Here is a 110,428-nt window from a genome sequence, read left to right as displayed (position 1 = left end):
GCCGCCGGAGCTCGACGGACTGGTCATGCGCTCCCTGGCCAAGGAGCCGGACGACCGCTTCCAGACCGCGGAGGAGATGCGCGGGCTGGTGCAGTACGGCCTGCGGATGCTCCAGGAGCAGGGCGGCCACACCGGAGGCCTGTGGAACACCGGCGCGGTGGGCGCGGCCGCCATGGGGGCCACCCCGGCGGCCGGTGCCCCCGGAGCGGCCGGCGGCGGCGACACCCCGACACGCATGGGACCGCCGCTGCTCATGGGGCCCCCGGACCGCGACGACGGCGGTTTCGAGGGCGGCCCGCGGAACGGTGGCGGCGGTGGCAACGGTGCGAAGTACGCGCTCGTCGCCTTCCTCGCGGTGCTCGCGATCGCCGCGGGCGTCTTCTTCGCGCTCCGGGCGGGCGACGAGGGCGACGGCACTCCCGGCCCCGTGCCCTCCTCCTCCACCTCTTCCGACAGCACCTCCCGCGAGCCCACGGGCGAGGACAGCGGGACCGGGGGTCAGGGTTCGACCGGCGGCGACACCTTCACGCCCAGCGAGGAGCCCTCGCCCACCGAGGAGTCGCCGTCGCCGTCGCCGAGCGACACCACCGAGCCGACCACCGAAGCACCCTCCCCCACCCCGACGGACGGCACCGTCGGCGGCGGGGGCGGCGACCCCACGGACGGCGGGACGAGTACGGGCGGCGAGACCGGCGACACCAGCAGCACCCCCACGGGCGGCGCCACCGAGGGCAGCGGCGAGGCCGCCTCGGGGGCGTCGACGGGCACCGGCTCCGGAGGCACCGACGGCGGGGACACCGCCTGACCGCCGCCTCCGCGGCTGCCCCGCCCGCTCCGGCTCCCGCCGGTCCGTCAGTGCTGCTCGCTGCGGGCGCGCAGCCGGGCGACGTAGGCGGCGGCCTGCGAGCGCCGTTCCATGCCCAGCTTCGCCAGCAGGCCGGACACGTAGTTCTTGATGGTCTTCTCCGCGAGGTGGAGCTGCTCCCCGATGGCCCGGTTGGTCATGCCCTCGCCGATGAGGTCCAGGATGCGCCGTTCCTGGTCGGAGAGCCGTGACAGGAGTGCGTCGCCGCTGGTCCGGCCCGGCTCCGAGCCGTTGCGCAACCGGTCGAGGACCCGCTGGGTGGCGGTCGGGTCCAGCAGCGAGCGGCCCGCGGCCACGTCCCGCACCGCGGTGATCAGCTCCGAGCCGCGGATGCCCTTCAGCACGTAGCCCGAGGCTCCGGCCAGGATCGCGTTGAAGTGTGCCTCCTCGTCGGAGTAGGAGGTGAGCATCAGGCACCGCACGTGCGCGTCGCGGGACCGGATCTCGCGGCACACCTCGACGCCGTCGCCGTCGGGGAGCCGGACGTCGAGGACCGCCACGTCGGGCCGGACGGCGGGCAGCCGGATCAGCGCCTCGGCGGCCGTACCGGCCTCGCCGATCACCTCGATGTCGTCCTCGACCGCGAGCATGTCGTGCACGCCGCGCCGGACGACCTCGTGGTCGTCGAGCAGGAATACGGTGATTTTTCCTTTTTCGTGCACGCAGTCAGTCTCACACACCGATACGGCCTTGTGCTCTGCCGACCCTTCCCGTCCACCGGGGGTGCGGGTTAACGTGCGTTTGTCCCGTGAGCTTGCGAAGCTGTGACCAGCGCTGCCCCGACGCCAGGTGATTTTACTTGGAAATCCAAGGAAAATCGCAGGTCAGGGGCCTTCGCTCACGCTGGAGGTGCTGGGTAACTTGTCTTCAGCGGGCTGTCGGACGGGACAGACGTCACCGCTCGGTTCCGTCCGCGCCGCACCCAACCCCGTGCGCCGCATCGGTATCGGGCGAGCCGCACTGGCTGCCCGGCGGACCCCGGGGGCCGGACAGACGGAGGAGCACACGTGACCGTGGAAGGCACTGCCGCGCGCTCGAAGACGACGCGCCGCAGCGGCGGCACCGGTAAGCGCGCGAGCGCGGCCAGGAAGAAGACGGCCGCCGCCGCGAAGACCGAGCCGCAGCTCGTACAGCTGCTGACCCCCGAGGGCGAGCGGGTGGAGCACCCGGACTACGCCATCGACCTGACATCCGAGGAGCTGCGCGGGCTGTACCGCGACATGGTGCTGACCCGGAGATTCGACGGCGAGGCCACCGCCCTGCAGCGCCAGGGCGAGCTCGGCCTGTGGCCCTCGCTGCTCGGCCAGGAAGCCGCGCAGATCGGATCCGGCCGCGCCCTGCGCGGGGACGACTACGTCTTCCCCACCTACCGCGAGCACGGCGTCGCCTGGTGCCGGGGTGTCGAACCCTCGAAGCTGCTCGGCATGTTCCGCGGCGTGAACAACGGCGGCTGGGACCCGAACAGCAACAACTTCCACCTCTACACCATCGTGATCGGCTCGCAGGCGCTGCACGCCACGGGCTACGCGATGGGTGTCGCCAAGGACGGCGCGGACTCGGCGGTGATCGCCTACTTCGGCGACGGCGCGTCCAGCCAGGGCGACGTGGCGGAGGCCTTCACCTTCTCGGCGGTCTACAACGCCCCGGTGGTGTTCTTCTGCCAGAACAACCAGTGGGCGATCTCGGAGCCCACCGAGCGGCAGTCCCGCGTCCCGATCTACCAGCGTGCCCAGGGCTTCGGCTTCCCGGGCGTCCGCGTGGACGGCAACGACGTCCTCGCCTGCCTGGCGGTCACGCGGGCCGCGCTGGAGAAGGTCCGCACCGGTGACGGTCCGATGCTGGTCGAGGCGTTCACCTACCGCATGGGTGCGCACACCACCTCCGACGACCCCACCCGCTACCGGCAGGACGACGAGCTGGCGGCCTGGGAGGCCAAGGACCCGATCCTCCGGCTGCGCACGTACCTGGAGAACGAGAAGATCGTCGACGCGGACTTCCTCGCCGCGGTCGACGAGGAGGCCGACCGTCTCGCCAAGCAGCTCCGCGAGGACGTGCGGGCCATGCCGGATCCGGATCCGATGGCGATGTTCGAGCACACCTACGCCGACGGCCACGCGTTGGTGGACGAGGAGCGCGAGCAGTTCGCGCAGTACCTGGCGTCCTTCGCCGACGAGACCGACACCGCTGCGGCCGGGAAGGGCGACTGAGACATGGCCACCACCAAGATGCCCATCGCCAAGGCGCTCAACGAGTCCCTGCGCAGGTCGATGGAGGACAATTCCAAGGTCCTCGTCATGGGCGAGGACGTCGGCAAGCTCGGCGGCGTCTTCCGCATCACCGACGGGCTCCAGAAGGACTTCGGCGAGGAGCGGGTCATCGACACCCCGCTCGCCGAGTCCGGGATCATCGGCACCGCCATCGGTCTCGCGCTGCGCGGCTACCGTCCGGTCGCGGAGATCCAGTTCGACGGCTTCGTCTTCCCCGCGTACGACCAGATCGTCACTCAGCTCGCGAAGATGCACGCCCGCGCCCTGGGCAAGGTCCGGCTTCCGGTCGTCATCCGCATCCCCTACGCCGGCGGCATCGGCGCGGTCGAGCACCACAGCGAGTCGCCGGAGGCGCTGTTCGCGCACGTCGCCGGCCTCAAGTGCGTCTCCCCGTCGAACGCCTCGGACGCCTACTGGATGATGCAGCAGGCCATCGAGTCCGACGACCCGGTGATCTTCTTCGAGCCCAAGCGGCGCTACTGGGAGAAGGGCGAGGTCGACACCGAGGCCATCCCGGATCCGCTGCACTCCGCGCGCGTCGCGCGGCAGGGCACCGACCTCACCCTCGCCGCCTACGGGCCGATGGTGAAGACCTGCCTGGAGGCCGCCTCGGCCGCCGAGGAGGAGGGCAAGTCCCTCGAGGTCGTCGACATGCGTTCGATGTCCCCGATCGACTTCGACACCCTGCAGCAGTCCGTGGAGCGGACCCGCCGCCTGGTCGTGGTGCACGAGGCACCGGTCTTCCTCGGCACCGGGTCCGAGGTGGCCGCACGGATCACCGAGCGCTGCTTCTACCACTTGGAGGCGCCGGTGCTGCGCGTCGGCGGCTTCCACGCGCCGTACCCGCCCGCCCGGCTGGAAGAGGAGTACCTGCCGGGGCTGGACCGGGTGCTCGACGCCGTCGACCGCGCACTGGCGTACTGAGGGACCGAGGAGAGTCGTGACGATGACGAGTACGCAGTCCAGGTTCCGTGAGTTCAAGATGCCCGACGTGGGCGAAGGGCTCACCGAGGCCGAGATCCTCAAGTGGTACGTCCAGCCCGGCGACAACGTCGCCGACGGCCAGGTCGTCTGCGAGGTGGAGACCGCGAAGGCCGCCGTCGAGCTGCCGATCCCCTTCGACGGCGCGGTGGCCGACCTGCGCTTCGACGAGGGCACGACGGTCGACGTCGGCACGGTGATCATCACCGTCGACACCGACCCGTCGGCCGGACCGGCCGAGGGCGGGGCCGCCCCCGCCGCCGAACCGGCTCCGGAGAGCAGCGGCGGTCAGGAAGGCGGCGAGGGGGAGAAGCGGCAGGCCGTGCTGGTCGGCTACGGCGTGTCCACCTCCTCGACCAAGCGCCGCCCCCGGAAGCAGCAGAACGGCGGAACCGCCGCACAGCAGGCCCTGCAGGCCGAGATGAACGGGGCGGCTCCGCCCCCCGCCGAGCCCGCCGAGCCCGCCGCGGCGAGCGGCGGCCCGGTCGTCCGGAACGGCGCGGCGGCCCCCGCCCAGGACAGGCCGCTGGCGAAGCCTCCGGTCCGCAAGCTGGCCAAGGACCTGGGCATCGACCTGGCCACCGTGGTTCCGACCGGTCGCGACGGCATCATCACCCGCGACGACGTGCACGCGGCGGCCTCCGCCACCGCCGGGTCCCCGGCCCCGCAGGCCGCCGAGGCCCCGGCTGCCGCCGCGCCGGCCGTGGAACCCGGCGCCCGGGAGACCCGCATCCCGGTCAAGGGCGTGCGGAAGGCCACCGCGGCCGCGATGGTGGGCAGCGCGTTCACCGCCCCGCACGTCACCGAGTTCGTGCAGGTCGACGTCACCCGCACCATGAAGCTCGTGCAGGAGCTCAAGCAGGACCCGGACATGGCCGGCCTGCGGGTCAACCCGATGCTCATGGTCGCGCGGGCGTTCCTGCTGGCCATCCGCCGCAACCCGGAGGTCAACGCCTCCTGGGACGAGGCGAACCAGGAGATCGTCCGGAAGCACTACGTGAACCTGGGCATCGCCGCGGCCACCCCGCGGGGGCTGATCGTGCCGAACATCAAGGACGCGCACGCCAAGACCCTCCCGGAGCTGGCCACCTCGCTCTCCGACCTGGTGGGCACCGCCCGCGAGGGCAGGACCGCCCCGGCCGACATGCAGGGCGGCACGGTGACCATCACCAACGTCGGCGTCTTCGGCGTCGACACGGGCACGCCCATTCTCAACCCGGGCGAGTCCGCGATTCTCGCGTTCGGTGCGGTCCGCGACATGCCGTGGGTGCACAAGGGCAAGGTCAAGCCGCGCAAGGTGACCACCCTGGCGCTCTCCTTCGACCACCGTCTGGTGGACGGCGAGCTGGGGTCCAAGGTGCTTGCCGACATCGCGGCGGTCCTGGAACGTCCCAAGAGGCTCATCACCTGGGCCTGACCGCCTCGTTCAGCGGCCTCTCCCGCCCGCGCCGGCCTCCGTCCCGCACGGAGTCCGGCGCGGGCGGCGCCGTTCCACGGGCCGTCGGCCGCCCGTTCCGTGCCCGGATGCAGCCGCTGCTCCGCCGCGCGACGATGGAAGGGAACGCGACGCGTTCATGAGGAGGTGCGCCATGTCGGATACTCACTGGAACGTGGACGTCGCCGTCACCGAGGACGGCCGGGAGACGCGCTGCCGGGCGCGGCTCAGCGGCCGTGAGGGAACGGCCATGATCGGTGAAGGGGTCGCCCGGGCCAATCCGGCCGACGAGAACGTCGCGGCGATCGGCGACGAACTCGCTGCCGCCCGCGCCTTGTCGGACCTCTCCCACCAGTTGCTCAACACGGCGGCCCGGGACATCGAGTCCCGGACGCACACCCCGGTGCAGGGTCTGCGGGCCTGAGTCCCGGAGGGCGACCGGCGCCGGTCTCCGGCCTCCCCGGGAGCGGCAGGCGGTGCGTGGAGGACCGCCGTCCGCCATGCGGACCGGGGACACCCACGCATCCCTGTTGTATCTAAGATGTGTGCATGCCCTCCTCCGTCCGCACCGGCGCCGCCTCCCCGACTCCGCAGCCACCCGCCGCCGAGCGGGTGTACACGCACGTCAAACAGGCAGTCCTGGAGCGCCGTTACGAAGGCGGCATGCTCCTGACCGAGGGAGAACTGGCCGACGCGGTCGGGGTCTCCCGCACTCCCGTCCGAGAAGCGCTGCTGCGCCTCGAGGTCGAGGGCCTGCTGAAGCTCTACCCCAAGAAGGGTGCGCTGGTCCTGCCGGTCTCCGCGCAGGAGATCGCCGACGTCGTCGAAACCCGGCTGCTGGTCGAGGAGCACGCCGTGCGCCGGGCGGCCGGGGCGACGCCGGCGGGCCTGATCGAGGGCCTGGAGGCGCTGCTGTCCCGGCAGCAGGAGGAGGCCGACGCGAGTCGGCTCGCCGACGCCGCCGTGAGCGACCGCTGCTTCCACGCCGAGATCGTCCGTGCCACCGGCAACGCCATCCTGGTCCGCCTCTACGACCAGCTCCGCGACCGCCAACTGCGGATGGGCGTCGCCGTCATGCACGCCCACCCCGACCGCATCGCCAAGAACATCACCGAACACGGCGAGATCCTCGCCGCGCTGCGCTCCGGCGACGCGGAGGCGGCGGCAGCCGCGGTGCACCGCCACGTCGGCCGCGTCCGCACCCTGGTGCACGGTGATGTCCGGTGACGCACTCACCCGCGCCGGAGCCGGAGTCCGCTCCCGCTCCCGAACCCCCCGGTGGCCGGCGGGCCGTGGCGATGTGGATGGTCGGCGTCGCGGTCTACTTCGTCGCCGTCACCTTCCGCACCAGTCTGGGCGTGGCCGGACTGGACGCCGCGGAACGCTTCGAGGTCACCGCCTCCGCACTCTCGACGTTCTCCCTGCTGCAACTGCTGGTCTACGCCGGCATGCAGATCCCCGTCGGCCTCCTCGTCGACCGCTGGGGCACCCGCCGCGTGCTCATCGCCGGTGCGCTGCTGTTCACCACCGGACAGCTCGGCTTCGCACTGGCGGGGAGCTACCCGGTCGCCCTGGCCTGCCGTGCCCTCCTCGGCTGCGGCGACGCGCTCACCTTCATCAGCGTGCTGCGGCTGGGCAACCGCTGGTTCCCCGCCCGACGGAGCCCGCTCGTGGCGCAGCTCGCCGGACTCGTCGGGATGTCCGGCAGCCTCGTCACCACTCTCGTGCTCGCCCGCGTCCTCAGCGCCTTCGGCTGGACGGCGACCTTCGCGGGCAGCGCCGCCGCCGGCGCGCTCGTCCTGCTGCTCGTCGTGCTGTTCCTGCGGGACCACCCGGAAGGCTTCGCGCCCGCGACCGTCCGGCACGCCGGCGCCGCCTCCGTCCGCCGCCAGACCGCCGCCGCGTGGCGCGAACCCGGCACCCGGCTCGGCATGTGGGTGCACTTCACCACGCAGTTCCCCGCGATGGTCTTCCTGCTGCTGTGGGGCATGCCGTTCCTCGTCCAGGACCAGGGCCTGGACCGGACGGAGGCAGGCGGCCTGCTCACCCTGGTCGTCGCCAGCAACCTGGGCATCGGCCTCGGCTACGGCCAGCTCCTCGCCCGCCACCACGCCGCCCGCATGCCGCTCGCGCTCGGCACCGTGGCCGCCACCACCGTCCTGTGGGCCGCGGCCCTCCACTGGCCGGGGGCAACGCCCGCTCCGGTGCTGATCGCCCTCTGCGTGGTGCTCGGGGCCTGCGGCCCGGCCTCCATGATCGGCTTCGACTTCGCGCGGCCCGCCAACCCGCCGGAACGCCAGGGCACCGCCTCCGGCATCGTGAACATCGGCGGCTTCACCGCCTCCATGACCACGCTGCTCGCCGTCGGGGTGCTGCTCGACCTGACCGGCGACGACTTCCCGTCCGCGCTGTCGGTGGTGTTCGTGCTGCAGGCGTTCGGTGTCTGCCAGATCCTGCGCCTGCGGGGCCGCGCCCACCGCAGGGAGCGCGAACGCGTGGTCGCCAGCCGGGTCGAGACCGTGCACGTGCCGGCCTGACCCGGAGGCGCCCGATCCCGGCTCAGGGGGTGACGGAGAAGTTCCGCAGGATCGACGCGGCCAGTTTCCCGTCGCCCTCGACCTTGACCTGATCCTCGACCTTCTCCGGTCGGGTCCGCCCGCACGCCAGGCGCACGTACGTCTCCCAGTCCAGCGTCAGCGTGACCGACGGTCCCAGCGAGACACTGCCGTCCACAGTGGCGTGTCCCTGGTCGTCCGTCCGGACCGTGCGCAGGAACTCGACCGGCCCGGAGACGTCGAGGACCACCGCGGTGCGGGGCGGAACGCCGGCCCGCCCGGCGACCGACGGCAGTCCCGCCGTCAGTACGTCCCGCGCGACGAACGCCCCCGGGGAGTCCAGATTGCCGGGCGAGCCGAGCGCGCGGCGCACGTCCTGCTCGTGCACCCACACGTCGAAGGCCCGGATCTGCAGGAGACGTTCGAGGGTGATCGGGTCCTTCCCGGGAAGCACGTGGCGGACCTCGGCGTCCGGCTCGCGCTTCTCGTTGCGCAGCTGCCGGGCACGGCGGAGGAGGGTGTACTCCAGTTCGCTCGTCATCTCCGGCGCGGTGTGGTGGCGCCGGACGTCGACCTGCACCTCCATGTACCGGCTGGTGTCGTCGGTGACGTGGTACAGGTCGCGGGGCAGGGTGTGTATGGGGCGCGGATCGCCGAGCAACTCGCACTCGATGCCGATGATGTGGGACACGACGTCTCGGACCGACCACCCGGGGCAGTCGGTCCGGCGGTTCCACTGCCCCTCGGCAAGCGGCTGCACCAGCTCGGACAGCGCTTCGATGGACTGGGTCCAGGCGTCAACGTAGGGCTGCAGGCTTGGGTGGTCGGTCACGAGGCCTCTCGGGCGGTACGGATGCGTTCGCGGTACGGGTGCTCCCAAGCTACGCTCGCTCGGGCACCCCGGCAGTGCTTTTGGATGACGATGCTATGCCTTTCAGCGCCTCGGGAAGAGACGGTGGTACCGTGCACGACTCATCGCTGCGCACCGCACTGGTCCAACTCCGCGTCGACTCCGACGAACCGCCCGCCGCCCGCCGCGAACGGGCCGCGGCGCGCGTCCGCGAGCAGGCGGACGCCGATCTGGTGGTTCTGCCGGAGCTCTGGCCGGTCGGTGCCTTCGACTACGAGCGCTTCGGGGCCGAGGAGGAGTCCGCGGCCGACGGCCCCACCGCGCGTGCGATGGGCGCGGCGGCGCGGGACGCAGGGGTCTGGCTGCACGCCGGCTCCGTCGTGGAACGCGCGCCCGGCGGGGAGTTGTTCAACACCTCGCTGGTCTTCTCCCCCGACGGCGCGCTCGCGGCGACCTACCGGAAGATCCACCGCTTCGGCTTCGACCGCGGTGAAGCCACCTTGATGTCCGCGGGCACCGAGCCGGTCACCGTCGAGCATCCGGCGGCCACGCTGGGCCTCGCCACCTGCTACGACCTGCGCTTCCCCGAACTCTTCCGCCGCCTGACCGACGCCGGGGCCCGCGCGTTCGTCGTCCCCGCCGGCTGGCCGGAGGCCCGCGCCGAGCACTGGACCCTGTTCGCCCGCGCCCGCGCGGTGGAGAACCAGGCCTACGTACTCGCCTGCGGCACCGCCGGCACGCACGCCGGCGTGCCCCAGGCCGGACGCAGCCTCGTCGTCGACCCCTGGGGAGAGGTCGTCGCGGAAGCCGCCGACGCCGAGGAGCAGGTGGTGACGGCCCGGATCGACACGACCCTCGTCGAGAGGGTGCGCGAGACCTTCCCCGCCCTCAAGGACCGGGTGCTCTGACGCCGCTCGGCCCGGAGCGGACGCCCACCCACGGCAGCGGGCCGGCTCCGGGACGGCTGCTGCCGCCGGAACCGGCCCGCCGGGCCGGGTGCGCGTCGCTCAACGGGCCCCGGTGTGGATGTCCAGGAACTCCTCGAAGGAGAGCTTCCCGTCGGCGTTGCTGTCCTTGGCGTTGATGACGGCCTGCGCCATGGACTCGGTGTAGTGGATGTCCCCCAGGTCGGCCATCGCCCGGTGGAACTCCTTCGCCGTGATGAACCCGTCGCCGTCCGAGTCGAACTTGTCGAACGCCTTGCGTACTTCCGCCGCGTCGGCCATGTGGGCACTCCCCGATGTGAGTCGCTGTCGCGCTCAGCCTACAGACACCCGTCCCCCGCCCGGCCCCCTGCGGGCGGGCCGGGCGCTCGGAGCGGCAGCGCGTGCTCGGGCCGCGTGCTGGGGCGAGGAAAGGCCGCCGGGGCCGATAGGATTTCGGGCATGGCGGCCACTGGAACTGAGCAAGCGGGGAAGGCGTACTACGTCTCCACTCCCATCTACTACGTGAACGACGCTCCGCACCTGGGCCACGCCTACACGACCGTCGCGGGCGACGTGCTCACGCGCTGGCACCGCCAGCGCGGCGAGAAGGTGTGGTACCTCACCGGCACGGACGAGCACGGCCAGAAGATCATGCGCACCGCGGAGGCGAACGGGGTCAGTCCCCAGGAGTGGTGCGACAAGCTCGTCGAGGAGTCCTGGAAGCCCCTCTGGGAGCACCTGGAGATCGCCCACGACGACTTCATCCGCACCACCGAGAAGCGGCACACCGACCGCGTGCGGGAGTTCGTGCAGGACCTCTACGACCGCGGCGAGATCTACCAGGGCGGCTACGAGGGCCCGTACTGCGTCGGCTGCGAGGAGTACAAGAGCTACGGCGAGCTGCTGGACGGCGAGGGCGAGTTCGAAGGGCAGCAGCTCTGCCCCGTCCACAAGAAGCCGGTGGAGATGCTCAAGGAGGAGAACTACTTCTTCAAGCTCTCCGAGTACGGCCCGAAGCTGCTGGAGCACTACGAGCAGAACCCGGGCTTCATCCAGCCCGAGTCGGCCCGCAACGAGGTGGTGAACTTCGTGCGGCAGGGGCTGGAGGACCTGTCGATCTCCCGGTCGACCTTCGACTGGGGCGTCAAGGTGCCCTGGGACGACAAGCACGTCATCTACGTGTGGATCGACGCGCTGCTCAACTACGCGACGGCCGTGGGCTACGGCTCCGACCAGGAGAAGTTCGAGGGCACCTTCCCCGCGGACGTGCACCTGGTCGGCAAGGACATCCTCCGCTTCCACGCGGTGATCTGGCCGGCGATGCTCATGGCGAACGGGCTGCCGCTGCCGCACCGGATCGCCGCCAACGGCTGGCTGATGGTCGGCGGCGAGAAGATGTCGAAGTCCAACCTGACCGGCATCTCCCCGCAGCAGCTCACCGAGCACTTCGGCGTCGACGCCTACCGCTGGTACTTCCTCCGGGCGATCGCCTTCGGCCACGACGGCTCGTTCTCGTGGGAGGACTTCTCCGCCCGCTACACCAGCGAACTGGCCAACGACTTCGGCAACCTCGCCTCCCGCGTCGCCGCGATGGTGGGCAAGTACTTCGGTGGTTCCCTGCCCGAGGCGACCTCGGCGGGCCAGGCCGAGCAGGAGATCGTGGCGGGGCTGGAGCGGGCGGCCGCGGAGGCGGACCGCCGCATCGGCGACGAGCTCGACTTCGCGGGCGGCATCGCGGCCGTCTTCGACTTCATCAAGCAGGTCAACGGCTACCTCACCGAGCAGGCGCCCTGGAAGGTCGCCAAGGACCCCTCCGCCCAGGCCCAGGCCCGGCTCGCGACCATCCTCAACACGGCGGCCGAGTCGCTGCGGGCCTGTGCGGTGCTGCTGAACCCGGTGATGCCCGCGACCTCGCAGAAGCTGTGGGACTCCCTCGGCGCCGAGGAGTCGCTCGGTGCGCTCGACGACCAGCGCATGCAGGACGCCGGCCGCTGGGGCCTGCTCCCGGCCGGCTCCACGGTCACCAAGGGTGCGGTGCTCTTCCCCCGACTGGAGGACTGACCGCCCCCCTCGGGCGGCCACCCGGCCCGTCCGGAGCCAATGCCCTCCGCCCGACGCCGGCGGGTTCTCTCCCGGCGGCGTCGGAAGGGGCCCGTGCCGGTACTCAGGGCCCGGCGTGCACCGCGCCGGGCACTCTCAGCCCCGCTGCCAGCCGGTCCACCTCGGCGCACGCGTCCGGGTACGGGGTGCCTTCCGGATGCAGGGTGAGCAGCGCGACGACGGCCCGGTCGTCCGCGCCGACGGTGCCGGTGGAGTGCAGCACCCCGCCGACCAGGTCGATGCCGCAGGCTCCGGACGCTTCGCGGTCCGCCGGGCCGCAGGGCGCGTCGAAGCCGGACCAGCCCTGTTTGAGCGACCACGGCCGCGCGAAGGCGGACGGGATGCCGAAGTACTGGTCGTAGCCGTCCGCCGCGGTCCGGGGGGCAGTGCGCAGCGCGCCCATGACGAGGTCGCGGACCGGTGCGGGCGTGTCCTCCAGCAGGTGACGGTAGAGGCGCACGGTGTCCGCCGCAGTCAGCGCCGTGTACCCCCAGAAACCCGGATGGGAGGCGGGTGGCGGGGCGGTGCCGGTCAGTCCGAGCCGGGCCGCCATGCGCGCGACGATCGCGCTGCCGCCGTTGCGCGCCCAGTAGTGGCTCGCCGCACCGTCGTGGCTGCGCCGCAGCATGTCCGTCAGGCGGGAGTGCTCCGCAGCGGGCAGTTCGTCGAGCGGGCCGCGCTCCCACAGGTGGTCCAGGGCGAGGAGGATCTTCACCACGGAGGCGGAGCGGAACGGCAGGTCCGCCGCGACCCGCTCGGTGACGGCGCCCGTCGCCCGGTCGAGGACGACGGCGCCGACGGCCGTGGCGGTGCTGCCGAACGGGACACGGCTGTCGTGCTCGGGCACGGTCCTCCTCGGCGGGCTCGCTCCGCTCCTCGCGCTGCCGCGGGGAGCGGCGCACCCGGACGGCCGGTCCGGGTGCGCCGTGCGGTCGTGACGGCGGTTACTCCGCCGGCTTCTCCGGGGCGGGCTTGACCTGCGGCGGCTTTCGCACCGAGAGGTGGAGCTCCTTCAGCCGGGACTCGTCGACCTCGCTGGGGGCGCCCATGAGGAGGTCCAGGGCGTTGCCGTTGAGCGGGAAGGCGATCGTCTCGCGGATGTTCGGCTCGTCGGCCAGGAGCATCACGATGCGGTCGATGCCGGGGGCGATGCCGCCGTGCGGCGGGGCGCCGAAGCGGAATGCCCGCAGCATGCCGCCGAACTCCCGCTCGACGTCGTCCCGCGAGTACCCGGCGATGCCGAACGCTTCGTACATGACGTCCGGTTCGTGGTTCCGGATGGCGCCGGAGGACAGCTCCACGCCGTTGCAGACGATGTCGTACTGCCAGGCGAGGATGTCGAGCGGGTCCTGGGTGCGCAGCGCCTCCAGGCCGCCCTGCGGCATCGAGAACGGGTTGTGGGAGAACTCGATCTTCCCGGTGTCCTCGTCCCGCTCGAACATCGGGAAGTCCACGATCCAGCAGAACCGGAAGACACCCTCGGTGAAGTGGCCGGTGCGGCGCGCGACCTCGACGCGTACCGCGCCCATGATCCGGGAGACCTCGTCGAACTCGCCGGCGCCGAAGAAGATCGCCGTGCCCGGCTTGGCGTCGAGCGCGGACAGCAGGGCCGCCGTGTCCTCCTCGGTGAGGAACTTGGCGATGGGCCCGGTGAGCGCGGAGTCGTCGCCGACCCGCACCCAGGCCAGGCCCTTGGCACCCTGCTCCTGCGCGAACTCGCCCATCTGGTCGAAGAACTTCCGCGGCTGGTCCGCGGTGTCGGGCACCGCCAGCGCGCGGACGTGCTTGTCCGCGAAGGCCTTGAAGCCGCTGCCGGCGAAGAGGTGGCTGACGTCGACCAGTTCCAGCGAGGCCCTGAGGTCCGGCTTGTCCGAGCCGTACTTGAGCATCGCCTCGCGGTAGGGGATGCGGGGGAACGGCGAGGTGACGTGCCGGCCGTTCCCGAACTCCTCGAAGACGCCCGTCATCATCTGCTCGACGGCCTCGAAGACGTCCTCCTGCTCCACGAAGGACATCTCGACGTCGAGCTGGTAGAACTCGCCGGGCGACCGGTCCGCGCGGGCGTCCTCGTCGCGGAAGCAGGGGGCGATCTGGAAGTAGCGGTCGAAGCCCGCCATCATCAGCAGCTGCTTGAACTGCTGCGGCGCCTGCGGGAGGGCGTAGAACCTGCCCGGGTGGAGGCGAGAGGGCACCAGGAAGTCGCGGGCGCCCTCGGGGGAGGTGGCGGAGAGGATCGGCGTCGCCATCTCGTTGAAGCCGAGCTCGGTCATCCTGCGGCGGATGGAGGAGATCACGGCGGAGCGCAGCATGATGTTGCGGTGCATGCGCTCGCGTCGCAGGTCGAGGAAGCGGTACTCGAGCCGCCGCTCCTCGTTGACGCCGTCGTCGGCGTTGATGGTGAAGGGGATCTGGTCCGCCGCGCCGAGGGTCTCCACCGAGGAGACCTCGACCTCGATCTCGCCGGTCGTCAGCTCGGGGTTGACGTTCTCCTCGCCGCGGGCGGTGACCCGGCCGTCCACCCGGACCACGCTCTCCTTGGAGAGCGAGCCGAGCCGCTCGGCGACCTCGGTCTGCTCGGGGCGCACGACGAGCTGCACGATGCCGTAGTGGTCGCGCAGATCGATGAAGAGGATGCCGCCCAGGTTCCGCCGATTGTGCAGCCAGCCGCTCAGGCGGACGTCGGAGCCGACGTCCGAGGCACGGAGCTCACCGCAGGTGTGGGAACGGTACCGATGCATCATTCATCCAAGTCGTCGGGGCGTGACGGCGCGCGTCCGGTCGCACGCTCGCAGGGATCCCACCGTGGTACAGGGGCGGGAGAACGCCTCTCAGGGTACCGTCCCGGCTCGTCCTCACTCGCACTCATTTCCCCGATCTGCATAAAGTAGGGCAATGCGCACGGATAACGTCCTCGGCGCCGTGGGTACCGGGGTCTGGCAGTGGGACGGGGCGTCCCAGACGGTGACCATGGACGCGCGGGCCGCGGAACTGCTCGGCATCGACGCCGGCACCGACGGTGCCGGGACCGTCGCCGTCCACGCCTCGGCGGTGCGCGGGCGGGTCCATCCCGTCGACTTCGTGCAGATCAAGGGCATGGCGACGCTCGCCCTCACCGAGGGCACGGCCACCGAGGCCGTGGTACGGGTGATGGCCTCCGACGGGACGCCGGAGCGCACGGTGCGGATGCGGCTGCGCTCGCTCGCCGCGGATCCGGTGCTGCCGGCACCGGGGCGGCCCGGGACGACGGACGCGGCGGAAGCGCTGCCCTCGGGGGCCCTGCACGCCGTCGGCACGATCAGCGAGGTGCCCGAAGCGTGCGGGGAGTCCGACGGCCGGGCGGAGTCCGGCGGCGGGCGGGTGCCGCAGTCCGCGCAGCAGGACGTGGGCGACACCGCGGAGGCCGTCGGCAGCCTGGACCGGCGCCGTGCCCGCGAGGCGTTCCTGCTGGACGCGGGGCGCGCCCTGGCGGAGGCCCGCACGACGGCGGAGGTGCTGCGTGTCACCGCGGCGCTGTCGATGCCCGGCTTCACTCCCGCGGGCCTCGCGGTCTTCGGGGTGGAGAACGACCGGCTCTCGATCGTCGGCCAGCACGGGCACGCGCCCGGGTCGGAGAAGAGCTTCCTCGACATGCCGCTCGACACCGCGTACCCGGCCGCCGAGGCGGTCCGCACGGGCCGGGCCATCTACCTTCCCGACCCGGACGCCTACCGCAGCCGGTTCCCCGCCACCTGGCCGCTCGCGGCGCGGTTCGGCCGGAAGTCGTGGGCGTTCCTGCCGCTGGTCGCCGGCGGCCGGACGATCGGTGCCTGGATGGCCTCGTTCGCCTATCCGGTGCGGTTCACCCCGGACGAGCGGTCGGTGCTCAGCACCGTGGCGCGGATGCTGGGCCAGGCGCTCTCCCGTGCCAGTCTGCGGGAGACGGAGCAGAAGCTGGCGGACGATCTCCAGCGGATCATGCGGCCCGCCGACCGCCCGGCGATCGAGGGACTGCAGGTGGCGGCGCGCTACGTGCCGACCGGCGGCGGGCTCCAGGTCGGGGGCGACTGGTACGACGTGATCACACTGCCCTCCGGCAGGACGGCCGTCGTCATCGGGGACGTGCAGGGCCACGACGTGCGGTCCGCGGGGATCATGGCGCAGCTGCGGATCGCGCTGCGCGCGTACGCGGCGGAGGGGCATCATCCCGACGGTGTGCTCTCCCGTGCTTCCCGATTCCTCGACGGCCTGAACCGTGCCGGCTCCGGGGAGCCAGGGGGCGAGGAGGAACGATTCGCCACCTGCCTCTACGCCGAGGTCGACGCTGCCACCGGCACGCTGGACGTCGCGCGGGCCGGGCATCCCAACCCCGCCGTCCGGCTGCCCGATGCCACCCTGCTGGCCCGGCACACCGCCGGCGGTCTGCCGCTCGGCGTCGCCCCGGACACGGACTATCCGATCACCCGGCTCGTCCTGCAGCCCGGGGAGACGCTGCTGCTGTGCACGGACGGCCTGATCGAGACGGGCGGGCACGACCTCCGGTCCGGCTGGGAGCGGCTGGCCCGCGTGGTCGCGGAGCATCCGGAGCCGGACGGAGGGCTGGAGGGGCTCGCGGATTCCGTGCTGCAGTCGGTCCACGGACCGCGCTCGCACCACACCGTCGGTCCGCTCGCCGACCGGCGGGACGACGACATCGCCCTGGTGATGCTCGCCCGCGAGGGCGACCCGCTGGGGCCCGACGCCTCCGTCGCCCCGCCCGTGCGCCGCACGGTCCTGACCGTCGCGCAGGCCGAGCCCGACCGCATCGCGGACGCCCGTCACCAGCTGGGCGGTCTGCTCCACGACTGGAAGGACCCGGCGCAGGCCGACGGGGCCGTGCTGATGCTCTCGGAGATGCTCACCAACGTCCTGCTCCACACCGACGGCGACGCCATGATGATGGCGGAGATCAGCGGCGAGCGCGGGTCGCGGCTGCTCCAGGTGGAGATCACCGACGGCAGCGACGAGTTGCCGCACCGGAGGAGCCCGGGGGAGATGGCTTCCTCCGGGCGCGGCCTGCTGCTGCTCGACACCCTGGCCGACGCCTGGGGCGTCGAGCCGCGCGGCGACGGCAAGTGCACGTGGTTCCAACTGCGCGAGTCCGGCACGTCGCTGGGGTTCACCGGCGGCCTCCCCCTGGTCGGCGGCCTGCCCTGAGCGGCCTGCTCCGGGAGGAACGGGCCGGGTCGCTCAGGTCCGCGTGGCCGGTATGCGGCCGAGGCGGCCCGACTGGAAGTCGTCGAAGGCCTGCGCCAGTTCCGCGTGGCTGTTCATGACGAACGGTCCGTAGTGGGCCATCGGCTCCCGCAGCGGGCTGCCGCCGAGCAGCACCACGTCGAGGGAGGGGGTGTGCGAATCCTGGGAGGTGTCGGCGCGCACGGTCAGCGCGTCGCCGTCGCCGAAGACCGCCGTCTGCCCTACGTGCACCGGGTGCCGGTCGGTGCCGACGGAGCCCCGGCCGGCCAGGACGTAGGCCAGCGCATTGAAGTCCGACCGCCACGGCAGCGTGACCTCGGCCCCCGGCGACACGGTGGCGTGGATCATGGTGATCGGGGTGTGCGTGATGCCCGGTCCCGCGTGGCCGTCGAGGTCACCGGCGATCAGCCGCAGCAGCGCGCCGCCGTCCGGGCTGGCCAGCAGCTTGACCTCGCCGCCCGCGATGTCCTGGTAGCGGGGGTCGGTCATCTTCTGCCGTGCCGGCAGGTTCACCCACAGCTGGAGGCCGTGGAAGAGGCCGCCGCTCGTGACCAGTTCCTCCGGCGGCGCCTCGATGTGGAGCAGGCCGCTGCCCGCGGTCATCCACTGGGTGTCGCCGTCCTTGATGACGCCGCCGCCGCCCTCGGAGTCCTGGTGCACGAACGTGCCGTCGATCAGGTAGGTGACCGTCTCGAAGCCGCGGTGCGGATGCCAGGGGGTGCCCTTGGGCTCGCCGGGCGCGTAGTCCACCTCGCCCATCTGATCCATCATGATGAACGGGTCGAGGTGCCGGTAGTCGATGCCCGCGAAGGCCCTCCGGACGGGGAAGCCCTCGCCCTCGAAGCCGGAGGGCGCCGTGCTCACGCCCAGCACGGGCCGCCGGACGGCGGTGTCGGCGCCCGGCGCGGCCACTCGGGGCAGCGCGAGCGGGTTCTCGACGGTGATCGCAGGCATGGCGGACCTCCTCCTGAGTCGTGCACATCGTAGTTGAAGCTTCAAACGCCAGGGTGGAGAACCGTATTCCCGCAGCCTCCGCAGCCCTCCCGGCCGGCGGAGCCGCTCCCCGGGAGGTGCCGTGCGGGGGTCAGCCGTAGAGGTGCCGCATGGCGTAGTCGACCATCTCCTCCACGGACTTCGCGTCGAAGACCACCCGGTGCTCGCCCTCCATGTCGAGGACGAAGCCGTATCCGGAGGGCAGCAGGTCCAGCACCTCGGCCCCGGTGATCACGAAGTACTTCGACTCCTTGCCCGCGTAGCGGCGCAGCTCCTTCAGGGTGGTGAACATCGGGATGACCGGTTCCTGGGTGTTGTGCAGGGCCAGGAAACCCGGGGAGTCGCCGCGGGGGCAGTAGACCTTGGAGGCGGAGAAGGTGGCGTGGAAGTCCTCGGGGCCCATCGAGCCGGTGGTGAACCCGCGCACCGCCTCGGCGAGCGAGATGGTGGACGGCTCGGGGTACAGCGGCTGCTGGCCGTAGGGCGGCGGGGGTTCCGGTTCACCGTACGGCTGGTGCGCCTGGTGGGTCTGGTGTGCCTGATAGGTCTGCTGGTGCCCGTGCTGGTACCCGTACTGCTGCCCACCGTGCGGATGGCCCTGGCCCGCGGACGCGCTCTGGTCGTAGCCGTACATGCCGCAAAGAGTAACGAGTCACAGTCGGCGGTGCGGGGTTGCCATAAATTACCGGTGGGTAGCATCATCGGGACTACTGATCGGTACGAACGAGACTGCTACGGAGCCGTCGCCATGGGGCACTACAAGTCGAATCTCCGCGACATCGAGTTCAACCTCTTCGAGGTCCTCGGCCGCGACTCGGTGTACGGCACCGGTCCGTTCGCCGAGATGGACGTCGACACCGCGAAGAGCGTGCTCTCCGAGATCGCGCGCCTGGCCGAGGGCGAGCTGGCCGCCTCCTACGAGGACGCCGACCGCAACCCGCCGGTGTTCGACCCGGAGACCAACACGGCACCCGTCCCCGAGTCCTTCAAGAAGAGCTACCAGGCCTACATGGACGCCGAGTGGTGGCGCCTGGGCATCCCGGAGGAGATTGGCGGCACCACCGCGCCGCGCAGCCTGCTCTGGGGCTTCGCCGAGGCCATCCTCGGCTCGAACCCCGCCATCTGGATGTACGCCTCCGGGCCCGCGTTCGCCGGGGTGCTCTGCGAGGAGGGCACCGAGGAACAGCTCAAAATCGCCCGGCTCATGGCCGACAAGCAGTGGGGCTCCACCATGGTGCTGACCGAGCCGGACGCCGGCTCCGACGTCGGCGCCGGCCGCACGAAGGCCGTCCAGCAGGACGACGGCAGCTGGCACATCGAGGGCGTGAAGCGCTTCATCACCTCCGGTGAGCACGACATGTCCGAGAACATCGTGCACTTCGTGCTCGCCCGCCCGGAGGGCCACGGCCCGGGCACCAAGGGCCTGAGCCTCTTCGTCGTACCGAAGTACGACTTCGACTGGAACACCGGCGAACTCGGCGAGCGCAACGGCGTCTACGCCACCAACGTCGAGCACAAGATGGGCCTGCGCGTCTCCAACACCTGCGAGCTGACCTTCGGCGCCAACCAGCCCGCCAAGGGCTGGCTGCTGGGCGAGAAGCACGACGGCATCCGCCAGATGTTCAAGATCATCGAGTTCGCACGGATGATGGTCGGCACCAAGGCCATCGCCACCCTCTCCACCGGCTACCTCAACGCCCTCGAGTACGCCAAGGAGCGCGTGCAGGGCGCCGACCTGTCGCAGTTCACCGACAAGACCGCCCCCCGCGTCAGCATCACCCGCCACCCGGACGTGCGCCGCTCCCTGATGACGCAGAAGGCGTACGCCGAGGGCATGCGCGCCCTCGTCCTCTACACCGCCTCGGTGCAGGACGAGATCATGGTCAAGGAGAGCGCCGGCGAGGACGCGAGCGCCGCCCACCGGCTCAACGACCTGCTGCTGCCCATCGTCAAGGGCTACGGCTCCGAGAAGTCCTACGAGCAGCTCGCGCAGTCGCTCCAGACGCTCGGCGGCTCCGGGTACCTCCAGGAGTACCCGATCGAGCAGTACATCCGCGACGCCAAGATCGACACCCTCTACGAGGGCACCACCGCGATCCAGGGCCAGGACTTCTTCTTCCGGAAGGTCGTCCGCGACCAGGGTCAGGCCCTGACCTCCCTCTCCGAGGAGATCAAGAAGTTCCTCGCGGAGGCCGACGGCGGCGAGGAACTCGCGGAGTCCCGCGACCTGCTCGGCAAGGCCGCCGCCGACCTGGAGGCCATCGTCGGCACCATGCTGACCGACCTCGCCGCCACCGAGAAGGACGTCAAGGAGATCTACAAGGTCGGCCTCAACACCACCCGGTTCCTCATGGCGTCCGGCGACGTGGTCATCGGCTACCTGCTGCTGCGCGGCGCGGCCGTCGCCCAGGACAGGCTCGCCACCGCCTCCGGAAAGGACAAGGCGTTCTACGAGGGCAAGATCGCCGCGGCGAAGTTCTTCGCGGCGAACGTTCTGCCCGGCCTGGCCGTGCAGCGCTCGCTCGCCGAGTCCGTCGACCTCTCGGTCATGGAGCTGGACGAGGCCGCGTTCTGAGGGCTCGACCGTCCCGCCACGGCCTCCGGGCCGTCCGGACACCGCGGCGGCCCGCTCCCGGTCGGGGGGAGCGGGCCGCCGCGGCGTTCGTATGCTGAGCACCATGAGCAATGCCAGTCACGACGCGCCCCGCTTCGACCGCGGTCACACCGACGACCTGATGACGTTCCTCGCGGAGTCGCCGACCCCCTACCACGCCGTCGCCTCCGCGGCGCGGATGCTGGAGAAGGCCGGCTTCCGGCAGCTCGCCGAATCCGACATCTGGGACGCCGCACCCGGCGGAAAGTACGTGCTGCGCGGCGGCGCGATCATCGCCTGGTACGTCCCGGAAGGCGCCGCCGCAGCCACCCCGTACCGCATCGTCGGAGCCCACACCGACTCCCCCAACCTGCGCGTCAAGCCCCTCCCGGACACCGGCGCGAACGGCTGGCGGCAGATCGCCGTGGAGATCTACGGCGGCACCCTGCTCAACACCTGGCTCGACCGCGACCTCGGCCTCGCCGGCCGCCTCACCCTGCGGGACGGCACGACCCGGCTGGTGAACGCCGACCGGCCGCTGCTGCGCGTACCGCAGCTCGCCATCCACCTCGACCGTCAGGTCAACGAAGGCCTCAAGCTCGACAAGCAGCGCCACATGACGCCCGTCTGGGGCCTGGGCACACCGACCGACGGCGAACTCGTGGCGTTCATGGCCGAGGAGGCCGGCCTGGCGGCGGCGGACGTCACCGGCTGGGACCTCATGGTCCACAGCGTCGAACCGCCCGCCTACCTCGGACGCGACCGCGAACTCCTCGCCGGGCCGCGGATGGACAACCTGCTCTCCGTCCACGCCGGCGCCGCCGCCCTCGCCGCCGCGGCCGAGCGCGGCGACCTGCACCACATCCCCGTGCTGGCGGCCTTCGACCACGAGGAGAACGGCAGCCAGTCCGACACCGGCGCCGACGGCCCGCTGCTCGGCAGCGTGCTGGAACGCTCCGTCCACGCCCGCGGCGGCAGCTACGAGGACCGCGCCCGCGCCTACGCCGGAACGGTGTGCCTCTCCTCCGACACCGGCCACGCCGTGCACCCCAACTACGCGGAACGCCACGAGCCCGGCCACCACCCGATGCCCAACGGCGGGCCGATCCTCAAGGTCAACGTCAACCAGCGCTACGCCACGGACGGCACCGGCCGCGCGGTGTTCGCGGCCGCCTGCGAACGGGCCGGCGTGCCCTGGCAGACCTTCGTGTCGAACAACGCGATGCCCTGCGGCACCACCATCGGCCCCATCACCGCCGCCCGGCACGGCATCTCCACCGTGGACATCGGCGTCGCGATCCTCTCCATGCACTCCGCGCGCGAACTCTGCGGCTCGGACGACCCGCACCTCCTCGCCGGGGCACTCGGCGCCTTCCTCACCGCATAGGCCCGACCGCACCGGCGCGTTGCACACCGCGGCGTGCAACGCGCCGGTGGCGCACGCCTGTCGAGCGCCCCGGTCGACCCCGGTGAGCCCGTCGCCCCCGCTACGCGCCCGCGTCGTCCATGCCGGCCAGCACCAGCGGGAGCCGGTCCGCGCCCTGCTCGGTGACGCGCACCGGAACTCCCCAGTCCTGCTGGTGCATGTGGCAGGCGGGGTAGGGGTTGTCCGGGTCGTCGTCGCAGGACGCCGCCATCGCCGACACGTGCAGCACGCCCTCCGTCACGCCCTCGGCCAGGGACAGCTCGCGGGACAGCGCCGTGTCCGTGCCCTCGCCCGAGGACAGCAGTTCCGGCGGCGTGGCGCCGACCACCAGTCGCGTGGACGGTCCGTAGCGTTCGTCGAGCTTCTGCCCCGCCGGCGCCCGGAACACCACGTCCAGCAGCAGCGTGCCCGGCGCCACTTCCGTCGCCGCCCGCTGCGTGCGGTGCGCCACCGCGGCGACGCGGACCGCCTCCTCCGGCAGCCGCAGTCGCGTCAGCCGGTGCCGCGCGGACTCCACCACCACGATGTCCTCGTCCACCACCACAGCACCGGACGGCTCCCGCAGATCCGTCGCCACCGTCGTCACCTCGCCCGTCGCCGGGTCGAACCGGCGCAGCGCATGGTTGTAGGTGTCCGCGACCGCCACCGAACCGTCGCCGAGGGCGGTGACACCCAACGGGTGCTGGAGCAGCGCCTGCTCTGCGGCGCCGTCCCGGTGACCGAAGTCGAAGAGACCGGTGCCCACGGCGGTCCGCACCACGAGTGCGCCGTCCTCCCGCGCGACCCACCGCAGCGCGGAGGTCTCGGAGTCGGCGACCCACAGCCGGTCGTCGTCCGCCGAGAGCCCCGAGGGCTGCGCGAACCACGCCTGCGCCACCGGGCCGTCCACCAGGCCCTCGTTCGTCGTACCGGCCGCGGCCGCGACCGTGCCGCGGGCCGGGTCGTACGTCCACAGCTGGTGCACCCCGGCCATGGCGATCCACACCCGGTCCTCGAAACGGGCCAGGTCCCAGGGCGAGGAGAGCGCCACCTCCCGCGCCGGACCCGAGGTCGCCGAGCCCTGCCACCACTGACGGCCCGTCCCGGCCACCGTCGTCACCCGGCCCGTCGCCGGATCCCACGAGCGCAGCGCATGGTTGACGGTGTCCGCGACGAGGACGCCCTCCCCCTCCGACACGACCAACAGCCCCTGCGGCTCGCTGAAGCACGCCTCGTCGGCCGCTCCGTCGGCGAATCCCCGCTCACCGGTGCCGATGCGGCGCAGCACGGTCTCCCCGTCCGCCGCCAGTTCCACCAGCTGGTGCCGGGTGGTGTCCGAGGCGAGCAGGTGGCCGCTGCCCGGCAGCCGCACCACCTTCCCCGGGAACCGCAGGGCGGTCGGTTCCGGCTCCGGCGGCACGTACGGCCCCTCGCCCCGCCGCAGTGTGCCCTTGGCGGCGTGCTCCGCCTCCAGGTCGCTCACCAGCGTCTCCAGCGCGTGCGCGTGCCCCTCGCCCGCGTGCTGCGCCACGACGTAGCCCTCGGGGTCGATCACCACGAGCGTGGGCCAGGCCCGGACGGCGTACTGCTTCCAGGTGGTCAGCTCCGGGTCGTCCAGCACCGGGTGGTGGACCCCGTACCGCTCGACCGCGTCGACCACGGCCCGATGCTCCGCCTCGTGGACGAACTTCGGCGAGTGCACCCCCACGACCACCAGCGTGTCCGCGTGCTTGCGCTCCAGTTCCCGCAGCTCGTCCAGGACGTGCAGGCAGTTCACGCAGCAGAACGTCCAGAAGTCGAGCACCACTACGCGTCCCCGCAGGTCGGCGAGGGTCAGCTGCTCGCCGCCGGTGTTCAGCCAGCCGCCGCGTCCGGCCAGCTCGGGGGCGCGTACGCGGGCGCGACGGGGTGCGGGTGCGGGTGGGTCGTCGTTCATGGCTCCAAGGGTGCCATTCTCGGGCGGAGGACGGTGAGCAGCCCGTCGACGGGGTACGGGCGGAGCATGAGATACCTGGTCAGGGAACGCGTGTTCGGGATCGGTGAGGACTTCTGGGTCGAGGACGAACACGGCGAGCGTGTCTTCCTCGTCGACGGGAAGGCCCTGCGGTTGCGGGAGACCTTCGAACTGAAGGACCGCGAGGGCGGCGTCCTCGCCGTCATCCGGAAGAAGGCCGTGAGTCTCCGCGACACCATGCGTGTGGAGCGGGACGGCGAGGTGATCGCCACGGTGCGGGAGAAGCTGCTCACGCCGATGCGCAGCGTCTACCGCGCCGAACTGGCGAACGGCGAGGAGCTGGAGATTCGCGGTGATCTGCTCGGCAAGGAGTACGACATCGAGTACGAGGGCCGGCGGCTCGCCCGGGTCTCCCGCAAGTGGTTCCGGGTGCGCGACACCTACGCCGTGCAGGTCGAGCAGGAGGACGCGGACCCGGTGGTGCTCATCGCGGTCGCGGTGTGCGTGGACCGCCTGATGGAGGAGGACGACGAGTAGATCCCGCCCGCCGCCACGGGCGTGCGGCAGGTGCCGTACGCCCCGGACGCCGGGCCGTCGGCTCAGCCCAGGGGGGCGTCGAGCACCGCGCGCACGGTCTTGCCGCCGGTGGGGTGGTCGGTCACGTCGAGATGCCGGGCCAGACAGCTGACCAGGGCGATGCCGCGTCCGCTCTCGCCGTCCGTGGTCGCGGTGCGGAGCACGGGCCGTCCCGAACTGTCGTCGTGCACCTCGATGGTGAGCGAGCGGGGCGCCGTGCTCAGCCGCAGCCGGCAGCGACTGTCGCCGTGGCGGGTCGCGTTGGTGACCAGTTCGGAGACGACCAGGGTCGCTTCGTCCATGTGCAGCGCCGCCTCCGGCGGGGTGCGGGAGCCGTTGAGGAAGCCCGCGGTGAGGCGCCGGGCCCAGCGCGCGGAGGCGTCCGCGCGCGGAAGCGTGTACTCGACGCGTGCAGTGCGCCATGCGGGGCGCTTGCTCGCGTGCATTCGTCAGTCCTCCTCGGGGCGGTCACGGACGGTGTTCGGCCGGTGCGGTCGCCGGCGGTCGGCCTGTCGCATGCAACGGGGGTCATTCCCCCTGCGGCGTCGGTCAACCGTCCCCGCAGCCGCGAAACGTGAGCGGGAGGCGAAAGTTCACAAAATGTCCACTTCTGCGTGCCCCGTCCGCCTTTGCGCTCTGCGCCGGTGTGACGGACCGTCACCACCGTGGGTCGTGCCGGATGCGCCACCATGGACCCATGACCGCTCTCCGCTCCGTCGCCCTGTTCGCACTCGCCGCGCTGCTCGAGATCGGCGGGGCCTGGTTGGTGTGGCAGGGAGTGCGCGAGAACAGGGGGTTGGCCTGGGCCGGTGCGGGCGTCCTGGCGCTGGGCGCGTACGGCTTCGTCGCCACGCTCCAGCCGGACGCGCACTTCGGCCGGGTCCTGGCCGCCTACGGCGGCGTGTTCGTCGCCGGCTCGCTGGCCTGGGGCATGTTCGTGGACGGCTTCCGCCCCGACCGGTACGACGTCCTCGGCGCACTGGTCTGCCTGCTGGGAGTCGCCCTGATCATGTACGCCCCGCGCGGCGGCTGAACGCCCCATGCGGGGGCCCTCTTTCCCGGCACCACGCACGCGCCCGACGCGGCGCTTCACGCGGCGGGAACGAAGCGCACCGGCGTGCCCGGCACGGCCTGCGCCGCGGCCCACAGCGCCCTGCCGGGAACGACGCCGACCACCGGGTAGCCGCCCGTCACCGGATGGTCGGCCAGGAAGACGACGGGGCGTCCCTCCGGCGGAACCTGCACGGCCCCCAGCGGCATGCCCTCGCTGGGAAGTTCCCCCTCCCGCGCCCGCTCCAGCGCAGGGCCGTCCAACCGCAGCCCGATGCGGTTGCTGTCGGACGACACCCGGTAGACCGCCGAGGTCAGCGTGCGCAGCGCCCGGGCCGTGAACCAGGCATGGCGGGGCCCGCGCACCACCGGCAGCAGCAACTCCCGCAGGAACCGCCCCCGGTGCACCCCGCCGACGACCCCGCAGCCGAGAGCTCCCCCGGCGGCTCCCCCGGCCGCAGAGGGCGGACGCCCCAGACGCAGCCGGTCCCCGTCGGCCGCTCGCGCGGGCCCGAGGCCGGACAGCAGGTCGGTGGACCGGGACCCGAGAACCGGCTCGGCGTCCACACCGCCCCGCAGGCCGACGTACGCGCGCAGGCCGTGCGTCGCCGCGCCCACGTCGAGCACCGCGCCCGCGGCCAGCCGGACCGGCGCGCCCCACGGTGCGGGCCGGCCGTCGACCGTCACGGGACCGGGGGCGCCCGTGACCACCGCGGTTGTCGGAACGAGCGCCCGCACAGTGCAGCCGGTGAGGGTCGTCTCCAGGGTCGCGGCGCGCTCCGACTGGCGCAGCAGCCGGTTCGCGAGCCGGTGCGCCGGTTCGTCCAGTGCGCCCGAACGCGGCACGCCGAGATGCGCGTTCCCGGCGCGGCCCAGGTCCTGGACGGTGGTGAGCGCACCGGCCCGCACCACCTCGATCGCCGCGGGCGTCCCGCTCGCGGTCACGACGCGCCCGCCACGGGCTCGAACCGCACGCGGGTGCCGGGCGCGAGCAGCGCGGCCGGGCTGCGGTCGGGATCCCACAGCACCACGTCGAGAGCGGTGCCGACGAGCTGCCAACCGCCGGGCGAGGCACGCGGGTAGATCCCGGTGTAGGGGCCGGCCAGGCCGACCGCGTTGGCGGGGACACGGGTCCTCGGGCGGGCGCGGCGCGGCACCTCGTACTTCTCGTCGAGACCCGCCAGGTAGCCGAACCCGGGCGCGAATCCGCAGAACGCGACGCGGAACTCGGTCTCCGCGTGCACCCGCACCACCTCCCGGCGGCTCACTCCCCACGCGGCCGCGACGTCCGGCAGGTCGGGCCCGTCGTAGCGGACGGGGACGCGCACCAGCGCCCCGGTGGCGCTGCCCGCCGGCGGCACCTCCCAGCGGGGCAGTTCGGCCGCCAGCCGCCCGGGTTCCGCCAGGCCCTCCAGCAGCACGGTGCGGGCGCCGGGAACGATCTCGCGCACCGGTGGCAGCGCGCCGCGCGCGCGGCGGCGCAGCAGTTCGGCGTGGAACGCCCGGGCGTCGTCGGGGGCGGGGAGTTCGACGAGCAGTCCGTCGTCCCCCACGGGCAGCACGACGGGCGCCGCGGTCGGGCCGGGTTCCGCACGGCTCATGCGAAGGCCCGCAGGGTGACTCCGGCGGCGGTCAACTCGTCCCGCACGCGGCGGGCGAGACCGGCGGCGCCCGGGGTGTCGCCGTGCACGCACAGCGACTGCGCGCGGATGCGCACGGTGCGGCCGTCCGCGGTGTCGACGGTCCCGTCCCGGGCGAGTCCCACGGCGCGTTTGACGACGCGGTCCGGGTCGTCGAGCACAGCTCCCGGCTCGCCGCGCGGCACCAGCGTGCCGTCGGACCGGTAGCCGCGGTCGGCGAACGCCTCCGTCACCGCGGGCAGTCCGGCGTCCTCGGCGGCAGCGTGCAGTGCGGAGCCGGGCAGGCCGAGCACCGGAAGCCGGGTGCCGCCGAGCAGGATCGCGGCCACCACGGCGGCGGCCTGCTCCTCGTCGCGTACGCAGCGGTGGTAGAGGGCGCCGTGCGGTTTGACGTAGCCGAGGCGGGTGCCCGCGGCACGGGCGAACAGGTCCAGTGCACCGAGCTGGTAGGCGATCTCGGCGGTGAGTTCGGCGCGGGGGACATCCATGGCGCGGCGCCCGAAACCCGCCAGGTCGCGGTAGGACACCTGCGCTCCCACCACCACGCCGCGGGCGGCGGCCTGCTCGCACACCCGGCGCATCGTCGGCGGGTCGCCCGCGTGGAATCCGCAGGCGACGTTGGCGCTGGTCACGGTGTCCAGCAGTGCGTCGTCATCGGTGAGTTGCCAGCGGCCGAAGCCTTCGCCGAGATCGGCGTTGAGATCGATCGTCGTCCCGGTGGCGTTCATCCTCGGCAAGCTACGCGAAATGGGAACGTCCGGGAACCGAGCGTCCGGCAGCCGGACCCGACGCGTCGGGTCCGGCTGCCGCGGCGGCTGCGCGGGTCAGCGCCGCGTGACGCCGCCGGTGAGGGCTTCGCGCACGTGCGCCCGGGCTTCCGCGACCGCCGTGTCGCGGCGCAGGAGGCCGGGCCGGTTCAGGGGACGCAGCTCGGACTCGCAGAACAGGGTGACGTCCCTCGGCGACGCGGCCCGGCAGTCGTCGGTGTCCGCACCGCCGTTCAGCAGGTCACGTCCCGGCCCCGGGTCGACGGTGTCGCGGCCGGCGCCGCCGAAGAGGCGGTCGCGCCCGCCGGCGGTGCCGATGGTGCGGACGGCGTCGTTGTCGAGGTTGTCGCCGAACAGGACGTCGTCCCCGGCGCGGCCGCGCACGAGGTCGTTGCCGGCCGCCGTGCCGGTTCGTCCGACGCCCGAGCTGTCACCGACCAGGAGCATCTCGTCGGCGCTGCCGCCCAGCACCCGGTCGTGCCCGGCTCCCGTCGCCGTGCCGTCGGGCGCGAGGTGGTCGCCGATGCCGAAGGTGCCGCCGTCCGCGCCGAGATCGACGATGTCGTGTCCGCCCCTGCCGAACACGTTCCCCAGGAAGGCGACGCTGTCGCCGAAGGCCGCCCCGCCCACGCCGCGGCCCTCCCGCAGCACGTCGTTGCCGGCGCCGCGCGCGTTGCCGTCCTCCGCGACGGAGTCACCGACGAGCAGGTCGTCCCCGCCCGCACCCGCCAACCGGTCGGGGCCGCCGCCGGACGCGTTCTGCCCCTTGCTGTCGCCGATCAGCACGTCGTACGCGGCTCCGCCGTAGAGCCGGTCGCGTCCGCCGCCGGAGGCGTTGCGGTGCACCGAGTAGCTGTCGCCGATGAGCTCGTCCGGACCCCGGCCGCCGTAGAGGCGGTCCGCCTCGCCGCCGTGGACGTCCTTGTAGAGCCGCAGCACGTCCCCCACCAGGATGTCCGGTCCGGCACCGCCGTGCAGCGCGTCCCTCCCGGGGCCACCGGCGAGCGTGTCCACGCCGCCGAGGCCGCAGATCAGATCGTCGCCGCCACGGCCGTGGATGGTGTCGTCACCGGGGGTGCCGATGATGACGTCGTCGCCCGGCGTCCCCTGCAGGCCGCTGACGGTCGCGGTCCGTCCGAAGCAGGTGCGTGCCTTCCCGGTGTCCGCGCCCGCCGCGTGGCCGCCCGCGGCGGGCAGTGCGACCACGGCCAGACATGCCAGCACCGCTGTCGCCGTACGCCGCGCGGCCCTGCCCAACCGCCGGTCCGCTCCGCGAGGCCCTCTGTCACCCGGCATCCTGCTCACACTCCCGTTCGGGCTGTCCGTCCGATGTCAGGCGGAGAGATGACCGCTGCGCGGGCGGGACTCCCGCGCCGGGCGGCACCTCCAGCCGATCGGCCCACCGGTGCCACACGTCCCGCCGACGGCCGACGGGGTGAGGACGGGCCGGACGAACCGCCCGGGTCGGCCGGCCGGAACGGCGGAGTGCGCGCCGTGCCCGGGTCCGGTCGCTCTGCGAAGGGTGTCCGGGCGACGTCGCCGATGCCGTGCTCTGTGCTCGGCCCCGGGAGCACCTTGCCCGGCTCGCCGTGGGGAGAGGTCGGCAGTGGCGTTCTGACCGATCCGGTGCACCGCCGGTGCCGTACCCGAGGGTGCGTCTGCGCCGTTCGGCGCTAGGCCGAGCGGCGGCTGAAGCTCACTCCGGCGAGGGCGAGGACGCCGCCGACGACGGCCAGCCACGGCGGGACCTCGTCGAGGACCAGCCACGCGAGGCACACCGCGATCGGTGGGGACAGGTAGACCAGGGCGCCCGTGCGTCCGGCCGTCGACCGGGCCAGGGCGTATCCCCAGGTGGTGAAGGCCACGGCTGTCGGGAAGATGCCCAGGTACAGCGTCCAGCCGATGGTCGTGGTGTCGGCCGCGGCCAGGCCGTCCAGGAGCTGAGGCAGGAACGGCAGGCACAGCACCGAGCCGATCAGGCACGCCAGCCAGGTGATGACGAGCGCGGAGTTGTCGCGGAGCAGGGGCTTCTGGGCGATGACGCCGCCCGCGTAGGCGGCGGCAGCCGCCAGTGCCAGCAGCGTGCCCAGACTGGCGCGGAGGCCTTCCTGGGAGGTCGCGAGACCGATGAGGAGCACGCCGGAGAAGGCGAGGGCGCCGCCGATGAGGAGGGGCCGCGGGAAGCCCTCCTTGAGCAGGAACCCGGCCAGCACCGCGAGGATCACCGGGCCGAGCGCGATCACCATGGAGGCCGTGCCCGCGTCGATCCGCTGCTCTGCGCTGTTCAGCGCGACGTTGTAGACCCCGAACAGCAGCACGCCGCACACCAGCAGCCGCGGCATGTCCGCGCGCCGCGGCAGCCGGCTGCGGCGGAACGCCACCACGGTTCCGAGTCCGATGCTGCCGATCAGCAGGCGGGCCAGAGCGAGGGCGCCGGGGGTCAGGTCGTCGACGGCGACACGGATGCCGATGAACGCGGAGGCCCACATGACCACTGTCGCCACACCCGCGACGAGCGCGAGGACGGAGGTGCCTGGGGTGTCACCGCTGCCCGGCGCGGACTCCGCGGGCGCCTCCGTGGCCTCCGCGTTCCGCCCGGCCCGCGACTCCGCGTCCGGAGTCGTCACACGCGTCACCCTCTTCCCCCTCGGCCGACGCGACAGCGTGCGGCGTCCGTCATCGAGTGCCGGTGACCGGCCGCTCCGGCCGTGCGGGGTCGCCCCGGCGCCGTCCGTCGGAGAGCGACGGAAGCCGAGTCCGTCCGGACGATGGTCAGCACGGTATTCCTCTGCTTAGGATCCGGGAAGATCTTCGGCCAATACCTCACACGATGTTGATGATGGTCCGACATTCCGCTCGTGCATGCGGCCGGTCCCGACGCCTTCGCATCATCATCGACCAGCCGATCGGAGTACTGGGATGACGAAGCGGTGGCAGGACCAGCCCTACCCGGCGCACCTCGAGGAACGTCTCGACGACGGCGTCGTCCGTTGTCACCTGAGTCCGCGGAACTGCCGGATACGACCCGGCCAGCACGGTTTCTGCATGGTCCGCGCGAACCGTGACGGCAGGCTCGTGAGCCTGAACTTCGGCCGCTCGGTGCACGCCACCGAGGAGACGATCGAGACCGAGGGCATCTTCCACGTCGAACCCGGCGCCCGCATCCTGTCCATGGGGCCCATCGGCTGCATGCTGAACTGCGACTACTGCCACAACTGGAAGACGTCGCAGGCCAGGCACGCCGACGACAAGGACGTGCACCACTACACGCCGCAAGAACTGGTGGACATCGCGGTCCGCCACGGCATCCGCGTGCTCTCCTGGACGTACAACGACCCTGCGGTGTGGCACGAGTTCGTCATCGAGACGGCGAAACTGGCCAAGCAGAAGGGCATCGTCAGCGTCTTCAAGTCGGCCCTCTTCATGACCGGCGAGGCCATCGAGCAACTGCTGCCGGTCGTCGACTACTTCGCGATCTCGCTGAAGTCGATGGACCCCGCCTACTACCGCAGGCTCACCAAGGGATGGCTCGAGCCGGTGCTGGAGGGCGTCGAGCAGATATACCGGGCCGGCAAGCACCTCGAGGTGTCCACACTGATGGTCACCGACGTGAGCGACAACGAGACGACGGCCCGCGCCCTGGCCGACTTCGTCGGCGAACGGCTCGGCCCCGAGGTCCCGACGCACTTCGAACGCTTCCACCCCGACTACAAGATGACCGCCACCACGCGCACGCCGGTGGAGCGCCTGGAGAGAGCCAGACGGGTCGCGCTCGACACCGGGCTGCACCACGTCTACGTGGGCAACGTCTACGACACGGACTCGACCAGCACCTGGTGCCGGCACTGCGGCGTCCTCCAGGTCACCCGGTACGGCATGAACGGCGACATGATCGGACTGACCGACAGCGGCGCCTGCGTCGGCTGCGGAGCGGACGCCAACATCAAGCGCCTGGCGCAGACGGGCCACCGGGAGCAGGTTCCCGACCTTCCGTCGGACACGACCTTCGACGTCGCGAACTTCGACTGGCACGGCGATGTGCAGGCCTCGCACGTCCAGGTGTCCAACGGCTCCGACGCGGCCACCACCCTCTACCAACGGCGCTACGGCGACCCCGCGGTCGGACGGCAGTGGTCGGCGATCAGGCTGCAGGCCGGCGAGAGCTACCGGTTCATCGCGGCGAAGTCGACCCCGGAGGAGCTCGGCTTCCAGGTCGCCGTGCCGCCCCAGTGCACGTCGAGCCTGCACGAAGTCTTCGACCGGGCGCACTTCCCGACCCAGGACGTCACCGCCGGCGTCGCCCGCGGCGACGTGACGCCGCTGCCGCTGTTCGAAACAGCCCGCACACGCCGCTGAGGGACGCGAGCCGGCCGGTCGCACCTGGTCCGTGGGCTGTCCGGGCCAGGAGCAAGCCGGCTCCGGCCAGTGCCCCCACGGCTCCGGCGGACAGGAAGCCGCGCGAGGATCGCCAGGACAGCACCGACCACTGCGACTGGGCGGACAGCAGGGATCCCGTGCTCAGCCATGATCCGGCCGAGATCAGCGACAGGGCGGAACCGATCGAGCCGGCCGACAGGGTGCTCCCGACCGAGCCGACGGAGAGGGCGGAGCCGACGGATCCGATCGACAGGACCGACCCCACCGAGCCGATGGACAGCACCGAGTCCTTCGACCACAGGGACAGCACCGAGCCGTGAGGGGCGGGACGCGCGGGCGGTGGTGCGGTCATGCCGCCATTCTGTCCACAGACCGCTCCGATCGGCACCCGGGCCACCGGCCGGGCGACGCTGTGGCGGGAACCGCATGCAGCGCCCGGCGGCGGCTCACCCCTCGGTCCCGTCCGGTGCGCTGTCGGGCTCTGACCGAGCGGCGTCCCGGTGGAGCGCGCGGAGCTGGGCCACTTTGAGGTCGAAGTGCGGGTCGTAGCTTCGAGGAGACCGGTCGTGCGGTACCGGCAGCTTGCTGGTACCCCCACCATGCAGCAGGAGTGCGACGCGGCGGATGTCGTAGCCGTGGGCGGTCTCCACGGTGACGCGGACGTCGACCACGTCGTGCCAGGGAATGCGGCGTTCGGCTGCGCACGCCGTGTGCGTCGGCCCGCACCTCAACGCGGGACCAGTAGGGCGGCAGAATCGTGGCAGGGATGCCGAAACAGACCGCGACGAGGAGCCACTCGTCGGCCAGTGATTCCCCCACGTGCCACTGTACGGCGGTCGCCGCGAGTGTCGCCGCCCCGATGACGACGGCGATCCACCACCGGGACTCCGGCGGCACGAATGTCAGCACCGGACTGTCACCCATGTCATGGACTCTGCCACCGGTCATGGTTCCCGGAGAGCACGGCCGTGGCCGGGGGCTGCGGTCGAAACGGTGACCTGCCGCTCTCGGCCCGACCGGGAGGCGTGGTTGCCGGTGAGGAGCGGGGTGATGACTCCGAAGCTCCGGCGGTCGAGGGTCAGGATGATGTCGGTCACCAGGGGTGGCCATGGCATCTGACCCTCACCTACCACCGAGTTTCTGATATTCTGAATTCATGAGGACGATGAGTGCAAGCGAGGCATCCCGGAGCTTCGCCTCAGTGCTGGACCAGGCGGAGCACGGGGAAACCATCGTGATCACTCGCAACGGCAGACGATTGGCGATCCTCGGCCCCGCGCCCAGCGGGAATGGTGCTGCGCTCGCCGATGTGCTGGAAGCGCACGCTGCGACTCTCGACGAAGACTTCGCGTCCGACGTGCTGGAGACGCGTGAGCTGCTGACTCTGGAGGACCCGTGGGAAGGGTGATCCTCGATACCGGTGCCCTTGTCGCGGTCGATCGCGGCGGCTTCGAGCTGGCCAAGCTGTTGCGCGCTCGCGATGACGACATCACCATCGCCGCCGTCACGGCGGCTGAACTGCTGCAGGGCGTGGAACTCGCGGCGGACGAGTCGGCCACGCGCCGTCGTCAGGGATTTGTCGACGCGGTGTTGGCCGTAGTCCCGGTGGACGACTACACGCTGGACGTGGCACGTGTGCATGCCCGGTTGCTGGCGTGCACCCGCAGATTGGGCAAGCCGCGTGGTGCGCACGATCTGATCATCGCGGCGACCGCAGTCGCAACGAACCGGACTGTGGTGACCACCGACGCCAGGGCGAGTTTCGACGAACTACCCGGCGTGGCCATGGAGATGATCCCCACCCCGTAGCTCCGAGCTCTACGGAGGGGTTCGGACACATGAAGGCCCAGGTCGCTCACCCGGGCCTTCGCCGGTGGAGCGGGCGACGGGAATCGACCCCACCATAAGAACTCCTAACGAAATGATCTTCGAGGTGATGGATCACTCTGGGACGAGTGATCTGGGGGTGCGGAGTGGCGCGGCCGAAGCCGTGGGAGGTCGACGATGAGTTGTGGGCGGTGATCGAGCCGCTGTTGCCCAAGGTCGAGCGGCGGACCCGGTACCCAGGGCGCAAGCGGCATCCGGATCGGCTGGTGTTCCAGGGCATCTTGTTCGTGCTCCACACCGGGATGGCCTGGGAACATCTGCCGCAGGAACTCGGCCTCGGCGCCGACCGGACGTGGTATTGGGTGACCGCGGCTACGACCACGACAAGTACCGCCGCCTGGTCTGGGACCTCGGCGTGAAGCCGGTGATCGCCCGCCGCGGCTCCGAGCACGGCTCCGGACTGGGCACACAACGCTGGATCGTGGAGCGCGCATTGGCCACCTTCATTGGTTCCGCTGCCTACGGATCCGCTGGGAGATCCGAGACGACATCCACGAAGCCTTCCTCACCTGCGCGCTCATCTGCTGGAGACGGCTCACCAAAGCCCGCCGCGTTCCAGTAGCAGGTGCTGCTGCAAGATCGTGACGTCGAGACCGGCTCGAGGAGGCCCCCATCGCCATCATCACGCACAAGAACCCCATCGGCCGCGGCCCCACCAACTACATGGTCCATGCGGATCTATCGGGCCGGCAGGATGGCTGGCGCGAGCAGTTGTGGACCTGCCAGCTTCCCGGGGACAGGTTCGAGGTGGCCTGTTTGCCCTTTTTCGCCTACGGACTCTGCTACCTCGATGTGGTGACCGTCGACAGCAACCAAGTGGTCGCCTCGGTGGTGCAGAAGTCCGGCCACCGGATCCTGCGCGTCGCGCTCGTGGTGGACCATCCGGACCGCGACCAGCTGCACGAACTCCTGCACGACAGGGTCGTCGAAGCCGATCTGCCGCATGAGTGGCTGCAGGGCACATACCTCTCAGTGGACCTGCCACCCGGCACCGATCCCACAGACCTCGTGGAGGTGCTCGAAGCACCCGCGCAGATGGGCGCCCTGCACTGGGAGATCGATACCTGACGTGACCCGAACGTTCATTCTGTGAGGAGTACTAAGCGTGGGAAGCACGGGTGGCTGATGGGGCGGGATGCTCGCGGAGCTGCAGCAACAACCCTTGCAGCCGGGCCGCCCATCTCCGTGTTTCTTTCGTCGACCGCGACCGACCGTCCCGTCCGGCACGGATCCGGCACACAGGGCCGGGAGAACTACAGATCGTCGGGGAGAAGTCGGAAGGCGTGGGTTCCGGTGAGTGGGGTGATGGCTCTGAAATCCCTGCGGTCGAGGGTCAGGATGATGTCGGTGTCGTAGGCCTCGGCGAGGACCACATTCACCGCGTCGGTCAGGTCCAGCCGTAGGGCCGCATAGCGGTTCTGAACCAGGCGAGCCTTGCGCAGCGTGTCGGCGGACGCCTCGGGGACGGCCAAGCGTCCGGTTCGTTCCTGGCCCAGCAGCCAGTCGTTCACCCGGTAGGCGGCCTTTCGGCCGACGTTCCGGGTGGTGATGTGTTCGATCTCCAGGATCACCAGCGGTGAGACGACGGTGAGTGCTGCCCGCCGCATGGCGGCCCGAGCGGCTTCGTGCTCAGGATCCGAGGTGTTGAGGGCGGCCACCAGCCCGGAGGTATCGCCGACGACGATCACTCGGAATCCGCCACTCCGTCCGAGACCGCGCGGTCGATCTCGTCGGCGGTGACCGGGCCGCCGAAGTCCAGGCTCGGGATGTCCCAGTCCTCGTCCCACCGACGGGTGCGAAGGGCCGCGAGATGGAACGCCTCCCGGAAGTACTCCGACTCCGATCGTCCCTCTCGTGCGGCTGCCTCCTTGATCAGTGCGAGATCCTGCTCGTCGACCATGACGGTCGTCTTCTTCAAAGGCATATGGTTATGGTACCTCTGCCATAACCCGGGGCGAAGTGATGATCCGGCCTTCTGGTCGCCCATGGGCGCTGGTCGATGCGCCTCGCTGCAGGATTCGGTCGAAGCCGGGCCCTCGCCCGCCGGCGCCGCTACCCGCTGGACGGGCGGCCGGTCGAGTTCAACCGTCTCCTACCTGCCGTTGGGCCTGGCCCGGAACGTCCCGATCGCTGAACCGAGCGGGACGTCGATGCCTTCGTGCAGGTAGCGGTAGGCGGTGGCCTGCGAGATGCCCGCGTCCCGGGCCAGGCAGTGCACACAGGCCCGCTCACGGAACCAGCGCAGCACCAGGACCGCCTGACGAAAGGTGCCCACCGCGCGCGAACCCTTCGGGGTGCCGATGATGCGCCGCTGCCCTGCCAGCAGGCGCGAGAGGTACTCCAGCACGTGGCGGGGGACGTCGAGCATGGCAACACAGGTGACCAATGTGAAGCCTCTGGTGTTGTCGGACGATCTTGTGGTGAGAACGGTCCTACCAGGGGCTTCACGTCTGCCTGCGGCAGGGTGACTCGGTGTCCGATCACGCCACACCCGGGAAGATCAACCCACCACTTCGCGAAGATCATTTCGCTGAGGAAACCTCAGTCCTTGCAGGACGGTTCAACCATGAGGACCCGTACGGAAGCTTGGGAATCACCGTGCAGACCGGGCTCGTTGGGTAGCTGAGCTGCGAGACGCCGCGATGCCACTGCTACTGCCCGTACCCACGTGACCCGCCTTGACCGCCGTTTACCGCTCCTCCTGGTGCGCATCTGGTGCACCGCCGCGCTATGGCCGAGCGGTGGCCCGGTGGAGCGCGCGGAGCTGCGCCACTTTGAGGTCAAAGTGTGGGTCCAATGATCGGGGGGACCTGTCGTACGGCACCGGCAGCTTCCGTGTCCGCCCACCATGCAGCAGCAGTGTGACGCGGCGGATTTCGAAGCCCCAGGCCGTCTCCACGGTGACTTGGACTTCCGTGACGTCGTGCCAGGGAATGTAGCTTCTCTTCAGTGGCGTTCGGATGCGCAGGCCGTTTGCGTCGACGTGCAGCTGAACATGGGCCATGTAGGGCGGCAGGATGCTGGCGGGGATGCCGAAGCAAAGCGTGAAGATTATCCACTCGTCCGTCAGTGACCCCACCGTGTACCACTGAACGGCGGTCGCTGCGAGTGCCGCGGCCCCGATGAGGGAGACGACCCACTGCCTGCCCTTTGGTGGCACGAATGTCAGTTCGGCTCTGTCGCTCATGTCCGGGATCCTGCCACGAGCCGCGGTGCCTCGGGTAGCACGGGCCGTGGCTGGGGCCGGGGTCGAACCAGTGACCTTCCGCTTTTCAGGCGAGTTGATCGTGCGGCCCCGGCGTCCTTCGCTCCCAGCCACGACCAACGTTGACACCTCGCGACATACCGCTGTTTACCGCGGCGTCCGCTGGGGATGCCGTCAGGATGCGCAGTGGCAAATGGAGGATCGTCGACATCCCGTCACCTACGACGAAGAGCTCCGGGGTCAAGGTGAAGTAGGTCGACAGACAGCAGATGGCACCGCCAGCAGTGAAGAGCTGACTGAATCCGTAAGGCATGGGACGAAGGACTCTTCCTCGTGCCCAAGGCATGATCCAGCCGGCGGTGATTCCTGCTATGCCACACGCGCCCAAGGCCAGAGCGGCCACCATGAACGCTGCCACGAACACGTCCCTCATCGGACCTCCTAGCCCGCATTTCGGCACAGCCCAACAGGCGGACGGGGACGCCGCGACCGGCCCCGCCGGCACCCTCCAAAGATGATCGCTCCAGCCGCGCGACCAGCGTAGAAGGCGGCGCTCGTCTGCCAACACTCGACGCTCGAGCGTCAGCGCCAGGTCGCCGTCGGCATCGACGCCCGGGTCCAGGCCGACCGAGACGCCGCTGCCGCCGAGCGTGAGGACGGGCACGAGGGCTCATCGGGCACGCAACACGTGAATCGGTCTAGACAACAAAGAACCCCCGGGCCTGTGACCTGGGGGTTTCTGCTGGAGCGGGCGACGGGAATCGAACCCGCGCTATAAGCTTGGGAAGCTCATGTTCTACCATTAAACTACGCCCGCGAAGATCGACTCATGAGTCGTCCCGTCGCGGATCACTGTACCTCATCCAGGACTCCAGGCGCACAACGCCACGGGGTCCTTTCTGCTGTTCGGGCTGGTCGGCGCCACCCGGATCCCCGCCACGGAGCTGGGGAGTTGACGCGTACGGTGGGAGGCGGAGTGCCGTGCGGCGCACGCGCCGCACCATCCCCTAATGTGGCATTTGTCCACCACGTACCCGGGGAGAGGGAAGCGATGGAATCCACCGTCGTTCGGTGTGCCGAAGGGCACGAGTTCAGCACCTCGACGTTCCCGATGCAGAATCTCGGTCCGGACCGGATCGGACCCGGAAGACTGCTGCGTTGCCCGCGTTGCGCGCGGTTGCGTCAGGCGGTGCCGGTGGGTGACTCGTCGGGGACCGGCGGCGTACGCCGCGGCTGATACGTCCGGCGCACGAAGCATCCAGGGCCCGGTCCGTTCCTCTTCGGACCGGGCCCCGTCGTGCGAGTGGACCCGGTACGCGTAGGCTCGGCCCGTGCTTCTCTCAGACAAGGACATCCGGGCGGAGATCGACGCAGACCGGGTGCGGATCGATCCGTACGATCCGGCGATGGTGCAGCCGTCCAGTATCGACGTACGACTGGACCGCTACTTCCGGGTGTTCGAGAACCACCGTTACCCCCACATCGACCCCTCCGAGGAACAGCCCGACCTGACGCGGCTGATCGAGTCCGTGGGCGACGAGCCGTTCATCCTGCATCCGGGAGAGTTCGTGCTCGCCTCCACGCACGAGGTGATCTCGCTCCCCGACGACATCGCCTCCCGGCTGGAGGGGAAGTCGAGCCTGGGCCGCCTCGGGCTGCTCACGCACTCCACGGCCGGCTTCATCGACCCGGGCTTCTCCGGTCACGTGACGCTGGAGCTGTCGAACGTGGCGACGCTGCCGATGAAGCTGTGGCCCGGCATGAAGATCGGGCAGCTGTGCATGTTCCGGCTGTCCTCCCCCGCCGAGCACCCCTACGGCACGCAGCGCTCCGGCTCGCGGTACCAGGGCCAGCGGGGGCCGACGCCTTCCCGTTCGTACCAGAACTTCCACCGCACGCAGATCTGACCGCGTCCGACCGAGAGGACCCCGTGGGCATGAGCGTGGCACGTGAGCATCTGACGTACGAGCGATTCGGCGAGGCGGTGCGCGAGTTGGCGCAGACCGTTGCCGACGACGGGTTCGAGCCGGACATCATTCTGTCCATCGCGCGGGGCGGCCTGTTCGTGGCCGGCGGGCTCGGCTACGCGCTGGACGTGAAGAACGTCCATCTGGCGAGCGTGGAGTTCTACACCGGAGTGGGGGAGACGCTCCCGATGCCGGTCATGCTGCCGCCGGTGCCGAACGTGGTGGACCTGAGCGAGAAGAAGGTCCTGGTGGCGGACGACGTCGCCGACACCGGCCGGACGCTGAAGCTGGTGCACGACTTCTGCGCGGAGCACGTGGCCGACGTGCGCAGTGCGGTGATCTACGAGAAGTCGCAGTCCGTGGTGAAGTGCGAGTACGTCTGGAAGCGCACCGAGTCGTGGATCGAGTTCCCGTGGTCGGTGGAGCCGCCCGTGGTGCGGCGCCCGGAGCAGACGCGGGACGCCTGAGCGTCCCGGACGGGTGTTTCAGAGTGTGCCGAGCTTCATCAGCATGAGCAGCGACAGGAGTTGGATGGCCGAGGCGCCCAGGGCCTTCGTCCAGGGCAGGTCGTGGGACCGGCCGACCATCGAGGTGAACAGGGCCGCTGCGGCGACCCAGGTCGCCCAGCCGACGACCTGGACGGGTGTCGCGGAGGCGCCCATGAACATCGCCAGTAGCAGGCGCGGCAGGTCGCTGAGCGACATGATGAGCATCGACAGGCCGATGGTGGGTGCCCAGAGGCCGGTGCCGCCGAACTGCCGGGCGAGGGTGTGTGTGACCGCGCCCAGCACCAGGCCCATGAGGACGACGGCGACACCGGTGATGGCCACGTACTGGAGGGCCGTGGGCAGGGTGGCGTCGAGGACGTTCTCCCGCGTCTCGTCCAGGCCGAAGACGGCGAGCAGGCCGTAGACGAAGGTCACGCCCAGCGCCGGGCCCCAGACGGGGTGGTCGCGCATCTGCCAGAAGGTGGCGTTGGGGCGGAGCACGATGCCCTTGATCAGTTCGGTGCCGTGCAGCCGCGGACCCGAGGGAGGTCCGGACGGTGCTTCGGCTCCGTCGCCCGGGCCGTACGGTGCCTGGTCGTGGATGCTGAAGGCCCGGGTGTGCCCGGGGTTGTCGGCCTGCGGGCTTCCGCCGGCACCGGCGGGGCCGTACGTGTGGCCGGGGTGCGGCTGCCCGACGCCCTGCGGCTCGCCGAAGTACTCCGGTTCCCCGTAGCCCCCGCTGTTCGTCGGCGTCTGCCACGTCTGGCCGCCGTAGCCCTGCTGCCCCCTGCTCTGCGGTGCGGCGTGCGGGGGGTACTGCCCCTGATGCTGCGCGTCCCGGGGATCCCGGCCGCGTCCCATTCTGAATCCAGCCACGCCCTCGAACGTACCGTGTTCGCGCAGCGGAGGCCCGCCCGCCGGGCAAGTCTCCCGACATCGCCGCTGACCTGTGACATCGGCCGGTCGGGTGAGGCGGGCGCGTGCGGTTCCGCAACGGCGGCGGCCGGCCCCGCGGCTGCGGGACCGGCCGTGTGCGGACTGCGGCGAGGGGTCAGGTCGCGGGTGCGGGGTCGGGATCCGGCTTCGGCTCCGGGTCGGGCTCGTCGGTGTCCGTCTCGCCCTCCGCGGGCGGCGGGTCGGTGGGCGTCCGCACCGAGTCGAGCAGCAGCTGGGCCACGTCGACGACCTGGAGGTTCTCCTGTGCCGCGCCGTCGTTCTTCTTGCCGTTGACGGAGTCGGTGAGCATCACCAGGCAGAACGGGCAGGCGGTGGAGACGATGTCGGGGTTGAGCGACAGGGCCTCGTCCACGCGCTCGTTGTTGATGCGCTTGCCGATCCGCTCCTCCATCCACATGCGGGCGCCGCCGGCGCCGCAGCAGAAGCCGCGTTCCTTGTGGCGGTGCATCTCCTCGTTGCGCAGGCCCGGGACCTTGCCGATGATCTCGCGGGGCGGCGTGTAGACCTTGTTGTGACGCCCCAGGTAGCAGGGGTCGTGGTAGGTGATCAGGCCCTCGACGGGGGTGACGGGGGTGAGCCGGCCCTCGTCGACGAGGTGCTGCAGCAGCTGGGTGTGGTGAATGACCTCGTAGTGGCCGCCCAGCTGCGGGTACTCGTTGGCGAGGGTGTTGAAGCAGTGCGGGCAGGTGGCGACGATCTTCTTCTTCGCCTGCGGGACGGTCACGCCCTCGTCCTCGTCCTCGCCGAAGGCGGCGTTGAGGTTGGCGACGTTCTCCTCGCCGAGCTGCTGGAAGAGGAACTCGTTGCCCAGGCGCCGGGCGGAGTCGCCGGTGCACTTCTCGTCGCCGCCCATGATCGCGAAGTCGACGCCGGCGATGTGCAGCAGTTCCGCGAAGGCCTTGGTGGTCTTCTTCGCGCGGTCCTCCAGGGCGCCGGCGCAGCCGACCCAGTACAGGTACTCGACTCCGGTGAGGTCCTCGACGGTCTTGCCGACGACGGGCACCTCGAAGTCGACCTCCTTGGTCCACTCCAGGCGCTGCTTCTTCGCCAGGCCCCAGGGGTTGCCCTTCTTCTCCAGGTTCTTGAGCATCGTCCCGGCCTCGCTCGGGAAGGCGCTCTCGATCATGACCTGGTAGCGCCGCATGTCGACGATGTGGTCGACGTGCTCGATGTCGACGGGGCACTGCTCGACGCAGGCGCCGCAGGTGGTGCAGGACCACAGCACATCCGGGTCGATGACGCCGTTCGCTGCGGCGTCGCCGACCAGTGGCCGTTCGGCCTCCGCGAGCGCGTCCGCGGGCACGTTCGCGAGCTGGGCCTCGGTGGCCTTTTCCTCGCCCTCCATGGTCTTGCCGCCGCCGGCCAGCAGGTAGGGGGCCTTGGCGTGCGCGTGGTCGCGCAGCGACATGATCATGAGCTTGGGGGAGAGCGGCTTCCCGGTGTTCCAGGCGGGGCACTGGGACTGGCAGCGGCCGCACTCGGTGCAGGTGGAGAAGTCGAGCAGGCCCTTCCAGGAGTAGTCCTCGACCTGGGAGACGCCGAAGCGGACCTCTTCCTCGTTGTCGTCGTCGAGGGCGGTCTCGAAGTCGATCTCCTTGCCGCCGGAGGTCATGGGCTTCAGCTCGCCGAGGGCGGTGGCGCCGTCGGCGTTGCGCTTGAACCAGATGTTGGGGAAGCCGAGGAAGCGGTGCCACGCCACGCCCATGTTGGTGTTGAGGCTGACCACGATCATCCACACGAACGAGGTGCCGATCTTCACCATGGCGGTGAGGTAGACCAGGTTCTGCAGAGTGGGCACGTCCAGGCCGTCGAAGGCGGTCACCAGGGGGTAGGAGGCGAAGTATCCGGCGGTGTAGCCGTCGACGTCGTGGAGGGCACCCTCCAGGCCGCGCAGGGTGAGGATGGCGACGCCGATGATCAGGATGACGGCTTCGACGAAGTAGGCCTGGCCGGTCTTGGAGCCGCTGAAGCGGGATTTGCGTGCCGGGTCCGTGGGGCGGTTCAGCTGGCGGATGACGATGAGGGTGACGATGCCCAGGGTGGTCATCAGGCCGATGAACTCGATGAACAGTTCGTAGGGCAGCCAGGTGCCGATGAGCGGCAGCGTCCACTCGGCCGCGAAGAGCTGCCCGAAGGCGTTCACGAGGGTGAGCAGCAGGGTGTAGAAGCCGATGGCGACGAACCAGTGCGCGAAGCCGACGACGCCCCAGGTGTTCATCCGGGTGTGGCCCAGGAATTCGCGGGCCAGGGTCATGGTGCGCTGCCCCGGTGCGTCGGTGCGGCTGCCCTCGGGCACGGCCTGCCCCAGCCGGACGTGGCGGAAGATCTCGGCGATGGCGCGCGCGAACAACGCGGTGCCCACCACGGCCAGCACCAGCGAGACGACGATCGCGGCGAGTTGCATGACGGCTCCTCGGACCTGCGGGACGAGCCGCCGCCCGCGGAGGCGAAAGCTCGTTTACTAAGCAGTAACTTATGTGGTTCGTACGAGACTACCCACTATCGCAGGAACGCTGCACCCGGTGAGCCCGGTGATCTGCATCGCGCTGTTGCCTGGTATACGGTTTCTGCAGAAAAAGTGCCATCAGTCGGAAATTCAGACCCAGGGGGCACCCTCATGGCGGACAAGGGGAGCGGCCGGGCCGACGCCGAGTCGGCAGGGCGCGACCTGCTGTGGCTCGTCCTCCCCTGGCTCCTGGTGGTGCTGGTCGCGTTGATGGAGTTCGGCGACGACATCGGGCACGCCCCCAATCTGCGCGCCGGCTCCCTCCTCTCTCCGGTTCCGGCCCTGGCGGCTATCAGAGGCTCGCCCGTCCGCGTCCTGGCGGTGTCGGTGGCGGCCCTTTCTCTGGCGATCATGACCTGGCTCATCGGCCCCGAGAAGGCGATCTCCTACCACGTGACGATCGTCGGCGCGGTCGTCGTCGTCAGCCTGGCCAGCCTGGCGGCCAGTTCCTCCCGGGTGCGCCGCGAGAAGCAGCTCAGCCAGGTGCAGCGGATCGCCGAGGCGGCCCAGCTGGCTCTGCTCCCGCCGATGCCCGCGCAGGCCAAGGGGCTCCGCTTCGAGGCCCGTTACGTCGCCGCCGAGTCCGAGGCGCGGATCGGCGGCGACCTCTACGAGGCGGTGGTCGAGAAGGACTTCGTCCGGGTCATCATCGGCGATGTGCGGGGGAAGGGCCTGCCCGCCATCCGTACGGCGTCCGCCGTGCTCGGTGCTTTCCGGGAGGCCTCGCACTACGAGCCGAGCCTGCCCGGGGTGGCGCTCCGCTGCTCCGAGGCCGTCGGGCGTCTGGAGGGTGAGACCGGGGATGCCTACGCGGGCCAGTTGGAGGGGGACGAGTTGTTCGTCACCGCCGTGCTGGTGGAGATCCGTGGTGCGCGGCTGCGGCTGGTCAATCTGGGGCATCCTCCGCCGTTGCTGCTGAATTCCGCCGGGGTCCGGTTCCTCGGGATCGAGGACACCGTTCCGCCGCTCGGGCTCGCGCACGTCGTCACTCCCGAGCCGCCGGTGCTCGCCTGCGACTGGGAACTCGGGGAACGACTGCTGCTCTACACCGACGGCATCGACGAGGCCCGGAGTCCGGACGGGGAGTTCTTCCCGCTGCCGGAGGTCGCGCAGACGCTGCGGGGTGCGTCCGTCGAGACCCTCCCGGACCGGCTGCTGGCGGCCGTGGACCAGCACACCGGCCGTGATCTGCGCGACGACGCCGCAGTGGTCGTCGTCGAGTGGTGCGAGGCTTTCGATCGCGCGTCGGAGCCTGCGCGGTCGACTCCCGCGCCGCGCTGAGTGGCGACCGCCCGACGCCGTCTCCATGTGCCGTACATGGCTTGACCTGCGGATACAGTTATTGTGCCGAGAGCTGCCGCATAAGAGTTGAGTCTGGTGTGCTCATGTCCTTTGACAGATGTCGAGCCGTCGTGCACGCTTGAGTGAGATTCACTCAAGGCATCAGCTGGAGGAAACCGAAATGGCACGTGCGGTCGGCATCGACCTGGGTACGACGAACTCCGTCGTCAGTGTTCTCGAGGGCGGTGAGCCCACCGTCATCACCAATGCCGAGGGCGCCAGGACCACGCCGTCCGTCGTCGCCTTCGCCAAGAACGGTGAAGTGCTCGTCGGCGAGGTCGCCAAGCGGCAGGCCGTCACCAACGTGGACCGGACGGTCCGGTCGGTCAAGCGCCACATGGGCACCGACTGGAAGATCGACCTGGACGGCAAGGACTTCAACCCGCAGCAGATGAGCGCCTTCGTGCTGCAGAAGCTGAAGCGGGACGCGGAGGCCTACCTGGGCGAGAAGGTGACCGACACGGTCATCACCGTTCCCGCCTACTTCAACGACCACGAGCGGCAGGCCACCAAGGAGGCCGGCGAGATCGCCGGCATGAACGTCCTGCGCATCGTCAACGAGCCCACTGCGGCCGCGCTCGCCTACGGCCTCGAGAAGGAGGACCAGACCATCCTGGTCTTCGACCTCGGTGGCGGTACCTTCGACGTCTCGCTGCTGGAGATCGGCGACGGCGTGGTCGAGGTGAAGGCGACCAACGGTGACAACCACCTCGGCGGCGACGACTGGGACCAGCGCATCGTCGACCACCTGGTCAAGCAGTTCCAGTCCGGGCACGGCGTCGACCTGTCCAAGGACAAGATGGCGCTGCAGCGGCTGCGCGAGGCCGCGGAGAAGGCGAAGATCGAGCTGTCCTCCTCCACGGAGACGACGATCAACCTGCCCTACATCACGGCCTCCTCCGAGGGCCCGCTGCACCTGGACGAGAAGCTCACCCGCTCGCAGTTCCAGCAGCTCACCGAGGACCTCCTGGAGCGCTGCAAGACGCCGTTCAACAACGTCATCAAGGACGCCGGCATCCAGCTGTCCGAGATCGACCACGTGGTTCTCGTCGGTGGTTCGACCCGTATGCCGGCCGTCGCCGGCCTGGTCAAGGACCTCACCGGCGGCAAGGACGCCAACAAGGGCGTCAACCCGGACGAGGTCGTCGCCATCGGCGCCAGCCTGCAGGCCGGTGTGCTCAAGGGCGAGGTCAAGGACGTCCTGCTGCTGGACGTCACCCCGCTGTCCCTCGGCATCGAGACCAAGGGCGGCATCATGACCAAGCTGATCGAGCGCAACACGACCATTCCGACCAAGCGCTCGGAGATCTTCACGACGGCCGAGGACAACCAGCCGTCCGTGCAGATCCAGGTCTACCAGGGCGAGCGGGAGATCGCGGCGTACAACAAGAAGCTCGGCATGTTCGAGCTGACCGGCCTGCCGCCGGCGCCGCGCGGTGTGCCGCAGATCGAGGTCACCTTCGACATCGACGCGAACGGCATCATGCACGTCGCGGCGAAGGACCTCGGCACCGGCAAGGAGCAGAAGATGACCGTCACCGGCGGTTCCGCGCTCCCCAAGGACGACATCGAGCGCATGATGCGCGATGCCGAGCAGTACGCCGACGAGGACGCCAAGCGCCGCGAGGCCGCGGAGACCCGCAACCAGGCCGAGCAGCTCGTCTACACGACCGAGAAGTTCCTCAAGGACAACGAGGAGAAGGTCCCGGGCGACGTCAAGACCGAGGTCGAGGAGTCCCTCGCCGACCTGCAGGAGAAGCTGAAGGGCGAGGACACCGCCGCCATCCGCGAGGCCTCCGAGAAGGTCGCGGCCACCAGCCAGAAGCTGGGCCAGGCGCTGTACGCCGACGCGCAGGCCGCCGGCGAGGACGGTGCCCAGGCCGGCGCCGGTGCCGGTGAGGCGAAGGCCGACGGCGACGACGACGTCGTCGATGCCGAGATCGTGGACGACGACAAGCCGAAGGGTGGTGCCGCGTGACGGAGGAGACCCCGGGCTTCCCGCAGGAGCCCGACGTCCCCACCGACGCCGCACTGGACGCGCAGTCCGACGACGCGGCGGCAGCCGCGGCCGCGGGACCCGCCGCCGAGGAGGAGGCGGGTCCCGCGGTCCCGGGCGGGGACGTCCAGGACGGCCAGTCCGCAGAGGCCGCCGCGCTCACGGCGCACCTCGACCAGACCCGTACCGCGCTGAACGAGCGCACGCAGGACCTGCAGCGGCTCCAGGCGGAGTTCCAGAACTACCGCCGCCGGGTCGAGCGGGACCGCGTCTCCGTCAAGGAGGTCGCCGTCGCGAACCTCCTGACGGAACTGCTCCCGGTGCTGGACGACATCGGGCGTGCACGGGACCATGGCGAACTGGTGGGCGGCTTCAAGTCGGTCGCCGAATCGCTGGAGATGGTCGCGGCCAAGATGGGCCTGATGCAGTTCGGCAAGGAGGGCGAGCCGTTCGACCCGACGGTGCACGAGGCGCTCATGCACTCGTACTCGCCCGAGGTGACCGAGACGACGTGCGTGCAGATCCTTCAGCCGGGGTATCGCATCGGCGAACGCACCATCCGCCCCGCGCGGGTGGGTGTCGCCGAACCGCAGCCCGGCGCCCAGGGTTCCGAGGACGACGGGTCCGCGGACGGCGAGGACAGCGGTGGTCCCGACGAGGGCTGACGCGCAGTACGGGAACGCAGGAGAGGAGGGACGTCGGGGATGAGTACCAAGGACTTCATCGAGAAGGACTACTACAAGGTCCTCGGCGTCCCGAAGGACGCCACCGAGGCCGAGATCAAGAAGGCGTACCGGAAGCTCGCCCGGGAGAACCACCCGGACGCCAACCGGGGTGACGCCGCCGCGGAGGAGCGGTTCAAGGACGCCTCGGAGGCCTACGACGTCCTGGGTGACGCCAAGCGGCGCAAGGAGTACGACGAGGCGCGTGCCCTCTTCGGGAACGGCGGCGGATTCCGCCCCGGTCCGGGAGCGGGCGGCGGTTCGTTCAACTTCGACCTCGGCGACCTCTTCGGTGGCACGCAGGGCGGGCCGGCCGGCGCCGGCGGGCCCGGCGGGTTCGGCGGTGGCCTGGGCGACGTCTTCGGCGGTCTGTTCAACCGGGGCGGCGGTGCCGGTACGCGCACCCAGCCGCGCCGGGGGCAGGACGTCGAGTCCGAGGTGACGCTCAGCTTCACCGAGGCCGTCGACGGCGCGACGGTGCCGCTGCGGATGTCTTCCTCGGCGGCCTGCAAGGCCTGTTCGGGCACCGGCGACAAGCACGGCTCCCCGCAGGTGTGCCCCACCTGCGTGGGCACCGGCCAGGTCAGCCGGGGCGGCGGGGGCGGATTCTCGCTCACCGACCCCTGCGTCGACTGCAAGGGGCGGGGCCTCATCGCGCAGGACCCGTGCGACACCTGCAAGGGCAGTGGACGGGCCACGTCCTCGCGCACCATGCAGGTCCGCATCCCGGCCGGTGTCACCGACGGGCAGCGCATCCGGCTGCGCGGCAAGGGCGCTCCCGGCGAGCGGGGCGGTCCCCACGGCGACCTGTACGTGGTGGTGCACGTCGACAAGCATCCCGTGTTCGGGCGCCGCGGCGACAACCTGACGGTCACCGTGCCGGTCACCTTCACGGAGGCCGCGCTCGGCGGGGAGATCAAGGTGCCGACCCTCGGTGGGCCCCCGGTCACCCTGAAACTGCCGCCGGGCACGCCGAGCGGACGGACGATGCGGGCCCGGGGCAAGGGCACCACCCGCAAGGACGGCACCCGCGGCGACCTGCTGGTCACCGTGGAGATTTCGGTGCCGCGGGAGCTCGACGAGAAGGCGCGGGACATCCTGGAGTCCTTCCGGGACGCGACCGCGGACGAGGACCCCAGGGCAGCGCTGTTCAAGGCAGCGAAGGGAGACTGAAATGCCCGGCCGAGACCGCGACAGCCGGCGTTTCGGGGGCCGCCAGCCGTACGAGCTGACGGACGACTCCCCCGTGTACGTCATCTCGGTCGCCGCCCAGTTGTCGGGGCTGCACCCGCAGACCCTGCGGCAGTACGACCGTCTCGGGCTGGTCTCTCCCGACCGGACCGCCGGTCGCGGGCGGCGCTACTCGGCCCGGGACATCGAACTCCTCCGCCAGGTGCAGCAGCTGAGCCAGGACGAAGGCATCAACCTGGCCGGGATCAAGCGGATCATCGAGCTGGAGAACCAGGTCACCGCGCTGCAGTCGCGCGTGGCCGAGCTCCAGCAGGCCGTCGAGGGCGCGGCGGTGGCGATGCGTCAGCGCGAGCAGCAGGTGCACGCCTCGTACCGCCGCGATCTCGTCCCCTACAGCGACATGCACCAGTCGAGTGCGCTGGTCGTCTGGCGCCCCGGAAGGGGCCGCCGGAGCTGACCGGACCGGAAGCTACCGCCGGAGGCCCCGGCCGCTCTGCCACGCAGAGCGGCCGGGGCCTCCGGCATGTCGCGGTGGCGGGCCCGGCCGCCGCTGGGGGCGCGCCTCCCGAGAGGTGGATTTTTGGTTACCGTGCGGTAGGGCTTGTTTTCGACAGAATGAAAGTCTTCACTATGGCGACAACAGCCCCGGTTGCTCGTCCGGTCGGGGAAGGTCTCCATCCGGAAGCGGGTGACAGTCGGTGAGCACCATCAGCTCCACAGCGCCGAACGGCGGTCCCGACGTGGACGCCCTCGTCGCGACGGTCGGGGTCCAGATCCGGGCGCTGCGCAAGCAGTCCGGGCTGACGCTCGACGACCTGAGCCGGACCTCGGGTGTGAGCACAGGGCTCATCAGCCAGGTGGAACGCGGCAAGGGCAACCCGTCCTTCGCCACGCTGGTGCAACTCGCCCACGGACTCGACATCCCTGTGGGCCGGCTGTTCCACCTCAGCGAGCAGATCAGCCCGGTGGTGCGCCGCTCCGAGCGGCGCAACCTGGACTTCCACGGCGTCCAGGGGCCGCAGGACGCCCGCTACGAACTGCTCACCCCGACCGTCACCGGGGCGCTGGAGGTCCTCTGGGTGGAGACCCAGCCGGGCCACGACACCAGCGACACCCCTTTCCGGCACAACGGCGAGGAGTTCGGCCTCGTCCTCTCCGGCGTGAAGGACGTCTATCTGGACGGCGTCCGGCACCGCCTGGAGGCCGGTGACTCCATCACCTACCCCAGCAGCACACCCCACTGGTACGCCAACCCCGGCGATCAGCCCTCCGTCTCGGTCTGGGTGATCACGCCGCCCAGCTGGTAGGCGCCGACAGCCTCCCGGCCCGCACTCCCGTCCCCTCTCCGGCGCACCGGCCCGCAGGTCGGTGTGCAGACCCAGCACGGCCGAAAACCGTGCCTTCCCCTTGCGAGGTGCCCCGCATGGCATCAGTCATCGAAAGAGAAACCAGCGACGAACCACGCATCTCCCGGCGCCGCGCCCTGGTCGCACTCGGCGGCGGCAACGCCGTCGAGTGGTACGACTGGATGGTCTACGGCCTGCTCGCGGCCTACATCGGCCCCCAGTTCTTCCCCTCGGGCGACGCGGTCGCCGACACGATGTCCGCACTCGCCGTCTTCGCCGTCGGGTTCGCGGCCCGGCCGCTCGGCGCCGTCGTGTTCGGCACGCTCGCCGACCGGATCGGCCGACGCCTCGTGATGCTGCTCTCCGTCGGCACCATGGTCTTCAGCACCGCGGTGATCGCGGTCCTTCCCACGCACGCCTCCCTCGGTATCTGGGCCGGAGCCGTCCTGCTGCTCTGCCGCATCCTCCAGGGCCTGTCGACCGGCATCGAAGCCCCCCTCAACTCGGCGTACATCGTGGAGATGGCCCCCGAAGGCCAGACCGCACGGTTCGGCGGCATCGTCAGCGTGTACGTCCAGGCCGGCATCATCGGCGCCTCCCTGGTCTGCTTCCTGACCAGTGCCGCTGTCGGCGCCGAGGCCATGGCCGCCTGGGGCTGGCGGATCCCGTTCGTCATCGGCGTCGTGGTGGGACTGTTCTTCCTCTGGCTGCGCCGCTCCCTGCCCGAGACGCTCAACCAGGAGGAGAATCGTTTCTCCTCCAAGGGGAGCACCGTCACCGCGCCCGGGAACGCCTCCGTGACCGCCCCTCCGGCGCCGCAGCCCAGCATCCAGGACGTGTGGCGGGGAGTCCTGCGCCACCGCTTCCCCCTGCTCACCATCGTGTTCGTCGTCGCCGGAGCCCAGGCGCTCAACTACACCTGGGCCGTCGGACTGCCCAGCCTGGCGCGCTCCGCCTACGGCGAGAACCCCACGCATGTCTTCGCGGTCTCCACCCTGGCCGGCCTGGTCGTCGGTGTCCTGTACCCCGTGGTCGGCCGCATCGCCGACCGCAACCGGATCTCCCGCACCTTCGTGTTCTCCCGCCTCGCCGTGGTGCCGATGGTCTTCCTGGTCCTCGCCTACCAGGGGTCCGGCATCACTACCTTCGCCGCAGTGATGCTGATCGGCGCACCCCTGCTGGCCTTCAACATGGGCCTCTACAACACCGTCTCCGCGACGCTCATGCCGATGACCTGCCGCGTGACCGGCGTCGGCCTCGGCTACGCCGTGGGCGTCGCCGGCTTCGGCGGCACCGCGCCCTACGTCCTGCTCTGGCTCCAGGAGGCCGACGCCGTCTGGGCCTTCCCCGCCTACGTGGCTGTGCTCGGGCTGACCAGCGTCCTGCTCTACGTACTCGCCTTCCGCCGCGGCTGTGTCCGCGTCGGGAACTGAAAGGAGACCCCGTGTCCTCCATCCAGACGATCGCTCTCGACGCCGTCGAGGCACCCGTCGTCCGCAGGTCCGACGTGGTCGTGGTCGGCGGTGGCCCCGCAGGGGTCAGCGCGGCGGTCTCCGCGGCACGCAGCGGCGCCCGGGTCACCCTGCTGGAACGCTATTCGGCACTCGGGGGCCTCGCCTCCGGTGGCATGGTTCTCGTCCTCGACGACATGGTCAACGGCGACGAGATCACCGTGTCCGGCATCGTCGACGAGTACGTGGAACGCATGGGCAAGCTGGGCCTGGCCGTGTACCCGCCCGCAGCGGAGCGCTACTCGGCACCCGAGATGTGGCACAAGTGGAGCCGGTGGGGCGCCTTCGACTTCCACTCCCACACCAACCCGAAGCCCATCTGCTACTCCGTCGCCTTCGACCCCGACGGCTGGAAGCGCGTCTCCAACGACCTGGTGCGCGAGAACGGCGTCGACCTGCGGCTCCACAGCTGGTTCTCCCGCCCGATCGTGCAGGACGGCGCGATCAAGGGCGTGGTGTGCGAGACCAAGTCCGGTCCGCAGGCCGTCATGGGCGACGTCGTCGTGGACACCACCGGCGACATCGACGTGGCCTCCCGGTCGGGCGCCGCCCACATCAAGGACAAGTACCTCGTCACGCTGGTCTTCCGCCTCGGAGGCGTCGACACCGCGGCCGCCGAGCGGTTCGAGCAGGCCGATCCCCGCGCCGCCCGTGCCATCAACCGCAAGATCAAGCGACTGCTCGGCGGTGCCTGGGAGCTGTGGTGGCTGAAGACCCCGATCCCCGGAGTGGTGTGGTGCAACTGCCCGCACATGACGGGCTTCGACGGCACCGACCCGGAATCGCTCACCGAGGCCGAGTTCGAGGCTCGCTCCAGGATCGGATCCGTCCTCGACCACATCCGGCAGGACCTCCCCGGATTCGAGAACGCCTACCTGCTCGACGTGGCCGAGCAGATGGGTGTCCGTCAGACCCGCCTGCTGGACGGCGAGTACGTCGTTACCAAGGAGGACGTCACCTCCCGGCGCCACTTCCCCGACAGCGTCGCACGCGGCCGCGACTACTACACCCCCTACCGCGCCCTGCTGCCGCGCGGGGTGGACCAGCTGCTGGTCGCCGGCAGGCACTACTCGGCCACCCCCGAGGCGCAGCGCATCTCCCGCGAGATACCGCCGTGCATGGCCATGGGCCAGGCGGCGGGCATCGCGGCGGCGACCGCCGCGGACCGGGGCGTGACCGTGCGGGAGGTCGACCCCGCGGTCGTCCAGCAGCGGATGCGGGACCAGGGCGCCGACCCCGGCGACGTGCCCGCTCCGAACGCCACCGTCGACGCCCCGAAGGAGCTGTCCGCATGACCGGTTCTCCCGACTCCCAGCCGCTCGACGGCATCAGGGTGCTCGACTTCACCCAGGTGTTCATGGGGCCTTCGTGCACCCAGCTCCTCGGCGACCACGGCGCCGACGTCGTGAAGGTCGAACGTCCCGGCACCGGAGACATCTCCCGGACCTCCATCCCCGACGACGCCGGACTCGACAACCCCATCTTCCTGGCCATCAACCGCAACAAGCGCAGTGTCGCGCTGGACACCCGCACCGAGGAGGGGCGCGGCGCCGTCCGCGAACTGGCGCGCACCGCCGACGTGGTGGTCAGCAACTTCCGGGCCGGCGTGATGGAACGCATGGGCTTCGGCTACGACGACCTCCGAGCCGTCAACCCACGGCTGATCTGGGCCTCCGGAACCGGATTCGGCACCGAGGGGCCCTACCGGCACAAGGGCGGGCAGGACGCCGTCGCCCAGTCCTACAGCGGCGTGATGCACCGCCGGACCGCCGAGGACGATCCCTTCACGCTGTACCCGACGACGCTCTGCGACTACACCACCGGCATGCACCTGTTGCAGGGCATCCTGCTGGCGCTGCTGCACCGGGAACGCACCGGTGAGGGCCAGAAGGTCGAGGTGTCGATGTACGACTCGATGCTCCACATGCAGATGCAGGAGGCCTGCCAGCAGCTCAACCGGGGCTTCGAGATCAACTGGGCCGCGATGCCGCTGACCGGGGTGTTCCCCACCACCGACGGCGCCGTCTGCCTGGTGGGCGGCTTCACCCGGGACCCCCTGCACCACCTGAGCATCGCCCTCGAACTCGACGAGGACCTCTCGCAGCGTCCGGAACTTGCCGACCTCCGGGGGCAGTTCGCACATCGTCCCGAGATCCAGCACATCCTCGCCGAGCGTCTCGCGGTGAACTCCACCGCGTACTGGCTCAAGCGGCTGGAGGAGCAGGACATCCTCTGCGCGCCCGTGCGCAGCCTGGAGCAGGCGCTGGAGGACGAGCAGACTGCCGTCAACGACATGATCGTCGAGATGGACCATCCGGTGGCCGGGCGGATCCGCGCCCTCAACACACCCCTCCACCTCTCCGGGGCTCCCGGGCAGGTGCGGCGCGTACCGCCGCGGCTCGGCGAGCACGGCGACGAGGTCCTCACCGAACTCGGCTACGACCAGCAGCAGATCGCCCTGCTGCGCGAGAAGGGGGTGTTGAGGTGAGCGCGGAGAGCTCTGTCGGCACCGTCGACTACCGCAGGGACGGGCACGTCGCCCGCGTCACCATCGACCGTCCCGCGGTGCTCAACGCGGTGGACGCGAAGAGCGCCGCGCGGCTCGGCGAGATCTGGGACGAGATCGAGGCCGACCCGGAGGTCCGCGTCGTGGTCGTCACCGGCGGCGGCGACCGGTCGTTCTGCGTCGGCGCGGACATGTCCGCCGAGGCCGTCGAACGCACCGGGCTCGAGTACTGGGCCGACCTCGATCCCAACGGCTTCGGCGGACTCGCGCTGCGGACCAGCCTCGACGTGCCCGTCATCGCCCGCGTCAACGGGTATGCCCTGGGTGGCGGCATGGAGATGGTGCTGGGCTGCGACATCGTGGTGGCCGCCGAGCACGCGCGGTTCGGGCTCACCGAACCCCGCGTCGGCCGCATCCCGCTCGACGGCGGCGTGTTCCAGCTGGTCCGGCGCGTCCCGCACACCGCCGCGATGGGGATGCTGCTCACCGGCCGGAAAGTGCCCGCCGCGGAGATGCGGGCGATGGGCCTGGTCAACGAGGTCGTGCCGAGGGAGGAACTGGACGCCGCGGTCGACCGGTGGGTCGGCGACGTGCTGGCCTGCGCCCCCACCTCCCTGCGGGCCGTCAAGCAGATGGTGCAGCGCGGCGCCCGGTTGTCGCCGCAGGACGCGCACGCCCTGCGCACGCCCGCTCTGATGGCCGCGCTGGACAGCGAGGACGCCGCCGAGGGAGTCCGGGCCTTCCAGGAGAAGCGGGCACCGCGGTGGACCGGCCGGTGAGCCGCCGCGGCGGCACGGGGAAGCGGAGGTCCGCATGACGGTTCCCACCGTCCGGCCGCTCGACCGCGGCGTGTGGGGCGTGGTGGCGACTCCGTTCCACGGCCCCTCCCGCGACGTGGACCGCACCGGCCTGGCCCGACTCGTGCAGCACTACGCGCGGATCGGGGTGCGCGGGCTGACCGTGCTCGGCGTCTTCGGCGAAGCGGCACGGCTCTCGCACCGCGAGCGCCGCACCGTACTGGACGTGGTCGCCGGCACCGTGGACCTGCCGATCGTGGTGGGAGCCACCTCGCTCGCCACGGCGCCACTCCTGGAGGAGACGGACCTCCTGCGGGAGGCGGTCGGCCCCGACCGGATCGCGGGCGTCATGGTGCAGGTCAACTCGCCCCGCCCCGGCACTGTCGCGCAGCATCTGCGGGACGTCCACGACGCGACGGGCCTGCCGCTGGTCCTGCAGGACTACCCGGTCGCGTCCGGGGTCCGCATCACCGCCGCCGACCTGGTGCGCGTCGTACGGGCCACCCCGTCGGTGGCGGCGGTGAAGGCGGAGAATCCGCCCACCCCGGCCGCCGTGGCCGCACTGACGGCGGAGGTGGACGTGCCGGTGTTCGGCGGTCTCGGTGGGCTGGGGCTGCTCGACGAACTCGCGGCGGGCTCGGCAGGCGCCATGACCGGCTTCTCGTGTCCGGAGGGCCTGGTGGCCTGTGTGGAGGCATGGGAGCGCTCCGGCTACGCGGCTGCTCGGGAGGCGTACCTGCCCTACCTGCCGCTGGTGAACTTCGAGGCGCAGGCCGGGATCGGACTCGCGCTGCGGAAGGAGGCCGTACGGCAGCGGGGCCTCTTCCCCGACGCCGCGGTCCGGCCGCCTGCGCAGCCGCTCCCCGTCGCCCTGGTACCCCAGCTGGCACGGCATCTGGCGGCCGTGCCGGTGGCCGGTGCGGAAGGAGCGGACTGATGGATCTGGGACTCCGGGACCGCGTGGCGCTCGTGGCCGCCTCCACCGGCGGTCTGGGACGCGCCGTCGCCGAAGCGCTCGCCGCCGAGGGTGCGGCCGTCGTGGTCTGCGGACGGCGCGGGGACCGTGCGGCCGGGATCGCCGCGACCCTGCCGCGTGCCGTCGGCGTACGGGCCGACCTCACCGCACCGGACGGACCCGCGCGTCTGGCCGAGGCCGCACGCGAGGCCTTCGGCCCACCCGACGTGTTGGTGCTGAACGGGCCGGGACCGCCGACCGGAACGGCGGAGGCGGCCTCGCCCACCGGACTTGCGCAGGCGTTCGACGCGCTCGTGCTGGCCCAGCAGCGCCTGGTGGCCTCGGTGCTGCCCGCGATGCGGGAACGCGGGTGGGGGCGGGTGCTCGCGCTCGGCTCCAGCGGCGTCGTCGAACCGATTCCCGGTCTGGTGCTGTCGAACATGGGACGCGCCGCACTGGCCGGCTACCTCAAGACGCTCGCCGCGGAGGTCGCGCGGGACGGCGTCACCGTCAACATGCTGCTGCCCGGCCGGATCGCCACGGACCGGGTGGCGCGACTCGATGCCGCTCGCGCCGAGCGCGAGGGCCGGCCCGCCGACGAGGTCGCCGCCGCGTCGCAGGCCGCGATTCCCGCCGGACGGTACGGCACACCGCAGGAGTTCGCCGCCGCGGCCGCCTTCCTCTGCGGCGCGCCCGCCTCGTACGTCACCGGGGCTGCGCTGCGGTGCGACGGCGGCCTGGTCCGCAGCCTCTGACTGCCGCCCCGATCACCCGGGGGCGGAGCGCCGAACCGCCGGCCTCCGTCCCGAACCGTCACCGAGGCCCCACCGAAGGAGACCACCCGTGAACACCTACCGGATCCGCAACCTCATCGACGGCCACCACCAGGGCGCCGACGACATCGAGCGGCGCAACCCGGCGGACCCCTCCGACCTCGTCGCACTCCTCCCCTCCTCCGGGGCGCAGGAGGTCACGGCCGCCGTCGACGCGGCGGCCGCCGCCCAGCCGGCCTGGGCGGCCCGTCCGGCGCCGGCGCGGGGAGCCGTCCTCACGAACGCGGCGGAGATCCTCCGCTCGCGGCTCGACGGCGTCGCCCGTGACCTGGTCCGGGAGGAGGGGAAGACGCTCGCCGAAGCGAAGGGCGAGGTGCAGCGGGCCGTCGACGTGCTCCGCTTCTTCGGTGCGCAGGGCTGGAGTTCCAACGGCGACTGCCTGCCGAGCGGCCAGCCGGACACCCTGGTCCACACCCGGCGCGAACCCCTCGGCGTGGTCGGCCTGATCACGCCGTGGAACTTCCCGATCGCCATTCCGGCCTGGAAGGCGGCACCCGCTCTGGTGAGCGGCAACGCGGTGGTGCTCAAGCCCGCCGAACTCACCCCGGTGTCGGCGCACCACCTGGCCGCGGCGCTCACCGAGGCGGGCCTGCCTCCGGGCGTGCTGAACGTGGTGCACGGCCGCGGCGGGACGGCCGGGGCGGCACTGGTCGCCGACCCCCGGGTCGCCGGGGTCTCCTTCACCGGCTCGACGGCGGTCGGGACGCGGATCGAGCAGCAGATGCACGCCCGGCGCGGCCGGGTGCAGGTCGAGATGGGCGGCAAGAACGCGCTGGTCGTCCTGGACGACGCGGACGTCGGGGCCGCCGCGCGGATCGCCGCGGCGGGCGGTTTCGGGCTCACCGGGCAGGCGTGCACCGCCTCCTCCCGCGTGGTGTGCACCCCCGGGGTGTACGACGCGTTCGTGTCCGCGCTGGTCGAGGAGGCCAAGCGCTACGTACCCGCCGACGGTCTCGCCGAGGGCACGGTGATGGGGCCGGTGGCCGACCGGGCCCAGCTGTCGGGCATCCTCGACGCCCTGGAGCAGGCGCGTCGCGACGGGGCCGCGTTCGCGACCGGCGGCGAGGCGCCGGAGGGACTGATGCTGGCGCCGGTGGTGCTCACCGGCCTCGGGCCGGAGTCCTCCGCCGCCCGCGACGAGATCTTCGGGCCGGTCGTCTGCGTGCTCCGGGCCGACGACCTCGACGAGGCGATCGAGGTCGTCGAGGACTCCCGCTACGGCCTGGCGGCCGCCGTCTGCACCCGGGACCTGTCGGCCGCCATGGCCTTCGCCGGGCGGGTCCGCGCCGGCGTCGTCAAGGTCAACCGCCCGACCACGGGTCTCGACCTCAACGTGCCGTTCGGCGGCGTCGGCGACTCGTCGAGCAACACCTTCCGCGAACAGGGAGCGAGCGCCGTGGAGTTCTTCACCTGGTCCAAGTCGGTCTACCTCGGCTGGTAGGCCGAGGCGCTCTGCCGCGGGACGTGCCGCACGGGTCCGGCACGGCGGGCTCGTCCGTCGTGCCGGGCCCGTCGTGCGGGCGCATCATGGAGGGGAGGGGGGTCGTGGCGACGAACGCGAAAGGCTGATGACGATGACGTTCATCCAGGTCATCGAGTACGACACCAAGCGTCCCGCCGAGATGGAGCTGCTGTACGACGAGTTCCTGCGAGCCACCGAGGGCAAGCGGACCCTGACGCACGAGTTCCACACGCACGACCGGGAACGGACCGAGCACTACGTGGACATCGTGGAGTTCCCCTCCTACGAGGCCGCGATGAAGAACAACGACCTGCCGGAGACGCAGGACCTCGCCGCCCGCATGCGGGAGTTGTGCACGGGCGAACCGAGGTTCCTCAACCTCGAGGTTCTGGACGACCAGACGTACCCGCGCGGCTGACGCCGGGCAGTACCGGACGGATCACGGCGAGGAGTGCCCGGGCGGGCGGTCCCCGGTGTGCATGCCGAGGACGGCCTCGTCCTTTGCTCCGGGACGTCGTCGTGCAGCTCTTCGTGGAGGATCGGCACGTCCTCGTCGAGGCGGGCGCGCAGCCCGCTCCTCTCTCCGCGCAGCATGCCCTCTTGCTATGCCGTCCGGCCGGGGAGCGCAACGCGTTTCCCTCCGGCCGGGGCCGGGAGCGGACCGCCGGTGCCTCAGTCCTGCGGCGTGCCGGGCAGGGCCGTGCCCCGGACCGCCTGGATGTCGAGCTCGACCTTGAGCGTGGTGCCGATGGCGGCGATGCCCGCCGCCACGACCTGGTTGTAGTTCATCGCGAAGTCGTGGCGCCGGAGTTCGGTCGTGGCGCGGAAGACCGCCCGCGTGGCGCCGTCCGCGTCCGGGCCGCTGCCCAGGCAGGTCAGGTCCAGATCGACGCCGCGCACGAGTCCGTGCATGGCCAGCTCGCCGTGTACGGTCCATCTCTCGCCGCCCGCGGCCGAGACGCGGTCGGCGCGGTAGGTGATCTCCGGGTGCTCCGTGACGTTGAGGAAGTCCGCGGAGCGGATGTGCCGGTCGCGCATGGCGTTGCCGGTGTCGATGCTGTCCGCCCTGATCGTCGCCTCCACGGAGGACCGCTCGGGGTCCTCGGCCACGTCGATGCGCCCGCCGAACTCGGTGAACCAGCCGTGGACGCTGGAGATCCCCAGGTGCTGCGCCGTCGCCGCCACGCGGGAGTGTGCCGGGTCGATGGTCCACACACCGGGTTCGGGCAGCCGGGCTCCCTCCTGCGGGCCGAGTTCCAGGGTCCCCAGGTCGGCGCGTCCCGCCCCGGTCACCCGTGCGGTGACGGCGACGGGTGCGTAGCCGACGGCGGCGGCGGTCACCGTGTACGAGCCTTCCGGCAGCTGCTCCGCCGTCCGTACGGCACCGTCACCGTCCGCCGTGGCCCGCACGACCTGTGCTCCCGCCGCGTCGGTCACGGTCAGCACCGCATGCCTCAGGGCCCGGCCGTCCCGGTCGCGGATGTCCGCACGTACGCCTGCCATCAGCTCTTCTTCCTCCCACGCTCCGCTGCGTGCCGCTCGGGTCCGGGCGCCGGGGCGACGCCTGGGGGTGCAGGCGTCCCGTTCCGCCCCCCGCATCCGCCGTCGGCGGGCGCAGCACCCTGGGCGTGCTGCCGCCGTACCGGCCGGTGAACGCGTACGTCCCCCATCCTCCCCCTGCCGCCGCGGCGCGGACGACGGGGGGAGGAGGGGGGACGTACCGGGGACGGTGGTGGCGGGCGCGATCAGCGGGGTGCGGAGGTGGCCGCCGTGTCGTCGGCGCCGGGGGCGTCGGCGGGTGCCGGTGCCGTGCTGTCCGGGCCCTCCTCCAGCGCCGACCTGGTGCGCAGCGGCACCTCCTTGATGAGCAGGACCAGGAAAAGGGAGACCAGGGCTATCGGGGCCGCGAAGAGGTAGATGTCGGCGATGCCGTGCCCGTAGGCGCTCTCCACCACGGTGCGGATCGGGGCGGGCAGGTCCCGCAGGTCGGGGATGCCGTGCCCCGTGCCGCTGCCGGGCGGCACGCCGAGCTTCGCCAGGCCCTCCCGGGCGTAGTCCGCGATGCGTTCGGCAAGTACTGCGCCCAGCACGGACACGCCGACGGCGCCGCCCAGCGAGCGGAAGAAGGTGACCAGGGAGCTGGCCGCGCCGAGGTCCCGCACGTCGACCTGGTTCTGGGTGCAGAGCACCAGGTTCTGCATCATCATGCCGACGCCGAGTCCCAGCATTGCCATGAAGACGGCGACCTGCCAGTACGGGCTGTCGTAGCGGACCGTGCCGAGCAGGGCGAGCCCGGCGGTGAGCAGCACGGCGCCGGAGCACAGCCACGCCTTCCAGCGACCGTTCCGGGTGATGATCTGACCGGAGACGGTCGAGGAGACGAAGAGGCCGCCGATCATCGGGGTGGTCAGCAGACCCGCCATGGTGGGCGATTCACCGCGTGCCAGCTGGAAGTACTGCGCGAGGAAGACGGTCGCACCGAACATCGCGACGCCGACGAACAGCGAGGCGAGCGAGGCGAGGGTGATGGTGCGGTTGCGGAACAGCCGCAGCGGCACGATCGGTTCGGCCGCCCGCGATTCGATGTACACGAACAGGCCGCCCAGCAGGAGCGAACCGCTCACCATCGCGTAGGTCTGCCAGGAGAACCAGGGGTACTCCTTGCCGGCGAGGGTCACCCAGACCAGCAGGAGGCACACCGAGGAGGCGAAGACCGCGGAGCCGAGCCAGTCGATGCGGACGCCGGTGCGCTTGACGACGGGCAGGTGGAGCGTCTTCTGCAGCACCAGGAGGGCGACGACGGCGAAAGGCACGCCGACGTAGAAGCACCAGCGCCAGCCGAGCCAGTCGGTGTCGGTGATGACGCCGCCGAGCAGGGGGCCTCCGACGGTGGCGACGGCGAACGTGGCGCCGAGGTAGCCGTTGTAGCGGCCGCGTTCCCGCGGGGAGATCATCGCGGCGAGGATGATCTGGGCCAGTGCGGTGAGGCCGCCCATGCCGACGCCCTGCACGGCGCGGAAGGCGATCAGGGTGCCGGTGTCCTGCGAGAGGCCGGCTCCGGCCGAGGCGAGGACGAACAGCACGATGGCCGTCTGGACCAGCAGTTTCTTGCTGGTGAGGTCGGCGAGTTTCCCCCACAGCGGGGTGGTGGCGGTCATGGTGAGAAGGGTGGCGGTGACCACCCAGGTGTAGGAGCTCTGGCTGCCTCCCAGGTCGGCGATGATCCGGGGGAGGGCGGTGGAGACGATCGTGGACGACAGGATCGCGACGAACATGCCCAGCAGCAGTCCGGACAGCGCCTCCATGATCTGCCGGTGGGTCATGGCGGGGGCGGGGGCGGGTGCCGGATCGGGTTCCGGCCCGGGGCCCGCTGCGGGGTGTTCGTCGGGGCGCGTGGTGGTCGCCATGCGGTGCTCGTTTCTCTCTACGCGGTGCGGGGGGCCGGGGCGGCGGTTTCGTCGGCGGTTTCCTCGGCGGGGGCCCGGGGCGCCCCGTCGGTGGCGCCGCGGGCGCTGCGGCAGTCGCCGAAGGCGGTGCCGAGCCTGTCGAGCAGTGTGGTCAGTGCCGTGACGTCCGCTGCGGACCAGTCCGTCAGGAACTCCTCCAGCACGTCGGTGGTGAGGTCGCTCAGCTCCTCGAGCCGGCGTGCGCCGCTCTCGGTGAGGCGGAGCAGTCGGGAGCGCCCGTCGTGCGGGTCCGGCAGACGCTCGATCCAGCCGCGTTCGTCGGCGTGGGCGACGTGGCGGCTGGTCACGGACAGGTCGATGCCCAGCAGCTCCGTGAGGCGGCTCATGCGCATCTCGCCGTGCCTGCGCAGCAGGGAGAGGACGCCCGCGGAGGCCGGCGGGCAGTCGGGGGGCAGCCGGCGTGCCATCTCGCGGTTCACCGCTCCCACGCCGCGGAGCTGGCGTGCCAGCTCGCGGTAGTGGCCCCTCGCCGGCGCCGCGGGCGGCGGTGTGCCGGATCCGGAATCCGGTGTGCTCGCCCCGGTATGGGCCCGGCCGATCCGGTCCTCGATCCCTGCGGACAACCTGGTTCACTCCCTGGTTTGTTGCTCAGGGCAACCATAGGGGTGATTGGTTGCTGCACACAAGTTCACGCAGGGGTGGGAGCCGTCCCCGGGGCTGTCCGGTGGAGTCGCGGTTCGCTAGGGTCCTGCCCCATGACTCACAACCCACAAGCACCGCAGGGGCCCGACGGGGGCGATCGGCCGGACCCTGCGGGCAGCACGCAGATGTTCCGTGCCTTCGTCGACGAGGGGCCGCAGCAGACCACCTCGTCCACGGGTGGTTCCGGCGCGCGGATCGGACTCGTTCTGGGCGTCGTCGCCGCGCTCGCCGTCGTGGCGGGTGTGGCCTGGCTCGCACTGTCCTGACGAGCCGGGCGACGTGCTCCGGGCGGTCCGCGCCGGGTCGCGGACCGTCGCCGGAGGGGACGCGGGAGGGCGGCCGCGCCCCGGGTGTCATCCCTCCGTGGTGAGCCCTTCCCGCAGGTGCGTCAGCGTGCGGGTGAGGAGCCGGGAGACGTGCATCTGCGAGATGCCCACCTCTTCACCGATCTGCGACTGCGTCATGTTGCCGAAGAAGCGCAGCATGATGATGCGGCGCTCCCGGGCGGGGAGTCTCGCCAGCAGCGGTTTGAGGGACTCGCGGTACTCCACGCCCTCCAGGGCGGTGTCCTCGTAGCCGAGCCGGTCGGCCAGCGACCCCTCGGCGCCCTCCTCCTCCAGCGAGGGCGTGTCGAGCGAGGAGGCGGTGTAGGCGTTTCCGACGGCGAGGCCGTCGACGACCTCCTCCTCGGAGACCCCCAGGTAGCCGGCGAGTTCGGCCACGGTCGGAGACCGGTCGAGCGTCTGGGAGAGTTCGTCGCCCGCCTTGGTCAGGGCGAGCCGCAGTTCCTGGAGCCTGCGCGGCACGCGCACCGACCAGGAGGTGTCGCGGAAGAAGCGCTTGATCTCGCCGACGACCGTCGGCATGGCGAAGGTGGGGAACTCCACGCCGCGTTCGCAGTCGAACCGGTCGATCGCCTTGATGAGCCCGATGGTGCCGACCTGGACGATGTCCTCCATCGGCTCGTTGCGGCTGCGGAAGCGCGACGCCGCGTACCGCACGAGCGGAAGGTTCAACTCGATCAGGGTGTCCCTGACGTACCCGCGCTCCGGGCTGTCCGCGTCCAGGGTGGCGAGCCGCAGGAAGAGGGAGCGGGAGAGGGTGCGGGTGTCGATGGCCGCGTCGCCCGCGGGCAGCGCCGGCCCCTCGGGCTCCTCCGGGGCACCGTGCGGTGCCTCGGCCAGTGCGTGGTCGTCGGTCGTGGTCTCGGTGAGCACCTTCGAGCTGCCCAGTTCTACGGACATGCCACCCCCTTGAGGTCGCGGACGGGTCGCGGCGGCGCCCTCGTTCGAGGGAGGCGCCTCCCTGTGCATACCTTCGTGCGCCGCCACAGCAAACGCGTTACTCGCAGAATGTCACAAGTCAGCAACGCGATGTAGCGCCAAGTCGACAAAGTTTGCCGATCGGAGACGTCCGTCCGCTGAGCGGTTCCCTCGAAAGAGTTACGTGCCCGAACGGGTCACGCATCAATCCGGTTCGCGGCCCTCAGTCGGGCGAAGCTCCGCGAGAGCAGGCGCGACACATGCATCTGCGAGACGCCGAGCTCGGCACTGATCTGCGACTGCGTCAGGTTGCGGTAATAGCGCAGCAGCAGGATGCGCTGCTCCCGTTCGGGAAGCTGCACGAGCAGGTGGCGGACGAGGTCCCGGTGCTCGACGCCGTCCAGTTCGGGATCCTCGTAACCCAGCCGGTCGAGCAGCCCCGGAGGGCCGTCCTCGCGCTCCTGTGCCGCCTCCAGCGAGGTCGCGCGGTAGGAGCGGCCCGCCTCGATGCAGGCGAGCACGTCCTCCTCGCTGAGCCGCAGCCGCTCCGCGATCTCCGCCGTGGTGGGCGAACGCCCGTGCTGCACCGTCAGGTCCTCGGTGGCGGCGCTGACCTGCACCCACATCTCGTGCAGCCGTCGGGGCACATGGACGGTGCGGACGTTGTCGCGGAAGTAGCGGCGGATCTCCCCGACGATGGTCGGCATGGCGAAGGTGGGGAACTGCACGCCGCGCTCCGGGTCGAACCGGTCGATGGCGTTGATGAGCCCGATGGTGCCGACCTGGACGACGTCCTCCATCGGCTCGTTGCGGCTGCGGAAGCGCGCGGCCACGTAGCGGACCAGCGGCAGGTTGGCCTCGATGAGGGCGTCCCGGACCCGGTTGTGCTCGGCGCTGCCCGCTTCCAGGCCGGAGAGCCGTCCGAAGAGCGTCTGCGTCAGGGCGCGGGCTGCAGCGCTCCGGCTCCGGGGTGCCGCTCGTGCGGCGCCGTCGGCGGTGGCCCGGTCCGACTCCTCCGACTCGGACTGCCCGGGCGACGCCTGGCGGAGCGTCGGAGACCGGTCCACTCGGCCACCACCCCTTCACGCACCCCTGGGTGCGGATCATCCACATTCGGTAAAAGCGGTCATAGCATCACAAGGTGGCCGCAAAGGGTTCAAGTACCCGAAAATGCCGTGTTGTGGTGGAGTTGGGCCAGTTGCACGCCGAACAGGCGTGCGGTCGCGGTGTTGCGACGCCGGGGGTCAGTTGACGAGTTCACTCATGAACTGCCCGACGCCCTGCGCCGCGCTGGATATGCCCTCGAAGCCGACGCCCACCAGGTCGGCCGCCCGGGCCGGCGAGGTGATGATCGTGTACAGGACGAACACGACGAACACGTACATCGCAGTCTTCTTGACGTCCACCTGCTGCCGCCTCCCGGCCGTCGCTCGTCCGCGTGTGCGATCGCGCGAGTCTAACCATGCCCGCGGGGCACTCGTCCGCATCGGAAGGTGAAACAACGGCGAAGGGCCGGACCCCGCGGGGTCCGGCCCTTCGTGCGTGCAACGCACAGCGGTAGCGGTGGGATTTGAACCCACGGAGGGTTGCCCCTCACTCGCTTTCGAGGCGAGCTCCTTCGGCCGCTCGGACACGCTACCGAGAGGAAGCCTATCCCACGGGCGCCGTCAGCCGAAATCGCCCCCCGGCCCGCGGTCCCCGGCCCCCTCCGCGCCTGCACGACCCCGGCGGAAGAAGTCGGTGAGCACGGCGCCGCACTCCTCGGCCAGCACGCCCTGAACGACCTCCGGGCGGTGGTTCAGTCGCCGGTCGCGCACGACGTCCCAGAGGGAGCCCGCGGCCCCTGCCTTGGGGTCGAGGGCGCCGAAGACGACCCGGTCCAGGCGGGAGAGCACGAGGGCTCCCGCGCACATCGTGCAGGGCTCCAGGGTGACCACGAGGGTGCACCCCGTCAGCCGCCAGCCGCCCACGGCGTCGGCCGCCTGCCGGATGGCCACGACCTCGGCGTGGGCCGTCGGATCCCCGTCGGCCTCCCGCGCGTTGCGACCCCGGCCCAGCGTCTCCCCGGCGGGGCCGAGTACGACGGCGCCCACCGGGACGTCGCCGGTCTCCGTGGCCGCGGCGGCCTCCTCGAGGGCCTCGCGCATCGGGGCCCGCCACGGGTCGCGGACGGGGTCCGGCGGTTCCGGAGCGGAGGCATGCCCGGTGGTGACGTCCATGAGGCCGTTCTACCGCACGCCGATGGCGGGCGGGCGCGGACCGGGGCGCCGTGCCCGGCTCAGCGCACCGCCTCCAGCATGTCGGTGCACCCCAGGGTCTCCGCGATCTCGCCGAGCGCGTCCTCCGCAGTGAGCGTGAGCACCGTCGCCGGTGCGATGCCCAGGTCGGAGAGCAGCTCGGTGTCGCCCAGCGGCCCCGGGGGCACCTGCTCGACGGACTCGTCCTCCCCGGCGGTGTCCGTCCGCTCCGGCTCGCCGTCCTCGGTGCCGTCCAGGTCGACGAGCTGGTCGAGGGCGGCGAGGTCCTCCGGCTCGCGGCCGAGCAGTTCGTCGGAGAGCAGGATCTCGCCGTAGGCGCTGCGCATTGCGGCGGCGGCGTCCGAGACGAAGACGCGAGGATCGTCCTCGCCGTCGACCCGCACAATGCCGAACCATGCGCCGTCCTGCTCGATGCAGACCAGCACCGTCTCCTCCTCCGCCGCGGCCGCGCGGGCCAGGTCGGCGAGGTCGGTGAGCGATTCCACGTCGTCTAGCTCTGTGTCGCTCGCTTGCCAACCGTCGTCGGTGCGAGCGAGGAGTGCGGCGAAGTACACCTGACTCTCCCACTGGTGTCCGTGTGTCCGAGTTGGTGATGCGGACCGTGCGGTCCCGACCGGTCCTGATCGCATCGTGGCAGAAACCACAGCTGTGGGAAGCCTCTTCGACGCGTGCCGGCCGCGTGTCCTGCCGGAGCGGACGGCGAACCGCCGACGTCACCAGCGAAACGTCCGCATACGCATCTGATGTCGCATGCGTGCGACCCGGGCGCGCCGCGGCTGCACCCGGTCGCGCAGTTCCTTGGCCTCGTCGAGTTCCCGCAGGAAGCGGGCCCGCCGGCGCAGGCGTTCGTGGTCGACGTCGGGGTCGGCGGCCCCTCCCGTGCGCCCGGTGGCACGCACCCCGCGGCCCTCGACCTTCCCGGAATCGGACATTCGGCACACCTCCGGTGTTTCTGCCCACTGTCCCTCCGGAGGGCCCCTCCACGCCAGTGCGGGGCGGTCGTACCGCCTTCGATACTGTCGGGGCCATGCAGACCCATGTCGTCGACCACCCGCTCGTGGCGCACAAGCTCACCACTCTCCGCGACGAGCGCACCGACTCCCCGACCTTCCGGCGCCTCGCCGACGAGCTCGTCACCCTGCTCGCCTACGAAGCCACCCGGGACGTGCGCACCGACCCGGTGGAGATCACCACCCCGGTCACGAGCACCAGTGGCGTCCGGCTCTCGCACCCCCGTCCGCTGGTGGTGCCGATCCTCCGCGCCGGACTGGGCATGCTCGAGGGCATGGTCCGGCTGCTGCCGACGGCCGAGGTCGGCTTCCTGGGCATGATCCGCAACGAGGACACCCTGCAGCCGTCCACCTACGCCACCCGGATGCCGGACGACCTGTCCGGACGGCAGGTGTACGTGCTGGATCCGATGCTGGCGACCGGCGGCACGCTGGTGGCCGCGATCCGCGAGCTCGTCGACCGCGGCGCCGACGACGTGACGGCGCTGTGCCTGCTGGCGGCTCCGGAGGGCATCGAGGTCATGGAGCGGGACCTGGCGGGCTTCCCGACCCGCGTGGTGACGGCGGCGGTCGACGAGCGGCTCAACGAGCACGGCTACATCGTGCCGGGCCTGGGCGATGCCGGTGACCGGATGTACGGCACCGCGGGAGCCTGACGGCCCGGTTGCGGCACGTCCCGGCCGGGAGATCCGCCCGGCCGCAGGGTGCTCGCAGCGGCCGGGCGTGGCTTCGGGTCAGCAGCCCGGTGAGGGCTTCGGGGAGGGGCTGGCCAGCGCCTGCACGGCGCGTTCGGCGTCCTTCGCCTTGGCCAGGCTCGCGAAATCGTTGCCGATCACGAGGTCGATCGCCGCGTCGTCCCGTTCGTCGTGGCGGGACTCGGTTCCGTCGAGCTGGGTGCCGAGCACCTTCATGGCGGCGACGGTCTCCGCGCCGGTGCCGCCGATCAGCAGCCCGGGCCCGTCGACCTTGTGGTCGAGCCGGGCGGGCGCGTTCGCGATCTCTCCGATGCGGAAGCCGCGCTTCTTCAGTTCCTTCGCCGTCTTCGCCGCGAGTCCGGAGCGCGGTGTGGCGTTCAGCACGTTCACAGTGATCTTTCCCGCGTCGGGCAGTGCCGTGGGGGACGCACCGGCTCCGGCACGCTTCGCTCCGGGCGTGCCTCCGGGCCCGGCGGCCCTCGCGTCGGTGGGTGCCTTGCCCTCCTGGACCCGGCACTGGCCGTCCCGGCCGTCAGCTGCCTGGGCGCTGGCGGGGCCGTCGGTGGAGAAGACGCCGAAGAGCTGGAGGGAGCCCCACGCGACGAGTCCGAGCACCATCGCGGTGGCCACGCCGGCGAGCACGAGTTTCCGGCGGTTCTTCGGCTTCCGCATGCGCGGGTACCGGTCGCCCTTGATGCGGTACTGGCCGCCCATGCCAGGGGGAGTGAGCATGCTCATGTGCGCAGGGTAGTGCGCGCCGGAGGTACTGACTACTAGATGATCAACGGCGAGCCGTGGGGCGTGCGCCGTACGGCCCAGAACGGCCGCCCGTACGGCGCACCGGCCGCTTCGTCCACGCGGGTGGTCCCGCCCCGCCGCCGGCGTCGTGGCGTCCCGGTCCGCGCGTGACGGCGCCGCGGACCGGGAATGCTGCGGACTGCCCCGTCGACCCGACCGCAGGAGCCGGTGATGTCCGTACGCAGAGTCGTGCCCGTCGTGGGGACCGAGTCCCCGGAGGAGAGCCGGGCCTTCTACGGCCTGCTCGGACTCGAGGAGGCCATGGACCTCGGCTGGGTCAAGAACCTCACCTCACCGTCCACCCCGACGGCACAGGTCATCCTCATGGCACAGGACGAGACCGCACCCGTCCGCCCCGACATGAGCATCGAGGTCGACGACGTGGACGCGGTGTACGCCGCCGTGCGCGGGAGCGGCGCGGAGATCGTGCACCCGCTGACGGACGAGGAGTGGGGTGTCCGCCGGTTCTTCGCCCGCGACCCCGGCGGTCGCGTGGTCAACGTCCTCAGCCACCGCTGAGGACGTCGACACCCCTCCGGGGAACGGCGGTCACGCCTGGTCGGCCACCCCGGCCAGGAGACGGGCCAGTTCCTCGGGCCTGCTCACCATGGGCCAGTGCCCGGAGTCGAGGTCGACGTAGTCGACGCGCTCGGCCCTGGCCAGCTCCGGGACGTCGCCGCCCTCGACTGCCTCCCGCGCCTGCGCGGGCGTGAACTCCGGGCACACGACCACGGCCGGCACCCTGAACCGCCGCTCGTCCGTGAGCCGCACCGTGCCCTGGGCGACCTCCGCGGGAACGGGGATCGCGCCGGCCGCCAACTCCTGCCGGGCACGGTCGTCCAGATCGGCGGAGTCCGGCCCCTCGAACGGGCCCCAGCCGGGGAACGGCATGGCGCCGTCGCGCATCTCGAAGAAGTCGGCGTACGGCTTCCCGTGCTCGGACGGGAAGCCGCCCACGAGGACGACCCCGGCAAGCCGCTCCGGTCGCCGGTCGGCGGCCAGCCACGTCAGCGTGCAGGCCGCGGAGTGCCCCACCACCAGGCACCTGCCGGATGCCGCGTCGACCGCCTCGACCACGGTCGTCACCTGATCGTCGAGCGTGGCGGACGAGGCACCGTCGCCCTGCCCCGGGAGGGTGAGCGGAACCGGGCGGTGGCCGAGGCGCTCCAGCGCGGAGGCGACGCGCCCCCACACGGAGCCGTCCAGCCACAGGCCGCCGATGAGCAGGATGTCCATGATCGTTCCCCTTCGCCGCCGGTGAGGAGCACTCACGGTAGAAGGCGGCACGGACACTCGGCCGCGGGCGGATCTCCGCCTAGTCGAGCTCGAGGACGCGTGCGTGGAGGACCTGGCGCTGCTGGAGTGCCGCGCGCACGGCCCGGTGCAGGCCGTCCTCCAGATAGAGGTCCCCCTGCCACTTCACGACGTGGGCGAACAGGTCGCCGTAGAACGTGGAGTCCTCGGCGAGCAGTGTCTCCAGATCGAGCTGGCCCTTGGTCGTGACGAGCTGGTCGAGGCGTACCGGTCGTGGGGCGACGTCCGCCCACTGGCGGGTACTTTCCCGGCCGTGGGCCGGGTAGGGCCGCCCGTTTCCGATTCGCTTGAAGATCACACGGAGAGCCTACCGGGCGAGCAGCGGCCCGTGCAGCCTCGTGGCGGGAGCCGGTGCCGGGCGGGACCGGCACCACCGCGGGGACGCGTGCGGGCGGGGAGGATCACCAGCGGGGCGGTTCGTCGTAGTACTGGTCGTCCGGGGGCGGCTCGTACGGGCCCCTTCCGGAGTTGTGGCGCCGCTTCGTCCAGGTGAGCAGCAGCCCGATGAGCAGCCCGGCTGCTCCGCCCCAGATGAGGATGGTTCCGAGGATCTGGAGGTCGATGCCCTCGGGGTTCCAGGTGATGGCGTACTTGATGACGGCGCCGATGATGATCAGTGCGAGGCCGCCGGCTGCGGTCATGGCGGAGGGCCTCCTTGGCTGCTCGCTCCGGCCGCCGCACGCCTGCCGTCGGTGGCCGCTGTGCCTCCAGTCGAGAGCACCCCGCGGCGTCCCGCGACCGGTGCTAGTGCACGGGAGTGAGGCCGGGCGCGGCGGTGCCCGTGGGGCGGTGCGGCGGCTGTCAGCGCTTCTGCGCCTGCTTCTCCCGCTTCGCCGCGGCCTTCGCCTCCTGCTTGAACGCCCGCACCCGGCCGAGCGAGTCGGGACCGGTCACGTCCGCGACCGACCGGTAGGAGCCCCGGTCGCCGTAGGCGCCCGCGGCCTCCCGCCAGCCGTCGGGGGTGACGCCGTACCGCTTGCCGAGCAGCGCGACGCAGATCCGCGCCTTCTGGTCCCCGTAGCCGGGCAGTGCCTTGAGGCGCTTCAGCAGCTCCGCGCCGCTGTCCGCGTCGGCCCAGACGGCACGCGCGTCGCCGTCGTAGTGTTCGACGAGGTATTGGCAGAGCTGCTGCACCCGTTTGGCCATGGACCCGGGGTAGCGGTGCACGGCCGGCTTCTCGGACAGCAGGGCGGCGAACGCGTCCGGGTCGCGGGCCGCGATCTCGTGGGCGTCCAGATCGTCGGCGCCGAGCCGCTGCGCGATCGTCCAGGGGCCCTTGAAGGCCCACTCCATCGGTACCTGCTGGTCCAGGAGGAGCCCCACGAGAGCGGCCAGGGGGCTGCGGGAGAGGAGCGCGTCGGCTTCGGGATCCTGGGCGAGATGCACGGTGTGGTCCATGCCGCCCATGATTCCCGCCCCGTCCCGGACCGGCGAATCAGGCACCCGATCCGGCGGCTTCCGGTGCGGACCGGCGCCCGGCGGGCGGGAGGTGAGACGGGCCACAGGCGGACCGGGGCGGACGGTGCACGGCATAGGGTCGTACCGGTCCTGATCACCTTTCGCCGAAAGAGCCCTGCCGTGCCGACCCCGCCCCGCGCGCACCCGCCGGTGACCGTCGTCGGGATCGGAGCCGACGGGTGGGACGGGCTGGCCGACTCCGCCCGGCGGGCGCTGTGCGACGCGGAGGTCGTCGTCGGCAGCACCCGCCAGGTGGCTCTGCTGCCGTCGGCCTGCACGGCCGAGCGTGTCCGCTGGCCGTCGCCACTCCGTCCTGCCGTGCCGCGGCTCCTCGCCGAGTACGCCGGGCGCCGGCTCGCGGTGCTCGCCAGTGGCGATCCACTGTTCCACGGCATCGGCCGCGCCCTCGCGGAGGAGGCCGGACCGGACGCCCTGCGGGTGCTGCCGCACCCCTCGTCCGTCTCGTACGCCTGCGCGCGGCTCGGCTGGCCCGTGGAGGACACCGAGGTCGTCACCCTCGTCGGCCGTCCCGCGGCCCGGCTGGCCGCGGCCCTCCACCACGGGCGGCGGCTGCTCGTCCTCAGCGCCGGCGCGGACACCCCCGCCGACATCGCCGCACTGCTGCGGGCACGCGGCTTCGGCGCCAGCCGGCTCCAGGTGCTGGAGCGATTGGGGGCCGAGCAGGAGCGCCGGGTGGCGGGAACCGCGGCCGACTGGCCCCATCCGCCCGGCGACCCGTTGAACATCGTCGCCGTGGAGTGCCTGCGCGTCCCCGGTGCACTGCGGCTGGGCGCGGTGCCGGGCCTCCCCGACGAGGCGTGGGAGCACGACGGGCAGTTGACGAAACGCCACGTCCGGGCGGCGACGCTCGCCGCGCTGGCGCCGGCACCCGGCGAACTCCTGTGGGACGTCGGCGGGGGCTCCGGCTCCGTCGCGGTCGAATGGATGCGCACCCACCCCTCCTGCCGGGCCGTGAGTGTGGAGCGCGACGCGGAACGCGCCGCCCGCATCACCCGCAACGCGCAGACGCTCGGTGTGCCCGATCTGGAGGTCGTCACCGGCGCCGCCCCGGAGGGGCTGGCCGGACTGCCCACGCCGGACGCGGTGTTCGTCGGTGGCGGACTGACCGCGCCCGGACTGCTGGAGGCCTGCTGGGACGCTCTTCCGGCGGGCGGCCGCCTCGTCGCCAACACCGTCACCCTGGAGTCCGAGGCACTGCTCGCCGACGCCCACCGCCGGTTCGGCGGGGAGCTGGTGCGGCTCGCGGTGTCCCACGCCGTGCCGGTCGGCGGATTCACCGGCTGGCGGCAGGCCATGCCCGTCACCCAGTGGTCCGCCCGGAAGCCGTCGGGCGCCGGCGAGTCGAAGGAGCAGACGTGACCGTGCACTTCATCGGCGCCGGCCCGGGCGCCGCCGACCTGATCACCCTGCGCGGCGCCCGGACGCTCGCCGCGTGCCGGGTCTGCCTGTACGCGGGCAGCCTGGTGCCCCGGGAACTCCTCGCCGAGTGCCCGCCGGACGCCCGGCTGGTCGACACCGCGCAGCTCGATCTGGACCGGATCACCGCCGAACTGGTGCGCGCCCACCAGGAGGGGCACGACGTGGCGCGGCTGCATTCCGGCGACCCGTCGGTGCTCAGCGCGGTCGCCGAGCAGATGCGCCGCCTCGACGCGGCGGGCGTGCCGTACGAGGTCGTGCCGGGCGTGCCCGCGTTCGCCGCGGCGGCGGCCGCCCTGAAGCGGGAGTTGACGGTGCCCACCGTCGGCCAGACCGTGGTCCTCACCCGGATCGCGCAGCGGGCGACTGCCATGCCGGAGGGGGAGGACCTCGCCACCCTCGGCCGCAGCGGTGCGCTGCTCGTCCTCCACCTCGCCGCGGCCCACGCGGACCGGGTCGTCGAGGAACTGCTGCCGCACTACGGGGCCGACTGCCCGGCGGCGGTGGTCGCCCGCGCGAGCCGCCCGGACGAGGTGATCCTCCGCGGCACCCTCGCGGGCATCGCCGATCAGGTGCGGGAGGCGGGCGTCCGCCGCACCGCGGTCATCCTCGTCGGCCGGACGCTCGGCGCGGAGAACTTTCCCGACAGCCACCTGTACTCGCCGCACCGGGACCGCTGCGCCGGATGACGCCCGCCGGGCCGCCCGGTGCGGTGCCGCTCCCGGAGTTCAGGCGGGCTGCCAGGTGGAGTTGGCGCCGCACAGCACCAGACAGGGCAGCTCCCCGGGCACCCGGCCCGCGAGCCAGGCGGCGAACGGCGCGGCGGCCGCCGGTTCGACAGCGATGCGGAACGCGTCCCACAGCCGGTCCCGCGCCGCGAGGATCTGCGTGTCGTCCACCAGGACGGACGCGGCGCCGTGGGCGCGCAGCACCGCGAACGGCAGGTCGCCGGCCCGCGAGGCGCCCAGGGCGGAGGCCGCGACCGAGTCCACCGTGGCGTCGACCGGCTCCCCCGCGGCAAAGGCCTCGTGCAGGCAGCAGCAGTGTTCCGGTTCGACGGACACCACGTGCCGGCCGTCCGCCGCCAGGGCGGTACCCGCGGCGAGTCCGCCCCCACCGGTCGCGACGACCAGGGTGTCGGCGTCGGGGGCATCGGCCACGATCTCCGCACCGACCGTGCCCTGACCGGGAATCACGGCCGGATCGTCGTAGGCGTGGAGGAACGGGTGGCCGTGCTCCGCCGCCGTCGCCCGCGCCAGAGCAGCGGCCTGGGCGAAGGTCTGCCCGTGGCGGACCAGGTCCGCGCCCGCCGACTCGATGCGGGTGACCTTCGCCGAGGGCGCGGTCTCCGGCACGTAGATCGTCGCCTTCGTGCCGAGCAGACCGGCGGCCGTGGCGACGGCCAGCCCGTGGTTGCCGCCGGACGCCGCCACCACGTGGTCGGCCCGCCCCGCGGCGAGCAGCGCGTTCACCGCGCCGCGCAGCTTGAACGACCCGCTGAGCTGGAGGTGTTCCAGCTTCAGCAGGACACGCCGCCCGTCGACCTCCACGTCGAGCAGCGGCGTGCGGCGGACGTGGGGACGTACCCGGGCTTCGGCTTCGCGGACGTCTGCGGGGGTGGGCAGCTGCGTACGGTTCATGGCCCCATCCTCCCCCCACCGCTTCGGAGAAGGGACCCGCGCCGCGGTTCCGGCTACGGTCCGTGCACCGCGCTGCGTCCGACGATCTCCCCGGCGCGGTCGATGCAGACCACGTCGACGGCGACCGGTGCGCCGCGGAGCACGCCCAGCGCCCGGTCGCGGGCGGTGAGAGCGACGAGGTCGCCGAGGGGCACACCGTGCGCGGTGCAGGACTGCAGCGCCGCCAGGCCGGTGTTGGCGGCGGCGACCTCGGCGGCGAGGGCGTCGTCCGCACCGCCCTGGAGCGCCAGTTCGGCGAGGAAGCCCTTGTCGACCTGGGAGCGCTTCGAGTGCAGGTCGAGGTGGCCGGCGGCCAGCTTCGACAGTTTCGCGAAACCGCCGCAGAGCGTGAGCCGGTCCACCGGGTGGCGGCGCACGTACTTCAGTACCGCGCCCGCGAAGTCCCCCATGTCCAGCAGGGCGTCGTCCGGCAGGCCGTACGCGGCGACGACGGTCCGTTCGGAGGTGGATCCGGTGCAGCCCGCGACGTGGGTGCGCCCGGCGGCGCGCGCCACGTCGACGCCGCGCCGGATGGAGTCGATCCACGCCGAGCACGAGTACGGCACGACCACCCCGGTGGTCCCCAGGATGGACAAACCGCCCAGGATGCCGAGGCGGGGGTTCCACGTCGATCGGGCGATCTCCTCGCCGTGGTCGACGGAGAGGGTCAGCTCCACGTCCCCGGAGCCGCCGTGCTCCGCGGCGACGCGGGCGACGTGGTCGCGCATCAGCTGCCGCGGCACAGGGTTGACCGCGGGTTCGCCCACCTCCAGCGGCAGTCCGGGCCGCGTGACGGTGCCGACGCCCGGGCCGGCGCGGAACGTCACCCCGCTGCCCGGGGGCAGGCGCCGTGCCGTGGCGCGGACCAGGGCGCCGTGCGTGACGTCCGGGTCGTCGCCCGCATCCTTGACGACACCAGCCGTGGCCGTGCCGTCCGCCCGCACCTCCTCCACCGCCAGGGCGAAGGAGGGCGTGTGGCCCTTCGGCAGGCCGACGGTCACCGGGTCGGGGAAGTCGCCCGTCAGCACGGCGGTGTACGCGGCGGTGGCCGCGGCCGTCGCGCAGGCGCCGGTGGTCCAGCCCGGCCGGAGACCGGTGTGTTTGAGTTGGGCGTCCCGCCCGCCGCCGTCACCCATGGGAGGAGCCTCGCGTGCGGCATGTGCTGATCCTCGGAGGCACGACGGAGGCCCGTCGCCTCGCCGAACTGCTGGCGCCCGAGGCGCGGACCGACGGCACCCGGGGGGTGCGGCTGCGTGTGACCAGTTCGCTCGCGGGACGCGTCGCGCGGCCCGTTCCGCCGCCCGGCGAGGTCCGCATCGGAGGGTTCGGCGGCCCCGAGGGCATGGCGCGCTGGCTGCGCACGCACGGGGTCGACGCGCTCATCGACGCCACTCATCCCTTCGCCGGAACGATCAGTCTCCACGCGGCCGAGGCGGCCGCCTCCGCCCATGTTCCCCTGCTGGCGGTGCGCCGGCCCGGCTGGGTCCCCGGCCCGGGTGACGTCTGGCACTCCGCCGGGTCCCTGGAGGAGGTCGCGGGCCTGCTGCCGGGGCTGGGCCGCAGCGTCTTCCTCACCACCGGCCGCACGGGGCTCGCGGCCTTCGCCGGGGTGGCGGAGGCGCGGTTCCTCGTGCGCTGCGTCGACCCGCCGACGGGGCCGGTCCCGCCGTACGCCGAAGTGCTGCTGGACCGTGGGCCGTTCACGCTCGACGGGGAACGGGGGCTGCTGCACCGCCACCGCATCGACGTGCTGGTCACCAAGGACAGCGGCGGTCGCGCCACCGCCCCGAAGCTGGCGGCGGCGCGGGAGGCGGGCGTCCCGGTGGTCGTGGTGCGCCGTCCGCCCGTCCCGGAGGACGTCCCGCACGTACCCTCCCCGGAGGAGGCGGCACGCTGGGTGCTCTCCCGGTGAGATCAGGGGTCCGCGTCAGACCTCCGGGTAGCGGCGCGGCGTCCACACGACGGTGTCCCCGCCGGGCCCGCGCGGCACGGCGCGGGTCTGCGAGGAGCCGACGATGAGCAGGGTGCGCATGTCGACCTCCGCGGGGTCCAGGTCCGCGAGCCGCACGACGCGGACGCGTTCGCCCGCGCCGCCCACATCGCGGGCGACGACCACCGGTGTGTCCGGAGCGCGGTGCTCCAGCAGCAGTTCGCGGGCCTTGCCGACCTGCCAGGTACGGCTCCGGGAACCGGGGTTGTAGAGGGCGAGCACCAGGTCGGCCGAGGCCGCTGCGTGGAGCCGCTCGGCGACGACCTCCCACGGCTTGAGCCGGTCGGAGAGCGACAGCGCCGCGTAGTCGTGCCCCAGGGGCGCGCCCGCGCGGGCGGCGGCCGCGTTGGCCGCGGTGAGGCCGGGCAGCACCCGCACCGGGATCTCGCGGTAGGGCTCCTGCGAGGCGGTCTCCAGCACCGCCGTCGCCATGGCGAACACCCCGGGGTCGCCGCCGGAGACGACGGCCACCCGGCGTCCGCGCCGTGCCAGGTCGAGGGCGAACTCGGCGCGTTCGGCCTCGACCTTGTTGTCCGAGCCGTGCCGCCGCTGCCCGGTCCGGCGGGGCACCCGCTCCAGGTAGGTGGTGTAGCCGACCAGGTCGTCGGCCGCGGCCAGTGCGCCGCGCGTCTCGGGGGTGAGCCAGAGCGGTCCGGCGGGCCCGGTGCCGACGACGGCCACCTCGCCGGCGCCGCCCGCGTGTTCGTCCCGTTGGGCGGGTCCGTCCGGTTCGGGGCGGGCGCTGTCCACCCGGCTGGGGAGGACGGCGAGCGAGAAGTAGGGCACCGCGTCCGGGTCGGTGTCCGCCAGGCGGCCGGTCCGCTCGCCGTCCATCGTGGCCCGTTCCACGTAGTGGGCCTCCGGCAGGCGGCCGGAGCGTTCCAGGGCCCGCCGCACGTGGGGGAAGGTGCGGCCGAGTTTCATCACCACGGCGGCGTCGGTCGCGGCGAGCCGGGCCGCCAACTCCTCCTCCGGGAGGGTGCCGGGGAGGACCGTCAGCACCTCCTCGCCCTCGGCGAGCGGTGTGCCCAGCCGCGCGGCCGCGGCACTGACCGAGGTCACACCCGGCACCACCTCGGTCGGGTAGCGGTCGGCGAGTCGTTTGTGCATGTGCATGTACGAGCCGTAGAACAGCGGGTCGCCCTCCGCGAGCACGGCGACGCTGCGGCCCGCGTCCAGGTGCGCGGCGAGGCGCGCGGCGGACTCGGTGTAGAACTCGTCGAGCGCGCCCCGGTAGCCGCCGGGGTGGTCGGTCCCCTCGGTGGTCACCGGGTAGACCAGCGCCTCCTCGATGTGGTCCTCGCGCAGGTGCCCCGCGGCGATGGAACGCGCGATGGACCGGCCGTGCCGGGCGCTGTGGTACGCGACCACGTCCGCACCCTCGATCACTTCGATCGCCCGCACGGTCATCAGGGAAGGGTCGCCGGGGCCGAGGCCGACGCCGTACAGACGTCCGCCGGTGCCGGTGGTCCCGTTCGTGACGGTGCTGCTGTTCACTCTGCCTCGCTCGCGATCGCGTTGAGGGCGGCCGCGGCCAGGGCGCTGCCGCCGCGCCGGCCCCGTACCACCAGGTGTTCGAGCCGCGCCGGGTGTGCGGCGAGGGCGTCCTTGGACTCGACGGCGCCGACGAAGCCCACCGGTACTCCGATGACCGCGGCGGGGCGCGGGGCGCCCGCGTCGATCATCTCCAGCAGGCGGAACAGTGCCGTCGGCGCGTTCCCGACGGCGACGACCGCCCCGTCGAGCCGGTCGCCCCACAACTCCATGGCGGCGGCGCTGCGTGTGGTGCCCAGTTCCGACGCCAGGCCGGGCACGGCGGGTTCGGCGAGGGTGCACACGACGTCGTTGTCGGCGGGCAGCCGCTTGCGCGTGACGCCGCTGGCCACCATCCGCACGTCGGTGAGGATCGGTGCCCCGGCCCGCAGCGCCGTGCGGGCGCGGGACACAACCCCGGGGGAGAACGCCAGGTCACGCACGAGGTCGACCATGCCGCAGGAGTGGATCATGCGGACGGCGACCTGGGCGACGTCCGCGGGCAGGCCGGAAAGGTCGGCCTCGGCGCGGATGGTGGCGAACGAGGCGCGGTAGATCGCCGCGCCGTCGCGTTCGTAGCCGTAGTCGTACCCGGCGCCCCGGGTCGGATTCCGGTGTGGGTCCATGGGTCGGGGCCCGCCCCTCTCGGTGGTTCCGCTCAACTGGTCACCGCTCCGCGGCGGTTGTTCGTGCCGTCGAGGCCGCTCCGCGCAGCGCGGCGGCGACGTCGGTGGCTGTGGCGTCCGGTGCCGTGGGTGTTCCGTCCCGGCCCGGCTGCCGGCCCGCGGCGTCGCGGACGGACAGGTCGTAGCGGCCGTCCGGGAGGGCGAGCACGTCGAGGTGCGACCCCTGCGGGCGCCCGCAGCGCCGTTCGCATCCGGACCAGTGGACTGCCGGTCCGTGCCGGTCCCGGGTGGCTCCTTCCCGTACGGCCGTTGCCGCGTCGGCGCGTACGTCCGCGAGCGCCTTGCCGCAGCCGGGGCGTCCGGTGCACGCGCTGACGCCGTACCACGGCGACTCGGGCGAGACGATCAGCCCGGCGCGCTCGGCGTCCGCCAGACGGTGCTCGGCGGTGCCGTGCGCGAGTCCGGGCACGACCACCTCCCGCCAGGGGGTGACGCGGAGTTCACCCGCGCCCGCTTCCCGCGCGGTGGCGGACAGCAGGCGCAGCTGCCGGGTCGTGAGGGCGCCCAGCGGTGCGGCGGCGGTGAGCGCGGTACGCCCCACCGGGCCCGTGACGAGGCCGGGTTCCGGGCGGGCGGCGTCCTCCGGTCCGGGAACCGTGCCGCGGAGGTCCCGCGGCGTGCCGGTCAGCGCCGTCCCGGACTCCGCCAGCCGTCGGGCCAGGGCGTCGGCGACCCGTGCGCCGCCGTCCGGGAGGTCCGTGACGCGCCAGGCCTCCCCGCCGTCGGACCGGGCGAGGGAGAGGAACACTTCGGCGGCCGCCAGGGCCGCACGAGGTGCGGCCTCCGCCGGGACGGTGACGGCCGTCCGGCCTCCGGTGCGGATCGTCGCCGTCCGGGCCGGCGGGCGGTCCCGGGGGGCCCGGGCCACCACCGTGACGTCGGCGCCGAGCGCGGCCACGTCGCCGCGGCCGTCGTCGAACGCGAACAGGAAGCGGCCGGAGAGCGCCTGGGCCGGGTCGCTCGTGCACAGCAGACGGTCGGTTTCCGCCGCCCACGCCAGCACGTCCGCATGGCCGCGTCCGTCCAGTCCGGTCCACGGCGAGGCCAGGATGTTCCGTACCCGTTCGTGGCGGACGGAGGGCAGCAGACCGGCGCGCGCCAGCCCGGTGGCGAGTTCGGTGCCGCAGCCTTCGGGCAGGCCGCGCAGCTGCACGTTGCCGCGCGAGGTCAGGTGCAGCCTTCCGTCGCCCCACCGGTCTGCCGCGTCGGCCAGTTCCTCTGCCTGTCGCGCCGTCAGTCCTCCGCCGGGCAGCCGGATCCTCGCCAACTGCCCGTCGTCGGCCGTGTGCAGCCGCAACGCACCGGGGCACAGGTCGCCGCGGTCCCGTGCGGGGACGGCCCCCGGGGACGCGTCACGGGAGGGTCCGGTCGGGCCCTGTGCGGCGGTCGGCATCGCGGGGAGCATACCGACCTTGGGCCGGGCGGCCGTATGCCGCGGATCACGGTCGCGAACTTCCGCCGTGCACACCGCAGCCCGGGCCGCGGACCGTACGATGCCCCTGCGGACCGGAACCGGTCCGTTTCCGCCGAGGACGGCGACAGGGGAGGAAGCCCGGTGCGAATCCGGCGCGGTCCCGCCACTGTGAGCCCGCGGGCCCCACGACGGCCCGGGCGAGCCAGGAACTCCCGCCGTCCGACACCGCCCGGGGCGTGGACACCCCGAGGAAGGGTTCACGACGCATGCCGCACTCCAGCGAGATCCTGCTCCTGTCGACGTCCGACACCGACCTGTTGAGCGCCCGCGCGGCCCGCACCGGCGACGACGGCGTCGCCTACCGGTACGCCAACCCGGCCCGGCTCGACCTCGACGACCTGCCGGCGCTGCTCGACGGCGTCCACCTCGTCGTCGTCCGGCTGCTGGGCGGCGTGCGCGCCTGGGAGGAGGGGCTGGAGCAGGTGCTCGCCGGCGGGCTGCCGGTCGTCGTGCTCACCGGCGAACAGGCCCCCGACGCCCAGCTGATGGCGGCCTCCACGGTTCCTGTCGGCATCGCCGCCGAGGCGCACCGCTACCTCGCGCACGGCGGCCCCGCCAACCTTCGGGAGCTCGCCCGGTTCCTCTCCGACACGGTCCTCCTCACCGGTCACGGCTTCGAACCGCCCGCCGCCGCCCCCTCGTGGGGGCCGTTGGAACGGGCGGCCGAGTCCCGCGCCGAGGGGCCCACGGTGGCCGTGCTCTACTACCGCGCCCACCACATGAGCGGCAACACCGGCTTCGTCGAGGCGCTGTGCACGGCCGTCGAGGCGGCCGGGGGACGTCCGATGCCCCTCTACGTCGCCTCGCTGCGCACGCCGGAACCCGAACTGGTCGAGGCACTGCGGGACGCGGACGTGATCGTCACGACCGTGCTCGCCGCCGGAGGGTCACGGCCCGCCGATGCGTCGGCGGGCGGCGACGACGAGTCCTGGGACGCCGGCGCGCTCACCGCGCTCGACGTGCCGATCCTCCAGGCGCTGTGCCTGACGTCCTCCCGCGCGGAGTGGGAGGAGAACGACGAGGGTGTCTCGCCGCTGGACGCGGCGAGCCAGGTCGCCGTGCCGGAGTTCGACGGCCGCCTCATCACCGTCCCGTTCTCCTTCAAGGAGATCGACGAGGACGGCCTGCCCGCCTACGTCCCGGACCCGGAACGCGCCGCCCGAGTGGCCGGAACCGCGGTGCGGCACGCCCGCCTGCGACGGACCGCCCCCGGCCGGAAACGGCTCGCCCTGGTCCTCTCCGCCTACCCCACGAAGCACTCCCGTATCGGCAACGCGGTCGGGCTGGACACTCCCGCCAGCGCGGTGGCGCTGCTGCGCCGGCTCGGCGCGGAGGGCTACGACTTCGGGCCGCAGGGGGCGGACGGCATCCCCGGCGTGGCCTCCGGCGACGGCGACGCGTTGATCCGGGCGCTCATCGAGGCGGGCGGACACGACCAGGAGTGGCTGACCGAGGAGCAGTTGCAGCGGAACCCGGTACGCATCCCGGCCGCCGACTACCGCCGCTGGTTCGCCGGTCTCCCCACGGAGCTGCGGGAGTCCGTCGAGGAGCATTGGGGGCCGCCGCCGGGGGAGATGTTCGTCGACCGCAGCCGCAATCCGGAGGGCGACATCGTGCTGGCCGCCCTGCGGTACGGCAACCTGCTGGTGCTGATCCAGCCGCCGCGCGGCTTCGGCGAGAACCCGATCGCGATCTACCACGATCCCGATCTCCCGCCCTCCCACCACTACCTCGCCGCGTACCGGTGGATCGCCGCGGCGGAGTCGGACGGCGGGTTCGGCGCGGACGCGATGGTCCACCTCGGCAAGCACGGCAACCTGGAGTGGCTGCCGGGGAAGAACGCGGGCCTCTCGGCGGTCTGCGCGCCGGACGCCGCACTGGGCGACCTGCCGCTGGTCTATCCGTTCCTGGTCAACGACCCCGGTGAGGGGACCCAGGCCAAGCGCCGGGTCCACGCGGTGCTCGTCGATCACCTGGTGCCGCCGATGGCCCGCGCGGACAGCTACGGCGACATCGCCCGTCTGGAACAACTCCTCGACGAGTACGCGCAGATCTCCGCCATGGACCCCGCCAAGCTGCCGGCCGTCCGGTCGCAGATCTGGACGCTGATCCAGGCGGCGCAGCTCGACCACGACCTGGGCCTGGCCGAGCGGCCGGACGACGAGGGCTTCGACGATTTCCTGCTGCACGTCGACGGCTGGCTGTGCGAGGTGAAGGATGCGCAGATCCGGGACGGCCTGCACGTGCTGGGAGGTGCGCCGACCGGTCCCGAGCGGGTGAACCTGGTCCTCGCGGTGCTGCGCGCCCGGCAGATCTGGGGCGGAGCCTCGGCGCTGCCGGGGCTGCGCGAGGCGCTGGGTCTGGACGAGGCGGCCGCCACCCGCACGGCGGCCGACGAGGCCGAGGAGCAGGCCCGCGCGCTGGTGCAGGCGATGGAGGACGCCGGCTGGGAGCCGTCGGCCGTGCCCCGGGTCGCGGTGGGCCGCGGTGAGGACGTCGCCCGGATCCTGGACTTCGCGGCGCGCGAGGTGGTGCCGCGACTGGCGGGCACGACCGCCGAGATCGACCACGTGGTGCACGCGCTGTCCGGCGGGTTCGTGCCGGCCGGTCCCTCCGGGTCCCCGCTGCGGGGCCTGGTGAACGTGCTGCCGACCGGCCGCAACTTCTACTCCGTGGACCCCAAGGCGGTGCCGTCGCGTCTCGCCTGGGAGACCGGGCAGGCGCTCGCCGAGTCGCTGCTGAGCAGGTACCGGGGGGACAACGGGGAGTGGCCGGCGTCGGTCGGGCTGTCGCTGTGGGGCACCAGCGCCATGCGCACCGCCGGCGACGACGTGGCCGAGGCGCTGGCGCTGCTCGGTGTCCGCCCGGTGTGGGACGACGCGTCGCGGCGGGTGACCGGGCTGGAGCCGGTGCCGCTCGAGGAAATGGGCAGGCCGCGCATCGACGTCACGCTCCGCATCTCCGGGTTCTTCCGCGATGCCTTCCCCCACACCGTCGCGCTCCTCGACGACGCGGTGCGGCTGGCGGCCTCGCTGGACGAGCCCGGGGAGCAGAACCACGTACGTGCCCACGTGCAGGCCGACATGGCGGAGCACGGCGACGAACGCCGCGCCACCACGCGGATCTTCGGGTCGCGTCCGGGGACCTACGGGGCCGGGCTGCTGCAGTTGATCGACTCCCGGGACTGGCGCACCGACGCCGATCTCGCCGAGGTGTACACGGTGTGGGGCGGCTACGCCTACGGCCGGGGGCTGGACGGTGCTCCGGCACGGGAGGCGATGGAGACCGCGTACCGGCGGATCGCGGTGGCGGCGAAGAACACCGACACGCGTGAGCACGACATCGCCGACTCGGACGACTATTTCCAGTACCACGGCGGCATGGTCGCGACGGTACGTGCGTTGCGGGGGAGCGCACCGGAGGCGTACATCGGCGACTCCACGCGTCCGGAGACGGTCCGCACCCGAACCCTGCTGGAGGAGACCTCGCGCGTCTTCCGGGCGCGCGTGGTGAATCCCCGGTGGGTCGAGGCGATGCGGCGGCACGGTTACAAGGGCGCCTTCGAACTGGCCGCGACCGTCGACTACCTGTTCGGCTACGACGCGACGACGGGCGTCGTCGCGGACTGGATGTACGACAAGCTCGCCGAGACCTACGTGCTCGATCCCGAGAACCGGGCGTTCCTCCAGGACGCCAACCCGTGGGCGCTGCACGGCATGGCCGAGCGGCTGCTCGAGGCGGAGTCCCGCGGGATGTGGGAGAAGCCCGACCCCGCTGTGCTGCGGGCCCTGCGTGAGGTGATGCTCGAGGCGGAGGGTGACCTCGAGGGTGAGGGATGACGAAGCGTCGAGGTTGTGATGCCAATGTGAAGTTCTGGGGCATCGGTTCAACGCCGCCGTCAGAAGGCGCCGTTGCTGCCCACTGGTGTTACGATCGGCCAACTTGCCGAGCGGACTGACCATATGTCAACGCAGGGGGATCGGCGTCTCTGTACGCGTCCATGTCAATATGGCCCTCATGTTGTCGGGCACTCGTTCAGCCGCTTGAAGAGAGTTTCATGACGGAACAGATGCACAACCCGGTGTTGTGGGGCCTTGCCGCCGTCGCCGTGCTCGCTGCCCTCGTGCTCTACCGCACGTGGCGCGCCAATGCCCGGCTGCGCCAGGAGAAGGAGCAGATCCGCGAGCACTACGCGGACGTCGAAAGGGGCTACTCGGAGGCAGCCGAGGAAGCGCGCCTCCTCGCCAACGAAGCCACCAAGACGGCCCTCAAGACCGCGATGCGGACCCTTCAGGGACTCGCGAACGAACAGCAGTTGGTCATCTCCCAACTGCAGGACAAGTACGGGGACTCCAAGATTCTCCAGGACCTCCTGGAGATCGACCACGCAAACTCCCAGTTCGGCCGCCGGGCGCAGTCCATCGCGGTGCTGTGCGACGGCTGGCTCGGACGTACCCGTGACGTCGCCTCGCTGTACGACGTCGTGCGCAGCGCCAAGGGCCGCATCCGCCACTTCAAGCGGGTGGAGATCCGCTCGCAGAGCAACTACGCGGTGGTCAGCCGTGCGGTGGAACCCCTGGCACTCGCGGTCGCCGAACTGCTGGACAACGCGACCAGCTACTCGGCGCCGGAAACGCTGATCGAGATCAACATCCGCCCGGTGCCGAAGGGGGTCTGCGTCGTCATCGACGACGCGGGCGTCGGCATGAGCGAGGAGGAGAAGGGCCGCGCGGCCGAACTGCTCTCGCCGCAACGGCCGACCGGCGTCACCGACCTCGGCAATCCCCCGCAGTTCGGGTTCGCGGTGGTCGGTGTGCTCGCCCACCGCTACGGGTTCCAGGTCTCGGTCGACTCGGCGTCTCCGTACGGCGGCGTGCGGGCTGTTGTACTCCTGCCTGAGGATCTGCTGACGACCATGCCTGAGCCAGAACCGACGCCCGCGCCCTCGGCGGTCCGCCCGGACACCACGGGGCAGACCACGGCAGGTGGCCTGCCCAAACGCAGGCGCCGCGGTCCGGTGTCGGTGGTCTCCGACACACCCGAACGGCCCGGCCGCCAGGAGGGGGAGACGTCGGGGGCCGACACCGCAGCGATCATGGGCGCGTTCCAGCGAGGTACACAATCCGGGCGCGCGGCAGGCGCGAACGGGAAGGGGCACGAGAGCCAGTGAGCAACGACCTGTCGTGGATGCTGGACAGCGCACTGGAGGTCCCCGGTGCGCGTCATGCGATCCTTGTCTCCGCCGACGGCCTGCTGATGGCCAGATCCAACGCGGTCGGCAAGGACGATGCGGACACCGTCGCCGCCGCAATGAGCGGGATGCAGTCGCTCAGCCGTACCGTCGCCGGATTCTGCGACCGGTCGGCAACGGAATGGCGTCAGACGCTGATCGAGTTCGACGGCGGCTGGGTGTTCCTGATCTCCGCCGGCTCCGGCGCCTACATCGCGGTCTCGGCCGCGCACGACGTCGACATGGCGGACATCACCTTCCGCATGCAGCAACTCGTCGGTCAGCTGGGCAAGGCACTCACCTCGCCGCCCCGCAAGGACAGCGAAGCACACGCATGAGGAGCCCGGGCGAGGAGCAGCCCCCCGACAGGGGTTTAGTGCGACCGTACGTCATCACCGGGGACACCGAGGTTCCGGACGAGGAGGTGGGGCTCCGCCTCATCACTCTCGTGACGGCGTCGGAGGAGCCGCTCCCGCCGGGGGTCTCGCCCGAGAAGCGGCAGCTGTGGGAGATGTGCTCGGGCGGATACCTGTCCGTGGCCGAGATCGCGGGCTACGTGCAGCTCCCCCTCGGCATCGTCCGCATCCTGCTCTCCGACCTTGCCGAATCCGGCCATTTGCTGACCCGTGACGCTCCGCCGCCGGCAGAGCACGTCGACACCCAGGTCCTTCAGGAGGTGCTCCATGGGCTCCGCGCCCGCTTCGGCTGACAGGGTCTTCCTGAGCGAAACGGTCAAGACCGCGGTGAAGATCCTCGTCGTGGGCCACTTCGCGGTGGGCAAGACCACCTTCGTCGGCACGCTGTCGGAGATCCCGCCCCTGCAGACCGAGGAGCGGATGACGCAGGCGGCCGAGCACCTGGACGACCTGGCCGGTGTCCAGGGGAAGACGACCACCACGGTCGCCATGGACTTCGGGCGTCTCACACTCAGCGACGAACTGGTCCTGTACCTCTTCGGCACTCCCGGCCAGCAGCGCTTCATGCAGGTGTGGGAGGACATGGCCCGCGGCGCCCTCGGGGCGCTGGTGCTGGTCGACCCGGAGCGGATCGGCGAGTGCTATCCCGTCATCGATCTGATCGAGGAACACGGACTGCGCTACGCGGTCGCCGTGAACTACTTCCCGGGCGCCGAGCGGCGTGAAGAGGGGGAGCTGCGCGAGGCGCTCGACGTGCTGGAGGAGACTCCGGTGGTCGAGTGCGACCCCCGGGACGAGAAGTCGTCTGCCCACGCTTTGATCACCCTGGTCCGCTACTTGCTGGACCGGGCGCGCTAGGAGGATTCCCATGGAGTACCAGCAAGGTCTGCAGCCGCCCCCCGGATGTCCCGCCCACCAGGGCGAGGGCAGCATGCCGCTCCACACACCCGAGTTCGCCGCCAACCCGGAGGCGTTCTACGAGGAGTTGCGGAAGCACGGCCCGGCAGCGCCGGTCGAACTCGCTCCCGGAGTCGAGGCCGCACTGGTCACCAGCTACGGTGCCGCGCTGCGGGTGCTGCAGAACCCGGACTTCTTCGCGAAGGACTCCCGGCGCTGGCGGGCACTGAACGAGGGGCGCATCCCCGAGGACAGCCCCGTGCTGGCCATGATGGCCTACCGCCCCAACTGCCTGTTCACCGACGGAACCGACCACATACGGCTGCGGCAGGCCGTGACGGACAGCCTCGCGCAGGTCAACCCGCTCCACCTGAGCCGCCACGTGGAACGCGTGGCCGGGTACCTGATCGACCAGTTCGCCTTCCGCGGCGAGGTCGACCTGCTCGACGACTACGCCAAGGCGCTGCCGCTGCTCGTCTTCAACCAGCTGTTCGGTTGTTCCGCGGAGATCGGCGACAAGATCCTCTACGGGATGTCCGCCATCTTCGACGGCTTCGACACCGAGAACGCCGACGCACAGCTGACCGAGGGTCTCATGACCCTCATCTCCCAGAAGCGCGCCCGCCCGGACAACGACGTCACCTCCCGGCTGATCGCGCACCCCGCCGGGCTCAACGACGAGGAGATGGTCCATCAGCTCGTCATGCTGATGGGCGCGGGCACCGAACCCCAGCGCAACCTCATCGCCAACTCGCTCCGGCTGCTGCTGTCCGACGACAAGTACGCCGGGCAGGGCTTCGGGGCCGGGCTGCTCGTCGAGGACGCCATCGACGACGTGCTGTGGAACACGCCCCCGATCGCGAACTACTCGCCGCACTACCCGGTCCAGGACGTCGATCTCGACGGTGTCCACCTCCGGGCCGGCGATCCCGTGCTCATCAGCTTCGCCGCCGCCAACAACGATCCCGCCATGGACTCCTCCCGGCAGACGCTGAGCAAGCGGGCGCACCTGGCCTGGGGCGCGGGGCCGCACGCCTGCCCGGCGAAGGATCCGGCACGTCTCATCGCCGTCACTGCGGTCGAGAAGCTGCTGAACCGTCTTCCGGACGTCGAACTTGCGGTTCCCGTCGAACAGCTCAGCTGGCGGCCCGGCCCGTTCCACCGGGCCCTGGTCTCCCTGCCCGCGCGGTTCGCCCCGGTGCGCCGCAGCTTCACGCCGCTGCAGGAGAGCGCTGCGCAGGAGTCGGAGGCGTCGCGGAACGACCGGGCCCGCAAGAGCCGCTGGAGTTCCTTCCTGGAGTGGCTCAAGGCATGAGCGGAGAACGCAGGGTGTGACCGGGGCAACACTATCGGTCGCATGTTCGGTACGCAGCGTGGGTATGCCGCAGGCATGATTACAACTCCCTATATGAGAAAAGGAGTTGCACGTGTTTGCCCCCGTTGGCACGTTGCCTGACCGCCGCTCGATCGTTTCCGTCATGGCACGGTTGAGGACACCCGCCGGACAGGCCGACCCCTTCCCCCTGTACGCCGAGCTGCGCGAGATGGGGGAGGTGGTGCCCGCTCCGTGGGGCGGGCACCTCGTCACGTCGTACGACGCGGCCAACGAGGTGCTGCGGGGCAAGTCCTGGCTCGTGCCGGACGCCGACTGGCGGGCCAGACAAGGAGCGGACGCCGTCCGCTGGGACCGCCCGGCGGTCCACTCGCTCAGCAGGACGCTCTCCGGCCTGAACCCGCCGGAACACCCCCGGCAGCGGCGCGCCCTCGGGAACATCTTCGACCGCAACACCCTCGCGGGGCTCCGCGGTCCCGTCGCGAAGACCGTCGAAACGCTCCTCGACCGGCTCGAGGAGCAACTCGACGCGGAGGGCGAGGCGGACTTCGTTTCCCTGGTCAGCGAGGAACTCCCGGTCGCCGCTCTGGGCCACTGGATGGGCATACCCGAGGCGGACCAGCCCCTGGTCCGCCGGCTCACGCACGAGCACGTCTACGCGGGTGAACTCCTCCCCACCAAGAGCCAGCTGGCGATATCCGACGACGCGAGCGACGGCCTGCGGGAGTACTTTCTCCGGCTGGTCCGGGAACGCAGGCGCAACCCGGCCGACGACGCCCTCTCCGGGTGGATCCGGACCTGGGACGAGCTGGAACCGGACCAGGAAGTCGCCGACGAGACGCTGTACTACCTCGCGATGTTCATCTCCATGGCGTCGCTCGAGACCACGTCCACCACGCTCTCGACCATGCTGTGGCTTCTGGACAGGAACCCGTCCCAGCACGAGTGGCTGCGCGCCCACCCGGAGCACGTCCCCGACGCCGTCGAGGAGACGGTCCGCTTCGACCCGCCGATCCACGTCATCAGCCGCATCCCCGCCGAGGACACCACCCTGGCGGGACGCTCCGTGTCGGTCGACGAGGTGGCGCACGTCCTGCTGGGAGCGGCGCACCACGATCCGAGGAGATTCGACGCCGCCGAGGAGTTCGACCTGCGGCGCAGCGGACCCCACCTCGGCTTCGGCGGCGGCGTCCACTACTGCATCGGCTCCGCACTCGCCCGCCTCGAGGCCAACGTCCTGCTGGAGGCGTTGCTGCGCCGCTTCCCGCGACTGCGCGTCAGCAGCCCGCCCTCCTACGCCTCGCGCGTGGTCTTCCGCCGGCTCACCGGCATGTCCGTCGTCCGGGACTGAGAGAGAACTACAGTGATCGACTTTTCGTCCGGCAAGTACGCCACCCTCCTCGTGGAGCAGCACGGTCCGGTGCTCCGGATCCGTCTGGACACACCCGAGAACGGCAACGTGGTGTCGGAGACGATGCTGGACGAGCTGCTGCGGGTGCTGCAGGCCGTCCCCGACGCCCCCGAGGTCAAGGCCGTCGTGCTGAGCGCCTCCGGAAGCGACTTCTGCATGGGCGGGGACCGCGAGGAGTTCGCGGAGATGCTCAGCGACGACCCCACGGGCTCGCACGTCCGCAGATGCGGGGACAAGGGGCGGCGCGTCTGCGAGGCCCTTTCCGGCCTGCCGGCCGTCACGGTCGCCCGCCTGCAGGGGCAGGTCATCGGCGCGGGCGTCGCCCTCGCGCTCTCCTGCGACCTGCGTGCGGCGGCGGTGGACACCCGCTTCCGTCTTCCCGAGATCGCCCTGGGACTGCCGGTCGCGTGGGGTGGCGTACTGCCCCGCTTCCTCGCCGAGGTCGGACCGTCCCGGGCCCGTGAACTGATCCTCACCGGGCGGGTGTTCGCGGCGGAGGAAGCCCAGGCGCTGTCCGTGCTGCACACCGTCGTGCCCCACGAGGAGCTCGACGAGGCCGTGCAGGCGTGGACCTCGCTCGTCGCACGTCGCCCCGCGGCGGGCCTGCGCGTCACCAAGTCGCTGCTGCAGTCGCACGCCGCGGCGAACCAACTCGCCAACCCCGCCACGATGGACGCCGAACTGATGGCGTCCGTCGTGGCCGCGGCGAACTTCGCGAGCAAGGACTCCGGCGCCACCGAGGCCGACAGCCGGGACACCGGCTCCCGCGCGAGTGGCTCCACCACCCGGCTGCGTGACCGCGTGTTCCGGCTCTCCTCCCGCGACTGAACCGGCAGGTACCCGGGTCCGGCCTCCGCGTTCCCGCGGAGGCCGGGCTCACCGCGCCACGAAACGGGCCAGGATCGCCTGGACCTCGTAGATGTCCACGCCCTTGGTGAAGGTCTTCTGCAGCGGCGTGGGGTTGCTGGAGATCCACAGCTTCAACTCGGCGTCGAGATCGAAGGTGCCCGCGGTCTCCACGGAGAAGTGCGTGATGCTCCGGTAGGGAACGGAGTGGTACTCGGTCTTCTTGCCGGTCAGGCCCTGCTTGTCGATGAGGATCAGCCGGGTGTCGGTGAACAGCAGCGTGTCGCGGATCAGCACGTAGGCCGCGTACACCTGCTCCCCCTGCCCCAGCAGCCGGCCGTACTCCTGCTGCGCCGACGTCGCGTCGACGGTGTGTGCGTTCCCGAAGAGCCCCATTGCGGTCCCCCAGCCTCATGGTTGCCAGTTCTTCACACGCTATACGGCCGCGTCCGGCGACGGGAGAGGAACGACGGCGCATCGCTCCGTCGCACCCGGAGAAAAGTCAGCATTTCGGGTGACTGTCCGCTGCCGGGAAGTGGCGCCCGTGCGTGCTCTCATACGGAGGGCAGCAACTGAGACCGCAGACGGAGAGCACGGCAAGGGGTTCTTCATGGCTGTATACGTCCAGGTGATGACCGAACCGGGCGGGAGCCGACGGGAACGGCCTCCCACCCGCGGCACCTTGTCCCGGACCGGAGAACGGCTTCCGGGGCCGCGTCCCGGAAGGCTCGGGGGCGTACCCGGCCTCGTGCCGCTCTCGACGGGAGGGCCGCTCCGATGATCCTCACCGTGAACGCGGCCGTCCTGCTGGCGATCATCATCCTGCTGCGGATCGGGCGCCGAAGAGAGGCCCGGAGCCGGGCGGACGAGCAGTTGACCGTGGTCCTCGTGCTCGTCTTCGGCGTCCTGATCGCTCCGACGGCCTTCGGCCAGGGGGTGCTGGAAGCCACCGAGCACCTCGCGCGCACCCTCTCGCAGGTCGGCGACCGCTGACGGCGCCGACACTGTCCCGTCGGCGCGGACGGAAACCGCGTTCCACTGCCCTGACGTGCTGTGCTCCGGTCACTGCCCTCGCAGGGCCTGATGGATTCCTACTAGTTTGATAATGTTGGCTTCATGAGCGAGGTTCCTTACGGCGTCGGCGAAGGGCCGGCCACCAGGGTCAGTCTCTCCCTCCCCGAGGGGACGGCGGAGGCGATCCGGCTGCGAGTCGGCAAGCGTGAGTTCTCCGCGTTCATCACCGAAGCCGTGGAGCGCGAGCTGCGTGGTCAGATCTTGGATGAATACCTGGCCGACTACGAACGCCGTCAGGGGTCGATCTCCGAGCGCGAGCGGGAGCGGGCACGCCGGGTCTTCGACGAGGTGTTCGCCGAGGAGGGGCAGTGGCCCGCCGCAAGCTGAGCCACGAAGGCACCCTCGTTCTCGACTGCGAGGGCCTGTCGAAGTTCGTCAGTGATCACGAACCCGTCGTCGCCCTCATCGCCGAAGCTCGCAAGCGAGGCATGGAGGTGGTCATCAGCGCACTCACCATCATCGAAGCGGTGCATCGCCGGACCGACAAGGCGCGGCTGGCATGGGTCCTGTCCGGCATGCGGATCGTGCACATCGGGGACGAGGAAGCCAGGGCCGCCTCAGCCATGCTGATCAACGCCGGACTGCATGGTCACACATACGCCATCGACGCCACCGTGGCCGAGATGGCGCTGCGTCAGCGCCGCCCGGTCGTCATGTTCACCTCGGACATCGACGACATGTCAAAGCTCTGTGGCGAGAGAGTGCGTCTCGTGGCCGTGTAGTCGACGTCGAGTCCGCATGTCTGCAATGTGATCGAAGTCGGAAGTGAGCGAGGCCAGGGCTGAGACCAGGAACTACGTAGGGCCCCACCGCCGGAGCGGTGGGGCCCTACGTTCAGCCCGGTGAGGCTGGGCGGAGGATAAGGGATTCGAACCCTTGAGGGGTTGCCCCCAACACGCTTTCCAAGCGTGCGCCCTAGGCCACTAGGCGAATCCTCCGCCGCAGACTGTACAAGACGTCGAGGGGTGGTTGCGAACTCGGTCGAGCATCGACGTTCGGTTCGATCCGCGGCGGGGCGATCGGGTACTGTGGGCGCAGCCCCTCACGTGGCGCTATCTCTCTGAACTCCCCCAGGGCCGGAAGGCAGCAAGGGTAGGGGGGCTCTGGCGGGTGCGTGAGGGGCGTTCGCGTTCCGGGGCCTGTGGCCTCGCGGTTCTGGTCATGTCGGCGCGGGCCGATATCGTCGGGGATGTGTCGTCCCTCGCCCTGTACCGCCGCTACCGCCCGGAGACCTTCGCGGAGGTCATCGGGCAGGAGCATGTCACCGACCCGTTGCAGCAGGCGCTGCGCAACAACCGGGTCAATCACGCGTATCTCTTCAGCGGCCCGCGCGGCTGCGGCAAGACGACCAGCGCGCGCATCCTCGCCCGCTGCCTGAACTGCGAGCAGGGGCCCACGCCCACCCCCTGCGGCGTGTGCCGCTCCTGCCAGGACCTGGCGCGGAACGGCCCCGGGTCGATCGACGTGATCGAGATCGACGCCGCCTCGCACGGCGGCGTGGACGACGCACGGGAGTTGCGGGAAAAGGCGTTCTTCGGGCCGGCCTCCAGCCGCTACAAGATCTACATCGTCGACGAGGCGCACATGGTCACCCCGGCGGGCTTCAACGCCCTGCTGAAGGTGGTCGAGGAGCCCCCGGAGCACCTGAAGTTCATCTTCGCGACCACGGAGCCCGAGAAGGTCATCGGGACGATCCGCTCGCGTACCCACCACTATCCGTTCCGCCTCGTGCCTCCGGGCACCCTCCGCGACTACCTCGCGGACGTGTGCGGCCGCGAGTCGATCCCGGTGGACGACGCGGTGCTGCCCCTCGCGGTGCGTGCCGGCGCCGGATCCGTGCGCGACGCGATGTCCGTGATGGACCAACTGCTGGCGGGTGCGGGCGACGAGGGTGTGACGTACGCCATGGCCACCGCGCTGCTCGGGTACACCGACGGCGCGCTGCTGGACTCCGTGGTCGACGCCTTCGCCTCGGGGGACGGTGCCGCCGCCTTCGGGATCGTGGACCGGGTGATCGAGGGCGGGCACGATCCGCGCCGGTTCGTCGCGGACCTGCTGGAGCGGCTGCGCGATCTGGTGATCCTCGCTGCCGTTCCGGGAGCCGCCGAGAAGGGTTTGATCGACGCGCCGCCGGATGTGGTCGAGCGGATGGCCGCCCAGGCGCAGCGGTTCGGCGCCGCGGAGCTGAGCCGCGCGGCGGATCTGGTCAACACCGGGCTCACCGAGATGCGCGGCGCCACCTCGCCGCGGCTCCAACTGGAACTGATCTGCGCGCGGGTACTGCTTCCCGCGACGTACTCCGACGAGCGTTCGGTGCAGGCGCGGCTCGACCGCCTGGAGCGTGGCGTCGGGTCCGGCGCCGGACCCAGTGGCGCATCGGCGGGTGCTGTTCCCGGCGGTGTCGCCCCCGGCGGTGAGACGTCCGGTGGCGCCGCGGCGAACGCCCCCGCAGGGCCTGCGGCTGCCCGTGCCGCGATGGGAGGCGGACGGCAGGGTGGCGAGGAGGCCTCGCGTCCCGGCCCTCCGGCCGGTGGAGGCCAGGAACGCCCGGCCGCCCCGGAGCCCGCGGCCGCCCCCGAGCCCGGCGACGGCGTCGGTCCCGACGGCTGGCCCGCGGGCACTCGACCCGCTGCCGCACCTGCCGCTGCGCCGGGAGCCGCACCCGCCGCGGGCAGCGGCGGTGGCCCGCAGGAGGCGGCCCGGCAGCCCGGAGCATGGCCGACGGGGACGGGGACGGGGACGGCCTCCGCTCCCGCGCCGGAGAGCGGATCCGCCGCACCGGGCGCCGCACCGGGCGGCCAGTCCACCGGTCAGCGTGGCGAGCGCACGCCGGGTGCCTGGCCGACCGTGGCCGGTCCGGGCGGGCAAGCCGGTCCGAGCGGTCGTACGGGTCCCGGCGGTACGGCCGCCCCGGGCACCTCCCAGGGCGGTCCTCCTGCCGGGGGGCCCGCGCCATCCGCCCCGTCCGGTCCCGGTGCGTCCGGTCCCGCCGCAGGCGGCGGCCCGGGGGCGCAGCCTGCTCAGGACAGCACCCACGGGGCCGCTCAGGTACGGGAGCTGTGGCCGCAGATTTTGGAGGCGGTGAAGAACCGTCGACGTTTCACGTGGATCCTGCTGAGCCAGAACGCCCAGGTCGCCGGTTTCGACGGCACCACGCTGCAGGTCGGCTTCACCACGACCGGTGCGCGGGACAGCTTCGTGGGCGGAGGCAGCGCGGACGTGCTGGTCCAGGCTCTGCAGGACGCCATAGGGGTGCAGTGGAAGGTCGAGGCGATCGTCGACCCGTCGGGCGGTGCCGGACAGGGGCCGTCCGGTGCCTCCGGCGGAGGTGCCCCTGGCGGTCCCGGTGGTTCCGGGCCGGGAGCGGGGGGTCCCGTCGCCGGAGGCGGGGGCGGTGCCGCGCCTCCGCCCGGCGGTGGTGGTGCGCCGCGCTCCCCCGCTCCGGCCGGGAGCGGTGACGGTTCCACGGGTGTCGCGTCGGGGCCGGGCGCCGCTGCGGGGGCCCGGACCGCGCTGGCCCGCGCGCAGGACCCGGCTGCGTCCGGCGAGGCGGCTCCCCGGGGGCAGGTGGCCGAGGCCGCTCCGCCCGCATCCGTCGAGCGTGCGCCGTTCGAGGACGACGTCCCCGCCGACGACGACGCCGATCTCGACGAGACGGCCCTCTCCGGCTACGACCTGATCGTCCGGGAGCTGGGAGCGACCGTGCTGGAGGAGATCCAGCACGACTGAGCCGTCTCGCCGTGGCCGGTCCGTCCGATCCCGGGTCACCGCCTCCGTGCGGCCTGTTCGGCACGTAGGCTCGCTTCCGTACCCACGTCGTCGACGAGGCAGGAGCCAGACGTGATTCCCGGTGGTGGCCAGCCCGACATGCAGCAGTTGCTGCAGCAGGCGCAGAAGATGCAGCAGGACCTCGCCGCGGCGCAGGAGGAGCTCGCGCAGACCTCGGTGGAGGGCTCCGCGGGCGGCGGCCTGGTCAAGGCGACGGTCAACGGCTCCGGCGAGCTCCAGGGTCTGGTGATCGACCCGAAGGCCGCGGACCCGGAGGACACCGAGACCCTGGCCGATCTGGTGGTGGCGGCCGTCCGCGATGCCAACGCCTCGGCGCAGGAGCTGGCGGAGCAGCGGTTGGGCCCGCTCGCTCAGGGGCTCGGCGGCATGCCCGGCATGCCGTTCTGAGAGGAGTACGTCCCGCGGACACCGCTCGGGGAGCGGTGTCCGCCCGTACGAGCGGTAGCAGCGGCGGGTGGGGGACGACTACGGTGACGAGCGAGCCGGGATCGTGGTTTCCCGGACGAGTGAAGGCAGGCATCCGTGTACGAAGGCGTGGTTCAGGACCTCATCGACGAACTGGGCAGGCTGCCCGGCGTCGGTCCGAAGAGTGCGCAGCGGATCGCCTTCCACATCCTGCAGGCGGAGCCGACGGACGTGCGTCGGCTCGCCGCCGCGCTCACCGAGGTGAAGGCGCGGGTCCGGTTCTGCGAGGTCTGCGGCAACGTCGCGCAGGAGGAGCAGTGCCGGGTCTGCCAGGACCCTCGGCGCGATCCGGCGGTCATCTGCGTCGTCGAGGAGCCGAAGGACGTCGTCGCCATCGAACGGACGCGTGAGTTCCGCGGCCGGTACCACGTGCTGGGCGGATCGATCAGCCCGATCGAGGGCGTCGGCCCGGACGACCTGCGCATCCGTGAACTCATGAGCAGACTCGCGGACGGTTCGGTCAAGGAGCTGATCCTGGCCACCGACCCCAATCTGGAGGGCGAGGCCACCGCCACCTACCTGGCGCGGCTCGTCTCCGCCATGGGCCTCAAGGTCACCCGCCTGGCCAGCGGCCTCCCCGTCGGGGGGGATCTGGAATATGCCGACGAGGTCACGCTGGGGCGTGCCTTCGAGGGGAGGCGAACGCTGGATGTCTGACGCCACGCTCAACTCGATCAAGGACGACCCGAACGACTTTGCCGTGCAGATCTGCGACCAGGTCGAGAGTTTCCTCGTCTCGGTCGCCGAGGTCGCCAAGGGCGACGATCCGGACTCCGCGGTTCCCTACCTGCTGCTCGAACTGTCGCAGCTGCTGCTCGCCGGTGGCCGGCTCGGTGCGCACGAGGACATCGTTCCCGAGGAGCGCTACGAGCCCGACACGGGGCCGGAGCCGGACGCGGACGCCCTCCGCGAGCAGCTCTCGGAGCTGCTCGAGCATGTCGACGTCTACACCGAGGTGTTCGACCCGTACGAGCCGCAGAAGGCGCCTGTCGCCTGCCGGATCTCCGACGACCTGGCGAACGTGGTGACCGACCTGCGCCACGGCATGGCGCACTACCGGGCGGGCCGGGTCAGCGAGGCGCTGTGGTGGTGGCAGTTCTCGTACCTGACGAACTGGGGGATGTCGGCCTCCGCGTCGCTCCGCGCCCTGCAGTCACTGGTCGCGCACGTGCGGTTGAACCAGCCGCTCGGCGCCCTCGACGGTCTGGACACGGACACCGACCCGAACGCGGACGGCGAGTTGGAGGCCGAGGCCGGGGCCGTCATGGCCGCGGAGATCGGCGAGGCGCTCGGCCTGCGGCAGGGGTCGGGCCGGCTCTGAAGGTCGGCCCGCTCGTGCCGCCGCGGCCGGTCGGGGGCATTCGGTTCAGCGGCGCGGCTCGCCGCGGTAGGAGCCGAAGCACCACAGGTTGCCCTCCGGGTCGGCGAGGGTGAAGTCGCGGCTGCCGTAGTCCTGGTCGGTCGGGCGCCGCCGGGCGGCCACTCCGGCGGCCGCGATCCGGGCGTACAGGGCGTCGACGTCCGCGGTGACGACGTACGCGCCGAAGGTGCCGGGCGGAATGCTCCACTCGGAGTCCGGCTTGTGGGAGCCCAGCATCACGCCGCCTCCCTCGGGCCAGTCGAGCTGGGCGTGGAGCACCCGGTCCCCGTCGGTGTGGACGGCGGTCCTCTCGAAGCCGACCTTCTCGACGAGGAAGTCGATCAGGGCGAGGGCGTCCCGCGCCTGGAGCGTCGGCCAGACGGCGGGGGCCGGGGTCTCCTGCGGAGTGTGCGATGGCTGCTGTGTGCCGGTCGTTGTGCCGGTGTGCTGTGTACTCATGCGTTCCACTGTTCCCCGGACGGGCCGCCGACGGCTTGGACGTTCCGGAGCTCCTCGGCGAGCCATCCGGTGGGGCTGAGCCCGGTGCAGCGCCGGAAGTCCCGCACCAGGTGGGAGTGGTCGAAGAAGCCGCAGCGTGCCGCGATGCCGGACAGGTCCCGGGGCGCGCCCGCGGCGCCCGCGGCGGCCACTTCGCGGCGCGCCTGCTGGAACCGCATCAGCCGCTTCACCCGGATCGGGGACGCTCCCATCTCGCGGCGGAACAGCGTGGTGAGCTGACGGCGGCTGAGCGCCACATGGTCCGCCAGGGCGTCCAGCGAGCCGGTGCCGCGATGCCGTGCCAGCCACCGCCACGCCTCGACGATCTCGGGTCGCGGACCGGTGCGGCCCTCCGCCTCGTCGGCCTTCCGGCGGAAGTGGCGGGCCAGGGTTGCGAACCGCTCCTCCCAGTCGCGCTGTGCGCACAGCCGCTCCCGCAGCTCCACCGCCTCACGTCCCAGGATGTCCGCTCCGTCCCCGGCGAGTTCGGTCAGCTCCCCGGCGGGCACGCCCAGCAGTGTGCGGGCCGCCCACGGCGGGACGGAGAGCTGGATGCCCTCCTCGCGCCGGGGCTGCACCACGTACGCGGGACGGTCCTGCACTCCGCCGACGACGATCTCCGCGCGGTGTGCGTCCGTGCCGTGCGCCTGTTCGGCAGTCCCGCCGCACACCACCGGGCCGAGGAAGGAGAAGACCAGTGTCAGGTACGGCGAGGGCAGCCCGCGGTGGAGACCGGGTGGGCCGTCCTCGGACCGGTAGCCGACGGCCGGGACGGTGGAGAAGGGAGCCGACCGGGAGGCGTGGGCGAAGGTGTACCGGCCCGACGCACGGTCCGCGGGGACGGGCGGAGCACTGCCGTTGCCGGAGCTCATGCGACCAGTGTGCGCCCGGCCGGGGGGCGTCGCGCGGTGTCAGCTCGGCCCGGGGGCGACCGGGGCGCCATCGGGCTCCGGGAGGATCGCGCGGACCGCGGTGCGGACGCTGGGCAGGGGGTCGAAGTCCTCGTCGTCAAGGGTGAGTTGCTGCAGCATGAGCCCGTCCAGCAGCGAGAACAGCGTCCGGCAGTCCTGCTCCGGCGACGACGCCCCGAGATCCCGCAGCAGGCCGGCGCCCCAGGTCAGCAGCGACTTCCTGGCCTCTTCCAGCGGCCTGCGCAGCGAGGGCCGGGCCGAGGCCTCCACGAGGATCTGGTACCGGGCGAGCGTGCGGTTCCTGCCGGGGCCGACCAGTCGCAGCACCATCCGGCTCATCGTGACGGCGAACTCCTCGGGCCCGGTGGGGAGCGGGTGGCCCGCGCCGGGCTCGCCGCCGTCGTCCCAGTCCTCCAGGTCGAGCGTCACCAAGTGGGCGACCAGCCCGTCGAGGAGGGCCTCACGGGTACGGAAATGCTCCGAGGTGGTGCCCGGCGGGACGCCGGCAGCGGCGTCCACGGCCTGGTAGGTCAGGCGGCGCAGGCCGCCGGCGCCCAGCACCTCGATCGCCGCGTCCAGCACCCGTCGCCGGCGGCAGCCGTGGTCCATCGCCCTCGCCTCTCCGGTCGCCCGGGCGCGTCCGCCCGGTGTGCCGCCTCGCCGATCCGTGTGTATGCCACACAGAGTAGAGACGGTGTTCGCGACCGGGAAGTGACGAGGCAGGTCCCACTCCCGGAGAGCGACCCGCGCGCGGCTCAGCCGCCGTAGGGGCGGGTGATGATCTCCATGTTGTGCCGGTCCGGGTCCTCCCAGTAGACGCCGCGGCCGCCGTCGTGACGGCGCCGCACCGCGTCGGCGTCGGCGGGCCCGTCTCACTGCGACGCCGAGTCGCGTCCGGCGGCCACCTCCGGCTGCCCGGGGCCGACCCGACGCACCCGGCCCGCACGGTGGCCGACCAGGGCGATCAACGCCGCGCCGGGAATCAGGCAGAGCAGCGCCCGCCGCAGATCCGTCACGGCGGCCAGCGAACCGACGACCGCGGGTGCGGCGACGAACGACACGTACCCGAACGCCGTCACCACGGACGCGGCCCGGCCGCTGCGCGATCCGCTGCGGCGCGCAGCGAGGGAGTAGGCGAGCGGCACGACCGGAGCCGCCCCCAGACCGGCCAGCAGCAGCCCGGCGACGACCAGGGGCGGCCGCGGTGTGCCGAGCGCGAGCGCGTACCCGGCCGCGGCCACCGCACCTCCGCACGCCACGAGCCGGTCCTCGCCGAACACCCCCGTCACCCGGTCGGCGACCAGTCGGCCCGCCATGGTGGCGGCGTGGAACGCGGCGATGCCGACACCGCCGACCAGAGCCCCCGACGACAGCACCTCACGCAGGTACACCGAGCTGTAGCCCTCGACCGCACCGTCGTTGAAGAACTGCAGGGCGACCAGCGCCGCCGCCGGGCCGACGCCCGGCAGGGCGAGCGCCGTGAACGGGCCGCGGCCGCCCGCAGGCACGGGCTCCTCGGACACCGCGGCGGGAGCCGGTGGCAGCGGTGTCACCGCCCCCACGGCGCCGAGCAGTACCAGCAGCGCACCGACCGCGACGCACACCGCCCGGTGCCCGGCGCCCAGGCTCAGCGCGGACGCCGTACCGAGTGCACCGAGGGCTCCGCCCCCGCTGAACACGGCGTGCAGCCGCGGCATCGTCACCCGCCCGGTGCGGCGCTCGTAGTCGCCGCCCAGCACGTTGACCACCACGTCGTAGACGCTGCACAGCACCCCGAAGAGCAGGAACAGGGCGAGCAGTCCGGCGAACGAGCCGACGACCGCCAGACCGCCGAACGCGACACCCGAGCCGCAGCAGCCCACCACGACCCCCCAACGCCGCCCCAGCCGGTCGATCACCCGCCCCGCGGCCAGCACCGAGGGGACCGCCACGCACGCCAGTGCGGTCAGCGCGAGCCCCAGCCGGGGCGCACCGATACCGGCCACCCGCGCCAGGTCCGCGAGCAGCACCGCCCACGCCCCGGCCTGCGCCCCCAGCAGCGCGAACGCCGCAGTGCCCAGCCGCAGCAGTGCCCGGTCCGTCCGCGTCCCGCCGGCCCCAGCACCGTCCATGCGCCGCTCCTGTGCCCGTTTCCCACGCGTCCCGTCCGCGCGGCACCGTCTCAGTCGGGACGGGCCGGAGCCACCGGTTTTCCGCCCGGGGAGTGCTCGGTCGGGGTGCCCGGCAACTCCGGCGGTCTTCGTCAGGGTGCAGCGGGTGCGTCGGCAGATCGAAAGTGGAGGTCTCGGCAGATGTAAAGTCCCACCGTCGGCAGATGTAAAGTGAGGCTGTCGGCAGGTCGAAAGTCGTGCAGGTGGGAGGCGTCATGCGGAAAGGAGTCGAGTACCTTTACCGACGGGCCTTCGATCGGGTGAGGGAGTCCCTCGAGGACACCCGGGTCGTCGTCGTGAACGGTGCACGACAGACGGGTAAGAGCACACTGGCCGAGGTGGTTCTGCGGAGCCTTCCCGAGGGGGAGGCCCGCTTCCTGGACAGTCCCACCACCCGTGCTGCGGCAGCCGAGGATCCCGTGGCGTTCCTGCGTCACGAGGGCCTGCTGATGGTCGACGAGGTGCAACGGGTGCCGGAACTGTGGCTCGCGATCAAGCATCTCGTGGACCGCGACGCCCGGCCCGGGCAGTTCCTCCTGACCGGTTCCGCTCGGCTGCTCGGGCTGCGTGACGTGCCGGACGCGCTGCCGGGGCGGTCGGAGACGATCGAGCTCTGGCCATTCTCCCAGGGCGAGATCGAGAGCGAGCCGGACGGTTTCGTGGACGCCGCCTTCGCCCGGGGTGCAGAACTGCGCGCCGAACCTACCGAGCTCACGAAGAGGGACTATCTTGCCCGGGCCCAGCGCGGCGGCTACCCGGAGGCGATCCACCGTGACAGCCCGCGCCGCCGGTCCCGCTTCTTCGAGGGGTACGTTTCCGATCTCGTGGCTCGGGACGTGCAACAGGTGGCGCAGCTTCGCAGGTCCGCCGACATGCGCCGGCTGCTCTCCCTGCTGGCTGCCCAGACCTGCGGCCTGCTCAGTGTGAACCGCCTCGCCGGTGAGCTCGGCGTCTCCGCGCCGACCGTGCGGAGCTGGATCGACATTCTGGAGACCGTGTATCTCGTGCGACTCGTTCCCGCATGGTCGACGAACCTCACCACCCGTGCCGTTGCCACGCCGAAGGTGATGTTCGTCGACAGCGGTCTGGCGGGATACCTCTCCGGGGACGGAGCACGGCAGGAAACGGTGGGCCCGCTGCTCGAGAACTTCGTTCTCGGAGAGTTGGCTCGGCAACTCACCTGGTCCGGGACGCCTGCGCGCCTCTACCACTACCGTGATCGGGACCAGTTCGAGGTCGACGCCATACTGGAGCACAACTCCGGCGACGTCGTCGCCGTCGAGGTCAAGGCCGCGCAGACCGTACGGCGTGACGACTTCCGGGGACTGCGGCACGTGCAGCGCCGTCTGGGAGAAAGGTTCCGCGCCGGCTTCGTTCTCCATTGCGGCACGGAATCCCTGAGCTTCGGAGACGGACTCACCGCGTTGCCGATGTCCGCCCTGTGGACCACTCCTGCCGAAGGCAGCTGATCCGCCGACCCGTTGCCCGTCCGTGCCCGCGCCGCGCCCGGTGCACCGGCGGAACTCGGAGCTCGGGTCCCGGAGCGCCGGTCTCGACCGCTGCACGGATGCGCGGAGTGCCGTCGTACGCCGCGCAACGGAGAGTTGAGCCCCGAGCCGCGGGCTTCGAGATCCGAGCACCGTTTGCAGGGAATGGCTGGTAGGCACTCTTTCCCGCCCACCCACCCCGCCTTTCGTACGACTTATCGTTGATGCTTTGACACGCAGGGTGACCTGTGTCTAGCGTCGCGCTCGAACCCAAACGACCCCCGCAAGGTGCAGCAACACCTCCGGGGGTCTCACCGACAAGATCGCAAGGACCGATCTCGTGGCTGACTCCGACCTTAGCCCCGCTGCGCCCGTCGCCGCACACCCGATGGCCAATCCGGGTTACGGCAAGCGTTCCGCGCCCGAACAACCTCCCCGGGAAGCCGAGGACTTCGCACACCTGCCCGCCCGCGAAGCGTCCCTCGCCGCGCTCATCGACCGGCTGCCCGAAGGAGCGGCGATGAGCGCCAAGGCGCTCGCGGCCGCGCACCCCCGCTACGGGCAGGCCGCCTGCCTGACCGCCCTGCGCCGCCTCTCCGAGGCCGGGCACCTGCGGCGTGCCCGCGAGCACGTCGTGCTGGCGGACGGCGCCCGCTGGGTGACCCGTACTTACTTCTCGCGGACGCCGCGCGACGACGCCTGGTGGGCAGCCGTCCTCGCCGGCCGCACGCCGGAGCCCGCACCGTGCGCCGACACGGCCGTGACGGTGCCGCACTCGCGCGCGAAGCAGCCGCCGAAGCCCCGGCGCCCGGCGCGCTCGCCCGCGTACGAGGCGCTGGCCGACCTGTGCCACCGCGACCCGCGGCTGACGCTCTCCGCCGCCGACTGCGAGGCCCTGGAGCAGCTCGCCGCCGAGTGGCTGGGCCGCGATCCGTCCGAAGCGCGTTTCGTCCGCGCGTTGGCGGCCGGGCTGCCGCCCGAAGTGCACAGTGTGCGCGGCCTTTTGCAGCGCCGCCTCCGCGACAAGATGCCGCCCGAGCGGCGCCCCGCGCCGTCGCCCGCCGTCGCACCCGCCGCGCTCCGCATGGTCGAGTGCACCGTCTGCGGCACCCCCGGCAGACCGCACCACCTTCCCGGCGGTGTCTGCGCGGACTGCGGCGGGGACGGCCGTCCGTCTGCCCGCTCCCACGACTGGCCCGCGGAGGCCATGATGACGGCCCGTGTCGAGGAGATGCGTCGCGCCGTTCGGGACAGCGGACTGCGTGCCCGGCGGGGCGGTACGCGAACGGCGGCCGGAGCGGTGCGGGAGAGCCCGGCGGGAAGCTCAAGGACGACGTCCCCCGACCGACCCGCGACCGCTCAGCCGTGAGGTGCGGCGGCGGGTTCCAGGACGAAGACCGGGATGTCGCGGTCGGTCTTCTCCCGGTAGTCGGCGTAGGGCGGGAACGCCTCGACCGCCCTGTTCCACCACGCGGCCTTCTCCTCGCCCGTCACCTCGCGGGCGGTCATGTCCCAGCGTTCCGTGCCGTCCTGCAGCTCCACGCGGGGGTCGGCGAGCAGGTTGTGGTACCAGCCGGGGTGCTGCGGGGCGCCTCCCACGGAGGCCACGGCGGCGTAGCGGCCCTGGTGCTCCACGCGCATCAGCGGGGTCTTGCGGAGGGTGCCGCTCTTCGCGCCCCGCGTCGTCAGCACGATGACGGGCAGGCCCTTCATCGTGGTTCCCCGGGTGCCGCCGGAGCCCTCGTACTCCGCGACCTGGTCCCGCACCCATGCGGTCGGGCTGGGTGCGTACTCGCCTGTCAGGGGCATGCTGTGCCGTCCTCTCCTCGCGAAGGTCTCGGCGGGTCGGTACCCGCTGAGCGGTGGGCGACACGGCGCACCGGCGCGTCGGCGTCACCCTTTCCGGGGTACCCGGTTGCGGAGCGTTCCCGCCCGGGAAGGGCGACGAGGGGGCGTGCGGCGCCGGGAAGCCGGGTGGGTGCGCCGTCGGTGCTGCGGGTACGACCGTCTTCACCCGTTCGGCCCAACGGGGCGTCCCGTGTGAGGTGCCGCACGTTTCCGTGTGCGACGCATCGCAGCGGGCATGCGTCCGTTCGCTGGACGAGCCGGACAAGGGCGCTCGACCAGAGCGTTGTGCGTATCAGGGGGTCTCACAGCGTGAGAGCGGACGGTCCGATCCCGGCTGCTCGGTAAAATGGGCCGAACGCGGGGCTCCGGCCGAAATGGGCCCCGGTGAGAATTCGAGGAGCGAGCACACGTGGGCCTTGTCGTGCAGAAGTACGGCGGCTCCTCCGTTGCCGATGCCGAGGGCATCAAGCGCGTTGCCAAGCGGATCGTCGAAGCCAAGAAGAACGGCAACCAGGTTGTCGTCGTGGTTTCGGCGATGGGTGACACGACGGACGAGCTGATCGATCTCGCTGGAGAGGTGTCCCCGGTAGCGGACGGGCGCGAGTTCGACATGCTGCTGACCGCCGGAGAGCGCATCTCCATGGCCCTGCTGGCCATGGCGATCAAATCCCTCGGCCACGAGGCACAGTCCTTCACCGGCAGTCAGGCCGGTCTGATCACGGACTCCGCGCACAACAAGGCGCGGATCCTCGACGTGACCCCGGGCCGTATCCAGGCCTCCGTCGACGAGGGCAACATCGCCATCGTCGCCGGTTTCCAGGGCGTCTCCCAGGACAGCAAGGACATCACCACCCTGGGGCGCGGCGGGTCCGACACCACCGCGGTGGCACTGGCCGCCGCGCTGGACGCAGAGGTCTGCGAGATCTACACCGACGTCGACGGCGTGTTCACCGCCGACCCGCGCGTGGTGAAGAACGCCAAGAAGATCGACTGGATCTCGTTCGAGGACATGCTGGAGCTGGCGAGCTCCGGTTCGAAGGTCCTGCTGCACCGCTGCGTCGAGTACGCGCGGCGCTACAACATCCCGATCCATGTACGGTCGTCCTTCTCCGGGCTTCCGGGGACATGGGTCAGCAGCGAGCCGCAGGGCGGCTACAGCGGACAAGGGGAGATGCCAGTGGAACAGGCGCTCATCTCCGGTGTCGCGCACGACACCTCGGAGGCCAAGGTCACGGTCGTCGGGGTGCCCGACAAGCCGGGTGAGGCCGCGGCCATCTTCAAGGTGATCGCCGCCGCCGAGATCAACGTCGACATGGTCGTGCAGAACGTCTCCGCGGCGTCCACGGGCCTGACGGACATCTCCTTCACCCTTCCCAAGACCGAGGGCAAGAAGGCCATCTCGGCGCTGGAGAAGGCCAAGGAGAAGATCGGTTTCGCCTCGCTGCGCTACGACGACCAGATCGCCAAGATCTCGCTGGTCGGTGCCGGCATGAAGACCAACCCGGGTGTGACCGCCACCTTCTTCGAGGCACTGGCCAACGCCGGGGTGAACATCGAGCTGATCTCCACCTCGGAGATCCGCATCTCCGTCGTCACCCGCGAGGACGACGTCAACGACTCCGTCCGGGCGGTGCACACCGCGTTCGGTCTCGACAGCGAGAGCGAGGAGGCCGTGGTCTACGGAGGCACCGGCAGGTGACCGTCGCGGCCGGTCACGGCCACGGCTGACCGGGAGGTCCCGGTGAGGAACCGCAGCAGACCGACCCTGGCGGTCGTCGGCGCCACCGGCGCCGTCGGGTCGGTACTGCGCGGACTGCTGTCCGAGCGGCAGGACATCTGGGGCGACATCCGGCTCCTGGCGTCTCCGCGTTCGGCCGGACGCAAACTCGCCGTGCGCGGCGAGGAGATCGAGGTCCTTCCCCTGGAGGAGGAGACGCTCGACGGCGTCGACGTGGCGCTGTTCCATCTGCCCGCCCCGGTCGCCGCCCGGTGGGCGCCGGTCGCGGCGGCCAGGGGCGCGGTCGTGATCGACTCGTCCGCCGCGTTCCGGGCCGACGACGCGGTGCCGCTGGTGGTGCCCGAGGTCAACGGGTACGCCGCACGCACGCGGCCCCGGGGCATCATCGCCTCTCCTGCGTGCACCACCCTCGCCATGATCGTCTCGGTGGGGGCGCTCCACTCGGAGTGGGCCCTGCGCTCGCTGTCCCTCGCCTCCTACCAGGCGGTCTCCGGGTCCGGCCGCGAGGGCGTCGACACGTTGCGCGCGCAGCTCCGCGAGGTGGCCGGGGCCGAACTGGGGACGAAACCCGGCGACGTCCGCCGGGCCGTGGCCGCCACCGGACCGTATCCGGCGCCCATCGCCCTGAACGTCGTGCCGTTCGCGGGGGACCGCGCCGACGACGGCTGGACCACGGACGAGGTCGCGCTGCGCGCCGAGACCCGCAAGATCCTCGGCCTCGCCGAACTCCCCGTGAGCGTCACCTGCGTCCGGGTGCCGGTGGTGAACGGCGACTCCGTCGTGGTGCATGCCCGCTTCGAACGCGAGGTGTCCGTCCCGCGGGCGCACGAGATCCTGGCGTCCGCGCCCGGCGTGGTGCTGTGCGACGCCCCGGATGACGCCGAGTTCCCCACGCCCGCCGACGCCGTGGGCACCGACCCCGCATGGGCGGGCCGCGTCCGCCGGTCCCTGGACGACCCGTGCGGACTGGAGTTCTTCGTCTGCGCCGACAACCTGCGCAAGGGTGCCGCCCTCAACTCGGTGCAGATCGCCGAGACCGTCGCGGGCCGGCGGCCGGAACGCCCCGCATCGCACCCCTCCTGAGGCATCGGCAGCCTCAAGTTCTCACCCTCCCGGGCCACTTGCCGTCCACCCGTCGGCGACGAACCACTCCTGCTGTGAAGAAATTGTGATCGGGAAATGGTTCAGGCCACTAGCTAGCCGCCCGATGGTTGAACGAGAATCGAATCCCCTCGCCGTGCTGCAACCGACAGCCCGCGGGGGCGCGTCACCGTGACTGCCGGGCTTACAACGGGCGAATCCGGCGACAGCTCACGGAACGACGGGGAACCACGACGCAGATTCGGGAAACGGGTGGGGGCGCGCATGGGAGTTCGGAGAGCACGTACGGCACGGTCGACTGCACTCGCCTCCGCGTACAACCCTGACGGGGGTGGATGTGTCCAACAGGCGTGGCAGAGGTATGGGGAATCGCGACAGCTCCTGGCAGTGTCCGTGTCCGCCCGAGGCGGCGCGGCGGTGGGGGAGGGGTGCCCGTGATGGCGCCGTGGTCGGCCTCGCAGCCGGCGGCGTCCTCGGGAGCGGTGCCGTCCGTCCGCGCAGACGCTGACAGCGCGATGACAGCGGGCACCACTGTCGACCACCTCACCGAGACCTACCGCACCCACTACCGCTCGCTCCTCGGGCTCGCCGCCCTCCTCCTCGACGACACCGCCTCCTGCGAGGACGTCGTCCAGGAGGCTTTCATCCGCGTGCACTCCGCCCGCAAGCGGGTGCGCGACCCGCAGAAGACGCTGGCCTACCTGCGGCAGACCGTGGTGAACCTCTCCCGGTCCACGCTGCGGCGCCGCATCCTGGGCATGAAGCTCCTCTCGAAGCCGATGCCGGACATGGCGAGTGCCGAGGAGGGCGCGTACGACCGCATGGAACGGGACGAACTCAAGCGCGCGCTGCGGGGCCTGCAGCGGCGGCAGCGCGAGGTGCTCGTACTGCGGTATTTTGCCGACATGACAGAGGCGCAGGTCGCCGAGGTCCTCGGCCTCTCGCTCGGCTCCGTGAAGGCGTACGGCTCGCGCGGCATCGCCGCCCTCCGCGTCGCCATGGAGGCGGCGGCATGAGCGAGGAGCACCACCGGCACGGTGGGACGGAGCCCACGGGCCCCGGGGACGCCGCGCGCCCCGGGGACGCCCCGGACCCCGCGGACGGCGCCGCCGCCCCGGGCGACGACCGCGGCCCGTCGGCCCCGGAACCGCTCGACGAGGACGCGCTGCGCCATCTGCTGCGGGACACCGTCCGCGACATCGAACCCACGCCCGGGGTGCTCGACGACCTGCACCGTGCGGTGCGGGCCCGCCGTGCCCGGCGCCGCAACACGGTCGTCGGAGCGGCGGCTGCCGTACTGGCCTGCGTGGTGGGTCTGTCCGCCGCGTGGCACGCCGACTTCGGGCCGATCGGCGGCAAGGCGATGCGCAACGCCGGCCACGCGCAGGACCGTCTCGCACAGCAGCAGGCCGCCTCCCCGGGCAGCCGGGAGGCGCCCGGAACCGCCGACGGCAGCAGCCGTACCGGCGGCGGGAGCGGCGAGGCCGGGCCGGGTGCCGGCGTGGGCATCCCCACCTCCGGCACGTCCACCGGCCCCGACCCGAGCAGTTCCCTCGGGCCGGTGTCCCCCGGCTGCACTCGCGAGCAGCTCGGCGCATGGTCGGCCGACCTCGGCGAACCGGACGAGCAGGGCCGGGTCCACGGCGCCTTCACCGTCATCAACACCTCCGAGAACTCGTGCACGGTGGACGGCGACGGCATCGTGACCGCCACCGCGCGCGGCAGCGCGAAGAGCGCCCTCGTCCAGGTCGTGGACCACACCACCGGCGACGAGGCCACCGGTCTGCCCGACCCCGTCATGGCGGCGGACGAGGTCGTACTGGAACCCGAGGCCGCCTACGTCGTGAGGTTCGCCTGGATTCCGCGGGAGGGCGGTGGACCCACCGGCTGCAGCCCCTCGTCGCCCACCGACGGCGGAGAGACGGGCGACGCCGCGCCGACCACCCCCGGCCCCGAGCCCATGGGGTCCTCCGGCAGCCTCCAGGAGGACGGCGCGCCGGAGCACACCGGCACCGAAACGGGCGACGGCAGCACCGACGGGTCCACGGAAACCGGTTCCGGCAGCTCCGGAAGCTCCGGCGGCACCGGCGGTTCCGGTTCGTCCGGCGGCTCGGGCGGCTCCGGGAGCACCGACGGCAGCACCGGGTCGACGGACGGTGACGAGCCGAGCCCGGCTCCGCCGAGCGTCGCCGTCTCCCACACGCCGGACGTCGGCGAACCGGTGGTCGGAGAGATCGTCATCGAGCAGGCCTGCGCCGGGACGCTCTACCGGACCGGAGTGCTGCCCGCCGCATAGTGCCACGTACCGTTGACGCGTGTACCGGTTCCTGCTGACCCCGCGGTGGTGGGGGATCAACCTGTTCGTCGTGCTGGCGATTCCGGTCTGCCTGTTCATGGGGAGCTGGCAGCTGAGCCGCTTCGAGGCGCGGGCGGACACCCACCGACAGCAGGAGCGCGCCGCCGAACAGGCCGTCGAGGCGACGCCCCAGCCGCTCGCCCGGCTGCTGCCGCCGACCACGGACACCGTCGGCCGCACCGCGCGCGTCACCGGCCGGTACGACACCGCGCACCCGCTGCTCGTCCCCGACCGGCGCATCGAGGAACGGCGCGGCTTCTACGTGCTCTCCCTGCTGCGGCCCGCCTCCGGCCCCGCGGTGCCCGTCGTACGCGGCTGGCTGCCCGGCGAGGCCGATCCCTCCCGGGTGCCCGGGCCGCCCCCCGGCGAGGTCACCGTGACCGGGGTGCTGCAGGTGTCCGAATCCGAGGGCAGCCCCGGCGTGCACGCCGCGGGCGGTCTGCCCGAGGGGCAACTCGCCATGGTCAGCGGCGCGGCCCTGGTCAACGTGGTGCCCTACGACGTGCGCGACGCCTGGATCAGCGTCCAGCAGCCGCAGCGCCCGCTGCGCCCGGTGCCGCCGATCGCTCCGGCGGGCACCGGCCTCGACATGCAGGCCTTCCAGAACCTCGGCTACACCGCCGAATGGTTCGCGTTCGCGGGCTTCGTCGTCTTCATGTGGTTCCGCCTGTTCCGGCGGGACGTCGAGACGGCGCGGGACACGGCGCTGGGGATCGCCCCCGGCGCCGACGGCCCCGCGCCGTCGGCGGGCGGAGCCGTCACGCCACCCCGGTCGGCGTCGGAGAGCCGTTCCGTGCCGGAGGCAGATGGCGCAGGGCGAAGTCGATCTCCAGACGGAGCTGCTTGATCCGCTCCTCCACGACGAGCGAGCCGTGTCCCGCGTCGTACCGGTAGACCTCGTGCGGGTGGTCCCGGGCCGCCAGGCGTTCCACGTAGTTCTCCACCTGCCGGATCGGGCACCGCGGGTCGTTCACCCCGGCGGAGATGTAGACCGGCGCGCGCACCGCGTCCACGTAGGTCAGCGGTGACGACGCCTCGTACCGGTCCGGGACCTCCTCGGGCGTGCCGCCCAGCAGCGTCCGGTCCAGCGACTTCAGCGCCTCCATCTCGTCGTGGTACGCCGTGACGTAGTCCGCGACCGGTACCGCCGCCAGGCCCACGGCCCAGGCGCCGGGCTGCGTGCCGAGACCGAGCAGCGTCAGGTAGCCGCCCCAGGAGCCGCCCGCCAGCACCAGCCGGTCCGGGTCGGCCAGCCCGGAGGACACGGCCCAGTCGCGGACCGCCCCGACGTCCTCCAGTTCGATCAGCCCGACGCGGTGCTTCAGGGCGTCCGTCCACTCCCGTCCGTACCCCGTCGAGCCGCGGTAGTTGACGCGGACCACCGCGAAGCCGTGGTCGACCCAGGCGGCCGGCTGCCCGGCGAAGGCGTCGCTGTCGTGCCACGTCGGGCCGCCGTGCACCTCGAAGACCGTCGGGAACGGCCCCTCGCCCGCGGGCCGCTGCACCAGGGCGTGCACGGTCCCGCCGGGTCCCTCGACCCAGGCGTCCTCGACCGCGACCGACGCCGGAGCCTTCATCCCCGGCGGGTCGAGCACCACGC

112 protein-coding genes, 3 tRNA genes, 1 other RNA gene, 2 pseudogenes and 1 riboswitch (2 of these 119 only partly in view) are annotated in these 110,428 nt (G+C 71.8%); of the genes and pseudogenes, 65 read left to right on the top strand and 53 right to left on the bottom strand.

The genetic code is table 11. The features are described from left to right. A protein-coding gene (locus ACL06G_RS00840) for a protein kinase domain-containing protein (RefSeq protein WP_412784764.1) crosses the window boundary here: on the top strand, positions 1 to 805 show its 3' end. Its footprint begins 809 nt before the window's first position; the window shows 805 of its 1,614 coding nt (coding positions 810-1,614); the start codon falls outside the window, past its left edge; its stop codon occupies positions 803 to 805. Between the two features lie 47 nt (positions 806 to 852). Here the strand turns inward: ACL06G_RS00840 and ACL06G_RS00835 are convergent, their stop codons facing one another. After that, complete coding sequence (locus ACL06G_RS00835) at positions 853 to 1,527, bottom strand: response regulator (protein WP_412835174.1); 675 nt, start codon at positions 1,525 to 1,527, stop codon at positions 853 to 855. 345 nt (positions 1,528 to 1,872) lie between these two features. Between ACL06G_RS00835 and pdhA the strand changes: the two genes are divergently transcribed. The 6 genes from pdhA (at position 1,873) to ACL06G_RS00805 (ending at position 8,085) form a co-directional block, all read left to right on the top strand. After that, positions 1,873 to 3,072: a pyruvate dehydrogenase (acetyl-transferring) E1 component subunit alpha gene (pdhA, locus tag ACL06G_RS00830; protein WP_412784766.1), complete on the top strand. Its 1,200-nt coding sequence runs from the start codon at positions 1,873 to 1,875 to the stop codon at positions 3,070 to 3,072. A 3-nt stretch (positions 3,073 to 3,075) separates the two neighbouring features. Further along, positions 3,076 to 4,056, top strand: a complete 981-nt coding sequence (locus ACL06G_RS00825; protein ID WP_412784767.1) for an alpha-ketoacid dehydrogenase subunit beta — start codon at positions 3,076 to 3,078, stop codon at positions 4,054 to 4,056. Between the two features lie 22 nt (positions 4,057 to 4,078). Continuing rightward, positions 4,079 to 5,530: a dihydrolipoamide acetyltransferase family protein gene (locus ACL06G_RS00820; RefSeq protein WP_412835173.1), complete on the top strand. Its 1,452-nt coding sequence runs from the start codon at positions 4,079 to 4,081 to the stop codon at positions 5,528 to 5,530. 172 nt (positions 5,531 to 5,702) lie between these two features. Beyond that, complete coding sequence (locus ACL06G_RS00815; protein ID WP_412784769.1) at positions 5,703 to 5,972, top strand: DUF1876 domain-containing protein; 270 nt, start codon at positions 5,703 to 5,705, stop codon at positions 5,970 to 5,972. Between the two features lie 125 nt (positions 5,973 to 6,097). Continuing rightward, complete coding sequence (locus tag ACL06G_RS00810; protein ID WP_412784770.1) at positions 6,098 to 6,775, top strand: GntR family transcriptional regulator; 678 nt, start codon at positions 6,098 to 6,100, stop codon at positions 6,773 to 6,775. A 71-nt stretch (positions 6,776 to 6,846) separates the two neighbouring features. Next, entirely contained in the window at positions 6,847 to 8,085 is a 1,239-nt protein-coding gene (locus ACL06G_RS00805; protein WP_412784907.1) for an MFS transporter, read from the top strand. Between the two features lie 22 nt (positions 8,086 to 8,107). On the opposite strand, the gene ACL06G_RS00800 is transcribed toward ACL06G_RS00805, so the two are convergent. Further along, a complete protein-coding gene (locus ACL06G_RS00800; RefSeq protein WP_412835172.1) occupies positions 8,108 to 8,935 on the bottom strand; it encodes a maleylpyruvate isomerase family mycothiol-dependent enzyme in 828 nt (275 codons plus the stop codon). Positions 8,936 to 9,081: 146 nt separating this feature from the next. On the opposite strand from ACL06G_RS00800, the gene ACL06G_RS00795 reads away from it, so the two are divergent. Next, complete coding sequence (locus ACL06G_RS00795) at positions 9,082 to 9,861, top strand: carbon-nitrogen family hydrolase (protein ID WP_412835242.1); 780 nt, start codon at positions 9,082 to 9,084, stop codon at positions 9,859 to 9,861. A gap of 99 nt (positions 9,862 to 9,960) precedes the next feature. On the opposite strand, the gene ACL06G_RS00790 is transcribed toward ACL06G_RS00795, so the two are convergent. Beyond that, positions 9,961 to 10,179 carry an EF-hand domain-containing protein gene (locus ACL06G_RS00790; RefSeq protein ID WP_412835171.1) on the bottom strand — a complete coding sequence of 73 codons (219 nt, stop codon included), beginning with the start codon at positions 10,177 to 10,179 and terminating at the stop codon, positions 9,961 to 9,963. Positions 10,180 to 10,338: 159 nt separating this feature from the next. On the opposite strand from ACL06G_RS00790, the gene metG reads away from it, so the two are divergent. Further along, positions 10,339 to 11,940, top strand: a complete 1,602-nt coding sequence (gene metG / locus ACL06G_RS00785; RefSeq protein WP_412835170.1) for a methionine--tRNA ligase — start codon at positions 10,339 to 10,341, stop codon at positions 11,938 to 11,940. Between the two features lie 103 nt (positions 11,941 to 12,043). Here metG and ACL06G_RS00780 read toward each other — a convergent pair whose 3' ends face one another. Both ACL06G_RS00780 and aspS read right to left on the bottom strand, forming a co-directional pair. Then, positions 12,044 to 12,826, bottom strand: coding sequence for a hypothetical protein (locus ACL06G_RS00780; protein WP_412784774.1), 783 nt, complete (start codon positions 12,824 to 12,826; stop codon positions 12,044 to 12,046). 97 nt (positions 12,827 to 12,923) lie between these two features. Further along, complete coding sequence (gene aspS / locus ACL06G_RS00775; RefSeq protein ID WP_412784909.1) at positions 12,924 to 14,717, bottom strand: aspartate--tRNA ligase; 1,794 nt, start codon at positions 14,715 to 14,717, stop codon at positions 12,924 to 12,926. A gap of 154 nt (positions 14,718 to 14,871) precedes the next feature. Here aspS and ACL06G_RS00770 point away from each other — a divergent pair, with 154 nt between their 5' ends. After that, positions 14,872 to 17,151 (top strand): ATP-binding SpoIIE family protein phosphatase, encoded by a 2,280-nt coding sequence (locus tag ACL06G_RS00770; protein WP_412784775.1) that lies wholly within the window; start codon positions 14,872 to 14,874, stop codon positions 17,149 to 17,151. A 33-nt stretch (positions 17,152 to 17,184) separates the two neighbouring features. On the opposite strand, the gene ACL06G_RS00765 is transcribed toward ACL06G_RS00770, so the two are convergent. Continuing rightward, complete coding sequence (locus ACL06G_RS00765; RefSeq protein WP_412784776.1) at positions 17,185 to 18,144, bottom strand: pirin family protein; 960 nt, start codon at positions 18,142 to 18,144, stop codon at positions 17,185 to 17,187. Between the two features lie 130 nt (positions 18,145 to 18,274). Further along, on the bottom strand, positions 18,275 to 18,817 hold the full coding sequence (locus ACL06G_RS00760; protein WP_412835169.1) for an SseB family protein: 543 nt from the start codon (positions 18,815 to 18,817) through the stop codon (positions 18,275 to 18,277). A 114-nt stretch (positions 18,818 to 18,931) separates the two neighbouring features. Here ACL06G_RS00760 and ACL06G_RS00755 point away from each other — a divergent pair, with 114 nt between their 5' ends. Together ACL06G_RS00755 and ACL06G_RS00750 are read left to right on the top strand one after the other, a co-directional pair. Further along, positions 18,932 to 20,758, top strand: a complete 1,827-nt coding sequence (locus ACL06G_RS00755) for an acyl-CoA dehydrogenase (protein WP_412784778.1) — start codon at positions 18,932 to 18,934, stop codon at positions 20,756 to 20,758. A 103-nt stretch (positions 20,759 to 20,861) separates the two neighbouring features. Then, positions 20,862 to 22,163 carry a M18 family aminopeptidase gene (locus tag ACL06G_RS00750; RefSeq protein ID WP_412784779.1) on the top strand — a complete coding sequence of 434 codons (1,302 nt, stop codon included), beginning with the start codon at positions 20,862 to 20,864 and terminating at the stop codon, positions 22,161 to 22,163. A gap of 100 nt (positions 22,164 to 22,263) precedes the next feature. On the opposite strand, the gene ACL06G_RS00745 is transcribed toward ACL06G_RS00750, so the two are convergent. Further along, complete coding sequence (locus ACL06G_RS00745; protein ID WP_412835168.1) at positions 22,264 to 24,117, bottom strand: NHL domain-containing thioredoxin family protein; 1,854 nt, start codon at positions 24,115 to 24,117, stop codon at positions 22,264 to 22,266. 66 nt (positions 24,118 to 24,183) lie between these two features. Between ACL06G_RS00745 and ACL06G_RS00740 the strand changes: the two genes are divergently transcribed. Further along, positions 24,184 to 24,672 (top strand): LURP-one-related/scramblase family protein, encoded by a 489-nt coding sequence (locus ACL06G_RS00740; RefSeq protein ID WP_412835167.1) that lies wholly within the window; start codon positions 24,184 to 24,186, stop codon positions 24,670 to 24,672. 62 nt (positions 24,673 to 24,734) lie between these two features. Here the strand turns inward: ACL06G_RS00740 and ACL06G_RS00735 are convergent, their stop codons facing one another. Then, entirely contained in the window at positions 24,735 to 25,157 is a 423-nt protein-coding gene (locus ACL06G_RS00735; protein WP_412784782.1) for an ATP-binding protein, read from the bottom strand. 251 nt (positions 25,158 to 25,408) lie between these two features. Between ACL06G_RS00735 and ACL06G_RS00730 the strand changes: the two genes are divergently transcribed. Beyond that, the gene (locus ACL06G_RS00730) at positions 25,409 to 25,744 is read left to right on the top strand and encodes a YnfA family protein (RefSeq protein WP_412784783.1); all 336 of its coding nucleotides are present in this window, start codon (positions 25,409 to 25,411) and stop codon (positions 25,742 to 25,744) included. A 56-nt stretch (positions 25,745 to 25,800) separates the two neighbouring features. Here the strand turns inward: ACL06G_RS00730 and ACL06G_RS00725 are convergent, their stop codons facing one another. The 5 genes from ACL06G_RS00725 to ACL06G_RS00705 all read right to left on the bottom strand — a co-directional run bounded on the left by ACL06G_RS00725 (position 25,801) and on the right by ACL06G_RS00705 (position 30,795). Then, entirely contained in the window at positions 25,801 to 26,706 is a 906-nt protein-coding gene (locus tag ACL06G_RS00725; protein ID WP_412784784.1) for a 5-oxoprolinase subunit C family protein, read from the bottom strand. Then, positions 26,703 to 27,362, bottom strand: coding sequence for a 5-oxoprolinase subunit B family protein (locus ACL06G_RS00720; protein WP_412784785.1), 660 nt, complete (start codon positions 27,360 to 27,362; stop codon positions 26,703 to 26,705). Before ACL06G_RS00720 ends, ACL06G_RS00725 begins: the two co-directional genes overlap by 4 nt. Then, a complete protein-coding gene (locus tag ACL06G_RS00715) occupies positions 27,359 to 28,129 on the bottom strand; it encodes a LamB/YcsF family protein (RefSeq protein WP_412784786.1) in 771 nt (256 codons plus the stop codon). The genes ACL06G_RS00720 and ACL06G_RS00715 overlap by 4 nt, the downstream gene beginning before the upstream one ends. A gap of 96 nt (positions 28,130 to 28,225) precedes the next feature. Next, positions 28,226 to 29,392 (bottom strand): calcium-binding protein, encoded by a 1,167-nt coding sequence (locus ACL06G_RS00710; RefSeq protein WP_412784787.1) that lies wholly within the window; start codon positions 29,390 to 29,392, stop codon positions 28,226 to 28,228. 449 nt (positions 29,393 to 29,841) lie between these two features. Next, positions 29,842 to 30,795, bottom strand: coding sequence for a DMT family transporter (locus ACL06G_RS00705; RefSeq protein WP_412835166.1), 954 nt, complete (start codon positions 30,793 to 30,795; stop codon positions 29,842 to 29,844). A 292-nt stretch (positions 30,796 to 31,087) separates the two neighbouring features. Between ACL06G_RS00705 and amrS the strand changes: the two genes are divergently transcribed. Continuing rightward, a complete protein-coding gene (gene amrS, locus ACL06G_RS00700; protein WP_412784789.1) occupies positions 31,088 to 32,524 on the top strand; it encodes an AmmeMemoRadiSam system radical SAM enzyme in 1,437 nt (478 codons plus the stop codon). 40 nt (positions 32,525 to 32,564) lie between these two features. On the opposite strand, the pseudogene ACL06G_RS00695 reads toward amrS, so the two are convergent. The 3 genes and pseudogenes from ACL06G_RS00695 to ACL06G_RS00685 all read right to left on the bottom strand — a co-directional run. Next, positions 32,565 to 32,897 (bottom strand): annotated as a pseudogene (locus ACL06G_RS00695) (hypothetical protein); the annotation flags it as partial. Between the two features lie 94 nt (positions 32,898 to 32,991). Continuing rightward, complete coding sequence (locus tag ACL06G_RS00690; protein ID WP_412835165.1) at positions 32,992 to 33,216, bottom strand: hypothetical protein; 225 nt, start codon at positions 33,214 to 33,216, stop codon at positions 32,992 to 32,994. Positions 33,217 to 33,489: 273 nt separating this feature from the next. Beyond that, entirely contained in the window at positions 33,490 to 33,660 is a 171-nt protein-coding gene (locus ACL06G_RS00685; RefSeq protein ID WP_412784792.1) for a hypothetical protein, read from the bottom strand. Positions 33,661 to 33,701: 41 nt separating this feature from the next. Between ACL06G_RS00685 and ACL06G_RS00680 the strand changes: the two genes are divergently transcribed. From ACL06G_RS00680 to ACL06G_RS00665, 4 genes and pseudogenes are all read left to right on the top strand, one after another. Continuing rightward, positions 33,702 to 33,953 (top strand): type II toxin-antitoxin system Phd/YefM family antitoxin, encoded by a 252-nt coding sequence (locus ACL06G_RS00680; RefSeq protein ID WP_412784793.1) that lies wholly within the window; start codon positions 33,702 to 33,704, stop codon positions 33,951 to 33,953. Further along, positions 33,950 to 34,354: a PIN domain-containing protein gene (locus ACL06G_RS00675; RefSeq protein WP_412784794.1), complete on the top strand. Its 405-nt coding sequence runs from the start codon at positions 33,950 to 33,952 to the stop codon at positions 34,352 to 34,354. The genes ACL06G_RS00680 and ACL06G_RS00675 overlap by 4 nt, the downstream gene beginning before the upstream one ends. A gap of 164 nt (positions 34,355 to 34,518) precedes the next feature. After that, positions 34,519 to 35,017: pseudogene (locus tag ACL06G_RS00670) on the top strand (transposase). Between the two features lie 78 nt (positions 35,018 to 35,095). Continuing rightward, entirely contained in the window at positions 35,096 to 35,500 is a 405-nt protein-coding gene (locus tag ACL06G_RS00665) for a DUF4265 domain-containing protein (RefSeq protein WP_412784795.1), read from the top strand. A gap of 185 nt (positions 35,501 to 35,685) precedes the next feature. Here ACL06G_RS00665 and ACL06G_RS00660 read toward each other — a convergent pair whose 3' ends face one another. The 6 genes from ACL06G_RS00660 to ACL06G_RS00635 all read right to left on the bottom strand — a co-directional run bounded on the left by ACL06G_RS00660 (position 35,686) and on the right by ACL06G_RS00635 (position 38,454). Beyond that, positions 35,686 to 36,120: a PIN domain-containing protein gene (locus tag ACL06G_RS00660; RefSeq protein WP_412784796.1), complete on the bottom strand. Its 435-nt coding sequence runs from the start codon at positions 36,118 to 36,120 to the stop codon at positions 35,686 to 35,688. After that, positions 36,117 to 36,356: a ribbon-helix-helix protein, CopG family gene (locus tag ACL06G_RS00655; RefSeq protein ID WP_412784797.1), complete on the bottom strand. Its 240-nt coding sequence runs from the start codon at positions 36,354 to 36,356 to the stop codon at positions 36,117 to 36,119. The genes ACL06G_RS00660 and ACL06G_RS00655 overlap by 4 nt, the downstream gene beginning before the upstream one ends. 168 nt (positions 36,357 to 36,524) lie before the next feature. Further along, entirely contained in the window at positions 36,525 to 36,800 is a 276-nt protein-coding gene (locus tag ACL06G_RS00650) for a hypothetical protein (RefSeq protein ID WP_412784798.1), read from the bottom strand. A gap of 360 nt (positions 36,801 to 37,160) precedes the next feature. Next, the gene (locus ACL06G_RS00645; protein ID WP_412835164.1) at positions 37,161 to 37,619 is read right to left on the bottom strand and encodes a PH domain-containing protein; all 459 of its coding nucleotides are present in this window, start codon (positions 37,617 to 37,619) and stop codon (positions 37,161 to 37,163) included. Positions 37,620 to 37,704: 85 nt separating this feature from the next. Continuing rightward, positions 37,705 to 38,301, bottom strand: a complete 597-nt coding sequence (locus ACL06G_RS00640) for a hypothetical protein (RefSeq protein ID WP_412835163.1) — start codon at positions 38,299 to 38,301, stop codon at positions 37,705 to 37,707. Positions 38,302 to 38,380: 79 nt separating this feature from the next. Continuing rightward, positions 38,381 to 38,454 (bottom strand) — tRNA-Gly (locus tag ACL06G_RS00635). 234 nt (positions 38,455 to 38,688) lie between these two features. Here ACL06G_RS00635 and ACL06G_RS00630 point away from each other — a divergent pair. From ACL06G_RS00630 to ACL06G_RS00620, 3 genes are all read left to right on the top strand, one after another. Then, on the top strand, positions 38,689 to 38,874 hold the full coding sequence (locus ACL06G_RS00630; protein WP_412784801.1) for a hypothetical protein: 186 nt from the start codon (positions 38,689 to 38,691) through the stop codon (positions 38,872 to 38,874). A 94-nt stretch (positions 38,875 to 38,968) separates the two neighbouring features. After that, a complete protein-coding gene (gene dcd, locus ACL06G_RS00625; protein ID WP_412784802.1) occupies positions 38,969 to 39,544 on the top strand; it encodes a dCTP deaminase in 576 nt (191 codons plus the stop codon). 29 nt (positions 39,545 to 39,573) lie between these two features. Further along, a complete protein-coding gene (locus tag ACL06G_RS00620; RefSeq protein WP_412784803.1) occupies positions 39,574 to 40,071 on the top strand; it encodes a phosphoribosyltransferase in 498 nt (165 codons plus the stop codon). An 18-nt stretch (positions 40,072 to 40,089) separates the two neighbouring features. On the opposite strand, the gene ACL06G_RS00615 is transcribed toward ACL06G_RS00620, so the two are convergent. Further along, positions 40,090 to 40,968, bottom strand: a complete 879-nt coding sequence (locus tag ACL06G_RS00615) for a Yip1 family protein (protein WP_412784804.1) — start codon at positions 40,966 to 40,968, stop codon at positions 40,090 to 40,092. A gap of 175 nt (positions 40,969 to 41,143) precedes the next feature. Next, complete coding sequence (locus ACL06G_RS00610; RefSeq protein WP_412784805.1) at positions 41,144 to 43,453, bottom strand: (Fe-S)-binding protein; 2,310 nt, start codon at positions 43,451 to 43,453, stop codon at positions 41,144 to 41,146. Between the two features lie 213 nt (positions 43,454 to 43,666). Here ACL06G_RS00610 and ACL06G_RS00605 point away from each other — a divergent pair, with 213 nt between their 5' ends. From ACL06G_RS00605 to ACL06G_RS00540, 14 genes are all read left to right on the top strand, one after another. Then, positions 43,667 to 44,836, top strand: a complete 1,170-nt coding sequence (locus tag ACL06G_RS00605; RefSeq protein WP_412784806.1) for a PP2C family protein-serine/threonine phosphatase — start codon at positions 43,667 to 43,669, stop codon at positions 44,834 to 44,836. 181 nt (positions 44,837 to 45,017) lie between these two features. Further along, complete coding sequence (dnaK, locus tag ACL06G_RS00600; protein WP_412784807.1) at positions 45,018 to 46,874, top strand: molecular chaperone DnaK; 1,857 nt, start codon at positions 45,018 to 45,020, stop codon at positions 46,872 to 46,874. Further along, the gene (gene grpE / locus ACL06G_RS00595; protein WP_412784808.1) at positions 46,871 to 47,557 is read left to right on the top strand and encodes a nucleotide exchange factor GrpE; all 687 of its coding nucleotides are present in this window, start codon (positions 46,871 to 46,873) and stop codon (positions 47,555 to 47,557) included. Before dnaK ends, grpE begins: the two co-directional genes overlap by 4 nt. Positions 47,558 to 47,596: 39 nt before the next feature. Continuing rightward, positions 47,597 to 48,787 carry a molecular chaperone DnaJ gene (gene dnaJ / locus ACL06G_RS00590; protein ID WP_412784809.1) on the top strand — a complete coding sequence of 397 codons (1,191 nt, stop codon included), beginning with the start codon at positions 47,597 to 47,599 and terminating at the stop codon, positions 48,785 to 48,787. A 1-nt stretch (position 48,788) separates the two neighbouring features. Beyond that, positions 48,789 to 49,262: a heat shock protein transcriptional repressor HspR gene (locus ACL06G_RS00585; protein ID WP_412784810.1), complete on the top strand. Its 474-nt coding sequence runs from the start codon at positions 48,789 to 48,791 to the stop codon at positions 49,260 to 49,262. Between the two features lie 241 nt (positions 49,263 to 49,503). Further along, a complete protein-coding gene (locus ACL06G_RS00580) occupies positions 49,504 to 50,112 on the top strand; it encodes a helix-turn-helix domain-containing protein (protein ID WP_412784811.1) in 609 nt (202 codons plus the stop codon). 116 nt (positions 50,113 to 50,228) lie between these two features. Then, positions 50,229 to 51,584, top strand: a complete 1,356-nt coding sequence (locus tag ACL06G_RS00575; RefSeq protein WP_412784812.1) for an MFS transporter — start codon at positions 50,229 to 50,231, stop codon at positions 51,582 to 51,584. A gap of 11 nt (positions 51,585 to 51,595) precedes the next feature. Continuing rightward, positions 51,596 to 52,957, top strand: a complete 1,362-nt coding sequence (locus ACL06G_RS00570; RefSeq protein WP_412784813.1) for an FAD-dependent oxidoreductase — start codon at positions 51,596 to 51,598, stop codon at positions 52,955 to 52,957. Then, positions 52,954 to 54,150: a CaiB/BaiF CoA transferase family protein gene (locus ACL06G_RS00565; protein WP_412784814.1), complete on the top strand. Its 1,197-nt coding sequence runs from the start codon at positions 52,954 to 52,956 to the stop codon at positions 54,148 to 54,150. Before ACL06G_RS00570 ends, ACL06G_RS00565 begins: the two co-directional genes overlap by 4 nt. Further along, complete coding sequence (locus ACL06G_RS00560) at positions 54,147 to 54,947, top strand: enoyl-CoA hydratase-related protein (RefSeq protein ID WP_412784815.1); 801 nt, start codon at positions 54,147 to 54,149, stop codon at positions 54,945 to 54,947. The genes ACL06G_RS00565 and ACL06G_RS00560 overlap by 4 nt, the downstream gene beginning before the upstream one ends. Before the next feature lie 34 nt (positions 54,948 to 54,981). Beyond that, positions 54,982 to 55,902 (top strand): dihydrodipicolinate synthase family protein, encoded by a 921-nt coding sequence (locus ACL06G_RS00555; RefSeq protein ID WP_412784816.1) that lies wholly within the window; start codon positions 54,982 to 54,984, stop codon positions 55,900 to 55,902. Further along, complete coding sequence (locus ACL06G_RS00550) at positions 55,902 to 56,675, top strand: SDR family oxidoreductase (RefSeq protein WP_412784817.1); 774 nt, start codon at positions 55,902 to 55,904, stop codon at positions 56,673 to 56,675. Before ACL06G_RS00555 ends, ACL06G_RS00550 begins: the two co-directional genes overlap by 1 nt. Positions 56,676 to 56,763: 88 nt before the next feature. Then, a complete protein-coding gene (locus tag ACL06G_RS00545; RefSeq protein WP_412835162.1) occupies positions 56,764 to 58,194 on the top strand; it encodes an aldehyde dehydrogenase family protein in 1,431 nt (476 codons plus the stop codon). A 133-nt stretch (positions 58,195 to 58,327) separates the two neighbouring features. Further along, on the top strand, positions 58,328 to 58,633 hold the full coding sequence (locus ACL06G_RS00540; protein WP_412784819.1) for a hypothetical protein: 306 nt from the start codon (positions 58,328 to 58,330) through the stop codon (positions 58,631 to 58,633). Between the two features lie 254 nt (positions 58,634 to 58,887). Here ACL06G_RS00540 and ACL06G_RS00535 read toward each other — a convergent pair whose 3' ends face one another. From ACL06G_RS00535 to ACL06G_RS00525, 3 genes are all read right to left on the bottom strand, one after another. Beyond that, positions 58,888 to 59,718: a YceI family protein gene (locus tag ACL06G_RS00535; RefSeq protein ID WP_412835161.1), complete on the bottom strand. Its 831-nt coding sequence runs from the start codon at positions 59,716 to 59,718 to the stop codon at positions 58,888 to 58,890. Positions 59,719 to 59,960: 242 nt separating this feature from the next. Then, positions 59,961 to 61,622 carry an MDR family MFS transporter gene (locus tag ACL06G_RS00530; RefSeq protein ID WP_412835160.1) on the bottom strand — a complete coding sequence of 554 codons (1,662 nt, stop codon included), beginning with the start codon at positions 61,620 to 61,622 and terminating at the stop codon, positions 59,961 to 59,963. Between the two features lie 17 nt (positions 61,623 to 61,639). Further along, positions 61,640 to 62,131 (bottom strand): MarR family winged helix-turn-helix transcriptional regulator, encoded by a 492-nt coding sequence (locus ACL06G_RS00525; protein ID WP_412784910.1) that lies wholly within the window; start codon positions 62,129 to 62,131, stop codon positions 61,640 to 61,642. A gap of 246 nt (positions 62,132 to 62,377) precedes the next feature. On the opposite strand from ACL06G_RS00525, the gene ACL06G_RS00520 reads away from it, so the two are divergent. Beyond that, complete coding sequence (locus tag ACL06G_RS00520; protein ID WP_412784823.1) at positions 62,378 to 62,590, top strand: hypothetical protein; 213 nt, start codon at positions 62,378 to 62,380, stop codon at positions 62,588 to 62,590. Positions 62,591 to 62,677: 87 nt separating this feature from the next. Here ACL06G_RS00520 and ACL06G_RS00515 read toward each other — a convergent pair whose 3' ends face one another. From ACL06G_RS00515 to ACL06G_RS00485, 7 genes are all read right to left on the bottom strand, one after another. After that, a complete protein-coding gene (locus ACL06G_RS00515; RefSeq protein ID WP_412784824.1) occupies positions 62,678 to 63,568 on the bottom strand; it encodes an RNA polymerase sigma factor SigF in 891 nt (296 codons plus the stop codon). Positions 63,569 to 63,783: 215 nt separating this feature from the next. Then, the gene (locus tag ACL06G_RS00510) at positions 63,784 to 64,653 is read right to left on the bottom strand and encodes an RNA polymerase sigma factor SigF (RefSeq protein WP_412784825.1); all 870 of its coding nucleotides are present in this window, start codon (positions 64,651 to 64,653) and stop codon (positions 63,784 to 63,786) included. A gap of 177 nt (positions 64,654 to 64,830) precedes the next feature. After that, positions 64,831 to 64,992: a hypothetical protein gene (locus ACL06G_RS00505; RefSeq protein WP_412784912.1), complete on the bottom strand. Its 162-nt coding sequence runs from the start codon at positions 64,990 to 64,992 to the stop codon at positions 64,831 to 64,833. A gap of 149 nt (positions 64,993 to 65,141) precedes the next feature. Then, positions 65,142 to 65,226: transfer RNA gene (locus ACL06G_RS00500), tRNA-Ser, on the bottom strand. A 27-nt stretch (positions 65,227 to 65,253) separates the two neighbouring features. Beyond that, complete coding sequence (gene tadA, locus ACL06G_RS00495; protein WP_412784826.1) at positions 65,254 to 65,805, bottom strand: tRNA adenosine(34) deaminase TadA; 552 nt, start codon at positions 65,803 to 65,805, stop codon at positions 65,254 to 65,256. A gap of 59 nt (positions 65,806 to 65,864) precedes the next feature. Beyond that, a complete protein-coding gene (locus ACL06G_RS00490) occupies positions 65,865 to 66,398 on the bottom strand; it encodes a tRNA adenosine deaminase-associated protein (RefSeq protein ID WP_412835159.1) in 534 nt (177 codons plus the stop codon). Positions 66,399 to 66,557: 159 nt separating this feature from the next. Next, a complete protein-coding gene (locus ACL06G_RS00485; RefSeq protein ID WP_412784828.1) occupies positions 66,558 to 66,776 on the bottom strand; it encodes a hypothetical protein in 219 nt (72 codons plus the stop codon). 95 nt (positions 66,777 to 66,871) lie between these two features. Here ACL06G_RS00485 and upp point away from each other — a divergent pair, with 95 nt between their 5' ends. Beyond that, on the top strand, positions 66,872 to 67,510 hold the full coding sequence (gene upp / locus ACL06G_RS00480) for a uracil phosphoribosyltransferase (RefSeq protein WP_412784829.1): 639 nt from the start codon (positions 66,872 to 66,874) through the stop codon (positions 67,508 to 67,510). 78 nt (positions 67,511 to 67,588) lie between these two features. On the opposite strand, the gene ACL06G_RS00475 is transcribed toward upp, so the two are convergent. Beyond that, positions 67,589 to 68,287 carry a LytR C-terminal domain-containing protein gene (locus ACL06G_RS00475; RefSeq protein ID WP_412835158.1) on the bottom strand — a complete coding sequence of 233 codons (699 nt, stop codon included), beginning with the start codon at positions 68,285 to 68,287 and terminating at the stop codon, positions 67,589 to 67,591. Between the two features lie 231 nt (positions 68,288 to 68,518). Here ACL06G_RS00475 and ACL06G_RS00470 point away from each other — a divergent pair, with 231 nt between their 5' ends. Continuing rightward, a complete protein-coding gene (locus ACL06G_RS00470; RefSeq protein ID WP_412784831.1) occupies positions 68,519 to 68,866 on the top strand; it encodes a VOC family protein in 348 nt (115 codons plus the stop codon). A 30-nt stretch (positions 68,867 to 68,896) separates the two neighbouring features. Here the strand turns inward: ACL06G_RS00470 and ACL06G_RS00465 are convergent, their stop codons facing one another. The 4 genes from ACL06G_RS00465 to ACL06G_RS00450 all read right to left on the bottom strand — a co-directional run bounded on the left by ACL06G_RS00465 (position 68,897) and on the right by ACL06G_RS00450 (position 71,059). After that, positions 68,897 to 69,583: an alpha/beta fold hydrolase gene (locus ACL06G_RS00465; RefSeq protein ID WP_412835157.1), complete on the bottom strand. Its 687-nt coding sequence runs from the start codon at positions 69,581 to 69,583 to the stop codon at positions 68,897 to 68,899. A gap of 79 nt (positions 69,584 to 69,662) precedes the next feature. Next, complete coding sequence (locus ACL06G_RS00460) at positions 69,663 to 69,959, bottom strand: type II toxin-antitoxin system VapB family antitoxin (RefSeq protein WP_166630215.1); 297 nt, start codon at positions 69,957 to 69,959, stop codon at positions 69,663 to 69,665. Between the two features lie 103 nt (positions 69,960 to 70,062). Next, complete coding sequence (locus ACL06G_RS00455; RefSeq protein WP_412784833.1) at positions 70,063 to 70,302, bottom strand: hypothetical protein; 240 nt, start codon at positions 70,300 to 70,302, stop codon at positions 70,063 to 70,065. 160 nt (positions 70,303 to 70,462) lie between these two features. Next, a complete protein-coding gene (locus ACL06G_RS00450) occupies positions 70,463 to 71,059 on the bottom strand; it encodes an HhH-GPD-type base excision DNA repair protein (RefSeq protein WP_412835156.1) in 597 nt (198 codons plus the stop codon). 180 nt (positions 71,060 to 71,239) lie between these two features. On the opposite strand from ACL06G_RS00450, the gene cbiE reads away from it, so the two are divergent. Further along, a complete protein-coding gene (cbiE, locus tag ACL06G_RS00445; RefSeq protein WP_412835155.1) occupies positions 71,240 to 72,499 on the top strand; it encodes a precorrin-6y C5,15-methyltransferase (decarboxylating) subunit CbiE in 1,260 nt (419 codons plus the stop codon). Further along, positions 72,496 to 73,245 (top strand): precorrin-4 C(11)-methyltransferase, encoded by a 750-nt coding sequence (cobM, locus tag ACL06G_RS00440; RefSeq protein ID WP_412784836.1) that lies wholly within the window; start codon positions 72,496 to 72,498, stop codon positions 73,243 to 73,245. Before cbiE ends, cobM begins: the two co-directional genes overlap by 4 nt. A 39-nt stretch (positions 73,246 to 73,284) precedes the next feature. On the opposite strand, the gene ACL06G_RS00435 is transcribed toward cobM, so the two are convergent. Both ACL06G_RS00435 and ACL06G_RS00430 read right to left on the bottom strand, forming a co-directional pair. Continuing rightward, positions 73,285 to 74,196, bottom strand: a complete 912-nt coding sequence (locus ACL06G_RS00435; RefSeq protein ID WP_412835154.1) for a serine/threonine dehydratase — start codon at positions 74,194 to 74,196, stop codon at positions 73,285 to 73,287. 53 nt (positions 74,197 to 74,249) lie between these two features. Next, entirely contained in the window at positions 74,250 to 75,371 is a 1,122-nt protein-coding gene (locus ACL06G_RS00430) for a cobalt-precorrin-5B (C(1))-methyltransferase (RefSeq protein ID WP_412835153.1), read from the bottom strand. A 14-nt stretch (positions 75,372 to 75,385) separates the two neighbouring features. On the opposite strand from ACL06G_RS00430, the gene ACL06G_RS00425 reads away from it, so the two are divergent. Then, positions 75,386 to 76,147: a cobalt-precorrin-6A reductase gene (locus ACL06G_RS00425; protein ID WP_412835152.1), complete on the top strand. Its 762-nt coding sequence runs from the start codon at positions 75,386 to 75,388 to the stop codon at positions 76,145 to 76,147. Between the two features lie 15 nt (positions 76,148 to 76,162). On the opposite strand, the gene ACL06G_RS00420 is transcribed toward ACL06G_RS00425, so the two are convergent. The 3 genes from ACL06G_RS00420 to cobG are packed head-to-tail and all read right to left on the bottom strand — an operon-like array spanning position 76,163 to position 79,837. Next, positions 76,163 to 77,722: a precorrin-2 C(20)-methyltransferase gene (locus ACL06G_RS00420; protein WP_412835151.1), complete on the bottom strand. Its 1,560-nt coding sequence runs from the start codon at positions 77,720 to 77,722 to the stop codon at positions 76,163 to 76,165. Next, positions 77,719 to 78,384, bottom strand: coding sequence for a precorrin-8X methylmutase (locus tag ACL06G_RS00415; RefSeq protein ID WP_412784841.1), 666 nt, complete (start codon positions 78,382 to 78,384; stop codon positions 77,719 to 77,721). The genes ACL06G_RS00420 and ACL06G_RS00415 overlap by 4 nt, the downstream gene beginning before the upstream one ends. A gap of 40 nt (positions 78,385 to 78,424) precedes the next feature. Then, entirely contained in the window at positions 78,425 to 79,837 is a 1,413-nt protein-coding gene (cobG, locus tag ACL06G_RS00410; RefSeq protein ID WP_412835150.1) for a precorrin-3B synthase, read from the bottom strand. Between the two features lie 152 nt (positions 79,838 to 79,989). Then, a riboswitch (cobalamin riboswitch) is annotated at positions 79,990 to 80,069 on the top strand. A gap of 55 nt (positions 80,070 to 80,124) precedes the next feature. On the opposite strand from cobG, the gene cobN reads away from it, so the two are divergent. The 8 genes from cobN to ACL06G_RS00370 all read left to right on the top strand — a co-directional run bounded on the left by cobN (position 80,125) and on the right by ACL06G_RS00370 (position 90,033). Then, positions 80,125 to 83,757 (top strand): cobaltochelatase subunit CobN, encoded by a 3,633-nt coding sequence (cobN, locus tag ACL06G_RS00405; protein WP_412835149.1) that lies wholly within the window; start codon positions 80,125 to 80,127, stop codon positions 83,755 to 83,757. Positions 83,758 to 83,975: 218 nt separating this feature from the next. Then, the gene (locus tag ACL06G_RS00400) at positions 83,976 to 85,088 is read left to right on the top strand and encodes an ATP-binding protein (RefSeq protein ID WP_412784844.1); all 1,113 of its coding nucleotides are present in this window, start codon (positions 83,976 to 83,978) and stop codon (positions 85,086 to 85,088) included. After that, positions 85,085 to 85,486 (top strand): roadblock/LC7 domain-containing protein, encoded by a 402-nt coding sequence (locus ACL06G_RS00395; protein WP_412784845.1) that lies wholly within the window; start codon positions 85,085 to 85,087, stop codon positions 85,484 to 85,486. The genes ACL06G_RS00400 and ACL06G_RS00395 overlap by 4 nt, the downstream gene beginning before the upstream one ends. Further along, a complete protein-coding gene (locus ACL06G_RS00390; protein WP_412784846.1) occupies positions 85,483 to 85,857 on the top strand; it encodes a DUF742 domain-containing protein in 375 nt (124 codons plus the stop codon). Before ACL06G_RS00395 ends, ACL06G_RS00390 begins: the two co-directional genes overlap by 4 nt. Then, on the top strand, positions 85,832 to 86,422 hold the full coding sequence (locus ACL06G_RS00385; protein WP_412784847.1) for a GTP-binding protein: 591 nt from the start codon (positions 85,832 to 85,834) through the stop codon (positions 86,420 to 86,422). Before ACL06G_RS00390 ends, ACL06G_RS00385 begins: the two co-directional genes overlap by 26 nt. Before the next feature lie 10 nt (positions 86,423 to 86,432). Further along, complete coding sequence (locus ACL06G_RS00380; RefSeq protein ID WP_412784848.1) at positions 86,433 to 87,776, top strand: cytochrome P450; 1,344 nt, start codon at positions 86,433 to 86,435, stop codon at positions 87,774 to 87,776. Positions 87,777 to 87,939: 163 nt separating this feature from the next. After that, positions 87,940 to 89,145 (top strand): cytochrome P450, encoded by a 1,206-nt coding sequence (locus tag ACL06G_RS00375; RefSeq protein WP_412784849.1) that lies wholly within the window; start codon positions 87,940 to 87,942, stop codon positions 89,143 to 89,145. A gap of 12 nt (positions 89,146 to 89,157) precedes the next feature. Further along, complete coding sequence (locus tag ACL06G_RS00370; RefSeq protein WP_412784850.1) at positions 89,158 to 90,033, top strand: enoyl-CoA hydratase/isomerase family protein; 876 nt, start codon at positions 89,158 to 89,160, stop codon at positions 90,031 to 90,033. A gap of 48 nt (positions 90,034 to 90,081) precedes the next feature. Here ACL06G_RS00370 and ACL06G_RS00365 read toward each other — a convergent pair whose 3' ends face one another. Continuing rightward, on the bottom strand, positions 90,082 to 90,447 hold the full coding sequence (locus ACL06G_RS00365) for a PH domain-containing protein (RefSeq protein ID WP_412835148.1): 366 nt from the start codon (positions 90,445 to 90,447) through the stop codon (positions 90,082 to 90,084). A 381-nt stretch (positions 90,448 to 90,828) separates the two neighbouring features. On the opposite strand from ACL06G_RS00365, the gene ACL06G_RS00360 reads away from it, so the two are divergent. From ACL06G_RS00360 to ACL06G_RS00350, 3 genes are all read left to right on the top strand, one after another. Further along, the gene (locus ACL06G_RS00360; RefSeq protein WP_412784852.1) at positions 90,829 to 91,044 is read left to right on the top strand and encodes a hypothetical protein; all 216 of its coding nucleotides are present in this window, start codon (positions 90,829 to 90,831) and stop codon (positions 91,042 to 91,044) included. Positions 91,045 to 91,167: 123 nt separating this feature from the next. Beyond that, complete coding sequence (locus ACL06G_RS00355; protein ID WP_412784853.1) at positions 91,168 to 91,452, top strand: hypothetical protein; 285 nt, start codon at positions 91,168 to 91,170, stop codon at positions 91,450 to 91,452. Further along, on the top strand, positions 91,434 to 91,847 hold the full coding sequence (locus ACL06G_RS00350; RefSeq protein WP_412784854.1) for a DNA-binding protein: 414 nt from the start codon (positions 91,434 to 91,436) through the stop codon (positions 91,845 to 91,847). The genes ACL06G_RS00355 and ACL06G_RS00350 overlap by 19 nt, the downstream gene beginning before the upstream one ends. 131 nt (positions 91,848 to 91,978) lie before the next feature. Here the strand turns inward: ACL06G_RS00350 and ACL06G_RS00345 are convergent. Then, positions 91,979 to 92,063 (bottom strand) — tRNA-Ser (locus ACL06G_RS00345). 95 nt (positions 92,064 to 92,158) lie between these two features. Here ACL06G_RS00345 and ffs point away from each other — a divergent pair. The 5 genes from ffs to ACL06G_RS00320 all read left to right on the top strand — a co-directional run bounded on the left by ffs (position 92,159) and on the right by ACL06G_RS00320 (position 96,700). Beyond that, positions 92,159 to 92,257: signal recognition particle sRNA small type (gene ffs / locus ACL06G_RS00340), an RNA gene on the top strand. Positions 92,258 to 92,316: 59 nt separating this feature from the next. Then, complete coding sequence (locus tag ACL06G_RS00335; protein WP_412835147.1) at positions 92,317 to 94,854, top strand: DNA polymerase III subunit gamma and tau; 2,538 nt, start codon at positions 92,317 to 92,319, stop codon at positions 94,852 to 94,854. Between the two features lie 111 nt (positions 94,855 to 94,965). After that, positions 94,966 to 95,301, top strand: a complete 336-nt coding sequence (locus ACL06G_RS00330; RefSeq protein WP_412784856.1) for a YbaB/EbfC family nucleoid-associated protein — start codon at positions 94,966 to 94,968, stop codon at positions 95,299 to 95,301. A gap of 135 nt (positions 95,302 to 95,436) precedes the next feature. Continuing rightward, entirely contained in the window at positions 95,437 to 96,036 is a 600-nt protein-coding gene (gene recR / locus ACL06G_RS00325; RefSeq protein ID WP_412784857.1) for a recombination mediator RecR, read from the top strand. Beyond that, the gene (locus ACL06G_RS00320) at positions 96,029 to 96,700 is read left to right on the top strand and encodes a DUF5063 domain-containing protein (protein WP_412784858.1); all 672 of its coding nucleotides are present in this window, start codon (positions 96,029 to 96,031) and stop codon (positions 96,698 to 96,700) included. The genes recR and ACL06G_RS00320 overlap by 8 nt, the downstream gene beginning before the upstream one ends. Positions 96,701 to 96,745: 45 nt before the next feature. Here the strand turns inward: ACL06G_RS00320 and ACL06G_RS00315 are convergent, their stop codons facing one another. The 4 genes from ACL06G_RS00315 to ACL06G_RS00300 all read right to left on the bottom strand — a co-directional run bounded on the left by ACL06G_RS00315 (position 96,746) and on the right by ACL06G_RS00300 (position 100,259). Further along, positions 96,746 to 97,198: a VOC family protein gene (locus tag ACL06G_RS00315; RefSeq protein WP_412784859.1), complete on the bottom strand. Its 453-nt coding sequence runs from the start codon at positions 97,196 to 97,198 to the stop codon at positions 96,746 to 96,748. Continuing rightward, positions 97,195 to 98,109 carry a helix-turn-helix domain-containing protein gene (locus tag ACL06G_RS00310; protein WP_412835146.1) on the bottom strand — a complete coding sequence of 305 codons (915 nt, stop codon included), beginning with the start codon at positions 98,107 to 98,109 and terminating at the stop codon, positions 97,195 to 97,197. Before ACL06G_RS00310 ends, ACL06G_RS00315 begins: the two co-directional genes overlap by 4 nt. A 39-nt stretch (positions 98,110 to 98,148) precedes the next feature. Next, complete coding sequence (locus ACL06G_RS00305; protein ID WP_412784861.1) at positions 98,149 to 98,757, bottom strand: TetR/AcrR family transcriptional regulator; 609 nt, start codon at positions 98,755 to 98,757, stop codon at positions 98,149 to 98,151. A gap of 263 nt (positions 98,758 to 99,020) precedes the next feature. Continuing rightward, positions 99,021 to 100,259, bottom strand: coding sequence for an MFS transporter (locus tag ACL06G_RS00300; protein WP_412784862.1), 1,239 nt, complete (start codon positions 100,257 to 100,259; stop codon positions 99,021 to 99,023). A 254-nt stretch (positions 100,260 to 100,513) separates the two neighbouring features. Between ACL06G_RS00300 and ACL06G_RS00295 the strand changes: the two genes are divergently transcribed. Then, positions 100,514 to 101,767, top strand: a complete 1,254-nt coding sequence (locus ACL06G_RS00295) for an ATP-binding protein (RefSeq protein ID WP_412784863.1) — start codon at positions 100,514 to 100,516, stop codon at positions 101,765 to 101,767. Between the two features lie 358 nt (positions 101,768 to 102,125). Then, complete coding sequence (locus ACL06G_RS00290; protein WP_412784864.1) at positions 102,126 to 103,154, top strand: hypothetical protein; 1,029 nt, start codon at positions 102,126 to 102,128, stop codon at positions 103,152 to 103,154. Here ACL06G_RS00290 and ACL06G_RS00285 read toward each other — a convergent pair. Then, a complete protein-coding gene (locus ACL06G_RS00285) occupies positions 103,145 to 103,594 on the bottom strand; it encodes a nitroreductase family deazaflavin-dependent oxidoreductase (protein WP_412784865.1) in 450 nt (149 codons plus the stop codon). The genes ACL06G_RS00290 and ACL06G_RS00285 overlap by 10 nt on opposite strands. A 448-nt stretch (positions 103,595 to 104,042) precedes the next feature. Here ACL06G_RS00285 and ACL06G_RS00280 point away from each other — a divergent pair, with 448 nt between their 5' ends. The 5 genes from ACL06G_RS00280 (at position 104,043) to ACL06G_RS00260 (ending at position 109,675) form a co-directional block, all read left to right on the top strand. Continuing rightward, on the top strand, positions 104,043 to 105,332 hold the full coding sequence (locus tag ACL06G_RS00280) for an aspartate kinase (RefSeq protein ID WP_412784866.1): 1,290 nt from the start codon (positions 104,043 to 104,045) through the stop codon (positions 105,330 to 105,332). A 42-nt stretch (positions 105,333 to 105,374) separates the two neighbouring features. Then, positions 105,375 to 106,454 carry an aspartate-semialdehyde dehydrogenase gene (locus ACL06G_RS00275; protein ID WP_412784867.1) on the top strand — a complete coding sequence of 360 codons (1,080 nt, stop codon included), beginning with the start codon at positions 105,375 to 105,377 and terminating at the stop codon, positions 106,452 to 106,454. Positions 106,455 to 106,807: 353 nt separating this feature from the next. Then, complete coding sequence (locus ACL06G_RS00270; RefSeq protein WP_412784868.1) at positions 106,808 to 107,488, top strand: SigE family RNA polymerase sigma factor; 681 nt, start codon at positions 106,808 to 106,810, stop codon at positions 107,486 to 107,488. Continuing rightward, on the top strand, positions 107,485 to 108,768 hold the full coding sequence (locus tag ACL06G_RS00265) for a hypothetical protein (RefSeq protein ID WP_412784869.1): 1,284 nt from the start codon (positions 107,485 to 107,487) through the stop codon (positions 108,766 to 108,768). Before ACL06G_RS00270 ends, ACL06G_RS00265 begins: the two co-directional genes overlap by 4 nt. 19 nt (positions 108,769 to 108,787) lie before the next feature. Then, the gene (locus tag ACL06G_RS00260; protein ID WP_412784870.1) at positions 108,788 to 109,675 is read left to right on the top strand and encodes an SURF1 family protein; all 888 of its coding nucleotides are present in this window, start codon (positions 108,788 to 108,790) and stop codon (positions 109,673 to 109,675) included. On the opposite strand, the gene ACL06G_RS00255 is transcribed toward ACL06G_RS00260, so the two are convergent. Continuing rightward, positions 109,587 to 110,428, bottom strand: partial view of a S9 family peptidase gene (locus tag ACL06G_RS00255; RefSeq protein WP_412784871.1) — the 3' portion only. Its footprint extends 994 nt past the window's final position; only the last 842 of its 1,836 coding nucleotides appear in the window; the start codon falls outside the window, past its right edge — the gene reads right to left on this strand; the stop codon is at positions 109,587 to 109,589. The genes ACL06G_RS00260 and ACL06G_RS00255 overlap by 89 nt on opposite strands.

It is taken from the genome of Streptomyces callyspongiae (genome assembly GCF_047200695.1).
GTDB lineage: Bacteria > Actinomycetota > Actinomycetes > Streptomycetales > Streptomycetaceae > Streptomyces.
Note: the sequence above shows the minus strand (reverse complement) of the source record. Positions and strands in the feature narration are given on the sequence as shown.

What these genes read in the sequence shown, in the direction of transcription:
- ACL06G_RS00470 (WP_412784831.1), top strand. Translation starts at nt 68,519, where the DNA reads ATGTCCGTACGCAGAGTCGTGCCCGTCGTGGGGACCGAGTCCCCGGAG.
- amrS (WP_412784789.1), top strand. Translation starts at nt 31,088, where the DNA reads ATGACGAAGCGGTGGCAGGACCAGCCCTACCCGGCGCACCTCGAGGAA.
- ACL06G_RS00365 (WP_412835148.1), bottom strand. Translation starts at nt 90,447, where the DNA reads ATGGGGCTCTTCGGGAACGCACACACCGTCGACGCGACGTCGGCGCAG.
- ACL06G_RS00550 (WP_412784817.1), top strand. Translation starts at nt 55,902, where the DNA reads ATGGATCTGGGACTCCGGGACCGCGTGGCGCTCGTGGCCGCCTCCACC.
- ACL06G_RS00740 (WP_412835167.1), top strand. Translation starts at nt 24,184, where the DNA reads ATGAGATACCTGGTCAGGGAACGCGTGTTCGGGATCGGTGAGGACTTC.
- ACL06G_RS00620 (WP_412784803.1), top strand. Translation starts at nt 39,574, where the DNA reads ATGAGCGTGGCACGTGAGCATCTGACGTACGAGCGATTCGGCGAGGCG.
- ACL06G_RS00655 (WP_412784797.1), bottom strand. Translation starts at nt 36,356, where the DNA reads ATGCCTTTGAAGAAGACGACCGTCATGGTCGACGAGCAGGATCTCGCA.
- ACL06G_RS00805 (WP_412784907.1), top strand. Translation starts at nt 6,847, where the DNA reads ATGTGGATGGTCGGCGTCGCGGTCTACTTCGTCGCCGTCACCTTCCGC.
- dnaK (WP_412784807.1), top strand. Translation starts at nt 45,018, where the DNA reads ATGGCACGTGCGGTCGGCATCGACCTGGGTACGACGAACTCCGTCGTC.
- dnaJ (WP_412784809.1), top strand. Translation starts at nt 47,597, where the DNA reads ATGAGTACCAAGGACTTCATCGAGAAGGACTACTACAAGGTCCTCGGC.
- ACL06G_RS00790 (WP_412835171.1), bottom strand. Translation starts at nt 10,179, where the DNA reads ATGGCCGACGCGGCGGAAGTACGCAAGGCGTTCGACAAGTTCGACTCG.
- ACL06G_RS00680 (WP_412784793.1), top strand. Translation starts at nt 33,702, where the DNA reads ATGAGGACGATGAGTGCAAGCGAGGCATCCCGGAGCTTCGCCTCAGTG.
- ACL06G_RS00610 (WP_412784805.1), bottom strand. Translation starts at nt 43,453, where the DNA reads ATGCAACTCGCCGCGATCGTCGTCTCGCTGGTGCTGGCCGTGGTGGGC.
- ACL06G_RS00265 (WP_412784869.1), top strand. Translation starts at nt 107,485, where the DNA reads ATGAGCGAGGAGCACCACCGGCACGGTGGGACGGAGCCCACGGGCCCC.
- aspS (WP_412784909.1), bottom strand. Translation starts at nt 14,717, where the DNA reads ATGCATCGGTACCGTTCCCACACCTGCGGTGAGCTCCGTGCCTCGGAC.
- cobN (WP_412835149.1), top strand. Translation starts at nt 80,125, where the DNA reads ATGCCGCACTCCAGCGAGATCCTGCTCCTGTCGACGTCCGACACCGAC.
- ACL06G_RS00360 (WP_412784852.1), top strand. Translation starts at nt 90,829, where the DNA reads ATGATCCTCACCGTGAACGCGGCCGTCCTGCTGGCGATCATCATCCTG.
- ACL06G_RS00400 (WP_412784844.1), top strand. Translation starts at nt 83,976, where the DNA reads ATGACGGAACAGATGCACAACCCGGTGTTGTGGGGCCTTGCCGCCGTC.
- ACL06G_RS00715 (WP_412784786.1), bottom strand. Translation starts at nt 28,129, where the DNA reads ATGAACGCCACCGGGACGACGATCGATCTCAACGCCGATCTCGGCGAA.
- ACL06G_RS00285 (WP_412784865.1), bottom strand. Translation starts at nt 103,594, where the DNA reads ATGCCCCTGACAGGCGAGTACGCACCCAGCCCGACCGCATGGGTGCGG.
- ACL06G_RS00270 (WP_412784868.1), top strand. Translation starts at nt 106,808, where the DNA reads ATGTGTCCAACAGGCGTGGCAGAGGTATGGGGAATCGCGACAGCTCCT.
- ACL06G_RS00295 (WP_412784863.1), top strand. Translation starts at nt 100,514, where the DNA reads ATGCGGAAAGGAGTCGAGTACCTTTACCGACGGGCCTTCGATCGGGTG.
- ACL06G_RS00765 (WP_412784776.1), bottom strand. Translation starts at nt 18,144, where the DNA reads ATGCCTGCGATCACCGTCGAGAACCCGCTCGCGCTGCCCCGAGTGGCC.
- ACL06G_RS00685 (WP_412784792.1), bottom strand. Translation starts at nt 33,660, where the DNA reads ATGCCATGGCCACCCCTGGTGACCGACATCATCCTGACCCTCGACCGC.
- ACL06G_RS00390 (WP_412784846.1), top strand. Translation starts at nt 85,483, where the DNA reads ATGAGGAGCCCGGGCGAGGAGCAGCCCCCCGACAGGGGTTTAGTGCGA.
- ACL06G_RS00530 (WP_412835160.1), bottom strand. Translation starts at nt 61,622, where the DNA reads ATGGCGACCACCACGCGCCCCGACGAACACCCCGCAGCGGGCCCCGGG.
- ACL06G_RS00650 (WP_412784798.1), bottom strand. Translation starts at nt 36,800, where the DNA reads ATGCTCGACGTCCCCCGCCACGTGCTGGAGTACCTCTCGCGCCTGCTG.
- ACL06G_RS00430 (WP_412835153.1), bottom strand. Translation starts at nt 75,371, where the DNA reads ATGGGTGACGGCGGCGGGCGGGACGCCCAACTCAAACACACCGGTCTC.
- ACL06G_RS00435 (WP_412835154.1), bottom strand. Translation starts at nt 74,196, where the DNA reads ATGAACCGTACGCAGCTGCCCACCCCCGCAGACGTCCGCGAAGCCGAA.
- ACL06G_RS00355 (WP_412784853.1), top strand. Translation starts at nt 91,168, where the DNA reads ATGAGCGAGGTTCCTTACGGCGTCGGCGAAGGGCCGGCCACCAGGGTC.
- upp (WP_412784829.1), top strand. Translation starts at nt 66,872, where the DNA reads ATGCAGACCCATGTCGTCGACCACCCGCTCGTGGCGCACAAGCTCACC.
- ACL06G_RS00720 (WP_412784785.1), bottom strand. Translation starts at nt 27,362, where the DNA reads ATGAGCCGTGCGGAACCCGGCCCGACCGCGGCGCCCGTCGTGCTGCCC.
- cobG (WP_412835150.1), bottom strand. Translation starts at nt 79,837, where the DNA reads ATGCCGACCGCCGCACAGGGCCCGACCGGACCCTCCCGTGACGCGTCC.
- metG (WP_412835170.1), top strand. Translation starts at nt 10,339, where the DNA reads ATGGCGGCCACTGGAACTGAGCAAGCGGGGAAGGCGTACTACGTCTCC.
- tadA (WP_412784826.1), bottom strand. Translation starts at nt 65,805, where the DNA reads ATGGACGTCACCACCGGGCATGCCTCCGCTCCGGAACCGCCGGACCCC.
- ACL06G_RS00575 (WP_412784812.1), top strand. Translation starts at nt 50,229, where the DNA reads ATGGCATCAGTCATCGAAAGAGAAACCAGCGACGAACCACGCATCTCC.
- ACL06G_RS00450 (WP_412835156.1), bottom strand. Translation starts at nt 71,059, where the DNA reads ATGGACCACACCGTGCATCTCGCCCAGGATCCCGAAGCCGACGCGCTC.
- ACL06G_RS00815 (WP_412784769.1), top strand. Translation starts at nt 5,703, where the DNA reads ATGTCGGATACTCACTGGAACGTGGACGTCGCCGTCACCGAGGACGGC.
- ACL06G_RS00630 (WP_412784801.1), top strand. Translation starts at nt 38,689, where the DNA reads ATGGAATCCACCGTCGTTCGGTGTGCCGAAGGGCACGAGTTCAGCACC.
- ACL06G_RS00730 (WP_412784783.1), top strand. Translation starts at nt 25,409, where the DNA reads ATGACCGCTCTCCGCTCCGTCGCCCTGTTCGCACTCGCCGCGCTGCTC.
- ACL06G_RS00475 (WP_412835158.1), bottom strand. Translation starts at nt 68,287, where the DNA reads ATGAGCATGCTCACTCCCCCTGGCATGGGCGGCCAGTACCGCATCAAG.
- ACL06G_RS00555 (WP_412784816.1), top strand. Translation starts at nt 54,982, where the DNA reads ATGACGGTTCCCACCGTCCGGCCGCTCGACCGCGGCGTGTGGGGCGTG.
- ACL06G_RS00520 (WP_412784823.1), top strand. Translation starts at nt 62,378, where the DNA reads ATGACTCACAACCCACAAGCACCGCAGGGGCCCGACGGGGGCGATCGG.
- ACL06G_RS00745 (WP_412835168.1), bottom strand. Translation starts at nt 24,117, where the DNA reads ATGAACGACGACCCACCCGCACCCGCACCCCGTCGCGCCCGCGTACGC.
- ACL06G_RS00820 (WP_412835173.1), top strand. Translation starts at nt 4,079, where the DNA reads ATGACGAGTACGCAGTCCAGGTTCCGTGAGTTCAAGATGCCCGACGTG.
- ACL06G_RS00455 (WP_412784833.1), bottom strand. Translation starts at nt 70,302, where the DNA reads ATGACCGCAGCCGGCGGCCTCGCACTGATCATCATCGGCGCCGTCATC.
- ACL06G_RS00375 (WP_412784849.1), top strand. Translation starts at nt 87,940, where the DNA reads ATGGCACGGTTGAGGACACCCGCCGGACAGGCCGACCCCTTCCCCCTG.
- ACL06G_RS00665 (WP_412784795.1), top strand. Translation starts at nt 35,096, where the DNA reads ATGGTCCATGCGGATCTATCGGGCCGGCAGGATGGCTGGCGCGAGCAG.
- ACL06G_RS00825 (WP_412784767.1), top strand. Translation starts at nt 3,076, where the DNA reads ATGGCCACCACCAAGATGCCCATCGCCAAGGCGCTCAACGAGTCCCTG.
- ACL06G_RS00585 (WP_412784810.1), top strand. Translation starts at nt 48,789, where the DNA reads ATGCCCGGCCGAGACCGCGACAGCCGGCGTTTCGGGGGCCGCCAGCCG.
- ACL06G_RS00810 (WP_412784770.1), top strand. Translation starts at nt 6,098, where the DNA reads ATGCCCTCCTCCGTCCGCACCGGCGCCGCCTCCCCGACTCCGCAGCCA.
- ACL06G_RS00320 (WP_412784858.1), top strand. Translation starts at nt 96,029, where the DNA reads ATGTCTGACGCCACGCTCAACTCGATCAAGGACGACCCGAACGACTTT.
- ACL06G_RS00750 (WP_412784779.1), top strand. Translation starts at nt 20,862, where the DNA reads ATGAGCAATGCCAGTCACGACGCGCCCCGCTTCGACCGCGGTCACACC.
- ACL06G_RS00310 (WP_412835146.1), bottom strand. Translation starts at nt 98,109, where the DNA reads ATGAGCTCCGGCAACGGCAGTGCTCCGCCCGTCCCCGCGGACCGTGCG.
- ACL06G_RS00535 (WP_412835161.1), bottom strand. Translation starts at nt 59,718, where the DNA reads ATGGCAGGCGTACGTGCGGACATCCGCGACCGGGACGGCCGGGCCCTG.
- ACL06G_RS00645 (WP_412835164.1), bottom strand. Translation starts at nt 37,619, where the DNA reads ATGAGCGACAGAGCCGAACTGACATTCGTGCCACCAAAGGGCAGGCAG.
- ACL06G_RS00770 (WP_412784775.1), top strand. Translation starts at nt 14,872, where the DNA reads ATGCGCACGGATAACGTCCTCGGCGCCGTGGGTACCGGGGTCTGGCAG.
- ACL06G_RS00540 (WP_412784819.1), top strand. Translation starts at nt 58,328, where the DNA reads ATGACGTTCATCCAGGTCATCGAGTACGACACCAAGCGTCCCGCCGAG.
- ACL06G_RS00755 (WP_412784778.1), top strand. Translation starts at nt 18,932, where the DNA reads ATGGGGCACTACAAGTCGAATCTCCGCGACATCGAGTTCAACCTCTTC.
- ACL06G_RS00485 (WP_412784828.1), bottom strand. Translation starts at nt 66,776, where the DNA reads ATGTCCGATTCCGGGAAGGTCGAGGGCCGCGGGGTGCGTGCCACCGGG.
- ACL06G_RS00385 (WP_412784847.1), top strand. Translation starts at nt 85,832, where the DNA reads ATGGGCTCCGCGCCCGCTTCGGCTGACAGGGTCTTCCTGAGCGAAACG.
- ACL06G_RS00380 (WP_412784848.1), top strand. Translation starts at nt 86,433, where the DNA reads ATGGAGTACCAGCAAGGTCTGCAGCCGCCCCCCGGATGTCCCGCCCAC.
- ACL06G_RS00415 (WP_412784841.1), bottom strand. Translation starts at nt 78,384, where the DNA reads ATGGACCCACACCGGAATCCGACCCGGGGCGCCGGGTACGACTACGGC.
- ACL06G_RS00565 (WP_412784814.1), top strand. Translation starts at nt 52,954, where the DNA reads ATGACCGGTTCTCCCGACTCCCAGCCGCTCGACGGCATCAGGGTGCTC.
- ACL06G_RS00735 (WP_412784782.1), bottom strand. Translation starts at nt 25,157, where the DNA reads ATGCACGCGAGCAAGCGCCCCGCATGGCGCACTGCACGCGTCGAGTAC.
- ACL06G_RS00605 (WP_412784806.1), top strand. Translation starts at nt 43,667, where the DNA reads ATGGCGGACAAGGGGAGCGGCCGGGCCGACGCCGAGTCGGCAGGGCGC.
- ACL06G_RS00315 (WP_412784859.1), bottom strand. Translation starts at nt 97,198, where the DNA reads ATGAGTACACAGCACACCGGCACAACGACCGGCACACAGCAGCCATCG.
- ACL06G_RS00760 (WP_412835169.1), bottom strand. Translation starts at nt 18,817, where the DNA reads ATGTACGGCTACGACCAGAGCGCGTCCGCGGGCCAGGGCCATCCGCAC.
- ACL06G_RS00300 (WP_412784862.1), bottom strand. Translation starts at nt 100,259, where the DNA reads ATGGACGGTGCTGGGGCCGGCGGGACGCGGACGGACCGGGCACTGCTG.
- ACL06G_RS00305 (WP_412784861.1), bottom strand. Translation starts at nt 98,757, where the DNA reads ATGGACCACGGCTGCCGCCGGCGACGGGTGCTGGACGCGGCGATCGAG.
- ACL06G_RS00515 (WP_412784824.1), bottom strand. Translation starts at nt 63,568, where the DNA reads ATGTCCGTAGAACTGGGCAGCTCGAAGGTGCTCACCGAGACCACGACC.
- ACL06G_RS00465 (WP_412835157.1), bottom strand. Translation starts at nt 69,583, where the DNA reads ATGGACATCCTGCTCATCGGCGGCCTGTGGCTGGACGGCTCCGTGTGG.